General features: G+C 62.6%; 68 protein-coding genes, 1 tRNA gene and 4 pseudogenes. 39 read left to right on the top strand and 34 right to left on the bottom strand.

From position 1 onward, the window contains the following. A partial coding sequence (locus H163_RS0119825) for an ISAs1 family transposase (protein ID WP_155975141.1) occupies positions 1-359 on the bottom strand: 359 nt, incomplete at its 3' end. Between the two features lie 151 nt (positions 360-510). Here H163_RS0119825 and H163_RS24095 point away from each other — a divergent pair. Beyond that, positions 511-1,146, top strand: coding sequence for a TetR/AcrR family transcriptional regulator (locus tag H163_RS24095; RefSeq protein ID WP_019966367.1), 636 nt, complete (start codon positions 511-513; stop codon positions 1,144-1,146). Positions 1,147-1,149: 3 nt separating this feature from the next. Here H163_RS24095 and H163_RS0119835 read toward each other — a convergent pair whose 3' ends face one another. From H163_RS0119835 to H163_RS0119845, 3 genes are read right to left on the bottom strand one after another with little or no spacing between them, the layout of a single operon-like run. After that, complete coding sequence (locus H163_RS0119835) at positions 1,150-2,304, bottom strand: osmoprotectant NAGGN system M42 family peptidase (RefSeq protein ID WP_019966368.1); 1,155 nt, start codon at positions 2,302-2,304, stop codon at positions 1,150-1,152. Positions 2,305-2,306: 2 nt separating this feature from the next. After that, positions 2,307-4,091, bottom strand: coding sequence for an N-acetylglutaminylglutamine synthetase (gene ngg, locus H163_RS0119840; protein WP_019966369.1), 1,785 nt, complete (start codon positions 4,089-4,091; stop codon positions 2,307-2,309). 3 nt (positions 4,092-4,094) lie between these two features. Further along, positions 4,095-5,870 (bottom strand): N-acetylglutaminylglutamine amidotransferase, encoded by a 1,776-nt coding sequence (locus tag H163_RS0119845; protein WP_026356095.1) that lies wholly within the window; start codon positions 5,868-5,870, stop codon positions 4,095-4,097. Positions 5,871-5,954: 84 nt separating this feature from the next. On the opposite strand from H163_RS0119845, the gene H163_RS0119850 reads away from it, so the two are divergent. Further along, positions 5,955-6,446 (top strand): MarR family winged helix-turn-helix transcriptional regulator, encoded by a 492-nt coding sequence (locus tag H163_RS0119850; protein WP_019966371.1) that lies wholly within the window; start codon positions 5,955-5,957, stop codon positions 6,444-6,446. A 97-nt stretch (positions 6,447-6,543) separates the two neighbouring features. On the opposite strand, the gene H163_RS0119860 is transcribed toward H163_RS0119850, so the two are convergent. The 6 genes from H163_RS0119860 to H163_RS24475 all read right to left on the bottom strand — a co-directional run bounded on the left by H163_RS0119860 (position 6,544) and on the right by H163_RS24475 (position 13,251). Beyond that, a complete protein-coding gene (locus tag H163_RS0119860; RefSeq protein WP_026356096.1) occupies positions 6,544-7,770 on the bottom strand; it encodes a M24 family metallopeptidase in 1,227 nt (408 codons plus the stop codon). Positions 7,771-8,102: 332 nt separating this feature from the next. Beyond that, a complete protein-coding gene (locus tag H163_RS0119865; protein WP_019966373.1) occupies positions 8,103-8,957 on the bottom strand; it encodes an ABC transporter permease in 855 nt (284 codons plus the stop codon). Positions 8,958-8,968: 11 nt separating this feature from the next. Then, on the bottom strand, positions 8,969-10,294 hold the full coding sequence (locus H163_RS0119870) for an ABC transporter permease (protein ID WP_019966374.1): 1,326 nt from the start codon (positions 10,292-10,294) through the stop codon (positions 8,969-8,971). Between the two features lie 241 nt (positions 10,295-10,535). Beyond that, on the bottom strand, positions 10,536-11,633 hold the full coding sequence (locus H163_RS0119875) for an extracellular solute-binding protein (protein ID WP_026356098.1): 1,098 nt from the start codon (positions 11,631-11,633) through the stop codon (positions 10,536-10,538). A gap of 75 nt (positions 11,634-11,708) precedes the next feature. Continuing rightward, on the bottom strand, positions 11,709-12,803 hold the full coding sequence (locus tag H163_RS0119880) for an ABC transporter ATP-binding protein (RefSeq protein WP_026356099.1): 1,095 nt from the start codon (positions 12,801-12,803) through the stop codon (positions 11,709-11,711). Between the two features lie 43 nt (positions 12,804-12,846). Further along, positions 12,847-13,251, bottom strand: a complete 405-nt coding sequence (locus H163_RS24475; protein ID WP_147290415.1) for a hypothetical protein — start codon at positions 13,249-13,251, stop codon at positions 12,847-12,849. A 104-nt stretch (positions 13,252-13,355) separates the two neighbouring features. Between H163_RS24475 and H163_RS0119885 the strand changes: the two genes are divergently transcribed. Next, positions 13,356-14,060 carry a class II aldolase/adducin family protein gene (locus H163_RS0119885; protein ID WP_019966377.1) on the top strand — a complete coding sequence of 235 codons (705 nt, stop codon included), beginning with the start codon at positions 13,356-13,358 and terminating at the stop codon, positions 14,058-14,060. A 41-nt stretch (positions 14,061-14,101) separates the two neighbouring features. Continuing rightward, entirely contained in the window at positions 14,102-14,998 is an 897-nt protein-coding gene (locus tag H163_RS0119890; RefSeq protein WP_019966378.1) for an ROK family protein, read from the top strand. Between the two features lie 103 nt (positions 14,999-15,101). On the opposite strand, the gene H163_RS0119895 is transcribed toward H163_RS0119890, so the two are convergent. The 8 genes from H163_RS0119895 to hutI form a co-directional block, all read right to left on the bottom strand. Continuing rightward, positions 15,102-15,701, bottom strand: coding sequence for a HutD/Ves family protein (locus H163_RS0119895; protein WP_019966379.1), 600 nt, complete (start codon positions 15,699-15,701; stop codon positions 15,102-15,104). Then, the gene (locus H163_RS0119900) at positions 15,701-17,248 is read right to left on the bottom strand and encodes a TRAP transporter large permease (protein ID WP_019966380.1); all 1,548 of its coding nucleotides are present in this window, start codon (positions 17,246-17,248) and stop codon (positions 15,701-15,703) included. The genes H163_RS0119895 and H163_RS0119900 overlap by 1 nt, the downstream gene beginning before the upstream one ends. Further along, positions 17,245-17,745 (bottom strand): TRAP transporter small permease subunit, encoded by a 501-nt coding sequence (locus tag H163_RS0119905; protein WP_019966381.1) that lies wholly within the window; start codon positions 17,743-17,745, stop codon positions 17,245-17,247. Before H163_RS0119905 ends, H163_RS0119900 begins: the two co-directional genes overlap by 4 nt. Positions 17,746-18,238: 493 nt before the next feature. Beyond that, positions 18,239-19,339: a TRAP transporter substrate-binding protein gene (locus H163_RS0119910; RefSeq protein WP_019966382.1), complete on the bottom strand. Its 1,101-nt coding sequence runs from the start codon at positions 19,337-19,339 to the stop codon at positions 18,239-18,241. 54 nt (positions 19,340-19,393) lie between these two features. Continuing rightward, positions 19,394-21,079: a urocanate hydratase gene (hutU, locus tag H163_RS0119915; RefSeq protein WP_019966383.1), complete on the bottom strand. Its 1,686-nt coding sequence runs from the start codon at positions 21,077-21,079 to the stop codon at positions 19,394-19,396. 60 nt (positions 21,080-21,139) lie between these two features. After that, positions 21,140-21,955, bottom strand: a complete 816-nt coding sequence (gene hutG, locus H163_RS0119920; protein WP_019966384.1) for an N-formylglutamate deformylase — start codon at positions 21,953-21,955, stop codon at positions 21,140-21,142. Between the two features lie 207 nt (positions 21,956-22,162). After that, complete coding sequence (gene hutH, locus H163_RS0119925) at positions 22,163-23,689, bottom strand: histidine ammonia-lyase (RefSeq protein WP_019966385.1); 1,527 nt, start codon at positions 23,687-23,689, stop codon at positions 22,163-22,165. After that, entirely contained in the window at positions 23,686-24,897 is a 1,212-nt protein-coding gene (hutI, locus tag H163_RS0119930) for an imidazolonepropionase (protein WP_019966386.1), read from the bottom strand. Before hutI ends, hutH begins: the two co-directional genes overlap by 4 nt. A gap of 75 nt (positions 24,898-24,972) precedes the next feature. Between hutI and H163_RS0119935 the strand changes: the two genes are divergently transcribed. Beyond that, the gene (locus H163_RS0119935) at positions 24,973-26,397 is read left to right on the top strand and encodes a formimidoylglutamate deiminase (RefSeq protein WP_051105439.1); all 1,425 of its coding nucleotides are present in this window, start codon (positions 24,973-24,975) and stop codon (positions 26,395-26,397) included. Between the two features lie 36 nt (positions 26,398-26,433). Beyond that, positions 26,434-27,159, top strand: a complete 726-nt coding sequence (gene hutC / locus H163_RS0119940; RefSeq protein WP_019966388.1) for a histidine utilization transcriptional repressor HutC — start codon at positions 26,434-26,436, stop codon at positions 27,157-27,159. Positions 27,160-27,174: 15 nt separating this feature from the next. On the opposite strand, the gene H163_RS0119945 is transcribed toward hutC, so the two are convergent. Next, complete coding sequence (locus tag H163_RS0119945) at positions 27,175-27,882, bottom strand: metal-dependent hydrolase (protein WP_019966389.1); 708 nt, start codon at positions 27,880-27,882, stop codon at positions 27,175-27,177. 275 nt (positions 27,883-28,157) lie between these two features. Here H163_RS0119945 and H163_RS0119950 point away from each other — a divergent pair, with 275 nt between their 5' ends. The 7 genes from H163_RS0119950 to dprA all read left to right on the top strand — a co-directional run bounded on the left by H163_RS0119950 (position 28,158) and on the right by dprA (position 34,699). Then, positions 28,158-28,853 (top strand): GntR family transcriptional regulator, encoded by a 696-nt coding sequence (locus H163_RS0119950; RefSeq protein WP_019966390.1) that lies wholly within the window; start codon positions 28,158-28,160, stop codon positions 28,851-28,853. Between the two features lie 192 nt (positions 28,854-29,045). Further along, entirely contained in the window at positions 29,046-29,573 is a 528-nt protein-coding gene (ruvX, locus tag H163_RS0119955; RefSeq protein WP_019966391.1) for a Holliday junction resolvase RuvX, read from the top strand. Between the two features lie 12 nt (positions 29,574-29,585). Further along, the gene (locus tag H163_RS0119960; RefSeq protein WP_019966392.1) at positions 29,586-30,512 is read left to right on the top strand and encodes an AEC family transporter; all 927 of its coding nucleotides are present in this window, start codon (positions 29,586-29,588) and stop codon (positions 30,510-30,512) included. 103 nt (positions 30,513-30,615) lie between these two features. After that, the gene (locus H163_RS0119965; protein ID WP_026356102.1) at positions 30,616-31,572 is read left to right on the top strand and encodes an aspartate carbamoyltransferase catalytic subunit; all 957 of its coding nucleotides are present in this window, start codon (positions 30,616-30,618) and stop codon (positions 31,570-31,572) included. Between the two features lie 11 nt (positions 31,573-31,583). After that, the gene (locus tag H163_RS0119970) at positions 31,584-32,885 is read left to right on the top strand and encodes a dihydroorotase (RefSeq protein WP_019966394.1); all 1,302 of its coding nucleotides are present in this window, start codon (positions 31,584-31,586) and stop codon (positions 32,883-32,885) included. A gap of 24 nt (positions 32,886-32,909) precedes the next feature. Further along, the gene (gene plsY, locus H163_RS0119975; RefSeq protein ID WP_019966395.1) at positions 32,910-33,563 is read left to right on the top strand and encodes a glycerol-3-phosphate 1-O-acyltransferase PlsY; all 654 of its coding nucleotides are present in this window, start codon (positions 32,910-32,912) and stop codon (positions 33,561-33,563) included. After that, positions 33,560-34,699: a DNA-processing protein DprA gene (dprA, locus tag H163_RS0119980; RefSeq protein ID WP_019966396.1), complete on the top strand. Its 1,140-nt coding sequence runs from the start codon at positions 33,560-33,562 to the stop codon at positions 34,697-34,699. The genes plsY and dprA overlap by 4 nt, the downstream gene beginning before the upstream one ends. Before the next feature lie 6 nt (positions 34,700-34,705). Here the strand turns inward: dprA and H163_RS0119985 are convergent, their stop codons facing one another. After that, positions 34,706-35,155 (bottom strand): DUF2267 domain-containing protein, encoded by a 450-nt coding sequence (locus tag H163_RS0119985; protein ID WP_425298535.1) that lies wholly within the window; start codon positions 35,153-35,155, stop codon positions 34,706-34,708. Positions 35,156-35,412: 257 nt separating this feature from the next. Between H163_RS0119985 and topA the strand changes: the two genes are divergently transcribed. The 7 genes from topA to H163_RS23825 all read left to right on the top strand — a co-directional run bounded on the left by topA (position 35,413) and on the right by H163_RS23825 (position 43,665). Beyond that, entirely contained in the window at positions 35,413-38,166 is a 2,754-nt protein-coding gene (gene topA / locus H163_RS0119990) for a type I DNA topoisomerase (RefSeq protein WP_026356103.1), read from the top strand. After that, positions 38,163-40,535, top strand: a complete 2,373-nt coding sequence (gene rnr, locus H163_RS0119995; RefSeq protein WP_019966399.1) for a ribonuclease R — start codon at positions 38,163-38,165, stop codon at positions 40,533-40,535. The genes topA and rnr overlap by 4 nt, the downstream gene beginning before the upstream one ends. 2 nt (positions 40,536-40,537) lie before the next feature. Then, a complete protein-coding gene (locus tag H163_RS0120000; protein ID WP_019966400.1) occupies positions 40,538-41,005 on the top strand; it encodes a DUF983 domain-containing protein in 468 nt (155 codons plus the stop codon). A gap of 15 nt (positions 41,006-41,020) precedes the next feature. Beyond that, positions 41,021-41,767, top strand: a complete 747-nt coding sequence (locus H163_RS0120005; protein ID WP_019966401.1) for an NUDIX hydrolase — start codon at positions 41,021-41,023, stop codon at positions 41,765-41,767. Between the two features lie 164 nt (positions 41,768-41,931). After that, positions 41,932-42,099, top strand: coding sequence for a 50S ribosomal protein L33 (gene rpmG, locus H163_RS0120010; protein WP_019966402.1), 168 nt, complete (start codon positions 41,932-41,934; stop codon positions 42,097-42,099). A 731-nt stretch (positions 42,100-42,830) separates the two neighbouring features. Continuing rightward, positions 42,831-43,220: an NHLP leader peptide family RiPP precursor gene (locus tag H163_RS24720; RefSeq protein ID WP_019966403.1), complete on the top strand. Its 390-nt coding sequence runs from the start codon at positions 42,831-42,833 to the stop codon at positions 43,218-43,220. A gap of 25 nt (positions 43,221-43,245) precedes the next feature. Then, positions 43,246-43,665 (top strand): NHLP leader peptide family RiPP precursor, encoded by a 420-nt coding sequence (locus H163_RS23825; RefSeq protein ID WP_019966404.1) that lies wholly within the window; start codon positions 43,246-43,248, stop codon positions 43,663-43,665. Between the two features lie 50 nt (positions 43,666-43,715). On the opposite strand, the gene H163_RS0120025 is transcribed toward H163_RS23825, so the two are convergent. From H163_RS0120025 to H163_RS24980, 5 genes are all read right to left on the bottom strand, one after another. Continuing rightward, positions 43,716-44,216 carry a hypothetical protein gene (locus tag H163_RS0120025; protein WP_019966405.1) on the bottom strand — a complete coding sequence of 167 codons (501 nt, stop codon included), beginning with the start codon at positions 44,214-44,216 and terminating at the stop codon, positions 43,716-43,718. A gap of 165 nt (positions 44,217-44,381) precedes the next feature. Next, complete coding sequence (locus tag H163_RS0120030; protein WP_026356104.1) at positions 44,382-45,674, bottom strand: RsmB/NOP family class I SAM-dependent RNA methyltransferase; 1,293 nt, start codon at positions 45,672-45,674, stop codon at positions 44,382-44,384. Positions 45,675-45,744: 70 nt separating this feature from the next. Further along, positions 45,745-47,247, bottom strand: a complete 1,503-nt coding sequence (gene guaB / locus H163_RS0120035; RefSeq protein ID WP_019966407.1) for an IMP dehydrogenase — start codon at positions 47,245-47,247, stop codon at positions 45,745-45,747. Positions 47,248-47,452: 205 nt separating this feature from the next. Beyond that, entirely contained in the window at positions 47,453-48,199 is a 747-nt protein-coding gene (locus H163_RS0120040; protein WP_019966408.1) for an RlmE family RNA methyltransferase, read from the bottom strand. Next, positions 48,196-49,788 (bottom strand): Ppx/GppA phosphatase family protein, encoded by a 1,593-nt coding sequence (locus H163_RS24980; RefSeq protein ID WP_208975451.1) that lies wholly within the window; start codon positions 49,786-49,788, stop codon positions 48,196-48,198. The genes H163_RS0120040 and H163_RS24980 overlap by 4 nt, the downstream gene beginning before the upstream one ends. Positions 49,789-50,562: 774 nt before the next feature. On the opposite strand from H163_RS24980, the gene H163_RS0120050 reads away from it, so the two are divergent. The 11 genes and pseudogenes from H163_RS0120050 to H163_RS24490 all read left to right on the top strand — a co-directional run bounded on the left by H163_RS0120050 (position 50,563) and on the right by H163_RS24490 (position 63,815). Next, positions 50,563-50,636, top strand: a tRNA-Gln gene (locus H163_RS0120050). Between the two features lie 83 nt (positions 50,637-50,719). Continuing rightward, a complete protein-coding gene (locus tag H163_RS24100) occupies positions 50,720-52,471 on the top strand; it encodes a site-specific integrase (RefSeq protein ID WP_081626067.1) in 1,752 nt (583 codons plus the stop codon). A gap of 46 nt (positions 52,472-52,517) precedes the next feature. Further along, complete coding sequence (locus tag H163_RS0120055; RefSeq protein ID WP_019966410.1) at positions 52,518-52,799, top strand: hypothetical protein; 282 nt, start codon at positions 52,518-52,520, stop codon at positions 52,797-52,799. Positions 52,800-53,720: 921 nt separating this feature from the next. Beyond that, the gene (locus H163_RS0120060; RefSeq protein ID WP_019966411.1) at positions 53,721-54,743 is read left to right on the top strand and encodes a winged helix-turn-helix transcriptional regulator; all 1,023 of its coding nucleotides are present in this window, start codon (positions 53,721-53,723) and stop codon (positions 54,741-54,743) included. An 85-nt stretch (positions 54,744-54,828) separates the two neighbouring features. Further along, positions 54,829-55,016: pseudogene (locus H163_RS0120065) on the top strand (transposase); the annotation flags it as partial. Positions 55,017-55,132: 116 nt separating this feature from the next. After that, a complete protein-coding gene (locus tag H163_RS0120070; protein ID WP_019966413.1) occupies positions 55,133-60,040 on the top strand; it encodes a DEAD/DEAH box helicase in 4,908 nt (1,635 codons plus the stop codon). Continuing rightward, positions 60,040-60,417: a hypothetical protein gene (locus H163_RS0120075; protein ID WP_019966414.1), complete on the top strand. Its 378-nt coding sequence runs from the start codon at positions 60,040-60,042 to the stop codon at positions 60,415-60,417. The genes H163_RS0120070 and H163_RS0120075 overlap by 1 nt, the downstream gene beginning before the upstream one ends. 237 nt (positions 60,418-60,654) lie before the next feature. Then, positions 60,655-60,824: pseudogene (locus tag H163_RS0120080) on the top strand (transposase); the annotation flags it as partial. Between the two features lie 371 nt (positions 60,825-61,195). Continuing rightward, entirely contained in the window at positions 61,196-61,615 is a 420-nt protein-coding gene (locus H163_RS24105; protein ID WP_160118255.1) for a plasmid mobilization protein, read from the top strand. Continuing rightward, the gene (locus H163_RS0120090) at positions 61,612-63,222 is read left to right on the top strand and encodes a relaxase/mobilization nuclease domain-containing protein (RefSeq protein ID WP_026356105.1); all 1,611 of its coding nucleotides are present in this window, start codon (positions 61,612-61,614) and stop codon (positions 63,220-63,222) included. Before H163_RS24105 ends, H163_RS0120090 begins: the two co-directional genes overlap by 4 nt. 230 nt (positions 63,223-63,452) lie before the next feature. Further along, positions 63,453-63,815: a hypothetical protein gene (locus tag H163_RS24490; protein ID WP_147290413.1), complete on the top strand. Its 363-nt coding sequence runs from the start codon at positions 63,453-63,455 to the stop codon at positions 63,813-63,815. A 1,042-nt stretch (positions 63,816-64,857) separates the two neighbouring features. On the opposite strand, the gene H163_RS0120105 is transcribed toward H163_RS24490, so the two are convergent. Both H163_RS0120105 and H163_RS0120110 read right to left on the bottom strand, forming a co-directional pair. Continuing rightward, the gene (locus H163_RS0120105) at positions 64,858-65,400 is read right to left on the bottom strand and encodes a hypothetical protein (RefSeq protein WP_019966421.1); all 543 of its coding nucleotides are present in this window, start codon (positions 65,398-65,400) and stop codon (positions 64,858-64,860) included. Between the two features lie 59 nt (positions 65,401-65,459). Next, on the bottom strand, positions 65,460-65,795 hold the full coding sequence (locus H163_RS0120110) for a hypothetical protein (protein WP_026356107.1): 336 nt from the start codon (positions 65,793-65,795) through the stop codon (positions 65,460-65,462). A gap of 754 nt (positions 65,796-66,549) precedes the next feature. Here H163_RS0120110 and H163_RS0120115 point away from each other — a divergent pair. The 4 genes and pseudogenes from H163_RS0120115 to H163_RS24110 form a co-directional block, all read left to right on the top strand. After that, positions 66,550-66,783, top strand: a complete 234-nt coding sequence (locus H163_RS0120115; protein WP_019966423.1) for a helix-turn-helix domain-containing protein — start codon at positions 66,550-66,552, stop codon at positions 66,781-66,783. Then, entirely contained in the window at positions 66,780-68,042 is a 1,263-nt protein-coding gene (locus H163_RS0120120; protein ID WP_019966424.1) for a type II toxin-antitoxin system HipA family toxin, read from the top strand. The genes H163_RS0120115 and H163_RS0120120 overlap by 4 nt, the downstream gene beginning before the upstream one ends. Before the next feature lie 307 nt (positions 68,043-68,349). Then, positions 68,350-68,523, top strand: a complete 174-nt coding sequence (locus H163_RS24495) for a hypothetical protein (protein WP_019966425.1) — start codon at positions 68,350-68,352, stop codon at positions 68,521-68,523. Positions 68,524-68,990: 467 nt separating this feature from the next. Continuing rightward, positions 68,991-69,203, top strand: a pseudogene (locus tag H163_RS24110) (integrase core domain-containing protein); the annotation flags it as partial. Positions 69,204-69,440: 237 nt separating this feature from the next. On the opposite strand, the gene H163_RS0120140 reads toward H163_RS24110, so the two are convergent. From H163_RS0120140 to H163_RS24985, 6 genes and pseudogenes are all read right to left on the bottom strand, one after another. Continuing rightward, entirely contained in the window at positions 69,441-71,894 is a 2,454-nt protein-coding gene (locus tag H163_RS0120140) for a hypothetical protein (RefSeq protein WP_019966427.1), read from the bottom strand. Further along, a complete protein-coding gene (locus H163_RS23830) occupies positions 71,894-73,201 on the bottom strand; it encodes a hypothetical protein (RefSeq protein ID WP_208975449.1) in 1,308 nt (435 codons plus the stop codon). Before H163_RS23830 ends, H163_RS0120140 begins: the two co-directional genes overlap by 1 nt. Before the next feature lie 283 nt (positions 73,202-73,484). Beyond that, the gene (locus H163_RS23835; protein ID WP_051105440.1) at positions 73,485-75,653 is read right to left on the bottom strand and encodes an AAA family ATPase; all 2,169 of its coding nucleotides are present in this window, start codon (positions 75,651-75,653) and stop codon (positions 73,485-73,487) included. A gap of 3 nt (positions 75,654-75,656) precedes the next feature. Beyond that, entirely contained in the window at positions 75,657-77,036 is a 1,380-nt protein-coding gene (locus H163_RS0120155) for a coiled-coil domain-containing protein (RefSeq protein ID WP_155975145.1), read from the bottom strand. After that, positions 77,002-78,894: an AAA domain-containing protein gene (locus tag H163_RS0120160; RefSeq protein WP_244296110.1), complete on the bottom strand. Its 1,893-nt coding sequence runs from the start codon at positions 78,892-78,894 to the stop codon at positions 77,002-77,004. The genes H163_RS0120155 and H163_RS0120160 overlap by 35 nt, the downstream gene beginning before the upstream one ends. A gap of 9 nt (positions 78,895-78,903) precedes the next feature. Then, positions 78,904-79,014: pseudogene (locus tag H163_RS24985) on the bottom strand (hypothetical protein); the annotation flags it as partial. On the opposite strand from H163_RS24985, the gene H163_RS24850 reads away from it, so the two are divergent. Then, on the top strand, positions 79,006-79,710 hold the full coding sequence (locus tag H163_RS24850) for a hypothetical protein (protein WP_244296108.1): 705 nt from the start codon (positions 79,006-79,008) through the stop codon (positions 79,708-79,710). The pseudogene H163_RS24985 and the gene H163_RS24850 sit on opposite strands and share 9 nt — an antisense overlap. A gap of 810 nt (positions 79,711-80,520) precedes the next feature. On the opposite strand, the gene H163_RS0120165 is transcribed toward H163_RS24850, so the two are convergent. Then, the gene (locus H163_RS0120165; RefSeq protein WP_019966431.1) at positions 80,521-81,207 is read right to left on the bottom strand and encodes a class I SAM-dependent methyltransferase; all 687 of its coding nucleotides are present in this window, start codon (positions 81,205-81,207) and stop codon (positions 80,521-80,523) included. Positions 81,208-81,316: 109 nt separating this feature from the next. Here H163_RS0120165 and H163_RS0120170 point away from each other — a divergent pair, with 109 nt between their 5' ends. The 3 genes from H163_RS0120170 to H163_RS0120180 form a co-directional block, all read left to right on the top strand. Continuing rightward, positions 81,317-81,802, top strand: coding sequence for an Rrf2 family transcriptional regulator (locus H163_RS0120170; RefSeq protein WP_019966432.1), 486 nt, complete (start codon positions 81,317-81,319; stop codon positions 81,800-81,802). 61 nt (positions 81,803-81,863) lie between these two features. Then, the gene (locus tag H163_RS0120175; RefSeq protein ID WP_244296106.1) at positions 81,864-82,175 is read left to right on the top strand and encodes a LysR family transcriptional regulator; all 312 of its coding nucleotides are present in this window, start codon (positions 81,864-81,866) and stop codon (positions 82,173-82,175) included. Between the two features lie 94 nt (positions 82,176-82,269). Next, positions 82,270-82,502: hypothetical protein (locus H163_RS0120180; protein ID WP_019965748.1), on the top strand; the 233-nt coding region annotated here is incomplete at its 3' end.

Here is an 82,502-nt window from a genome sequence, read left to right on the forward strand (position 1 = left end):
GTTGCCTTGGCCCCGCGGCGGTAGGCGCCGCGCACGGCCTTGCCATCAATCGCCACCACCCCTTCGATCCCTTTGGCAAAGGTGGCCGTGAGACGGCGGAAGGCCGCCTCGAAAGCATCGGTGTCAAGATGGCGGAAGACGGTGGAGAAGGTGTCGTGGCTGGGAATGCCATGGGGCAGCGGCACGATCGACTTCAGCCATCTGCGCTTCGAATGGCCGAAGTCCTCCATGTCGGTACAGCTTTCGGCCCCGCAGATGATCGCCGCGATGGCAATAAACAGGATCGACGTCAACGGATGGCGCGCGTTGCTGCTGCGCGGATCAGGCAAAGCTTCAAAACAAGCGGCAAATCTACTCATCGCAACCTCCCGGGACGGAGAACTCATGAATCGATTTGCCTCAGTAAAACAACCCCTTATTCGACATATGCGATTCCCCTGCCCTCAAGGGGGGAGAGGAACTGGAGCCAGCCTGATGGCTCTGACCAACACTCCTGCCCCAAAGCCCCCCATGACCCAGCCTCAAACCAACCTCCCCTCCCCGCGTGGACGCCATCAGGATGAGACGCTGACGGTCCGCATTCTGGATGCGGCGCTGGCGGCCATTGCTGACCATGGCCCCGATGGCGCAAGGCTGGCGGAGATTGCGCGGGCGGCGGGAACAAGCCAGCAGGCGCTGCACCGGCGCTGGACGGACAAGGCCGGGCTGATACTGGCCGCGCTTGAGCATGGAATTGCAGGGCTATCGGACCTGCGCGCCGGGCGGGCCGGGTTTCAGCGCACCACGGCGGGGGAACTGGCGGCGTTCCTGAGCGAAGCCTGCCAGCGGCTGTGCGGAACGGTCCTGGGCCGGGCGCTCGTCCGCCTGCCCCGCGGAACGCAAGGCTGCCCGATGGCACAGCTTGTGGCTGGGCTGGAGGATGAATGGCGGCTTGCCCTGCGGCAGATGCTGATTGCCACGCCCTTTGAAGCCGCGCTCACCGCCCGTATCGAACTGGTCACCGGCTTCCTGCGCCTGCAGACGGGAGCACCACAGCCGCCGCAGCAACGGCTGATCGAGGACACGGCAGCGCTGGTTCTGGGACTGATTGCGCCTGCACAGCCGCAAAGCCCCGGCAGCGCGGAGGCTGCTCTGCCGGGGCTGTGAGGTCTATCCTTGCGGATGCGGCACGAGATCGGGCCGCAGCACCTGCGGGGCTTCCTCCACCGGCTGGCGGGTGAAGCCCTTCACACTCGAGAACGCTTCCGCATCGCGCTGGATCTCGACCGGGCTCAGCACATAGGCCGCTGCCAGTTCCGCCAGCGAGCGCAGCGCATGCATGTGGATGCGCTCATAGCCATGGCTGGCATCGACGCCGAAGGTGGCCAGTGCCGTGCGCACATCCGCGCCCGCTTCAACGGCGGACGCCGCGTCGGAGCGGTAGTAGCGGAACACATCCTTCTGGTAGCGGATGTCATGCTGGCGGCACAATTCCACCAGCTTGCGGGTCAGATGATAGTCGAACGGCCCGGTCTGGTCCGCCATGGCGATGGTGACGCCGAACTCGTCCGAATTCTGCCCCGGCGCTGTGGTGCCGTTGTCGATGGCGACCAGCGAGGCGATATCCGGCGTCAGAACGGCCCCTGCCCCGTGGCCGGTTTCCTCTGCGATGGTGAAGAGGAAATAGGTGTCCACCGTTGGGACAGAGCCCTCCTTCACCAGCGCCTTCAGCGCCGCCAGCATGACGGCAACGCCCGCCTTGTCATCAAGATGGCGGGAGACGATGAAGCCATTGGGCAAGAACTCCGGCTGCGGATCCATCGCCACCATGTCGCCGATTTCGATGCCGAGACGCTGAAGATCCGAAGCCGAGCGCGACAGCGCATCAACGCGGGCTTCCACATGGGGCCAGCCGGTGGGCTGAGTGTCCACTTCCGTGTTGAATGTGTGGCCGGACGCCTTCAGCGGCAGGATGGAGGCCCGGTAGGCACCTGCGCCGGAAAAGATGGTCACCCGCGCACCTTCGGCAAAGCGCGCCGACCAGTGGCCGACCGGCACAAGCTCCAGCCGCCCGTTGGGCTTCAGTGCCTTCACCTGTGCCCCCAGCGTGTCGAGATGGGAGACGATGGCCCGTGCCGGACGCGGCGCCTCGCCCGGAAGCCGTGCACGGATTGCGCCGCGCCGGGTCATTTCATAGGAAATGCCAAGATCTTCCAGATAGGCACAGACCCAGCGCACCACCTCATCGGTGAAGCCGGTGGGGCTTGGCACGTTCAGCAGCGCCATCAGCACCCGTTCCAGCTCTTCCACATCAATGGACGGCAAGCTCAAAGGTCACCTCCCCCGCGCCAGGCGGCCCGGACAGGCTGGGGCATGGAGAGGGGAAACAGGAAATCGACGAAGCGCTCCGCCGTCGGCTGCGGCTCGTGATTTGCAAGGCCGGGGCGCTCGTTCGCCTCAATGAAGTGATACTCCGGCTCACGCGGGTTCTTCACCATCAGGTCGATGCCCGTCACCGGGATTTCGATGGCCTTTGCCGCCCGCACGGCTGCGTCAATCAACGCACCGTGGGTTTCGCCCGTCACATCATGAATGGTGCCGCCGGTGTGCAGGTTCGCCGTGCGCCGCACCCGGACGCTCACGCCTGCCGCCGGAACATCATCAAGGCAGTAGCCTTCCAGCCCGAGGCAACGCCCGGTCTCCGCATCCACGGGAATACGGGACTCGCCCCCTGTTGCCGCAGCCCTGCGGCGGGACTGGGCGGCAATCAGGTCGCGGATCGGCGTCACCCCGTCGCCGGTCACTTCGGCCGGCTTGCGGATGGCGGCGGCAACGACCTTGTAGTCGATCACCACCAGCCGCAGATCCATGCCCTCGACGCAGGCCTCCAGCAGCACATCGGCGCAGTGCTGGCGGGCAACGGCTATGGCCGCCATTGTTTCCTCAAGCCCGGTCAGGCCGATGGCGATACCCTTGCCCTGCTCGCCGCGCGCCGGTTTGACCACCACCTTGCCATGGGCTGCAAGGAATGCCTTGACCGTTTCCTCGTCGGTGGCCAGCGCCTGCGCCGGAACGCTGATACCGGCCTGCTCCACCACACGGCGGGTGGCGGCCTTGTCATCACAGATCGACATGGCAACGGCGCTGGTGAATTCGGACAGCGACTCCCGGCACTTCACCTGCCGCCCGCCATAGGACAGGCGGAAGAAGCCGCCCTCCGCATCCAGAATATCCGCATGAATGCCCCGCCGCCGCGCCTCGTTGACGATGATCGCCGCATAGGGGTTCAGCGCCGTATCGACTGCAGGCCCGGCATAGAGCGCCTCGTTGATGGTGTTTTTCTTCTTGACCGTGAAATAGGGCACGCGGGCAAAGCCCAGCTTCTCGTAGAGCTTTATGGCCTGCTCATTGTCATGCAGCACGGAGAGGTCCATGAAGGGCCGCCCGCGCCCCTTGAAATGCTCGGCCAGACGGCGCACCAGCGCCTCGCCTACGCCGGGAAACTTCGCCTTGGGCGACACGGCAAGGCACCAGAGCGAGGCCCCTGCAGCCGCGCCATCCGTTGCCCGGTCATGATCCACGCCCATGGCGGTTCCGGCGATCTCGCCGGTTTCCTCTTCCTCGGCGACAAGCACAGTCACCGTCCGCGCGTCCATCTGTGACCAGAAGAAATCGAGCGGCACAGGCACCATGCCGCGCTCGGCATAAAGCCGGTTCACGGCCTCAGCATCGGCACGCGAGGAGGCGCGGCGGATGGTGAAGCCGGGGCGGCGGTTACGCGCCGTGCGGTAGGTCGCCAGATCCAGCCGGAACATGTGCGAGGGATCGAGAAACAGATCCTGCGGGGCTGCGGCCAGCAGCACATGCGGATCGCGCACATAGATGGCGATATCCCGCCGCCCCGGCACCTCGGCGAGCAACGCCTCCACCAGCGGCTTCGGCTCGGCGAAGGTGCCGCCGAAGATCAGCCGTCCCCAGCCGCAATCAACGCTCGCATCCGGGTCGCCACCAGCCTCGTCCAGACGTATGCCCGGCTTCAGCCCATGCTCACGCAGCCGCAGCAGCCGGTGGTCATAGGCCCGGCGCGGACGGTTCAGCTCAAGTTCGCTCATGGATCAGATTCCCTGTTCCTGCAGCCACATTTCCAGAAGGCCCACCTGCCACAGGGCAGAACCCCTGAGCTTCGTCAGGTGTTCCCTCGGCTCAGCCAGAAGCATGTCCGCATAGCGCGTGTTGAACAGGCCACGCTGGCGCGCCGCCGGGCTGTGCAGGGCCTCGCGCACCATCTCCAGCGTTTCGCCTTCCAGGTATTTCAGCGCCGGCACCGGGAAGTAGCCCTTGGGCCGGTCGATCACATCCGCCGGGATCACCTTGCGGGCCGCGTCCTTCAGCACACCCTTGCCGCCCTGCGCCAGCTTGTGCCGGGCGGGAATGCGGGCCGAAAGCTCCACCAGCTCATGGTCGAGGAACGGCACCCGCGCCTCCAGCCCGAAGGCCATGGTGTGGTTGTCGACCCGCTTCACCGGATCGTCCACCAGCATGATGTTGGTGTCGAGCCTCAGCGCCTTGTCCACTGGATCGGCAGCGCCGGGCCGGGCGAAATGCTGCTCGACGAAGGCAAGGCTTTCATCGCGCTCCGGCAGATACTCCGGGCTCACCTGCTGGCGCAGTTCGGCATCCGTGCGGTCGAAGAAGGCATCCGCATAGTCGGCCACCGGCTGGTTGGAGCCGGCCAGCGGCGGATACCAGTGATAGCCGCCGAAGACCTCATCCGCCCCCTGCCCCGACTGCACCACGGTGATGTGCTTCGACACCTCCCGCGACAGCAGGTAGAAGCCAATGTTGTCATAGGAGACCATCGGCTCGGACATGGCCTTCACGGCGGCGGGCAGCTCGGCGCGCATGTCGGCGGAAGGCACGAAGATCTTGTGGTGGTTTGTGCCATAGTGGCGGGCGATCAGATCCGAATAATGGAACTCGTCGCCCTTCTCGCCATTGGCCTCTTCGAAGCCGATCGAGAAGGTGGCAAGGTCCTTCTGCCCCTCGTCGGCCAGAAGGCCGGTGATGAGACTGGAATCGACCCCTCCCGACAGGAGCACACCCACCGGCACGTCGGCCACCATACGGCGGCGCACGGCAGTGCGCAGGCCTTCCAGCACCATATCGCTCCACTCTCCGGCGGACCGGGTCTCATCCGCATTGCTGCGTTCGAACTCCGGCTTCCAGTAAAGATGATCGGAATAGCTGCCGTTCACATCATAGGTGCGGATGGTGGCTGCGGGCAGCTTGCGCACGCCCTTCAGCACCGTGCGCGGCGCAGGCACAACCGCATGCCAGGTCATGTAGTGGTGAATGGCGACCGGATCGAGCGTGGTGTCGATACCCCCGCCCGCCAGCAGCGCCGGGAGCGTCGAGGCAAAGGCGAGGCGGCCCTTGCTTTCGGCCAGATACAGCGGCTTGATGCCGAAACGGTCGCGCACCAGATGCACCCGGCCCGTGTCGCGCTCATGTACCGCGATGGCGAACATGCCGTGGAACCGCTCCACGCAATCGCGGCCCCACTGGGCCCAGGCCTTCAGGATCACTTCTGTATCGCTGGTGGAGGCAAAGCGCTGGCCGAGCTTGCTTAGCTCTGCCCGCAGCTCCGCGTGATTGTAGATGCAGCCGTTGAAGACCAGCGACAGGCCCGCGTCCCGGTCCTGCATCGGCTGGGCGCCGCGCTCGCTGAGATCGATGATCTTCAGCCGCCGGTGGCCGAGCGCAACGCGCCCCTGCTGGGTGACCCCCATGCCATCGGGTCCGCGGGCTGCCATCGCGCGCGCCATCGCGTCCACGCGCCGCACATTCGCGTCGCCATCGCCAAAGACCACTTCTCCACACAAGCCGCACATATCCGGGCCAAGCCTCCATTTGCTATTATTGGTGCATGATATATAGGGCTCTAATCATTAGAGTTCAAACTATTAGGGCAAATCATGCCGCAGAACGCCGAAGCGACACGTATTTTCAAGGCCTTGCGCCGCATTGTCCGCGCCATCGACCTGCGCTCGCGCGAGGTGGCACGCACGGCGGGTCTGACCATTCCGCAGATTGTGGTGCTGCAGGCGATCCGCGATCTGGGGGACGTGACGACGAAGGCGCTGTCTGTTCAGGCAGACCTGAGCGCGGCGACGGTGGTGACCATTCTGGACCGGCTGGAGGAGCGCGGGCTTGTGGCGCGGGAGCGATCAGCCACAGACCGGCGCATCGTCCATGCCCGGCTCACAGAGGAAGGACGCACGGTGCTGGAGCGCGCGCCCGCGTTGCTGGACGAAGAATTCGAAGCCCGCTTCGCCCGTAAGGACAGCGCGGCCCAGCAGTCCCTCGCCAGCGCCATCGAAGAGATCGCCGCCCTCATGGACGCCCACCGCCTGGACGCTGCCGCTATCCTGACGATGGGCGAGATGACGGCAAAAACGCCGGAGTAAGGCCAGATGCGGCTGATCGCGGAGGAGAGAAGCTTGAGCCAGCCGTCTGGCACGGAGGCTCCTCTCCCCTTGATAACGAGCGCCGGGATGCAGGCTCTCACGCCCGGATGATGTTGTGCTCCGGACCGAAGGGGAAGCCGGTGATGTTTTCGGCGCCGGTTTCGTTGACGATCAGGATGTCGTGCTCGCGGTAGCCGCCAGCGCCCGGCATGCCTTCGGGGATCATGATCATCGGTTCCATGGAAACGACCATGCCCGGTTCCAGCACCGTGTCCACGTCCTCGCGCAGCTCCACCGCCGCCTCGCGGCCATAGTAATGCGACAGCACGCCGAAGGAATGGCCGTAACCGAAGCTGCGGTATTGTAGAAGGTCATGCTGGCGGTAGATGTCATTCAGTTCGGTAGCAATATCGCAGCAGCGGGCACCAGGGCGGATCAGCTTCAGCCCGGCCCGGTGAACCTCGCAGTTCACTTCCCACAGCCGCAAATGCGCATCGGAGGCATGCTCGCAGAAGAGCGTGCGCTCCAGCGCGGTGTAATAGCCAAAGATCATCGGGAAGCAGTTGAGGCTGAGAATGTCGCCTGCCTCGATCTTGCGGTTGGTGACAGGATTATGCGCCCCATCGGTGTTGATGCCGGACTGGAACCACACCCAGGTGTCCATCAGTTCCACGAAGGGGAACGAGGCGGCGATTTCCCGCACCATGGCCTGCGTGCCTGCCAGCGCCACCTCATGCTCGCCAACGCCAGCGGCAACCGCTGCCGCGATGGCTGCACCGCCGATATCGCAGATGCGTGTGCCATGGCGGATCAGCAGGTGCTCCTCGGCGCTCTTGATGGTGCGCATGCGCATCACCGCATCGCTCACGTCAACGAGTTCGATGCCGGGAAGCGCGGCTTCCAGCAGGGCCTTCAGGTCAAGCGACACGTGGTCGAATTCGATGCCGAGCCGCTTCGGCTTCCGCCCGCCCCGGAAGAGGATCTCCGACACCGCATGGAAATAGTTGTCCTTGCGCCAGTCGGTATAGGTCAGCGCCGTTCCATGCAGGCGCCGCCAGGGCTGACCGCCATCAATGCCGGGCACCACCGCCGTTGCCGCCTCATCATCAACGATGAAACCGAAGCGGCGGCCGAAAGCGCAATAGAGGAAGCCGGAGAAATAGCAGATGTTGTGGTAGCTGGTGAAGAGACAGGCATCGACGCCAAGCGCCTCCATGCGGGCGCGCAGCCGGTCCTGCCGTCCCTGCATTTCCGCCGGAGAGAACGGTGACCAGCTCTTCTCCCCGTTCTCGATCACCTGCAGCCGCGTCATGTCTTGCGCCATATCCATGCTCCATCTTGACGAACCGGCCAGAGCCGGACCTTGAAAATCAGCTTCTGAAACCAGAACGGGCCGGCCTCCCGAATGGGAAGCCGGCCCGCCAGGCCTGAACTCGGTGCTGGAAGAATGCCCGGAACTGGCGTACCGCCCCGGGTCTCCAAAGAGCCTCAAGAGGCCTTGGAGGAAGCATCATTCCAGCGATGTCGTGCCGCTCCGCTGCGCGGAACAGGCGTTTGAATTTGCTTCAGTCTGCGTGATCCGGACGCATCTGATCAAGCGGAGCAACGCGCCAAACACTTGTCAAAATGCGCCAGCTCCCGGGTCCGCCTGCCGCATCAGGCCGGTGTCACGCCGCGCAGCCGTTCAGACCGGCGGCGCAGCAGTTCCAGCACGCTGAGGAGAAGGATCGACAGCAGCACCATGATCGAGGCGACCGCCAGAATGGTGGGCGAAATCTGCTCGCGCAGGCCGGTAAACATCTGCCAGGGCAGTGTCTTCTGAGCGGCAGAGCCAAGGAACAGCACCACCACCACTTCGTCAAAGGACGTGATGAAGGCAAAGAGCGCGCCCGACACCACACCCGGCAGGATCAGCGGCATCTGCACCTTGAAGAAGGTGCGGATCGGCCCTGCCCCCATGCTGGCGGAAGCACGCACCAGGCTCTGGTCAAAGCCGACCAGCGTCGCCGTCACCGTGATGATGACGAAGGGCGTGCCAAGCGCCGCATGGGCCAGAACCACTCCCCAGTAGGTACCTTGAAGGCCGATGCGGGAGTAGAAGAAATACATGCCCGCCGCCGAGATGATCAGCGGCACGATCATCGGCGAAATCAGGATCGCCATGATGGTGGAGCGGAAGGGCACATGGTTCTGCGACAGGCCGATGGCTGCCAGCGTTCCGAGCACGGTTGCGATCAGCGTTGCGGCCGGTGCGATGATGAAGGAGTTCCTCAGCGCCTGCTGCCAGTCCGGATTGGTGAAGAAATCCATGTAATGCTTGGTGGAATAGCCTTCAGGATCCAGCGCCAGCATGGCAGGCGTGAAGGTGAAGAAGTTCTCCGCGTTGAACGAGAGCGGAATGATGGTGATGATCGGGAAGATCAGGAAGAAAAATATCAGCGCGCAGATCGTGCGGAACGTGTAGTGCCACGCGATCTGGCCGGCCGATGCATAAGGAGGAAGGGATGACATGGTTTCTCTCCTTACCCGAGCTTCACGTTGTCGATGCCGACGATCTTGTCATAGACATAGAACAGCACCATCACGGCCAGCAGCAGCAGGGCACCGAGCGCGGCAGCGAGGCCCCAGTTGAGTGATGTGGAGATGTGATAGGCGATGCGGTTGGAAATGAAGATGCCCGAGGTGCCGCCCACCAGCTCCGGCGTGATGTAGTAGCCAATCGCAAGGATGAACACGAGCACGGCCCCGGCCCCGATGCCGGGCACGGACTGCGGGAAATACACGCGCCAGAAGGCCGTCCAGTCATTGGCGCCCAGCGAACGTGCCGCCCGCATGTAAGACGGAGAAATGGTCTTCATCACCGAATAGAGCGGCAGGATCATGAAGGGCAGCAGGATATGCGTCATGGCGATGACCGTGCCGGTGGCATTGTTCATCATCACGAGGCGCCCGTCATTGCCGATGAGCCCGACCCAGATGAGAAGATCATTGATGACGCCCTGCTGCTGCAGCAGAACCTTCCAGGCGGAGGTGCGCACCAGAAGGCTGGTCCAGAACGGCAGAAGCACGAGGATCATCAGCAGGTTCGACGTGCGCAGCGGCAGCTGCGCCAGCAGGAAGGCAACCGGATAACCCAGAAGGACGCACATGAGGGTGATGGCAATGCTCATCAACAGCGTGCGGCCAAAGAGCATGATGTAGATGCGCTCGTTCTCCGGCAGACGCTCTATCCCCTCCGCGCCCTTCTTGGCATCGACGGCCGCCAGGAAATAGCCCGGCGTATAAGCTCCGGAATACTGCTTCAGCGTGGTCCAGATATCGAGCCGGCCCCAGTCCTTTTCGGCTGCGATCATCTGCCCCTTGATGTCTGCCCCCTCCAGCCGCTCCACGAGACGGCCGGACTTGCGCATCAGGCTCGACATGCCGGAAGTCTCGTAGTTGAGACGGGTCCCCAGACGGGTATGGGTCTTTGCCGCCACAGCCTCCTTCAGGTCCTCCGCAAGCGCGGCAAAGGCCGGTTCGCCGGGAAGTTTCCCTGCGGCCGGATCCCAAGCCTCCAGTGCCACGACGGTGCGCGGCAGCGTGTTGGGCACGATGCTGTTGTCGACCGAACGCAGCAGCATGTCGAAGATGGGCGCTGCGAAAGTCAGCAGGATGAAGAAAAGCAGCGGCGCAATCAGGATGAAGGCCCGCAGTTTCTCGCGTCGCAGCGCTCTGGCAAGGCTCGCCTTCAGCGGGCGGCCATCCTGGGTCAGGACAGGACCTGACGGAACTGCACCGCCCGTCCGTGGTCCGCTTTGTCCCGCTCCGCCTGTCACGGCTGCGGCTGGCGCATCGGCAATGGTCATGGGTTCCGGAAATCCAGCTTGAGTATCTTTTCGGGCCATTGCTCCGGGTCAGAAGCAGGCCCTGCTCTTCCCCTGCCCCGGTCCTGGCTTTGGTTTTGACCTTTTCTTTGGCCTTAACCTGAGCCCTTGACGGCCTGCCGGGCGGCGGCCCCGGCCGCACGGCAAGCCAAGGGGCGGGAAAGATGCCGGACAGCTGCGTCTGGCGCAGCCATCCGGCACGTCAGCGGCGTTGGAGTCTGGCTTACTTGGTCAGCCAGACCTGGAATGCGGCTTCCACCTCATCCTGGTTGTCAGCCCACCACTCGATGTTGTTGACCAGATAGTTCTTCTGGTTTTCCGGGTTGGTCGGCATATGCGGCGCCATCTCGATGCCGAGTTCGGCATGCTTGCCGACGAGCGGCTGCGACGAGGCGCGGGCCGGGCCGTAGGAGATGTACTTCGCCTGATCCGCCAGACGCTGGGTATCGGTGGCGAACTTGATGTATTCCTTGATGAGCGGCAGCTTGTCTTCCGGCACATCGGCGGGGATGACCCAGCCGTCGAAGTCGAAGACCTGCCAGTCCCACAGCATGGCGACCGGCTGCTTCTGCTCCTCGATCACCGAGAACAGGCGGCCGTTGTAGGTGGAGCCAAATACAGCCTCTCCATCGGCGAGGCGCTGCGGCGTTTCTGCGCCGGCGGACCACCAGATCACGTCCTTCTTGATGGTGTCGAGCTTGGCAAGCGCCTTCTGCAGCCCTTCCGGCGTGGACAGGACCGTGTAGAGGTCGTCCTTGGCAACACCATCACAGAGCAGCGCCCATTCGAGGTTCTTCTTCGGGCGCTTTTCCAGGCTGCGCTTGCCCGGGAAGTTTTCCGTGTCGAAGATATCGCACAGCCTCGTGGGCACCTTGCCGTTCCAGGCGGCCACATCCGTGCGGTAGCCGAAGGTGGTGGAGAACACGATCTGCGGAATGAAGCACTTGTTGATCAGCGACGGGCCGAAGTCCTTGGTGGCCGTGCTGCCATCAGGGGCGGCGGCCAGCCATTCGTCAAAGTCGATCTCCATTGCCAGGCCTTCGTCGCACAGGCGCTGGCTGTCCGGGCCTTCCACGTCGACCACGTCCCAGGTCACGTTGCCGGCCTCGCTCATGGCGCGCAGCTTGGCGACCGCTTCGTTGGACGATTCATCATTGATGATCTTCACGTCCTTGCGCAGTTCCATGAAGGGCTTGTGGTATGCGTTGTTCTGCGAGGCCGAATAGGCGCCGCCCCAGGACACGATCGTCAGATCCGCGGCGCTTGCGGCGCCGGCCGACAGAACAATGGCCGAAGCCATAAGTGTGCTTGCCAGTCTCATCAGTGCTGCTCCCCTTTTTGAGCATTGGGCCGCTTGCCGGCCAATCAGGTGCAGGCTGTTCCGCCTGCCCGTATATTACGCTACGGCATCGAGTGCCTTGCAATCCTTCTTCGCCCAGCCGATCGGCACGGTGCTGCCGGTCTCCAGCTGACGGCGGTCGGCGCGGTTGCGCACCTTGACGATGAACTCGCTGTTGCCGCAGACCGTCATGCGCACGCGGATATGGTCGCCAAGGTAGATCAGTTCCTCGATCCGGCCCTGCAGCATGTTGTCCATGGGCTTTTCCGGCGCCAGTTCGACGCGCTCCGGCCGCAGCGACACGGTTGTGAAGTCGCCGGTGCCGCCCACATTCACCTTGTCCGCCACAAGCCGGGTGCCGTCAGGCAGCATCACTTCGCAAGAGCCATTGTCCACCGAAGCCACGGTGCCATTGAGCTTGTTGTTTTCGCCGATGAACTGCGCCACGAAGGAATTCTGCGGCTCCTCGTAAAGCATGTCCGGCGTCGACAGCTGCTGGATGATCCCGTCATTGAACACGGCCACCCGGTCGGACATGGTCAGCGCTTCGGTCTGGTCGTGGGTCACATAGACCACGGTAACGCCGAGATTTTCATGGATGTGCTTGATTTCATACTGCATCTGCTCACGCAGCTGCTTGTCGAGCGCGCCCAGCGGCTCGTCCATCAGCACCAGTTCCGGATCAAAGACAAGGGCGCGGGCCACGGCCACACGCTGCTGCTGGCCGCCGGAGAGCTGTGACGGGCGGCGGGAGCCGAGCTTGCCCAGCTCCACCATCTCCAACGCCCGCTTGACCTTGACCTCCTGCTCCGCCTTGGCCATGCCACGCACCTGCAGCGGAAAGGCCAGGTTTTCAGCAACGGTCATGTGCGGAAAGAGGGCATAGTTCTGAAACACCATGCCGATGCCGCGCTTGTGCGGCGGCACCTTGTTGATCGGCTTGTTATTCAGAAAAATTTCACCGTGAGTTGCAGGCTCAAACCCGGCCAGCATCATGAGACATGTTGTCTTCCCGGACCCGGAAGGCCCGAGCATCGTGAGAAACTCCCCCGGAGGAATGTCCAGATTGAGATTTTTGACGACGAGACTTTCTCCGTCATAGCTCTTCTGGACATTCTCGTAACGGACTGACGCCCCTCGATTTTTCGCCATCTGTTCCCCATTGCGATGCGGGCGGCTTTTTATTTTGTGCCGCTCACGCATTTGTTGCCGGGATCATGTCCCGGCGGTCCCCGTCGTGATGACCTCTTGAACCGTCATCCTGAACGCTAGGAAAGCAAAAAAACGGAAACAACAAAAGGGGGCAATTGGAATTTTTTGAACGTTTTTTATTCAGGCCCAGCGTCAATATTTGCGCACACCCAATATTGCAGGAAAATTTTTCCCATATAAAGGCCATCGCAGCCCGAACCGTTCCGGAGCCGCTGAAGTTCTGGAGGATTTCAGCCTGGGGCCGCTGCCTGAGGAAAAGGCAGAGACAAATCCTCTCGTAACCTGCACATGAAAGCATCAGGCACAGGTAATCTGCTGCAAGTCTCAAAACGCCATCCACCGGCCTGAATCCGACACCCTCAACCGGTGCGGTATCACGGGTTTTCATCAAAGCAGGCCTCTGCCAGCATATCGGGCAGCTTGCCCGGCCAGCGCGGCGCGGCTTAAATGCAGCCCTTGGGTGAAGGCTCTGAAAGGATACAGGTTCCCGTCATGCAGCACGAACATGGCACTTCCGCGCTCCGGCAGGCGGTCATCGGCACGGCCCGGGCGCTGGTGACGCGCGGCCTGACGCGCGGCACCTCGGGAAACGTGAGTGCCCGCTGCGAGGGCGGCTTTCTCATCACCCCTTCCGGACGGCCTTATGAAAGCCTGACGCTGGACGACATCGTCTTCATGGACATGGGCGGCGGCTATCATGGCAGCGTCCTGCCCTCTTCCGAATGGCGGATGCATCTCGACATCTACGCCGCCCACCCGGATGCCGGCGCCGTGGTGCATTGCCACTCGCCGCGGGCAACGGCGCTCGCCTGCCTGCGCCGCCCCATTCCGCCGTTTCATTACATGATCGCCATTGCGGGTGGTGATCACATCGCCTGCTCGGCCTATGCCACATTCGGCACACGCGCCCTCTCCGAAGCCATGCTTCAGGCGCTGGGTCCCCGCCGGGCCTGTCTCCTCGCCAACCACGGCCAGATCGCCTACGGCCGGGACCTGCCAAAGGCACTGGCCTTGGCGGAAGGCGTGGAGGAACTGGCGGACCAGTATCTCTCGGCCCTCTCCGGCGGCGAGCCTGTGCTGCTGTCTGCCGAAGAGATCGAATTGAACATCCGGAAGTTCAAAAACTATGGAAAACAGCCGGGCGAACTCGACCCGGACGCTGGCGATGCCTTTGAAATGCCGCAGCAACGCGCCTGAGGCGTTCTGGCAGTACAGAAACTTGAGGGACGGGAGCACTCATGCGGCTTGGAATTGACTGGGGCGGCACCAAAATGGAAATCATCGCGCTGGATGACAGCGGGGTGGAGCTTTACCGCGAGCGGATGCCGACACCGCGCGGCGATTATTCCGCCTGCATCGAGGCGGTAGCCTTGCTGGTGGCCAATGCCGAAAAGGCGACCGGGTTGACCGGCACGCTGGGGCTCGGCATTCCCGGCTCCATCTCGCCGGGCACCGGCCTCGTCAAGAACGCCAATTCCACCTGGATGAACGGCATGCCGCTGGACAAGGATCTGGAGGCCCGTCTCGGCCGTCCGGTCCGCATCCAGAATGACGCCAATTGCCTTGCGGTCTCAGAGGCGACAGACGGCGCGGGCGCGGGCGCGCATTTCGTGCATGCCATCATCATCGGCACCGGCTGCGGCTCCGGGATCGCCATTGATGGCAAGGCCCATCGCGGGGCCAATGGTATCGGCGGCGAGTGGGGCGCCATCCCCGTGCCGTGGATGAAGGAAGACGAATATCCCGGCCCCGAATGCTGGACCGGCCATCGCGGCACGATCGACCGCTGGTGCTCGGGCACGGGCCTTGCCCTCGACTACCGAATGGCCACGGGCCGGGACCTGAAGGGCCACGAAATCATCGCCGCCAAACGGGCCGGGGAAGCCGGGGCCATCGCGTCCTACGAGCGCTATGTCAGCCGCCTCGCCCGCGCCATGGCCATGTCCGCCAATCTCATGGACCCGGATGTCTTTGTGCTCGGCGGCGGCATGTCCAACGTGGACGAGCTTTACACCGACCTGCCCCCCGCCATGGCACCCTATATCTTCTCCGACACTTACGGCGTGCCGATCCGCAAGGCCGTCCACGGCGACAGCTCCGGCGTGCGCGGCGCGGCCTGGCTGTGGAATGATTGAAGGCTGAGAACCTGCCCTGTCCGCTGTCCGGGCTGAAGCGGGGCTGCAGTCCGGGACGGCAGCGTGTGGGCCTCAGGCGGAGATGACCTGAGGCCGCGCACTGTCACGCCACGGGCACAAGCCGCGCCAAACACACTATCCCGTCACCACCGAAGACCAGCGGCGCATCCGTTTCATCCGTAACGAGAAGACAATCGCGCGGCTGAAGCGTCTCTCCGCCGCTCTTGGCCAAGGCAACGGTGACACGGCCTGACACGCAGACCAGCGCGATGATCTCCCCGGCGCCGGGACCTGAGCATTCGAGACCGTTGCCCTCCTCAAGCGTCAACCGCTCCATGGAGTGACGGAACGCTCCGCGCCGGGTCATGACGTTGAAATCCAGCACCTGGCCATCGATGAGGCGGCCCGTGACGGAAATGCCACCGTCGAAGCTGGTGAAGGCGCCGGGGGTATCAAGAACGGCCTCTCCGCCAGCGCCGGAATCGAGGCCAATGCCAGCCCCGTCCACCAGCGCCAGCGTCCGGTCGATGCCGGTGAAGGCCGAGAACGGGCCGTCGCTGGCAACCTCGGCCATGGACAGCCGCCAGCCGAAGTCTTCAAGCCCTGCCCCTTCCGGGAAAACGGCAAGTTCATGCGTGATGCCGCCGCCGTTCTTCCAGGGCATGGCCCGCGCCATGCCCCAGCGGATGAGCTGTGCCGCCATCAGAACATCACTTTCGGCAGGAAGGTGCCGATCTGCGGAACAAACCAGATCAGCGCCATGGCGAGGATCTGCAGCAGGATGAAAGGCACGACACCCTGATAGATCATGCCCGTGGTAACTTCCTTGGGCGCTGCCCCGCGCAGATAGAACAGGGAGAAGCCGAAGGGCGGTGTCAGGAACGAGCTTTGCAGGTTGATGGCAATCAGCACCGCCAGCCACACCGGATCATGTCCCATGAGGATCAGCGGCGGGATCAGCAGCGGCAGCAGGATGACGGCGATTTCCACGAAATCGAGGAAGAAGCCGAGCACGAAGATGAAGGCCATGGCAAAGATCAGCGCGCCCGTGGGCCCGCCCGGCATGGCCGCCAGAATGTTGGCCACCCGGTGCTCGCCGCCAAGGCCGACGAAGACCAGCGAGAAGAAGGACGCCATCAGGATGGTTGCGAAGATCATCGAGGTGACGACCATGGTCTGTGTAAGCGCCGGGATCAGCGTGCGGGCGCCAAAGGACTGGCGCAGCGACACGGCAACGGCAGCAAGGCCTGTCAGGGCGAGCAGCGCATAGGCACCCGCCACCGTGTATTCCAGCGCCCCGGCGTCCGAGCGCTGCAGCCGCACAGGATAATATCCGGCTGCCAGCACCAGCACGAAGAGCGCGATGGCACCGCCGAGGATCAGCCGCTTCGGGCCGCCCTGCTTGTAACCGGCCAGCAGAATGGCGCCGATGGCCCCCACGGACGCAGCCTCGTTGGGCGAGGCAACGCCGAAGAGCACGGCGCCCAGCACCGCGACGATGAGGAGGACGGCGGGCAGGATCGCGCCCATCACCTCGCCGCGTGTGGCCTTCCGGTCCAGATCCTTCATGGCCGGCGCATCTGCGGGCACCAGCCAGGCGCGCAGCAGCACATAGAGCACATAAAGCGCCACCAGCAGCAGCCCCGGCAGCAGCGCGGCGGCAAAGGTCTGTCCGACGGAAATGGTCTCGATGGAGAACTTGCCCTGCTTGTACTGCGCCTGCTGGAAGGCGGAGGACATGACATCGGCGAGAATGATCAGCAGCGTCGAGGGCGGAATGATCTGGCCGAGCGTGCCGGAAGCGCAAATGAGACCGGCCGACAGGCGCGGATTGTAGCCGTTGCGCAGCATGGCCGGCAGGGCGATCATGCCCATGGCCACCACCGTTGCCCCGACAATGCCGGTGGAGGCGGCCAGCAGCGCGCCGACCAGCACAACCGACACGCCCAGCCCGCCGCGCATGGAGCCGAACAGGCGGCCCATGGTTTCCAGCAAGTCTTCGGCAATCCGGCTTTTTTCGAGGATCACCCCCATCAGCACGAAGAGCGGAATGGCCGTCAGCACCGGATTGGTGAGCACCGCAAAGAAGCGCTGACCGAGCGCGCCCATCAGCGACAGGTTGAAGTCACCCAGCGCAAAGCCGAGCAATGCAAAGCCCGTCGCCACACCGGCAATGGTGAAGGCAACCGGATAGCCGAGCAGAATGAAGCCGATCAGCGCGGCGAACATCAGGATATCAAGCGGGATCATGCGGCGCTCCGCAGCTTGAGGCAGTCACGCAGGAAGGCGGCAAGGCCCTGCAGGAGAAGCAGGACGCAGAACACCGGAATGAGGCTCTTCAACAGGAAGGAAGCGGGGATGCCGCCAACGGAAATCGGCCCTTCCAGAATGGCCCAGGAGCGCTGCACGCTGGGCCAGGAATAGACAAGCAGCATGACGAGCGAGGCGCCCAGCAGCGCCACGTGGCCGAACAGGTCAATCACCGCCTGCCCGCGCGCCGTCATGCGGGCGTAGTAGATATCCACCCGCACATGGCCGTTGACCATCAGCGTGTAGCCTGCGCCCAGCATGAAGACGCTGGCATGCAGATAAAGCACGCCCTCATTGAGGAAGATCGAGCTGTAGCCGAACACATAGCGCAGCAGCACGATGACGAACTGCAGCAGCACCATCGCCAGCGCGAACCAGATTGTCACCGCGCCGACTGCCCTGCTGACCCAATCCAGAGCCCTGGCAAGCCGTTCCATTCCCTCTTGTCCCCTGCTGCTGCGGGCGTTTGCCGCCCTGATCCTATTTGCTTTCGCTGCACCTTCGGCCGTCATCCCCACGCAGGCGGGGATCCAGTACGCCCGGTGTTTGGGCAATGTCTGCACCGGACGCAAGGAGAGAGGAAGGACTATCGCTTCACCGCAGCACCCCTCTCCCCCCCTTGAGGGGGAGATGTCTGCGCAGCAGACAGAGGGGGGTAGCAGCGCTCCGGCAGAGCACCATCTCTCTCACAAGCGGACAGTCCGTTTCACCCCTCTGCCCCCTGGCGGGGACATCTCCCCCGCAAGGGGGGAGAGGAACGGGAGCCTGACTGACTGTCCGGCATAAACATCGTCCGGGGGACTGCGGCACTCTCCCCGGCACCGCAAGCACCCCGGATACTGGATCCCGGTCTTGCCGCCATGCGGCAAACCGGGATGACACCAGAGGCAAACCCCGGCGCGGCTTTTACCCCGCGCCGGAGGGGATGGCTCAGCCGTAGTTGTAGTCGAGGCCGCGGGCGTTCATCTGGCCGGCGTCCGCATAGGGCATGTATTCGACCATCAGCTTGCGGTACTCAAGGAAGCTCCCGGTGATCTTGCGCACCAGCTCGTCATCGCTGTCGCGCAGCTCCTTGACCACCTCGCCCATGGCATTGCCCATGGCGATGACGATCTCGTCCGGCAGCTTGCGCACGGTGACGCCATGGTTGGCGGTCAGCTCGCGCAGGGCCATGGCGTGCTTGGTGTTGTACTCGGTGAGTACCGGGTTGTAGAGGCTTTCGGCCGCATAGGCGACCGCCTGCTTCAGGTCATCCGGCAGAGCTTCCCAGGCCTTCATGTTGACCGCGCATTCTTCCGCCGAACCCGGCTCGCCAACGCCCGGCGCGTAGTAGTTCTTGGCCACCTGCTGCAGGCCGAGGGCACTGTCGGACCAGGGGCCGATGAACTCGCCCGCATCCAGCGCGCCGGACTGCAGCGCCTGGAACATGGCCGGGCCCGACATGGCTTCCACCGCCATGCCCAGCTTGGCGCAGACTTCCGAATTGAGGCCGGTGGTGCGGTACTTCAGGCCCTTGAGGTCATCAACGGAGCTGATCTCGTTGCGGAACCAGCCGAACCACTGCGGGCCGGAGTTGCCGCACAGGAACGGCTTCAGGCCGAAGCGGCCATACATTTCGTCATAGAGCGCCTGACCGCCGCCCTGCATCAGCCAGCCGATCTGCTCGATGGCGGTGAGGCCCAGCGGCTGGGAACCGAACAACAGGATGCCCTTGGACTTGGAGCCCCAATAGGCCGGAACGGCGTGATAGATCTCCGCCGTGCCTTCGGCCACGGCATCGAACACGCCGGGACCGGGGACGATTTCACCGGCGGCGAAAAGCTCCACTTCCAGACGCCCGCCCGACAGGGCGGTGATGCGGTCTGCCAGCATCTGGGCGGCAACGCCCGGGCCCGGCAGGTTCTTCGGCCATGCGGTGACCATGCGCCACTTGGTGATGCCCTGGGCTATGGCCGGGGTGGCAAGGGCTGCACCCGTTGCCGTTGCCGCCGCACCGATGCCCGCTGCCTTGAGGAAATCTCGTCTTTGCATATCAGTTCTCCATCCTGCTGGTTCCACTCAAGAAATGCCTGCTTCTGATTTTTCTCAGTCCTTCAGGATTGCAGGCAGGTTAAGTCCGTTTTCGCGGGCGCAATCAAGGGCGATCTCATAGCCTGCGTCCGCGTGGCGCATCACGCCCGTGGCCGGGTCGTTCCACAGCACATTGGCAATGCGCCGGTCAGCAGCTTCCGTGCCGTCGCAGCAGATGACCATGCCCGAATGCTGCGAGAAACCCATGCCGACACCGCCGCCGTGGTGCAGCGACACCCAGGTGGCTCCGCTCGCGGTGTTGAGCAACGCGTTCAGAAGCGGCCAGTCGGACACGGCATCCGAGCCGTCCTTCATCGCTTCCGTCTCGCGGTTGGGCGAGGCAACGGAGCCTGAATCGAGGTGATCGCGCCCGATGACGATGGGCGCCTTCAGCTCGCCGTTGCGCACCATTTCGTTGAAGGCAAGGCCGAGCTTGTGGCGCAGGCCAAGCCCCACCCAGCAGATGCGCGCCGGCAGACCCTGGAAGGCAATGCGCTCGCGCGCCATGTCCAGCCAGTTGTGCAGGTGGGCATCATCCGGGATCAGCTCCTTCACCTTCTGGTCGGTCTTGTAGATGTCCTCCGGATCACCCGACAGCGCACACCAGCGGAACGGCCCGACGCCGCGGCAGAACAGCGGGCGGATATAGGCGGGCACGAAACCGGGGAAGGCAAAGGCATTCTCCAGCCCCTCGTCCTTCGCCACCTGACGGATGTTGTTGCCATAGTCGAGGGTCGGCACACCGGCGTTCCAGAAGTCGACCATCGCCTCCACATGCACCCGCATGGAGGCACGGGCAGCCTTCTCGACGGCCTTGGGATCGCTCTCCTGCTTCGCCCGCCATTCGGCAACGCTCCAGCCGGAGGGCAGATAGCCATGGACAGGATCATGCGCCGAGGTCTGGTCGGTGACGATATCCGGGCGCGGGCCGCCTGCCTTCATGCGCTTGACCAGTTCCGGGAACACATCCGCCGCATTGCCGATCAGCGCCACGGACTTGGCCTCGCCTGCCTTGGTCCAGCGGCCGATCATCGCCAGCGCCTCGTCCAGCGAATGGGTCTTTTCGTCCACGTAACGGGTGCGGATGCGGAAGTCGGCGCGGGTCTCGTCGCATTCCACCGCAAGGCAGCAGGCGCCAGCCATGACAGCGGCCAGCGGCTGCGCGCCGCCCATGCCGCCGAGGCCGCCGGTCAGTATCCACTTGCCCTTGAGATTGCCGCCATAGTGCTGGCGCCCGGCCTCCACGAAGGTTTCATAGGTGCCCTGCACGATGCCCTGCGTGCCGATGTAGATCCACGACCCGGCGGTCATCTGGCCGTACATGGCCAGGCCCTTCTTGTCGAGTTCGTTGAAATGGTCCCAGGTGGCCCAGTGCGGCACGAGATTGGAATTGGCAATGAGGACACGCGGCGCATCCGCATGGGTGCGGAACACCCCCACCGGCTTGCCGGACTGCACCAGCAGCGTCTCGTTGTCTTCCAGCGCCTTCAGCGCCGCGACGATGCGGTCAAAATCATCCCAGGTGCGCGCCGCCCGGCCAATGCCGCCATAGACCACCAGCGCATGCGGGTTTTCGGCAACATCCGGATGAAGGTTGTTCATCAGCATGCGCAAGGGCGCTTCGGTCAGCCAGCTTTTGGCATTGAGCGTGGTGCCGGTGGGCGGGAAAATATCACGCTGGTTATGGCGGGGATTGGTCATGTTTCCTCTCCGGATCATGTTATTTCATTGGATTTGCAACAAAAAGGAAGATCTGCGGCTTCAGCCGCGCCAGCTGCCTGAAGCGATGGTTTCGAGAATGCTCTTCAAAATGGGCCGCAGCCGCCCTGCCCGCGCCTCGTCATAGGCGTAAGGCGGAAGCTCGGTGGTGAGATGCGTAGACTGCGCCAGTTCCATCTGGATGGCGTGGAAGCCTTCCTCCGGGCGGCCATAGTGGCGCGTGGTCCAGCCGCCCTTGAAGCGGCCATTGACCACGCTGCGGTAGCCTTCTGCTTCCCGGCAGATATTGGCGACAGCCTCTGCCATCGCAGGCGCGCAGGATGAGCCTTCCACCGTGCCGATGTTGAAGTCCGGCAACGTGCCTTCAAACAGGAACGGAATGTTGGAGCGGATCGAGTGGCAGTCATAGAGCACGGCAAAGCCATGAATGGCGTGAACGCGGCGCAACTCTGCCTCCAGCGCTGCATGATAGGGCGCGTGGAAGGCCAACCGCCGGCGCTCGATCTCTGCCGCATCAGGTGCTTCCAGCCAGATGTTCCCGCCGTCAAAGTCCGTCAGCGGCACAAGACCGGTGGTGTTCTGCCCCGGATAGAGGCTTGCGCCATCCGGCGGGCGGTTTGCGTCGATGACATAGCGGTGAAAGGTGGCGGCAACGGTGGTCGCACCGGGCAGCAGCCCGGCATACAGTGTATCAACGTGCCAGTCCGTATCGCTCAGCACCAGCCCGCGCGCATTCAGCTTCGCCCGGATCTCCGCCGGGACGAAAGTGCCCGAATGCGGCAGCCCCAGAACCACCGGACTGTCCCCGCGCTCCACCGTCACGGGCGATGCCGGAACGGCCTGATTATCCTGCGTCATCTGCGTTCAACCCTTCCCTGTGACCGCTTCGTTCCGTTCATCTGTTCTTGTCCGGGCGCGCTGGCGCCGCCCCCTGCTGTCATCCCCGCGAAGGCGGGGATCCAGTAACCCCTGTCTTCGCCATTTCTGGCGCCGGGGTTACTGGATCCCGGCTCAAGACCGGGATGACACCGGGAGTGAAGGCCCCACTTGGCAGCACATGCCCACTTACGGCCGGAAATCCCCGATTTCCGCCGCAGCAACGAATGCCCCTTGCCGCACCAGAGCCGCAGCCGCCTCAATATCAGGCGCGAGGTAGCGGTCTTCCGTCAGTGCAGGCGCATGGCCGCGCAGCATGGCGATGACGGCCTGAAGCCGTGCCGAGGTCTTCAGCGGCGCGCGGAATTCGATGCCCTGTGCTGCACACAGCGCCTCGACGCCGAGGATGACCGACAGATTTTCGTTCATCCGCAGCAGTCGCCTTGCGCCATGCGCGGCCATGGACACATGGTCTTCCTGATTGGCAGAGGTCGGCGTTGAATCCGTGGAGCACGGGGGCGCCAGATGCTTGTTCTCGCTCATCAGTGCCGCCGTCGTCACTTCGGCGATCATGTAGCCCGAGTTGAGCCCCGGCTCCGGCGTCAGGAACGGCGGCAGGTCGTGGCTGAGCGTCGGGTCCACCATCAACGCCACGCGCCGCTGGGCAATCGCGCCAATCTCGGCCACCGCCAGCGCGATCTGGTCGGCCGCAAAGGCAACCGGCTCGGCATGGAAGTTACCGCCCGAAACAATGCGGCCCTCGCCCAGCACCAGCGGATTGTCGGTCACCGCATTGGCTTCGGTTTCCAGCGTCCCGGCGGCAAAGCGCAGGAGATCCACAGACGCGCCCAGAACCTGCGGCTGGCAGCGGATGCAGTACGGGTCCTGCACGCGCGTGTCGCCTTCCCGGTGGCTTTCGCGGATGGCAGAGCCTTCCATCAGCGCCCGCATGCGCCCGGCCACCTCGATCTGGCCGCGATGGCCGCGCAGGGTATGGATTTCCGGCTGCAGCGGCGCGGTGGAGCCCATGATGGCGTCGGTGGACAGGGCCGAAATGACCAGGGACGAGGCCGCATTAGACCAGGCGCCGAACAGGCCGATGAGCGCCAGCGCGGTGGAGAACTGCGTGCCGTTGATCAGCGCCAGACCTTCCTTCGGCCCCAGAACCACCGGCGTCAGCCCTGCCCGCTTCAGCGCCTCGCCACCCGGCAGGCGTTCGCCTTCGTAAATGGCTTCCCCGGCGCCGATCATGGCCGCCGTCATGTGGGCGAGCGGAGCCAGGTCGCCCGAGGCGCCGACGGAGCCCTGCGAAGGCACGACAGGCGTCACGCCCTTGTCGAGCATGTCCTCGATGAGGGCAATCACCTCCCAGCGCACGCCCGAAGCGCCGCGCCCGAGGCTGAGCAGCTTCAGCGCCATCATCAGCCGCGTCGCAGCCCGGTCCAGCGGCTCGCCGACGCCGCAGCAGTGGGAGAGGATGAGATTGCGCTGCAGCGTTGCCGTATCCTTGGCCGCGATCTTCACCGAGGCGAGCTTGCCGAAGCCGGTGTTGACGCCGTAGACACCGACGTCCCCGGCGGCGGCGGCGGCGATGACGGCGCTGGCCGCTTCCACGGCGGGACGGGCCGAGGGGGCGAGACGGGCGGGCAGTTCCTCCCGCCAGAGCTGTTCCAGCTGCTCCAGCGTAGTCTTGCCGGGCGTGAGCACGAGGGTCATTCCGAGCCTCCGAAGATACGGGCATGAAGGGGGTTGAAACCGAAGCGATAGGCGAGTTCCGCCGGGCTACCGGCATTCCAGACGGCAAGATCGGCGCGAAGACCGGGGGCAATGCGCCCGCAGTCCGAAAGCCCCAGCGCCCGCGCCGCGTTGACCGTGACACCGCGCAGCGCTTCTTCCACCGTGAGGCGGAAGAAGGTGCAGCCCATGTTCATGGTCAGCAGCAGGGAGGTCAGCGGCGACGTGCCGGGATTGCAATCCGTCGCCAGCGCCATCGGCACCCCATGGGCGCGGAAGGCCGCAACAGGCGGCACCTGCGTTTCGCGGATGGCATAAAAGGCACCGGGCAGCAGCACTGCCACCGTGCCGGAACGGGCGAGCGCAGCCGCATCGGCTTCGGTTGCATATTCCACGTGATCGGCAGAGAGCGCGCCATAGTCCGCCGCAAGTTTGGTGCCGCCGAGATGCGACAGCTGCTCTGCATGCAGCTTCACCGCCAGGCCAAGGCGGCGGGCCTCATCAAAGACCTTGCGCATGGAGCCAACAGAAAAGGCGATGCCTTCGCAGAAGCCATCCACCGCATCCACCAGCCCTTCCTCCGCTGCGCGGCGAAGGCCCGGAAGGCAGACCTCATCGAGATAGGCCTCCTCGCGGCCCTTATACTCGGGCGGCAAAGCATGGGCACCGAGATAGGTGGTGCGCACCCGGACCTTGCGCTCGCTCGCAAGGCTCCGCGCCGCGCGCAGCATCTTCAGCTCGGTTTCGATGTCGAGGCCATAGCCGGACTTGATCTCCACCACAGCCACGCCTTCGGCCAGCAGCGCATCAAGGCGCGGCAGCGCCGAGGCCACAAGCTCCGCCTCGCTGGCAGCGCGGGTGGCGGAGACGGACGAGACGATGCCGCCACCGGCGCGGGCGATGTCTTCATAGCTCGCCCCCTCCAGCCGCATCTCGAATTCCCGCGCCCGGTGGCCGCCGTGGACGAGATGAGTGTGGCAGTCGATGAAGGCCGGGGTAACCAGACGCCCCTCAAGATCACGGCGTTCATAGGCGGCAAAAACCGCCGGAAGATCCGCTTCCGGCCCCGCCCATTCGATACGGCCATCACGGATCGCAACAGCGCCGTGCTCGACAAGGCCATAGCCGCCGGTCTCCGGCAGGGTGACAAGCCTTGCGTTGGAAAGAAGGGCCGGACCGTGAAGTTCCATCTTGGTTTCCCCTGAAGTTCGGTTTATTTATGTATGCACATAATAGCCCTGTCAATCAGCAAAGGCGGCGAAAGAATGAGCAGCGCAAAAAACGGAGAAACTCCGGCAAGTGGCGGAAACCCGTCTTTCGCGGCGCAGGTTCTGTGGGCAGAACAGGCACTTTTGCCCAATGGCTGGGCAGGCGGCGTGACTGTGCATATCGCAGCTGACGGCAAGGTGAGCCATGTGGCCGCCGGAACGCAGCCCGGGCAGAAGGCCATGCGCCTGGGCCTGCTGCTGCCAGCCCCCGCCAACCTGCATTCCCACGCCTTCCAGCGCGCAATGGCGGGCCTCACCGAACGGCGGGGACCTGATCCGCGGGACAGTTTCTGGACCTGGCGCCAGCTGATGTTCCGCTTTCTCGACCAGCTGACGCCGGATGACGTGGAGGCGATTGCCGCCTTTGTGCAGATGGAGATGCTGGAGGCAGGCTATGCCACCAATGTGGAGTTCCACTATCTCCATCACCAGCCGGGTGGTGAGCCCTATGCTGACCTTGCCGAAATGTCCGGCCGCATCGCGGCGGCGGCTGCCACATCCGGCATTGGCCTGACACTGCTGCCGGTGCTCTACCAGTATGGCGGCTGCGACAGGCGGGCGCTGGGGGCGGGACAGGTCCGTTTCGGCAATGACATGGACCGCTTCGCCAGGCTGGTGGACGGCGCGGAGACGGCCTTGCGGGCCCTGCCCGCCGATGCCCGCATCGGCGTTGCTCCGCACAGCCTGCGGGCGGTGTCTGCCGAAGACCTTTCCCGCGCCGCCGCCTTGCGCCCGCATGCGCCGCTGCACATGCATCTGGCCGAACAGGTGGCCGAGGTGGAAGAAGTAAAGGCCCATCGCGGCGCAAGGCCGGTGGAATGGCTTCTGGCCAGCCAGCCCGTCGATAGCCGCTGGTGCCTGATCCACTGCACCCAGATGGAAGAGGCCGAAACGCTGGGCCTTGCGGCCTCCGGAGCGGTTGCGGGCCTTTGCCCCATCACGGAATCGAGCCTTGGCGATGGCATCTTTGACGGCGTTCGCTTTGCCGCAGCGGGCGGGCGCTTCGGCATCGGCTCGGACAGCAACATCCGCATTTCACTCACCGAAGAGCTGCGCACCCTCGACTATTCCCAGCGCCTGCGCGACCGCTCGCGTGCAGCCCTCGCCACAGCCGAACGCTCCACAGGCCGTGTGCTGATCGAGGAGACGGTCCGGGGCGGCGCTCAGGCGGCCGGACGCAAGACGGGGGAGATTTCCCAAGGCTTTCTTGCAGACCTGCTTGCGCTGGACACGGAAGATGCCAACATGCTGGGCCGCAGCGGCGACACCGCCTTGGACAGCTGGATCTTTGCCGGAGACGACAGGATCGTCAGCGACGTCTGGGCTGCAGGCCGGCATATGGTCAAGGGCGGACGTCACGTTGCGCGGGACAGTATAAGCCAAGCCTACATGCGGACCATCCGCAAGCTGAAAGACGCCTGACCGGGAAACCGGACATGTGAAAACCGGATATGGGGAATGACAAAGGCTGACGCAAACAGGCCGGGCGCAGGAACCGGACAGATCACCTGGCAGTCCATTCAGGCAGAGGCGCTGCGGCGCATTCATGACCGGGAATGGGCGCCGGGCAGTCTGATCCCGCATGAGGAGGAGCTTGCGGCGGAGTTCGGCTGCGCGCGCGCCACCGTCAACCGGGCCCTGCGGGAACTGGCCATCCTTGGCATGCTGGAACGCCGCCGCAAGGCCGGAACGCGGGTGCCGCTCAATCCCGTGCGCCGCGCCACGTTCCAGATCCCCGTCATCCGGCAGGATGTGGAGGCCAAGGGCATGGATTATGCCTATCAGCGGCTGACCCTCGGCACAAAGCCTCTGCCCGCAGCCATCGCGGCAGCCCTGTCACTGGAGCCCGGCACGCCCTGCCTGCATGTCACATCCCTGCATATGGCGGACGGCAAGCCCTATTGCCAGGAAGACCGCTGGATCAACCCGGCGGTCGAAGGCGCCGGGGCGCAGGATTTCGTGACCATCAGCCCCAACGAATGGCTGGTGCAGAACATTCCCTTCTCGCGCGGCGGCATCGATTTTTCCGCCACCAGCGCCAGTGCGATCCTCGCCGACATGCTTCAGTGCAAGCCGGGTGAGGCCCTCTTCGTCATGGAGCGCACCACCTTCTCCGGCGACATGCCCGTCACCGCCGTGCGGCTGACCTATGCGCCGGGGCACAAGGTCAGCACAGCGATCTGACGGGACGCGCCAAGATCAGAGCGTCAGCGCTTCGCCCGCCTTCGGCGCCTTCACCGTGGCTGCCTTGGCCCCCATCGCGGCGATGAAACCCTCTGCCGACTGATCCACCATCGGGAACGAAGCATAGTGGCAGGGAATGACGGTCTCGAAATCAAAGAAGCGGCTGCAGGCGAGCGCGGCGGCTTTTGCGCCCATGGTGAAGCGGTCGCCAATCGGCACGAGGCCGATTTTCGGCTGATGCAGCTCGTTGATCAGCGCCATGTCGCCGAAAACATCCGTGTCTCCCATGTGATAGAGCACCTTCTCGCCGGGCGCTGCCAGGACGATGCCATGCGGATTGCCCATGTATTTGAGCCCGTCGCCATCCTGACTGGTGGCGGAGGAATGGATCGCCTGCGTCAGCCCCACCTTGAACGGCCCCACATCCACCATGCCGCCGGCATTCATCGGGTTGATGTTCGAGATGCCCTTGCCCGACAGCCACATGCAGATCTCGAAATTGGCCGTCACCTGCGCCCCGCTCGCCTTGGCAATCGCCACAGTGTCACCAATGTGATCGTCATGGCCATGGGTCAGCAGGATGTGGGTCACGCCGGTGCTGGCCTGTTCCACCGTCAGACCGGCGGGAAAGCCCGGATTGCCGGTGAAGAACGGGTCGATCAGGATCACTGCATCCTTCACTTCGATGCGGAAGGCGGAGTGTCCAAGCCAGGTCAGTTTCATTGCAATGCTCCAGACTGAGGGCGGCCCCGGACGGCCCCCCGGATCGGCAGGGGCGCAAGGGCGGCAATGCGCAAGCAAAGGCCAGGCCGCAACGCGCCATCAGCCCGGAATATAAGCCGCCCTGCCCGGACAGCAACCTCCGAGGGGGGAACTCTGTTCCGCCGCCTTCCTGCTTGCCGAAACACCTCCGCTGTGCGAGCACTTGCGTCATCTGGCGGCAGGTCCGGCCTGACTGTCTTTCCGGCACTTATCCTTGATGATGCAGCAACGGCTCCATGACCCAGAACTCCTCGCAGGACACTTCACAGGACACTGGCACCACCGCCCCGGGCGCGCAGAAGCAACTGCACAGCGCGGTCATTGCCCGTCAGCTGGAGAACGAGATCATTGCCGGTGAATTGAAGGCAGGCAGCAGGCTGGACGAAATTGCCCTGGCCGAACGGTTCGGCGTGTCCCGCACGCCAGTGCGTGAGGCGCTGCATATCCTCGCCTCCCGCCATCTGGCCGAGCGCGTGCCCTATCGCGGGGTGATCGTTGCCAGCATCACCCGCGAGCGCATCGACCAGCTGTTCGAGGCCATGGGCGAAATCGAGGCGACCTGCGGGCGCTTTGCCGCCGAGCGCATGACCATGAGCGAGCGCGCGGCGCTGGAAACACTGCATCTCGATATGGTGGAGATGGCGGAAACCTCCCTCTACGAGGCCTATGAGGACGGCAACACCCGTTTCCACACGCTCATTTTCGAGGGAACGCACAACGATGAGCTGATCCAGATCGCGCATGGCCTGCGGCTGAAGCTTGCTCCTTTCCGCCGCTCGCAGCTGCGGGCCGCCGAGCGGATGAAGAAATCCAACGAGGAACATACACTCATCGTCAGTGCCATCATCGAACGCAACGCAAAGGAAGCCGAGCGCGCCCTGCGCCGCCATCTCGTCAGCGCGGCAAGGGCTGTTCTGGAGCATATGACCTAGCGATTTCAGATAATTCGGATGAATATCTCATTGTTTGAGTCAATCGGGTTGGCCCTCTCCCTCCATGTGAATACGAATTTTTACAGCTGCTTATGCCTGATATTTAAGATCTGATCTCAGGTGGGCACCCGTAGCGGCACACCAGCCCTCTTCCTCTGGCTTTGGGCCACGGCACCTGATACACGCCAGCTCATGGCAAACGACCCCACGCTTCCGCTTGAAGACTTCATCGCTGCTGTTGCTCCCGGCAGCCGGCTGATCGGCCTTGACCTTGGCACCAAAACCATCGGTCTGGCGCTGTCGGACATTGGCCGTGGCATTGCCACCCCGCTGGAAACGATCCGGCGCGAGAAATTCACGCTGGATGCGCAGAAGCTGCTGGCGATCTGTGAAAAGCAGGGCGTGGGAGGGCTGGTCATGGGCCTGCCGCTCAACATGGATGGCAGCGAGGGCCCGCGCGTGCAGGCGACCCGCGCCTTCGTGCGCAATCTGGCAGAGAAGACACCCCTTCCCGTCACCTATTGGGACGAGCGCCTGTCCACCGCCGCCGTCACCCGCACGCTGATCGAGGCAGACCGCAGCCGGGCCCGGCGGGCGGAACTCGTCGACAAGATGGCCGCCGCCTACATCCTGCAAGGTTTCCTCGACCGGCTGGGCTATCTGCAGCAGGCGGAAGAAAAGCCCCGGCGCACCTTCACCATCATCGATGACGAAGACTGACGGCGGCCGCCCATGCTGATGACGCTGAGCGCCCTTCTGCCGGTCATTCTGGTCATTGCCTGCGGCTACGGCGTGGCGCGGGCGGGGCTCATCACCGGCGATCAGTGGCGCGGCGTCGAACGGCTGGCTTATTACGTCCTGTTTCCGGCGGTACTGTTCCGCACCATTGCAACGGTCGACTTCTCGAAGCTGCCAACCTTCGGCATGGGGTTCTCGCTGATGGGGGCCATTCTGGCTCTGGCGGCGCTGCTGCTGGTGATCCGGCTGCCGCTGGAGCGGGTATTGGGCATTGCCGGCCCGCGCTTCACCTCGATCTTTCAGGGTACCTTGCGGTGGAACGCCATGATCGCGCTGGCCATTGCCGGGAATGCCGTGGGAGAGGACGGGCTGGCCATGCTGGCCATTGCCATGGTGTTCATGATCCCGCTGCTGAACGTGCTCAGCATTCTTGTGCTGTCACATTATGCCAGCGGCAACCCGCCAGGCGTGGCGAAAATCTGCAGGGATCTGGCGCTCAATCCGTTCATCGTCTCGATTGCAGCGGGCATTGCCGTGAACCTTGCAGGCCTGCCCCTGCCGGACGCGGTGGACTCCACTCTTGCCATTCTCGGCAGCGCATCGCTGCCAATCGGCATCATCTGCGTGGGGGCGAGCCTTGACCTTTCCTCCCTGCGCCGCCCCGGCCCAGCCCTCGCGCTCGGCACCTTCCTGCGCCCCCTGCTGATGCCGCTGGCAGCCTATGGCTTTACCCTGCTCTTCGGCGTCACAGGCACCCCGCAGCTGGTGGTGATCATCGCCAGCGCCGTGCCAACCGCCAGCAACGCCTATATCCTTGCCCGGCAGATGGGCGGCGACGCCAAACTGATGGCGGAAATCATCACGCTTCAAACGCTGGCCGCCGGCGTGACCATTCCGGCAGCCCTGCTGATTTTGGGCTGAAGGCCCGCGAATTGGCTGCGCATGTGGACAGGCGGCACAGAAGCGCCTGCAAAGCCATTCCGCGCTTGTAGACTCGCGGAACAAGCCCTATCCAGTTCATTCGATGAGCGCACAAGATAACCATCGAGCAGGCCTTTTCCCCCATCGTCATTTGCTGGGCATGGAAGGCCTTCAACCCCAGGAAATTCTCGGCCTTCTGGACCGGGCGGATCAGGCTGTCGAAGTCTCCCGCCAGGTTGAAAAGATCAGGCCGGTGCTTCGTGGACGCACCCAGATCAACCTGTTCTTCGAGGCCTCGACGCGGACGCAATCGTCCTTCGAGATCGCGGGCAAGCGCCTTGGCGCGGATGTGATGAACATGCAGGTCTCCGCTTCTTCGGTGAAGAAGGGCGAGACGCTGATCGACACAGCTGCGACGCTGAACGCCATGCACCCGGATATCCTCGTCGTGCGCCACCATGCGGCAGGCGCGGTGCATCTGCTGGCGCGCAAGGTGGGCTGCTCGGTGATCAACGCCGGTGACGGCCAGCACGAGCACCCGACGCAGGCGCTGCTGGATGCGCTGACCATCCGCCGCCACAAGGGCAAGATCGCCCGGCTGACGGTTGCCATCTGCGGCGACATCCTGCATTCGCGCGTCGCCCGCTCCAACATCATCCTGCTGAATGCGCTCGGTGCGCGGGTGCGCGTGGTCGCCCCCTCCACCCTGCTGCCCAGCGGCATCGACCGGATGGGCGTGGAAGTGTTCCGCGACATGAAGGAAGGCCTCAAGGGCGCCGACATCGTCATGATGCTGCGCCTGCAGCGCGAGCGCATGAATGGCGCCTTCATTCCGTCCGTGCGCGAGTATTACCGCTATTACGGGCTTGATGCCGAAAAGCTGGCCTATGCCAAGGAAGATGCGCTCGTCATGCATCCCGGCCCGATGAACCGGGGCGTGGAAATCGACCCGGCAGTGGCCGACGGGCCGCAGAGCCTCATCCGCGAACAGGTGGAAATGGGCGTGGCCGTGCGCATGGCCGTGCTGGAAGCCCTCGCCGCCCATCTGCCGAACCAGTAGGAGCCTGACCCGTGGCCCAAGACACTCCCAAGCCCCTGGTTCTCAAGAATGCCCGGGTGATCGATCCGGCACGCGGCCTTGATGCGGATGGCAGCGTGATCATCGCCGATGGCACCATTCTGGCTGCCGGCCCCGAAGCCCAGAACCAGGGCGCGCCCTATGGCGCCGAGATCATCGACTGTGACGGCGCCATCGTCGCGCCCGGCCTCATCGACATGTGCGTGTCGGTGGGCGAGCCTGGCCACGAGCACCGCGAAACGCTGGCAAGCGCAAGCGAGGCAGCAGCAGCAGGCGGCGTCACCACCATCGTCACCATGCCGGAGACCGATCCGGTGATCGACGATCCGGCGCTGGTGGATTTCATCCTGCGCCGCGCCCGCGACACGGCCGTGGTCAATGTCCGGCCCATGGCCGCCCTTACCAAGGGCCTTGCCGGACAGGACATGACCGAAATCGGCCTGTTGCAGGAAGCCGGTGCCGTCGCCTTCACCAATGGCCACAAGTCCGTCCGCAATGCGCAGATCATGCGCCGGATCATGACCTATGCGCGGGACTTCGGCGCGCTGGTCGTGCACCACACGGAAGACCCGGATCTGGCAGGCGGCACCATGAATGCCGGTCTCAATGCCTCGTGGAAGGGCCTGTCCGGCGTGCCGCGCGAAGCCGAAATCATCATGATCGAGCGCGACCTGAGGCTCGTCGGCATGTCACGCGGGCGCTATCACGCCAATCTCGTCTCCACCTCAGATGGCGCCGCTGCCATTCAGACCGGCAAGGACCGGGGGCTGGACGTGACGGCGGGCGTCTCCATCAACCATCTGACGCAGAACGAGAACGACATCGGGCCCTACCGGACCTTCTTCAAGATGTCGCCGCCCCTGCGCGATGAGAATGACCGCATGGCCATGGTGCAGGCGGTGGCCGATGGCACCATCGACATCATCTGCTCCAACCATGACCCGCAGGACGTGGAAACCAAGCGCCACCCCTGGGCGGAAGCCGAGGACGGGGCCATCGGCCTTGAAACCCTGCTGGCCGCCGCCCTGCGGCTCTACCATGCCGGAGACATCGGCCTTCTGCCGCTGTTGCGCGCGATGACGCTGAACCCGGCCAACCGGCTGGGGCTGGATGCAGGCCGTCTGACGGCGGGCGCACCGGCGGACGTGATCATCTTTGATCCTGACCGGCCCTGGGTGCTGGAAAAGAAGGCCATCCGCTCCCGCTCCAAGAACTCGCCATTTGAAGATGCGCGTTTCTCGGGCCGGGTGCTCACAACCATTGTTGCAGGCCGCAAGGTCTACGATTACGCTTGACGCAACACCACCGGAGATAAACGCGTGGACACCGCGCCTACCTTTGATCTGGCCCCGCATCTGATTTTCGCATCCCTCGCCCTTGGCTATCTGCTGGGCTCGATCCCCTTTGGCCTCGTCATCACCCGCATGGCGGGCCTCGGCGATATCCGCAAGATCGGCTCGGGCAACATCGGCACCACCAATGTGCTGCGCACGGGCAAGAAGTCGCTGGCGGCAGCAACGCTGCTGGGTGATGCGCTGAAGGGCACTGTGGCGGTGCTGATCGCGGGCTATTTCTTCGGCCCCTCCGCAGCGATGCTTGCCGGTCTTGCCGCCTTCCTCGGGCACATTTTCCCGGTCTGGCTCGGCTTCAAGGGCGGCAAGGGCGTGGCGACCTATCTGGGCATCCTGCTCGGCCTCAGCTGGCAGGCGGGCGTTGTCTTTGCGCTGAGCTGGATCCTTGCCGCCTATCTCTTCCGCTTCTCCTCTTTATCGGCCCTGATCGCCAGCCTCATCAGCCCTGTTGTGCTGGTGCTGCTGGGTCAGATGCAGCTTGCGCTCGTCTTCGCGCTGCTGACCGCCTTCCTGTGGGCCAAGCATCACGAGAATATCCGCCGGCTTCTGAGCGGCACGGAATCGAAGATCGGTTCCAAGGCCAAGGCAGCCGCACCTGAAGGGGCAGACACGCCATCATGAAGACAGGCCCGCAGCCCGGCAGAACGATTGTCCTGAGCGACCGTCAACGTCTCGCCTGGCTGCGGCTGATCCGCTCGGAAAACGTTGGCCCGGCCACGTTCCGCAGCCTCGTCAACCATTGCGGCTCGGCGGAAGCGGCCATCGAGGCCCTGCCCGACCTGTCCCGCCGGGGCGGCAAGACCGCTATCCGCATCTGTTCACTGGCCGACGCGGAAGCCGAACTCGAAGCCCATGCCCGCGCCGGGGCACGGCTCGTGGCCATGGGCGAGGCGGATTATCCTCCGCACCTGCGCCATATCGACGGCCCGCCGCCACTCATCTCCGTGCGCGGAAACGGCAGCACCCTCGCCAATCCCAGAGCCCTTGCCATCGTCGGAGCGCGCAATGCCTCGCTGGCAGGCCGCAAGTTTGCGGCACAGCTCGCCGGGGAACTGTCTCAGGCGGGTTTCACCATCGTCTCGGGCCTCGCCCGCGGCATTGATGCCGCCGCGCATGAGGCCTCTATGGGCTTTGGCACCGTCGCCGTATTTGCAGGCGGGGTGAATGTGCTCTACCCGCCCGAACACGCCAGCCTGCTCGAGCGGCTGCTGGCGGCGGGCGGCAATGCCATCAGCGAAATGCCCTTCGGCTGGAGTCCGCGCGGGCGCGACTTTCCCCGCCGCAACCGCATCATTTCCGGCCTGTCGCTGGCGGTGATCGTGGTGGAAGCGGCCAAGGGGTCCGGCTCGCTGCATACTGCCCGCTTCGCGCTGGAACAGAACCGCGAAATCCTCGCCGTCCCCGGCTCGCCGCTCGATCCGCGCTGTGAGGGCTGCAATCACCTGATCCGTCAGGGCGCGCAGCTGATCACCTCCACCGCCGACATTCTGGAAGCCATCGGCAACCGCGCCGCCCCCGACCTGCCGCCGGACCTGGACCTTGAAGAGCCCTCCTGGGACGGCCCGGACGGCAACCTGCCGGAAGACAGCGCCCGCGCCCGCCTCATCGAAGCCCTCGGCCCGACGCCGGTCGGCATCGACGAACTCATCCGCGACACCCGCCTCTCCGCCCGCGCCGTGCATGTGATGCTGCTGGAACTGGAACTTGCCGGGCGGCTGGAACGCCACTCCGGCCAGAGGGTCAGCCTGACGGGGTAATCTCCCTCATCCCTCGCGCGGACGTTCTGCCCAAAACTCCCTCGCCGGTTCTGGCAGGGTTTCAAGCATGCGGGCGAAGGCCATGCGGTCCACATGCTTCCATAGGGCGCGGGCCACGTCTTCGATGGCTGTGGGCGGAGCGAAGTTATGGTGCTGGCGCAGCGCCGCCACCTCACGGGCCATCTCCTCACGGCTCGCAAAGGGTAGAAATGGCGCTGTCAGATCCCAATCCTTGACAAACATCGCCCGCAGCACCGCCGGAAGCTCATTGGCAAAGCTGAGGCCTGCCGCCACATCCAGCCTTGCACGGAAGGCCAGCAACACGCCCTGCACCGCCGTATAGGTCTGGTTGCGGGTTGTCAGATCCAGCTCGTTGCGCGCATCTTCAAGGAAGCGCTCGAACTGCTGGCTTGCCATCTGATACTCATTCGGCACGGGCATGGGCAGAAGGTCCACTTGATCGTTTCACCGGTATTGCAGCCTTGCACAGGCCCGGTCCATCATGTCACGTGTCTTGCGCCAGCACGGCCTGGCAGTCAAACGCCGTTGACCATTCAGACAGGCAGAATCACAAGCGTGGCTTGACCTTCTGTTCACAAACGGTCATTTGACAGGCGGGTTTCGATCCTTGATCGTTGCCGGGGGAACAAGAATTTGCAGCGGAAACGGCCGGACAATCTGGTCACGGCCCGCTCACAAGCTTCTGGATTGTGATGAACATCGTCATTGTGGAATCGCCGGCCAAGGCCAAGACGATCAACAAATACCTGGGACCGGACTATCACGTTCTGGCGTCCTATGGTCACGTGCGCGACTTGCCGGCGAAGGATGGCTCCGTCCGTCCCGACGAGGACTTTGCCATGATCTGGGAGGTGGACAGCAAGTCCCAGAAGCGCCTCAACGAGATCGCCGCCGCCGTGAAGGGCGCCGACCGCCTGATCCTCGCAACTGACCCGGATCGCGAAGGAGAGGCTATTTCCTGGCACGTGCTGGATGTGCTGCAGAAGAAGAAGGTGCTCAAGGACATTCCGGTCGAGCGTGTCGTCTTCAACGCCATCACCAAGCAGTCGATCCTGGAGGCGATGAAAAACCCGCGGCCGATCGACACACCGCTGGTGGATGCCTATCTCGCCCGCCGTGCGCTCGACTATCTCGTCGGCTTCACCCTCTCCCCCGTCCTGTGGCGCAAGCTGCCGGGTGCGCGCTCTGCCGGACGTGTGCAGTCCGTGGCGCTGCGCCTCATCTGCGACCGGGAAATGGAGATCGAAACCTTCGTCAAGGAAGAGTACTGGTCGATCCTCGCCAGCCTGAAAACGCCGAAGGGCGATGGCTTCACCGCATCCGTGGTGGGCTTTGAGGGCAAGAAGCTCGGCCGCCTCGACATCAAGACCGAAGAGCAGGCGCAGACCATCAAGCGCATGCTGGAAGGCGCCAGCTACCGGGTGGAGAGCGTCGTCTCCAAGCCTGCAAAGCGCCATCCGCAGCCGCCCTTCACCACCTCGACGCTGCAGCAGGAAGCTTCCCGCAAGCTCGGTTTCTCGGCCTCGCGCACCATGCAGGTGGCGCAGAAGCTTTATGAGGGCATCACCCTCGGCGGCGAGACCACCGGTCTCATCACCTATATGCGTACCGACGGCGTGCAGATCGCGGGCGAAGCCATTGCCGCCGCCCGCCGCGTCATCGGCAGCGACTTTGGCGACAAATACGTTCCCGAAAAGCCGCGCTTCTATTCCTCCAAGGCCAAGAACGCCCAGGAAGCGCACGAAGCCGTGCGCCCGACCGATCTTGGCCGCCGCCCGCGCGATGTCGCCCGTTTCCTCGATCCTGATCAGGCCCGGCTTTACGAGCTGATCTGGAAGCGCACCATGGCCAGCCAGATGGAATCGGCCGTGCTGGAGCGCACCACCATCGATATCGACGCCAGCGGCTCCGGCAAGCATGCCGCCCTGCGCGCAACCGGTTCCGTTGTCCGCTTCGACGGCTTCCTCGCACTCTATCAGGAAGGCCGCGATGACGACGAGGACGAGGATTCCCGCCGCCTGCCGGCCGTGGACGATGGCGCGCCGCTGAGCCTTGCCGCCGTTGACGGCAAGCCGGGCATTGATGCCAGCCAGCATTTCACCACGCCGCCGCCGCGCTACACCGAAGCCAGCATCGTCAAGAAGATGGAAGAGCTGGGCATCGGACGCCCTTCCACCTATGCCTCGACGCTGCAGACCCTGCGCGACCGCGAATATGTGGATCTCGACAAGAAGCAGCTGGTGCCGCAGGACAAGGGCCGCATCGTCACGGCCTTCCTCGAAAGCTTCTTCTCCCGCTATGTGGAGTTTGACTTCACCGCGAGCCTTGAAGAGCAGCTCGACCGGATCTCCGCCGGCGAACTGTCCTGGCGCGAGGTGCTGGCCGCCTTCTGGCGCGATTTCTCCGCCGCCGTGGACGAGACCAAGGACCTGCGCGTTGCCCAGGTGATCGACGCGCTGAACGAGCTGCTGGCCGCCCATATCTTCCCCGTGAAGGAAGAGGGCAAGGACCCGCGTGCCTGCCCGTCCTGCGCCACCGGCCAATTGTCGCTGAAGGTCAGCCGCTTCGGCGCCTTCATCGGCTGCAACAACTATCCCGAATGCAGCTACACCCGCCAGCTGGCACGCGGTGCCGAGGGTGAGGACGGGGAAGCAGCTGCCGACGGTCCGAAGGTGCTGGGCACCGATCCGGCCACCGGGCTGGATGTCTCCCTGCGCACCGGCCGCTTTGGCCCCTACGTGCAGCTGGGCGAGGAAGCCAAACCCAAGCGCGCCTCCCTGCCCCGCGGCTGGTCTGCGGCGGATATCACGCTGGACAAGGCCTTGCAGCTTCTCTCCCTGCCCCGCGAAATCGGACCGCATCCGGAAGACGGCAAGATGATCTCGGCCGGCATCGGGCGCTTCGGCCCCTTCGTGCTGCATGACGGCACCTATGCGAACCTTTCGTCCGCCGATGAGGTGTTCTCGGCCGGCATCAACCGCGCCGTCGATCTTCTGGCGGAAAAGCGTGCCAAGGGGGTGCGTGGCCGGGCGGCCCCTGCCGCGCTGAAGGAGCTGGGCGAGCATCCCGATGGCGGGCCCATCACCGTGCGCGATGGCCGTTACGGGCCTTACGTCAACTGGGCCAAGGTCAACGCCACCCTGCCCAAAGGCAGTGATCCGCAGGCGGTGACGCTGGAACAGGCGCTGGAGCTGATTGCGGCCAAGGGCGGCGGCAAGAAGGCTGCGGCGAAGAAGCCGGCCGCAAAGAAGGCTGCCACCACCAAGAAGGCTGCCCCGAAGAAAGCTGAAAAGGCTGAGGACGGCGAAGCCGCGCCGAAGAAGGCTGCCGCGAAGAAGACCACGGCAACCAAGGCAAAGACCGCGACCGCCAAGACAGCGGCCGCCAAAGCGCCTGCCAAGAGCAGATCCAAAGCCGGCAGCACTGCCGCAGACGAGGCCAATTGACCACGAAACGCACCCATGGCGGCGGCGGCGCATCCGATCAGCGCCCCGCCCGCCCCCGCAAGAGCGCAGCAAAACCCGGCGGCAGAGCCGCAAAACCGGCCAAGACGCCGGGCGCCTTTCCCTCGCGCGAAGACATCCTTGCCTTTGTCGCGGAAAATCCGGGCAAGGCGGGCAAGCGGGAAGTGGCGCGCCATTTCGGCATCGTCGGCGCCGCCCGCATCCAGCTGAAGCGCATCCTCAAGGATCTCGCCGAAGAAGGCGTCGTCGAAAAGCGGCAGAAGCGCCTGATCCGCCCCGGCGACCTGCCGCCTGTTTTCGTGGTCTATCTCAACGCCCGCGATGCCCATGGCGAATTGCTGGGCGAGCCGGTGAACTGGGACGAAGAGGCAGGTGCCCCGCCGAAGGTGCTGGTGCTGACGGGCCGCGACACACCGCGGGGCGCAACGCCGGGCATTGGCGACCGGGCGCTGGTGCGCCTTGCAGACCTTGATCCCGGCCCGGAAGCTGCCCACGCTGCACGGGTGCTGAAGCTGCTGGAGCGCCAGCAGGGCGCCATCCTTGGCATCCTGCGCGAGCGCGCCGGGCACATGCCGCCCTATCTGGAGCCGATCGACCGCAAGCAGCGCGAACTCGACATCGACACCTCCGACCTGAAGGAGGCGGTGGATGGCGATCTCGTCAGCGTCGAGATCACCCGCATTGGCCGCTACGGCGCGCCCAAGGCCCGGATCGTGCGCCGCTTCGGCTCGCTGAAGTCGGAAATGGCCGTTTCCGAAATCGCGCTGCAGAGCCATGGCATCCCCCATGTCTTCCCCGCCGCCGTCGAGCTGGAAGCCGAGCGCGCCCAGCCGGTGACGCTGGGCAAGCGCGAGGACTGGCGCAAGATCCCCTTCATCACCATCGACCCGGCAGACGCCAAGGACCACGACGACGCGGTCTATGCGGAAGCCGACGAGGACCCCGCCAACGAGAGTGGCCATGTGGTCTTCGTCGCCATTGCCGATGTGGCCTACTACGTGCGGCCCGGCACGGCGCTGGACCGGGAAGCGCATCTGCGCGGCAACTCGGTCTATTTCCCCGACAGGGTGATCCCGATGCTGCCGGAGCGCATTTCCAATGATCTGTGCTCGCTGAAGGAAGGCGTTGACCGCCCGTCCATGGCCGTGCGCATGGTCTTTGACAAGACCGGCCGCAAGATCGCCCACACCTTCCACCGGGTGCTGATCCGCTCTGCCGCCAAGCTCTCCTACCAACAGGCGCAGGCGGCCATCGACGGCCAGACGGATGACAAGACTGGCCCGCTGCTGGAACCCATCCTCAAGCCCCTGTGGGCGGCCTATGAGTGCCTGACCCGTGGCCGGGATGCCCGCGAGCCGCTGGATCTCGACCTGCCGGAGCGCAAGATCAAGCTGAAGGCGGATGGCACGGTCGATTACGTCTTCATCCCTGACCGGCTTGATGCGCACAAGCTGATCGAGGAATGCATGATCCAGGCCAACGTTTCGGCTGCCGAGACGCTGGAAAAGCGGAAAGTGCCACTGCTCTACCGCATCCATGATGCATCGAGCCCGGAGAAGCTGCAGTCGCTGAAGGACTTCCTGTCTACCCTTGGCATGAAGCTGCCCTCCTCCGGCGGTCTGCGGCCCGCCACCTTCAACGGCATTCTGGCCAAGGTGAAGGACACGCCGCAGGCCCATCTGGTCAACGAGGTGATCCTGCGCTCGCAGGCCCAGGCGGAATACGGGCCGGACAACATCGGCCATTTCGGCCTCAACCTGCGCCGCTACGCCCACTTCACCTCGCCCATCCGCCGCTATGCCGATCTCATCGTGCACCGCGGGCTGATCCAGGCGCTTGGATTTGGTTCGGACGGCCTGCCGGAGGAAATCGGCGGCAAGCTCGCGGCCATCGGCGCGGAAGTCTCCGCCGCCGAGCGCCGGGCCATGCTGGCCGAGCGGGACACCATCGACCGTCTGATTGCCCTGTGGATGAGCGAGCGCGTCGGCGCCCGCTTCACGGGCCGCATCGCGGGCGTCGTCAAGTCGGGCATGTTCATCAAGCTGGATGACACGGGCGCGGATGGCTTCATCCCGGCCTCGACCATCGGTCACGACTATTACCGCTATGACGAAGCGTCGCATGCGCTGATCGGCGAGAGGACTGGCGAAACCCACCAGCTTGGTGACAAGGTGGAGGTTGAGCTGGTAGAAGCTGCTCCCTTTGCCGGAGCCTTGCGCTTTGCATTGCTGAGCGAGGGGCGCATCACCGCCAAGGGCGCACGCCGGAAGGGCGGCTCATCAGGGCCGGGCGGGCGCAGTTCACCCGCCCGCAAAGGCGGCTTCACCCCGGGACGGAGGGGGAAAAGGTAGTCATGGGCTTGCAGTATCTGACGGGGGAAGGCCCTGAGGAACCTGTTGCCGCGAAGCCGAAGCGCAACGTGGGCCAGTCGATCCTGCGCGGCTTTTCCTGCCGTTGCCCGGCCTGCGGCGAAGGAAAGATCTTCACCGGTTATCTGACTGTCAACCCGGCCTGTGCCGTGTGCGGTGAGGAGCTGCACCACCAGCGCGCCGATGACGCCCCGCCCTATTTCACCATCACCATCGTCGGCCACATCATCGTGCCGGCGATGATGGCGGTGGAATTTGCCTGGCGTCCGGCCGTGTGGATCCACATGACCCTGTGGCTGCCGCTGACGCTCATCCTTTCACTGGGCTTCCTGCGGCCGGTCAAAGGTGCTCTGATCGGGCTGCAATGGGCGCTCTACATGCATGGCTTCGACCCCGAATCCATCGAGGACCTGCCCGAACCGGATCCCGCTGCCAGCCACCGCAGCCCCTGAGAAGCCGAGCCTGACATGAGCGACGAAGGCCTTGCCGCCCTCCACAAGGAAGCCCAGAGCCACACGGGCCACGCCTATATCCGCCCCAAGGATGCCTCGACGCTGCTGATCCTTGACCGCAGCGGCAGCGCCTTGCGCGTGCTCATGGGCAAGCGCCACCAGCGCCACACCTTCATGCCAGGCAAGTTTGTCTTCCCCGGCGGCCGGGTGGACCCGGGCGATTCCCGTGTGGCTGTCTCTTCCAGCTATCATCCGGAAGTGGAGCGCAAGCTCGCCGTACTGCCAAAGGGCGGCAAGCTGACGCCCTCGCGCCTCAAGGCGCTTGCGGTGGCCGCCGTGCGCGAAACCTACGAGGAGGCCGGGCTCTTCATCGGCCGCCAGACTGGCCGCCTGTGGCCCGCAAAAGGCGATTTTCAGGCCTTCTCGGAGCGGGGCATCGAGCTTGACCTGTCGCCCGTGCGCATGGTCGCCCGCGCCATCACGCCGCCGGGCCGCTCACGCCGCTTCGACACGCGTTTTCTGGCCGTCTTTTCCGATGGAATCGCGGACCGCCTGCCGCAGGGCACAGGCCCTTCGGGGGAACTGGAAGACATTGCCTGGCTGACGCTGGAGGAAACCCGCGATGCGGATCTGCCCATCATCACCCAGAAGATTCTCTCAGACCTTGCCGAAAGGCTCGCGCATGACCCGGATCTGGCGCCGCAAACGCCGGTTCCGCTCTATTTTGCGCGTGGAAACGGCTTTGCCAGGGAGCTGATCTGAGCCATTGCCGGGGATTTTTGCGGGTAGCCCGCGCCAGAGCTTGACTTTGGCTGGCTTATGAGTAGTTTGCGCCCTGATTTCGTGACACCGCAGCGGACTCAAGGGGCGCCAGAGACTGGCCGCATTGAACGTTTGCCGGACTAACCAGAACAGGATCGAAGGCTATGGCCAAGGCGACCACCATCAAGATCAAGCTGCTTTCCACCGCTGACACCGGTTTCTTCTACGTGACCAAGAAGAACTCCCGCACCATGACTGAAAAGATGTCCATGCGGAAGTACGACCCGGTTGCCAAGAAGCACGTCGAATTCAAGGAAACCAAGATCAAGTAATCCGCGCTGCTCCGCATTGGCGGAGCCCCTGCCCGCGCCACGCCTGTGGCTGCATGCGGCAAAGCGGACAGATGATCTGTCTTCGGGAAACCTGCAAGGCCCTGCCTTGCGGGTTTCTTGCTGTTTGTCTCCACCCGCTTTCGTTTCACTCCGTCATGCCATGACTTGATCATGGCATCCATGCCCTGACCTTCCTGCACGGTCGCGTGTTGCGAAACACTCTGGCGGATTGCCTCCAGGAAAAGTCCACGGACTGGATGCCATGGCCGAGCCATGGCACGACGAAAAGGGAGGGCGCGGTGCATTGCTTCAAGAGGAACATCGGCAGGTGCGTTGACCGCCTTGGCAAGCATGGCCATGGAGGCTTCACCATCGCTATCCGCAAGGCACCGCCTCGCGGGTTTCTTGCTGTTCGCACGCTCTCTTCCGTCCTGCCATGACTTGATCATGGCATCCATGCCCTACCCTCACTGCACGGCGGCATGTTACTGAAAACTCTGGCGGATTGCCTCCAGGGGAAGTCCACGGAATGGATGCCATGGTCGAGCCATGGCATGACGAAAGGGGATGGCCCGGTGCATTGTAAACTGGGGGCTGGGGCGCGATCATGTGGCCCATGCCTTTGAAGGTCCGCCATCTCCACCCTGCCGGCACTTTCAAGGTCCATTTCCCCCGCTCGGGCGTTCTGCGGCTAGCTTGCCTTCATCAACAGAAGGCAAGGACCATCAGCCATGAGCGGAACCCCGGTTACCACCCGCATCGAACTTGAAGCCGCAATCCAGGCAAGAGCTGTAGAGGACAGCGCCTTCCGCGCCGCGCTGCTGGCCAACCCTGCCGCCGCACTGGAAGCTGCCTTCGGCATCGCCGCGCAACCGGGCGTCACCATCCGCGTCATCGAGGAGACACCGGGCGAAGTGGCGCTGGTGCTGCCAGCGGGTGCGGGTGAGCTTTCCGGCAAGGACCTGGAAGGTGTTTCCGGCGGATATGCCATGAGCACGCCGGTAAACGCGCAGGTGACCGATTCAGTCACGCAGGCCAACGTCAAGCACCCCGGCGACAGCAGCGGTGCCATGGGCTGGCCGTCGCTTCATACGGGCTGGTTCCCCTTCCGCCGCACCTGATCTCAGCCCCTGAAAGGACGTCATCATGACCCACACCATTCCCGCCCGCCTTGCCTGTGAAGCCCTGCTCCGCGAGAAGGCAGCTGGCGATGCGGAATTTCGTGCAAGGCTCGTCAGCAACCCGGCTGAGGCGGTGGCAGAGTCCTTCGGGCAGGCCCCCAAGGACAATCTGACCTTCCGCGTCATTGAAGAGGCTCCCGGCGAAGTGGTTCTGGTGCTGCCGCCCCTGCCCGGTGAACTGTCCGACGCACAGCTGGCAGCCGCGTCCGGCGGCTACACGGTCAACTTCAACAATTCGGGGGGCGGCAGTTCCGGCTTCTTCATCTTCCAGAAGGGTCCGCAGACCGGAAACAATACTCCCATCGCATGGGCCGTACAGCCCGCCTTTCCGGGATCAGGCTCATCCTTTGTCTGGGACATCAATTACGGCACATCCTGGTGGTGAGCCTTCCCGAGCGCGGCAGGATCATGTGCCGCGCTTCCGTCCTCTGCTGATCAGGGCGCACTGACCGCCTTTGCCAGCATGGCCATGGGCGCCTCGCCGCGGCTGGTGGCAAGGCCTGACAACGTATCGGCGCCCGTTGCTCCTGCGATACCAGCCGCCTCAAGCCTTGCGATCAGCGCGGCTTCCTCAAGGCCCAGAACCGGCGCAACAACCGACAGCGGTGCACTCTGGACCGCCTTCACCATCGCCATGGCCGGATTGCCGCTGCGGCCCGGCCCGCTCAGTGCTTCTGCCGCAAAGAACCCGCCGGCAGCAAGACTGCCCGCCAGCGCCAGCGGCATGGCGGCGCGGCGGAAATAGCCCAGCATCGGCTTCCAGTTGCGCCACAGATGCACGGCCACCGGCGCCAGCAGCACCATGGACAGAACTTCATGCATTTCGTGGAAGAGGCCGGACTGCCAGCCGAAGAAGAGAGCCACACCTGATATGGTGGAAACGAGGAACAACCCGGCCGTCAGCGGGGTTGCCCATCGGAAAAGAAGATCGCGCATGACTGGAAACCTTTGGCTATCGGGCAGCGCCTGATCGCTGCTGCCCTTGGCTCCCGATTCCATAGCACCGGCACCTGTCCGTGCGCGTATCCAATTGTAACGATACGTAATCAAAGGGATGCCGCCGCGAAGATCTCAACATCCGCGCGGCGGATCCTGTCAGGTTCAAGCCGTACGGCGCACCACGGAGACGAAGAAGCCATCCGTCGCGGTCGAGGCCGGGGTCAGAACCACATGCCCTTCCGGGGTGCTGTGGGCCGGCACGTCCTTGCCCGGCAGCGCGGCCTCGAAGGAGGCCACGGCAGAGCCGCGCGCAAAGCGGCTGTCACGCGCCAGAAAGGCCTCGATCTGGCCGCCGTTTTCCTGCGGCAGCAGCGAACAGGTGGCATAGACCAGCCGTCCGCCCGGCTTGACGAAGCGCGCCGCCGTATCCAGCACGCGGGCCTGATCTTCCATGCGCTCGCCAAGAGCCTTTTCGCTCAGGCGCCACTTGGAATCAGGCCGCCGCCGCCACACGCCCGTGCCGGTGCAAGGCGCATCGACGAAGACCAGATCCATCTGCCCTTCCAGATCCTCCAGCGAGGAGAACTTGGGATCACGCACCTGCACATTGCGCGCGCCCGCACGGGCGAGACGCTCGTGAATGGGGGCAAGGCGCAGCCGGTCTGCATCATAGGCGTAGATCTGACCGCGGTTTTCCATGAGGGCTGCGAGTGCAAGCGTCTTGCCGCCGCCACCAGCGCAAAGGTCCAGCACCTGTTCGCCAGGCTTCGGCGCTGCGATGAGCGCGGCCAGCTGGCTGGCCTCGTCCTGCAGCTCGAACCAGCCCTTGCGGTAGCCTTCTTCCGCCTGCACATGCGGCATGCGGGCAGCGCCAGGGCGCGGGGCGATGCGCAGGCCCTGCGGCGACAGGCCGGTTTCCACCGCACCCTCTTCGCCAAGGCGCTTGAGCACCTTTTCGCGTGTGGCCTTCAGCGTGTTGACGCGCAGATCGATCGGCGCACGGGCGGCCAGCGCCTGCCCTTCAGCAACAGCTGCCGCGCCAAAGGCAGCCGTGAACATCGGCCACAGCCATTCCGGCACATCGGCTGCAACATGGTCCGGCGCGGGCTCGTCCCGGTCCGTGGAGAGGAAGGCAATTTCCTCTTCGCTCAAGGCTTCGGGGGCATGGCGGTCATCGGCCAGCACTTCCGTGAGGCGCAGCACACCCTGGCCCCAGAGGCGGGCATAGGTTGCCAGCGCCAGCGCGCGCGGGCTGCCAGAGCGCATCTGCCAGCCGAGGCTGAGCTGATGGCGCAGGGCATCAAACACCAGATTGCCGATGATGGTGCGGTCGCCCGAACCGGCAAACCGGTGGGCATTGCCCCAGTCCTTCAGGGCCTCCTGCACCGGGCGGCGGTGGCTTTCCACCTCACCCAGCACCTCGATCGCCGCTGCAAGGCGTCCGCCGTCCTTCATCATGCTACTCCGGTTCCGTCATTGCGCACGGAAGGTCATGCTCCCGCGCGCAATGGTGTCATGTCAAATATCAGATATTGGTCGGATAGTTAGGGCTTTCGCGCGTGATCGTCACGTCATGGGCATGGCTCTCGCGCAGGCCTGCACCGGTGATGCGCACGAAGCGGGCCTTTTCCTGCAGCTCCGGGATCGTCTTGGCACCGACATAGCCCATGGCAGCGCGCAGGCCGCCGGCAAGCTGATGCAGCACGCTGGAGAGCGGGCCCTTGTAAGGCACCTGACCTTCAATGCCTTCCGGCACCAGCTTCAGCGTGTCGCGCACTTCCGCCTGGAAGTAACGGTCGGCCGAGCCGCGCGCCATGGCACCAACCGAGCCCATGCCACGGTAAGCCTTGTAGGAGCGGCCCTGATGCAGATAGACCTCGCCAGGGCTTTCCTCGGTGCCCGCCAGCAGCGAGCCGATCATGGCCGCCGATGCGCCGGCAGCGAGTGCCTTGGCCAGATCACCCGAATACTTGATGCCGCCGTCGGCGATGACCGGAACGCCCTGCTTGGTGGCTTCGTCGCAGGCCTCCAGAATGGCGGTCAGCTGCGGCATGCCAACACCGGCAACGATACGGGTGGTGCAGATGGAGCCCGGCCCGATGCCGACCTTCACCGCATCCGCACCAGCATCGATCAGCGCCTTGGTGCCGTCGCGGGTGGCGACGTTACCGGCGAGCACCTGAACGCCGTTGGACAGGGCCTTGACCTTGCTGACCATTTCCAGCACGCGGGCCGAATGGCCGTGGGCGGTGTCCACCACCACAAGATCGACGCCCGCATCGATCAGACGCTCGGCCCGCTGCATGCCTTCTTCGCCCACGCTGGTGGCGGCGGCAACGCGCAGGCGGCCCTGCTCGTCCTTGGTGGCATTGGGGTTGAGGTGGGCCTTTTCGATGTCCTTCACGGTGACAAGGCCGATGCAGTTATAGGCATCGTCCACCACCAGCAGCTTTTCGATGCGGTGCTGGTGCAGAAGGCGCTTGGCTTCTTCCTGGCTGACGGTATCGCGCACGGTGACGAGGTTTTCCCGCGTCATCAGCTCATAGACCTTCTGGCCCGGATTGGTGGCAAAACGCACATCGCGGTTGGTGAGCACGCCCACCAGACGGCCGGTGACCAGACCGCCGCTGCCACCGTTTTCCACCACCGGAATGCCGGAAATGCCATAGGCCTTCATCAGGTCCAGCGCATCCTTGAGGGTGGCGTCCGGGCCGATGACGACCGGGTTCACCACCATGCCGGATTCGAACTTCTTCACCTGGCGCACCTGCTCGGCCTGCTGGTCGAGGGTGAGGTTGCGGTGCACCACGCCGATGCCGCCGGCCTGGGCCATGGCGATGGCAAGGCGGGCTTCCGTCACCGTGTCCATGGCGGAGGACAGGATCGGCAGGTTCAGTTCAATCCCACGGGTGATGCGGGTGCGCACATCGGTCTGGCCCGGCATGACTTCCGAATGGCCCGGCATCAGCAGGACGTCATCAAAGGTCAGCGCATCAACGCCGGTGGTCGGAACGAAAAATGAAGCCATGGCCAATTCCCCTTGAGTTGAAATGCCGGAACCCGCCAGCCCTTGGGAAGGCGGCGGCGGCAGGATGCGCTTCGGCAATGCCGGAGAAGTTGGCGCGGGTGAATAACACGCAGGTGACAGGTTGGGAAGGGCAAACAAACAAGCTGTGACAAATGGATGATTTAAGCAGTCTTCCATTCGGCCACACCGCCGCCCTGCCCGGACCTCAGTCCTCCCCGTCTCCTTCTCCCTCAATCAGGCGCGGATCGCGGGAGGCGGCACGATTGCCCCGGAACCCCTTGGCGACCACGTAAAGCTCCGGACTTTCCTTGCGGCTGGCCGGCGGCTTGATGTGGGCGACGGAATCAAAGGACTTCTTCAGGTCGGTCAGCAGCTGATTCTCCGTGCCGCCCCGGAACACCTTGGCAAGGAAGGCCCCGCCCGGTGCCAGATTCGTCAGCGCAAAATCAATCGCCACCTCGAACAGATGCGTGGTGCGCAGATGGTCGGTCTTGCGGTGGCCCGTGGTGGGCGCCGCCATGTCCGACAGCACCAGATCCGGCTTGTGCCCGCCAAGGGCGGCAATCAGCGCGTCCGGGGCATCCTCATCCAGAAAATCCTTCTTGAGCAGCACGACGCCCGGCAGGTGGTCCATGTCGAGATAATCGATGCCGACGACCAGCGGCTCTTCCGGCGTGGACTTGACCACATCGGCCAGCACCTGACACCAGCCGCCGGGTGCGGCGCCCAGGTCGACGACGCGCAGGCCCGGCCGCAGCAGGTTCAGCTTCTCGTCGATTTCCAGCAGCTTGTAGGCCGCCCGCGACCGGTAGCCGTCGATCTTGGACCGGCGGACATAGGGGTCATTGAGGTGGCGCTCCAGCCAGCGCGTGGAGGATTCCTTGCGCTTGGCCGCCGTCTTCACCCGCACATGCAGGCCGCGATCACCCGCTCCGCGCTTGCCGCCTGTCATGATCTTCCTTTCTGGCCCTTGTGGCCGCGTCCGCCGCGGGACCATACGCCATCCGCAGCCATCAGTTCGGTCAGAATACCCTCGCGCAGGCCCCGGTCGGCGACGCGCAGGCGCGCACAGGTCCAGCGGCGGCGGATGGCTTCCAGGATGGCGCAGCCCGCCAGCACAAGATCGGCCCTGTCCGCACCGATGCAAGGATTTTCCACCCGCTCCCGGTAGGACATGTCGCGCAGCTTGGCAACCATGGCCGACACATCCTCATCCGCCAGCCAGGCGCCATCCACCCGGCGCCGGTCATAACGGCGCAGGCCGAAATGCACGCCCGCCAGCGTCGTCACCGTGCCGGAGGTGCCCAGCATGTGCATGTTGCTGGAGGCCATCGCCTCGCTGAGCCCGGCGCCAAGCGCCGATCCATCGAGGTGGCTGCTGACATCATCGATCATCGCCTCGAAGACCTCATGGCTCACATCCATGCCGCCATGGCGCTCCGCCAGATTGACGACCCCGACCGGCAGCGACACCCAGGCGCGGATGAAGCGCGTCAGTGCATAGCCGCGCGCCCCGCCCCGGTTGCGCAGATCCAGCCAGACGATCTCCGACGAGCCGCCGCCGATATCGAACAGCAGCACGCCGTCCGCCAACCGGTCCACCAGCGAAGCACAGCCCGCAACCGCAAGCCGGGCTTCCGTTTCCCGGTTGACGATTTCCAGCGCCAGCCCCGTTTCCCGCTGCACGCGGGCGATGAACTCCTCGCCATTTTCCGCCGCGCGGCAGGCTTCCGTCGCAATCAGGCGCGAGCGGCGCACGCCGCGCTCGGCCAGCTTGCGGTGGCAGCTGTCCAGCGCCTCGATGGCGCGCTCCATGGCCGCCTCGCTGAGGCGGCGGCTGGCGCCCACCCCCTCGCCCAGACGCACGATGCGCGAATAGGCATCGACGACGCGAAAGCCCCGTTCGTCCGGTTTGGCAATCAGCAGGCGGCAGTTGTTGGTGCCAAGGTCAAGCGCCGCATAAAGGTCGCCGTCCGCGTCGCCGGAGCGCCCTGCCTCATGGCCGGAGCGGCGCACCTGCGGCATGTCATGGCCGGGCTGCGGGTGCGGCTTTTGGCGCGGCTCCACAGCCTGCCGGGCGGCATTGTGAGCAGCCGGGTGAGCAGCCGACTCCCCGCCAGCCTGATCGGACCCCGAAGCCCCGCGCGGGGCCGGATGGGCGGATGCAGAATGCGCGCCGCGCGCAACACCGCGTCCGCGCCGCCGCCTGCGGCCACGCCCGCCTGCCCCGTCCGCCTCTGAGCCGGAATGGGCTGCCAGCCCCGCTGCAAGATGACCCGCCTCGTTTCTGGCCCCGGGACCAGCAGACTGCGGCTGATGGGAGAGCTGGCCTGAAGAGCCCCCGGAAGACGCACCTGGGGACGCACCAGCGCTCCGCCCCTTGAAACCGGGGCGCCCGCCACGGGCATGCCGCGGCTGGTTACCAGAAGCAGAACCGGAACCGGAACCGGAACCCGAACCAGAAGCAGAACCGGAGCCTGTTTGCCCGTTCCGCCCGCCATGACCAGCCCCCGCCTGCCCGCCCTGCGGACCGGAAGCCATGGAGCCCGCAGCTCTGGAACTGGCGGCTTGCTCTGCGCCGCCGGCGGCAGGACCATCCTCGCCCTGAAGGCAGGCGCGCCGCTCTGCGCGGTTGGGCCGCTGATCGGCGCGCGGACGGCGCCTGTGCTTTTTCTTTGCCGGACGCGGCCCCGAAGACGTTTCCGCCTGCGGTCCGGGCGCAACTGGCCCGTTCTCGATTCGCTTCTGGGCGCCGCCCCTGCCCTTGGAACGGCGCTTCTTGCGCGGGCCCTTGCCGGACCGCGCATCCTGAACCGAAGCCGCACCAGCCTGCCGCTCCCGTGCCGGGGCAGCCTCCTGACCGTGCTCTTCCACCTGAATGCCCTTCTGCGCCGGCGCCGGTCACCCAGGAGGAGCCCTCGAGAGGACAGCGCGCGCAACAAGATAATGTTGGGCAAAGTGTATCAGCTTGCCCGCCGCAGCGCAAAGGCGGCAAAGCGCAAGAGGCAGGAAAGACGCAACGACAGATGAGCCTCCCCTCAAAACCGGCCGGCAAAACCCGGACGAAGCATCCGCAGGGCGGGCAGCCACCGGCTGGTCATGGCGGCGGATATGGCACCGCAAAAACAGAACAGATTCCGGGTACCTGGTTTGCGGGCCGGTTTCCGCCATTTTTCCAAGCGCTTGAGATCATTCATCCACAGGCGCATAGCCGTTTCATTTTTTTGCTGCTCCCCAGTTGATCCCCCGCCCCCAAGCCGCTATAAGCCCCCTCATCGCAGCGCCACCAAGCGCCGCCCGCCAAAAGGCGTCTACTGGGGAATAGGTTAACGGTAGACCCACGGACTCTGACTCCGTTAGTCCTGGTTCGAATCCAGGTTCCCCAGCCAAAACTTTCAAATATTTCAATGATTTAGCATGCATTCGCCTGCTTCGGGAATCCCCCCACGCAGTACCCCCACAAGGGTGGCTGATGCCTGACTATTTCTTCCGGGAAGGTTCCGGCTTTTCATTTCGCAGAAGGGTTCCAGAGCGACTGCAACCGCGAATTGGTCTTAAGGAAATTTACCGCAGCTTAAAAACTTCCGTGCGTAGTGAAGCACGAAGGCGAGCCGCGGCTCTTTTCCTTGTGTCTGAAAGGCTTTTCGAGTTGTCCGAGTACGAGATCCTCTCCGATGAGGAAGTCAGAGCGTGTGCCAGACGTTGGCTCAATATGCCCGGATGGCGAAAGATTATCGCGGCCAACATCGATGGAATGACACCCGCGGAGTTGCGTTACGATGGCGACGACGTCCCCGATCGATTGCTAACCGGGTGGCTAGACGAACGCTGGACCCCGGAACAGGAGCGACAAGAGCAAGCCTACTCCGCTCTTTTATCCGCAGGGTATCAGGGGCCATTTGAACGAAAGACAATAGATCGCACGCTTGACGAACTGCTCTCCCTCCTCGCTGAACGAGTGGAAAAGCGAAAGCAACTGGTGTTCCGTCCAGAGGAAATAATTGCATCGCCTTCCCCCTCCGTGCCGGGGCATGCAGCCAGTCAATCGACCACCCCATTGATCACGCCCGAGGTCCATAAGCATGCAGCCGAATGGCAAGACGCTCTGACCGGCGGATGGGGCGATAGGAAAGCAATCAGTTCTCATTCAGCCCGGCAGTATGGTGTCGCCGTGCGTCTCTTCATCGAGATTATCGGCAACAAACCCGTCGGAGCAGTTTCTCGAGAGGACGCAGGTATATTCCGTTCGCAACTCCTTCGACTGCCTTCAACACATGGCAAAGGACGAGCTGTCCATGCCCTTAAAGCAATCGAGCAGGCCGAAAGAGCTGGCGCGGAACGGGCAACGATGAAAACCGTCAAACGCCACATGACGGCGATGAATGGCTATTGGGCGTGGCTGACGCACCAAGGCCACCTTCCTTACGGTGAAAGTCCATTTTCCGGACATGCATTTCCCGGAACGAAATCAAGTAGCAGAGACAGGGACGACTGGTCAGCGGAAGGGCTGGAGCTGCTCTTCAATTCGGGTGACTACCGAACAGCACCAGCAGACAGCGCGTTGCATTGGCTTCCTTTGATTTCCTTGCATTCAGGCATGAGATTGGAGGAAATCTGCCGCCTACGCCCCGCCCATGATATTGCTTCGCTGAATGGCATCCCTTGTTTCATCATCCAGCCGCATCCGGACGACGGCTGGGATCCGAAGACAGAAGCCGGCGAGCGCAAAATTCCGGTCCATTCATGGCTTATTGAACACGGTCTTATGAACCTTGTCGAAAAGCGCCGTCAGGAGGTCTCAACCAGACTTTTTCCCGGCATGGTACCGAACAGAGACAATAAGCTCAGTGCTGAATTCAGCCGTGAGTTTTCTCGACTGAAAACCGGCCTGGGTTTCGGTCGGAAAGTCGTTTTTCACTCCTTCCGGCATACTTTCAAAACCGTTCTGGAGTCTACCAATTATCAGGAACGCCACATTAATTCAGTTATGGGCCACGAGGGGCTTCGCGGGGAAGGAGCGACTTATGTAAAACGGGTGTTGGTGTCTAAATTAAAGGAAATCGTGGAGGCCTTCGAATGCCCCCTGCCCCTAGACTTTCTGCCTCACCCCAACCTGGAAACCGACACGTTAAACCCAACCCCAACACGGTTCGGATCGCGTCGCGGAAAAAGACCCGTCCGAATTCGTGACTCACGGAAAGATGTAGCTCGTGAGAAAAACTAAGTTGCCAAGAACCCGTCCGGGTCCCAAACCTCTCGATGGGGTCGCAATGAGCGCGGCCTCGCGACAGCGGCGAGCCCGGGAAAGACGCGAAAGACACGCATCCTCATATCAGGCAGAAGCGATTGCATTTTCAGACCTCGTCGACGACATTCTCGGCACTCTTGAACAATTTCTCGAAAACGTCTCGACAGATGCGACGGCCGACCGGGAAGACATCATCCGGACACTTTCCGTCATCGTGAATGACAACAGGAAAACGCAGAAGGGCGTCGACAAGCTCTTTACCGAGATTCGGGGGGAAATCGAGGATCGGCTGTCTGTACGGTGAGAAGTCCGTCCGGATCGCCGCAGGGAAAGCGGCCTCGAATTCGTGACTAACGTAACCGGTGTTCTGGTCCCACGTTGCTCGTTGCCGCCTGATCTGTGTGAACCGCGCCGGCGGGCATCTTTTTCGTGACTCACGAAAAAGGAGAGGCCGCTATGTCCGACACGACACCTGCACCCGCGCGACGTGGCCGACACCCGGTCGGAAGCCGTCCAATGACATCGGCAGAACGACAGACTCGACGACGCCGCCGGGTAGCCGAAGCGCCCCAGCGGTTGAAGGCTGCGCAACCACTGTTGCATAAATTCCATCAGATGCTTGAAATCATGGATCGGCTCGTTCGTCATGAAGTTCCGGATCCTGCATGAACCGTACCGCATGGTACGCATTGACGGCTTTTCCGCCGACAGTCAGCCTGAATAGATAAACCCCAGATCTACGCGGCGGGAACCGCTCCTTGGGGTGTATCTAATGGACGGTTTTCATGGTCGGATTGCTTCCCATCGCAGTCAACCGCTGGTCGGTTGATACTTGAGCCCCGGGCTCGGATACGCCCCTTCCGAGCCAACGCCAAAGAATACCCCCTCAGTCAAAAATGTTGACGAACCCGCGTCAGTCCTGAGTTTTGAGACCGCATGGACCGAAGCGCAGTGGCTCCGGGAACTCCGGGCTGAATGCAAGTCCTCGAGGCGAACCTCTGGACCTGTTGACCAATTCTACATCGACCGGGCAACCAGCCGGCGCGATGCGGTGCGACGCCGGCTGAATGAGGGTTTTTGTTGCTTCGGTGAGACCATCGGCGGCCGATATCGAACGCCTTTTGTTGAACACGGCCTTCGGTCCGACGAGCACCACGTCCTGCGCCGACTGGTACACCTGTCGCCCCGGACCTCACGGCTCCAGTCCGGCCGGGACAAAGCCGTCATGTCGAGCACCGACGCCAAAGTGCTTGCGCTGGACGAGCCTTGGCTCGTCCTCAATAGCAAAGTGCGGGGCGTATTCCGGATTGACCTGGATCTCACATTCCGGAGTTGGGATACGCTCCGGTACGAAATCGAGCAGTTGTCTTTACCGTGCCTGCCGCATGTCGTTGTCGGACACGAACTCCCGGATGGGGCGATCGAGCGGCCTCATTTGCTCTTCCTTCTGCCTTTCGGATCCGAGGTCTGGTTTGATCCGCAGGACGCCCGTTGTCGACGAGACATTATGAGCCTTTGGCGGGGCGTACATGCCGGCATCACCAAAGCGTTTTTGTCCCTCGGGGCCGATCCAGGTGCGCTCGCCAATCCGATGCGCATCAAGAATCCAATGAGCCCGTTTTGGAAGTTTCAGATCTGGAACGAAAGCGAGTTTCCGGATCTGTCAGAGTGGGCGGGTTGGGTCGATACATCCACATCCCGGGACGCGATGATACGGGAAAGCGCAGAGAAGCTCTCCAAGCTCGACAAGACTGCTTCCAACTCTCTTTTCACGACCCTTCAGCGTCGTGCATTTGATATATTACGGGAAATGCGGAATGCGAATGACCCCGTTTACACCGAAACCATCTCCAGCGGGGATCGTGACAAGCTGGCTGAAACTTTGTTCGATCGCCTTGTTCCGGAAGCCGTTGCCATGGCGTCGAACCCACGGCAGGCAATGGCGATTCTCTACCGGGTGACGCCGTTCGCAGCGGAGCGATGGGACCCGGCACGAGCCTCCCACGATGGTCGGAAAGATCGGGGTGCCTGTGCGGCCGAGGTTGAAGGTCTCGATCTTCACGAACGTCATGCGGTCGGAGGCCGGTACGGTGCAGCAGAACGGGCGCGGAAGTCGGTTCAAACGATCCGGGAGGCAATCGCGGCGTTGCATGCTGAAGGCCGGAAAATTTCGAAATCCGAAATTTCCCGGCGGACAGGCCTGTCACGCCCCACCGTTCACGCTCATTGGAACGACGCCAATTCTTGAATTGCGTAGGTTGCTCCGACCGACACCCTGAAAAGTGTAAAGATCAGTGTATAGAAAAAAAGCCAGACCATGCGGCGCTCGCACCAGAAAGGAGCCAATTCCCTGCAACTTCCAGGCTTACAAAGACAGGAACCGGATCGAGGCATGTTCAACAAGGTCAAACAGTTCCGTCGGATAGCCACCAGCTATGACAAGACCAAGGCCTCCTTCGCTGCGTTCCTCAATCTCGCAGCCGCATTCCTATGGCTACGCGACTTTGTCAACAGAGCCTAGATGACATGCCCCACATCACCTATCCGGCATCACATAATTGGGCTTAACCGGGAAAATTCCGGTCGCACATGGCACAATTCGCCGCTAAGTTGATGAAAAGACAGTCAGGGGTGCTCATGACGGCCATCGACCGAATCCTTCAATCATACCGCGATGCCGCCGTCACCGAGCGCGAGAAAGGCACCTACTTTGAGCGTCTAGCCCTCGCCTTCTTCCAGAACGATCCAGTGCAATCAGAAGAGTACGAAGCTGTATGGACTTGGTCGGAATGGGCGAAGGCCAACGGCCGCGATGGCAAAGATGTCGGCATCGATCTGGTTGCAAAGTTGCGCAACGAGGATGGGTTCGCCGCGATTCAAGCCAAGTTCTACGCAGCTGACACGCGAATCCAGAAAGCGCACATCGACAGCTTTATCTCCGCTTCTGGCAAGGAGCCGTTTCGCAGACGGGTTGTCCTAGACACGACCGAAAAGGAATGGGGCGCCAATGCCGAGGAGATGATCCGGGACCAGACAATCCCGGTGGTGCGCATCGCCCTGACAGACCTGCGTGAAAGCCGGATCGACTGGACGATCTTCGAAGCGCGCGGCGAAATCGTGCTCAGCGCCAAGAAGTCCCTGCTGGACCACCAGAAGGATGCGCTGGCAGACGTCAGCAAAGGCCTCGCTGCGGCCGACCGCGGAAAGATGATCATGGCCTGCGGCACGGGCAAGACCTTCACGTCGCTGAAGATCGCTGAAGCCATCGCAGGAAAGGGCAAGCGCGTCCTGTTCATGGTCCCTTCTCTGGCACTGATGTCACAGACCGTTCGGGAATGGACCAACGACACCGAGACGCCTATTCGCGCTTTTGCGGTCTGTTCCGATGCCCATGTCGGCAAGCGGCGCAAGAACTCGGATGACATTGCCGAAATCGAAATCCACGATCTGGCGTTTCCTGCCACTACGGATCCGGTCAAGGTTGCCGAAAAAGCGGGCGACGACGACGCGGAGCGGATGACGGTCATCTTCTCGACCTACCAGTCCATCGTCACCTTGACCCGCGCGCAGGAAGCGGGACTGCCCGAGTTCGATTTGATCATCTGCGATGAGGCGCACCGCACCACGGGTGCCACCCTCGATGGCGAGGAAGAGTCCAACTTCGTCAAGATCCACAGCAATGACCATGTCAAAGGCCGCAAGCGTCTGTACATGACAGCGACGCCTCGGATCTTCGGCGACAACGTTCGCAGCAAGGCAGACGAGGTCGGCGCCGAACTGGCCTCGATGGATAACCCGGCCCTGTTTGGCGAGACGCTATTCTATCGGGGCTTCGGCTGGGCAGTGCAAAACGGCCTACTGGCTGACTACAAGGTCATCGTACTGGCGATGGACGAGGGCCTGGTCAGCACAGCCGTTCAGAAACGGCTCGGTGATGCGGGCAGCGAACTGGTCTTGGACGACGCGACCAAGATCATCGGCTGCTACAAAGCCCTGACCAAAATCGACCTGAAGGCTGACGTCTCGGCCGATCCGCACCCAATGCGGCGCGCGCTGGCATTCGCCAAGGACATCCGCAGTTCCAAGCTGATCCGCGACGAATTCACCGCCGTGGTCGATGAATATCTCGGCCAGGACAGCCTGATCGACGACGACACCCCCTCTGACCACCTCCAATGCCAGATCGAACACGTCGACGGCACCTTCAATGCCAAAACGCGCGGCGCACTGCTGGATTGGCTGAAGGCCGATGCCGGCGACAATGTCTGCCGCATCCTGACCAACGCCCGCTGCCTGTCCGAGGGTGTGGATGTCCCCGCGCTCGACGCGATCATGTTCCTGCATCCGCGCAAGAGCCAGATCGACGTGGTGCAATCGGTCGGCCGCGTCATGCGCCGGGCAGAAGGCAAGAAGATGGGCTATGTCATCCTGCCAGTAGGCGTCCCCGCCGGCGTCCCGCCCGAACAGGCGCTTAATGACAATGAACGCTACCGCGTTGTCTGGCAGATCCTGAACGCGCTGCGCGCCCATGACGAACGCTTCGACAGCACCATCAACAAGGCTTCCCTTGGGCAGGACATCTCGGACCAGGTCGAGATCGTGGGCGTTAGCGCCGATACCGAAGAACTCCGCTCAGTCACCGCCGTGGTGGAAAACCTGCCCTCCAAGACCAAAGCTGCCAGTTCCAGCATCGGCAAAGGCAGCGGCGACACCGGCGACGATGTGATCGAAGGCCCCACCCAGACCGAGATGACCTTCTCCATCGACGAATTCTCGCGCGCCATCATGGCCAAGATCGTCAAGAAATGCGGCACCCGCGACTATTGGGAGGACTGGTCGGCCTCCATCGCCGAAATCGCCAAGAACCACATCACCCGCCTGACCGGCCTGCTGAAAGACCCCGACAGCGACGCTCGCCGCGCCTTTGACGATTTCCTGGCCGAATTGCGCGACGACCTGAACGACACCATCTCCGAAGGCGACGCCATCGAGATGCTGGCCCAGCACATCATCACCCGGCCTGTGTTCGAAACCCTGTTCGAAGGCCACAAGTTCACCGCCGAAAACCCCGTCTCGCGCGCCATGCAGCGCGTGCTGGATGTGCTGAACGAGGCCAACCTCGACAAGGAATCAAAGGACCTTGAGAAATTCTACGCCAGCGTGCGGATGCGTTCAGAGGGCATCACAAACCCGGCGGCCAAGCAGAACCTGATCAAGGAGCTTTACGAGAAGTTCTTCAAAAAGGCCTTCACGCGAACCACGGACAAGTTCGGCATCGTCTACACTCCGCCCGAGATCGTCGATTTCATCATCCATTCGGTCAACGATGTGCTGCAAACCGAATTTGGCCAGACGCTTGGGTCCGAGGGCGTGCATATCATGGACCCGTTCACCGGCACGGGCACCTTCATCACGCGGCTTTTGCAATCCGGTCTGATCGCACCCGAGGAGATGGAGCATAAATTCCGCCACGAGATCCACGCCAACGAGATCGTTTTGCTGGCCTATTACATCGCCGCGATCAACATCGAGGCGGTCTATCACGGGCTGCAGGGCGGGGATTATGTGCCGTTCGAGGGCATCTGCCTGACCGACACCTTCCAGATGTATGAAAGCGACGATCTGATCTCGCATTACATGCCCGACAACTCGGAGCGGCGCAAACGGCAGAAGGCGACCGATATCCGCGTGATCCTTGGCAATCCGCCCTATTCCAAAGGGCAGGACAGCGCGAATGACGACAACGCCAATGTGGACTACCCCACGCTGGATGGCCGCATCCGCGATACCTATGCCGCGCTGACCGAGGCGCAGAACAAGAACGGCCTGTATAACAGCTATCTGCGTGCCTTCCGCTGGGCCAGTGACCGGATCGGCGATGACGGTGGCGTCGTGGCCTTTGTGACCAATGGCGGGTGGCTGGATGGGAACGCCACTACCGGCGTGCGCAAGAGCTTTGGCAACGAATTTTCAGACCTCTACATCTTCAATTTGCGGGGGGATGCACATCTGACGGGCGAACGCCGCCGTAAGGAAAAGGGCAACGTCTTTGGTGCGGGCACCCGCACCCCTGTTGCGATTTCTGTTCTGGTCCGCAGTCCCGAGGCCGCGCATCGCGGTCGCATCCATTACCGCGACATTGGCGACTACCTTGAAGAAAAGGAAAAGCTGGCGATCATCCGCGACTTCGGCTCGACGCGCGGCATTGCCGAGGCCGATGGCTGGACCCAGATCGAGCCCGACGAACACGGGGACTGGCTGAACCAGCGGGATGCGTCTTTCGATCAGTTCGTCAAGATCGGTGACAAGAAGGACAAGACCACTGAGACGCTATTCGAGACATATTCTCGGGGCGTGGCGACGGGGCGTGACGCATGGTGCTACAACCGTTCTCGCGCTGGCATCGAAGCGAACATCACATCGCTGGTCGACACCTACAATGATGAGCTGGCCAAGTCACGGCAGGCGCAGGATGCAGGCCAGCCAGCGCCGAAACTGTTGGGTGATCCGAGGCAGGTCAGTTGGACGCGGGCGCTGTTGGCGGATCATGGCCGTGGCAAGCCCTTGTCGATTGAAGACGGCCAGTTTGTGCCATCGATCTATCGTCCGTTCGGAAAGGAATGGTTGTATTTCAGCCGCCGCCTGAACGAGATGGTTTATCAGATCCCGCGCCTATTTCCCGATGCCGACAGCCCCAACCGCGTGATCGCCATGTCGAGCCCCGGCGCGCGCGGATCGGTTTCGGCGCTGATGACGGATTGCATCCCAAGCCTTCACGCAGCCGATATGAGCGGATCGCAATGCTTCCCGCTCTACATCTACGACGATGCCGACACCGGCGCGGATGATCTGTTTTCGGGCGCGGATCAGGCCGCCCGCCGTGATGGCATCACCGACGCAGGCCTGCGCCATTTCCAAGTGGCCTATCCGGACCATCCGATCACGCGCGAGGACATCTTCTATTACACTTATGGCCTGCTGCACTCCGAAGACTATCGCGCCCGCTACGCCGATAACCTGACCAAAGAACTGCCGCGCATCCCATGCGTGAAAAAAATCGAGGATTTCCGCGCCTTTGCGCAGGCGGGCCGCGATCTGGCCGATCTGCATGTGGGCTATGAGACGGTCGAACCCTATCCCGTCACCTTCAAGCAGGGCCATCCCGACACATGGGTCATCGACGACCCGCAGGCTTTCTACCGCGTGACCAAGATGAAGCACGCGGGCAAGCGCCCGAACCTCGATAAATCGACGGTGATCTACAACGCCAACATCACAATGCAGGATATCCCGCTGGCGGCCTATGACTATGTCGTTAACGGCAAGCCCGCGCTGGAATGGGTGATGGAACGGCAGGCTGTGCTGAAAGACGCTTACAATCCCAAGACAAAGAAGGGCAGCGACATCGTCAACGACGCTAACCGCTACGCAATTGAGACCATGAACAACCCGGCATACCCGCTGGAACTGTTCCAACGCGTCATCACGGTCAGCCTGCGAACCATGGAAATCGTGCGAGGCCTGCCGAAGCTGGAGGTGATGTGATGCGGCTGCCGATCTTGGTGCTGGCCCTCACCCTCGCCTCGCCTGCGCTGGGCCAGAACTTTTCCTGCCGGATCGGCACGCAACCAGCCTGCCTCGACTATGGCGACAAGGTTTGTTCCAGCCGCGGAATGTGCGTTGATAGAAACTCAGCCTGCTTCGACCAGAACCAGTGCAACTACGAGGGTTTCACCTGCAAGTCCAACGTGACCAAGTGCGTAGAAGCACATGACGCCTTGCTTCGGAAGCACAACGATTTGGTCGACGATTTCAACAAAAACCTGAAGATCGCGAAGGAAATGGCATCACGTCTGGACGAGATAGAAAGCTGCCTGATTTATGCAAGCACCCTAGAGGAAGCGAGGCTCTGTGCGCCATAAGCTTTGCCGAAGCGCAATTGTAACGCCTATTTTAGAACGCATGATATTTCCCCAAAACGAGATAGTCATCAAAAGGATCAGAGCTGGCTCGGGGAATCTGGACATTGGCGATAAGTGGGTTTTCTGCCTGAATGCGGCATGATGCCGTGAACAGGAAAGACCATGACGAGACGACCGCGCCGGAACCACAGCCCGGCTCTCAAAGCGAAAGTGGCGCTAGCCGCGATCAGGGGTGACGCCGAGGACGACGTGCTGCCTACATGTCCTTCCCCAAGGAACATCGGGTCAAGCTGCACTCGACCAACCCGATCGAACGGCTGAACGGCGAGATCAAACGCCGCACCGACGTCGTCGGCATCTTCCCCAATGATGAGGCCATCGTCCGCCTTGGTGGCGCCCTGCTGCTGGGGGGATTACGCTCGGTTTGCCGCGTCTCGCGATGAGATTCCCGAAATCCCGACCAGATTGTCGTCGCATACTGATTTCTCCGATGCTCTTCATTCTTACCAGAGCGGTTCCGACGACGATCCGGCACTCTCAGCACCCGGCGGTGCCGTCAGGCCGGACGCTTACCTGGAACCACGCAGTCGTGTGGCAATTCCGCCGGCGGTTTGCCTCGATCTGGTTCCCGCGGAACAATTCCTCATAGGGTTAGAGCCCTCCTGATCGGAAGGGAGCCAGCAGCGGGCGGTTACACCGCCCGACACTGGCAAGGGGGAGGCAAGCCTCCCCCGTTGACCCCCACCGCGCCCGTCAGGCGCCGAGTAAAGGAGCCGCCGTGACCGACACAGATATTGCATCCGCCGAGCGGGTCGCTCCCCGACGCCGCCGCTCCGAAACCCGCCAGCGCACGGCGAGCGTGAGCGCCCGTCTCCTGCCCGCCGAGCGGCAGGCGATCGAGCGCGCGGCCCGCGCTTCTGGATGTGGGCCGAATACCTGGGCACGGGAGATCCTGACCCGCGCCGCCGGTCAGCCAACTCCTGCGCGCCATGCCGCTCGTACCGACCTCGCCCGCGCCGTCGGGTGGTGGACCGGAGCCGTCGGCCAAATCGGAAACAATCTCAATCAACTTGCCCGATATGCCAATGAGGGCGGCCGTGTCGATCCGGACGCCCTCAATCGCTTGACCATCGCCGTTCGCGATCTGCACACCGTCGTTGTCTCCCAAGAAACCCGGGGCGGATCGGGGGCATCGTGATTGCGGGCGTTGTCCGACATGCCCGGACCCAGCGCGATTCCCGTGCGCTGGTCGGGCATTTGCTCAAGCCGGAGAACGAACCAGGCGTCCGTATCCTGGGCGGTACTCTGGCCGACAATCTCCCTGGCGCCGTTCGGGACATGGAACGCTTGCGGGATTCGACATCTGCAGACGCCGCCGCCCTTCACATTCACTTGTCTCCCTCCCGCATGATGACTGACGACGAGCTGGAACGAGCCGCCCGTATCGTAATCAGTCACCTTGGCGCCGTGGGACATCCGGCCGCCATCGTGACTCACGCAAAAGAGCGCCAGTCCGGCGATGGTAATCGTCACGCTCACCTCGTCCTCGGCCGTGTCTCCCCAGAGGGACGTGTTCTCGAATCCGGATACGAGAAGATTAAACTCGAAACTGCTTCACGGCTCATTGAATTTGAACTGGGCGAGGAGCCTGTCCTCGGCCGCCATCACGCCAGTGTGGTCCGCTGGCTACGTCAGCACGGCCGCGCCGACGTCGCCGATTGGCTGACAGACGCTCACGGCCCCGATCTGGATAAACCGCAGTCCGCAGCCTCGCCCGCTCATCGGCAGGCACTCTCCAGGCATGGCGTCAATCTCTCCGACGCACGCGCTAAAATCCGCGGCGCCTGGACGTCTGGAGGCGCCGAGGCCGTACGGGCCGCCGGCTACGAAATCGCGCCCGGGAGAAAAGAAGGGCTCTGGATCGTATCTCGTGGTGGCGTCGAAATCGGCTCGCTGGACCGGCTGACCGGCGAGAAGCGCGCAGCCGTTAGGGCTGCGATGGAAGCCCCTGCTGCTCCTGCTCCTGCTCCTGCTCCTGCTCCTGCTCCTGCTCCTGCCGCTCCGCTGCGGCTGGTGACCAGCCGCCGCCCCCCGGCGATTTCAAAAGGGCAGAAAAAATCAGGTGCTGAGCTCGTCTCGGAAGCTGCTGCCGAGCAAGCGATGAAATTTGCAGAAGGCTTTCGAGATCGTCTCGACATCAGCATTGCTGCTGCCGCCGCGCGCGGCTTCCTCGACCGCTGCGAACCGGATCTGCAAGCGCGCATTGCAGCTCTTGCAGAGCCGGAACAGCTCAAAGATCCGGCCGCACTTGTCGGTACACGCAAGCGTCTGGCTGCCGCAGCGCGAGCGCTGGCAGCATGGGAAGCGCGGCACGAAAAGCGCATCTCTTCTCTTCGTGAGATCACTTCTGCCGGCCGACCCAGCGGCCTTTTTGCGCTGCTGACCGGCCGCATATCACGGCACGATGCTGCAGTCCGAGCGCTCTCAGGACTCTACGCAGAGCGCGAGCCGCTGCGTAAGCCGGTCGCTAAAATGCGCAGAGAAATCAAGATCTTAGAGACGACGCAGGAGTCTCGGCACGCAGCGCACGACGCCGCGCGCGGCGCTGAACTGGCGCGCTTAGAAAAAGAGCTCGCGCTTCTGCGCGATGCACGCGCGGCTCTGGCTGCTGACCCGGCTATCGCTCGAGGCGGGGTGAAAGCACTTGCCGCTGCTGCGAGACGTCGCCAGGCGGAGCGGAGGGCGGAAGAGCGGCGCCGCGAATTGTCGAAGGGCAGTCGGGAGAACAGGGCGCCGCGAATTTGATGGAGGCCTAAGAATGAAAAAATTCGTGACTCACGAAAGTAAATCCGCCGCCGCCCGACGCAGGAAAAGACGCCGCCGCTCATGCCGTGACCGCGTCCGAATGGCCATGCGCCTTCGCCGCCGGCGAGATCCTACGCGCGCATTTTGGGCAATACTTGTAAGCGCGGTCTTGACCTTCGCGATCCGGGCCGCTCCCACGCCGCTACTTATTTTCAGAAGGAGACTTCCGGATGGCAAGAGACTACAGCACAGCAACGATGACGCGGCTCGTGAAGGACTGCACAGCATCCCGAAACAGCCGGAACGGTTATTTAGAGCACGGGTCAACAAAGGAGATTTACCGCCGCTTGCCGATCGACTTGCGGAGGTGGTTCGCTCTGATCATGTACGAAATCGGCGACCCCTTGACGTTGCGAGGCGGGCACGGCCGCTCAGACGATGACTACTTTGAGCACTGGCGCGGGAAAAGAGATCGCTATCATCCGGAAACGCATCCGGATTACAAGCCGCCGTCACGCGGCCGGAAGCGCGATGATGACGATGACAATGACGAAGGCGACGGTGGCTCTCCGGTATCTCCTCCCGGTCCATGAAGTCTGACAGGATGTTCGATTTCTTTTCGTGACTCACAGAAACGCTGCCCGGCCTCCGGTCGGTCACTCGCTACGGCGCTTTTTTGTGAGCGCGCTCCGCTCCCTCCCTCCGGCCTTCCGGAGTGCCCAAAACAGGAAAAGCCCCCGGAGATCCGACGTCCGGGGGCTTTTGGCATCGCTCGTTACTTTATCTATGCTCAAGGAAGCGTTTAGCGGCTCTAACTCGGTCCGTTGCAGGACCGTCCTGATCCCAGATACATGAGATGTCTATACCAGAAACGGGCTCTCCGTCGATTTCTAGCCAGCGATCACCCATTCCCACATTTCCATAGCACCGGCGATCATACGCTTTCTGACTGTACATCTCCGCGATCGCGAGGACGAGGTTTCGAGGACCGGTTTTCCAGGAAGCGAGTGCTTCCGTCGATTCCGGATCTACGCCCTTACTGCGGGCAGCAGACTCATGGAGCTTGCGATGAAGTGTGATGCTTGAAGACATTATCTTCTCCTGAAGATAAAAATGGGACGGCAGGTGTCGCCCCTTCATCTCTGCTGGAGCAGAGAAAATTTCAGCGCGGTTTATTCTTCCTCCTGTTCCGGATGCCCGGCCGCTTTCGCGGCCTCGGCAAGGACGGGCCATTGATCGATTATCGCTTGAACCTCTTCCGGGGTTGGCCTTAGTGCCTCGTAATAGGTCCGGATTACGTCGTCTGCTGCCATACTGTTCCCCTACAACTCGTGTGTAATCGGTCCGATGTGGTCTCCGTCCGGATACATCCGAACCCAGACATACGTCACCACACCCCCTTGGTCAGTCGGGTGTCGACGAAAATCCGCTCGAGCTCGCTGTGTGGCGCATCCGGCGCAGGCTTGTTCAGCGATATCCTCGATATCTTCCGGCGCCATATCTCCGATCAACCAGAGCGCGCGGATACCATCTCCGATTTTCATCCTGCTGGGGCAGTCCTCGCAACAACTCGGTGCGAAACCGACGAGTTGCATGGGAGCAAGCGGAGTGAGAATGGTCTTGCCGCTCTCGCCGTCAAAACCAACGACCCGCAGCCGCGTCATTATTGCGTGGATCGTAGTGACTGAAGTCAAACGGCCTGGTGGCTTCCCATGAGGTAGGGCATTCGTTGACAGAAAGGGCGTAATGCAAGAGTGCCTCTACAAACGTTTGGGGTGTCGCCTGATAGACTTCCGTCAAACCTTGGAGCTTCTCTCCAGCGCTGATCGAGATGATCACCGTAGCGGTTGGCCTAAACTCTTTTTCGATCAGTTCTGCCAGAACAAGGGATTCAAGCCGTAGGCAACGGTAGCAAATATTGAGCAGTGTGTTTTCGCACTTCTGATCCGGAACAAGACGATCAATCATCGCCTGATTCCACAGCTCCTGCATTGCAGAAAAGTTAGGTTCGGAGAGAGCGGGGCAACCTGGCGGCGTGTGGTTAAGCCTATAATGTGGCGCCTGACTTTCGATTTTCTCGAAAGTCTCTATGTACTCTGACGGCAAGCCAAAGCCTTCATTCTGTAACTCATCAATGACCTGCCTGATATTCTCAACTACGTCTGTGATTTTTTGCACTTGTTCTCATCTCCTTTGGAATGCGGGAGCCGGATTTCCGGCTCCGAGCTGTCATGGGGTCAGGCGACGTCCTGGACATTCTCAATGCCGGCTTCGCCGTAGAGTATTTTCGCGAGCCAATTCTGACCGAAAAAATCGATGACCTCGCTGGCGTCGTTGGCGACAACGGCGCGCCGTTCGTTGCGGTGACCCGCATAACAATTCTCTATCACGCAGACGAAGTTGCCGGCGTTCGTCTGGTATAGCTCTAGCTCATCCCAGCAGCCGATCTGTCCGCTGTAATCACAGCTTTGCCGGTCGGGGCTGGATTCGGCGGTCGCAATTCGCCTTCCGGTGAACCGCAGATCCGGACCGTCGTCCCGATTGATAAGATATTCCCTAAACTCTGCACTCATGAAGCCTCCTGTGCTTTCCATGTTGCGTATTCGTCGATCATATCGACCTTATTAGGGTTCTTCTAGTCGATTAAAATGTCAATCAAAAAATAATTGTTGACACGAATATTTTTTAGAAAGGCATTTTAATAAAATTTTTTCTCTACGAATCCTTTAGAACTGCATGAATGATTCAAGGATTCGTCTTCTAAGGATTCGAGTACATATAAAGGATTAGACTTAACTTCACGAAGGACTCGGTGCGCGGCTTGCCCCCCGCCACGGGCATGGCGCAAGGACTCGTTCAAGGACTCGAGCGCTCGCGACCCAACCGACGGGGATTCAAAATGTTGACAAAGCAGGGTGGAGCGCCGCGCCTGTGGGGCAGTGACGCCCTCCCCGGTCACATGCGCGATGAATTGTTGACAACCCCGCAGGCTCCCCCCACAGTGTCGGCGCGATATGCGTTAAGTCATTGAAATGTATAGTGTACTGAGAACTCCCCAGACGAATCCAGGTTCCCCAGCCATTATCTATTTTTCCTTATTTTTCAAATACTTAAACAATCGGCGCAGTCTGTTACCGGAACAGTTTTCCGGATCCCCCCCGAGGGCAAGAGGCAGCCACGCTCTGCATCCCCTTCCCCGTTACAGATTCCATCAAGTCCCGATCGGGATGATTTTGGCGTGCCGCCGAAACCTCAAGCGCCAATCGTCCCGATCGGTTCTTTTTCGTGCAATGACGCGGGAGATGTGTTTCAATCACCCCGGAAGGGATGATTCACATGACAACGGTGTTCGACAGCGCAGCGCTTGGCCAGTTGATCCGGACTGAGCGAAAGCGTCAGCTGCTTACCCAGGAACAACTCGCCGGTATCGCAGGCGTGGGTGTGCGGTTCGTGCGCGAACTGGAGAGTGGCAAAGAGAGCTGCCGGATCGGCCTGGCCTTGACTGTCCTGCAGACGCTTGGCTTGACAGTCAGCATCACCTCCCGCGGTGCGTCCTCATGACCCGCGTGCTTGACGTCTATCTCAAGGACCGGAAGGCAGGCGAGCTCAAGCAGAACGGGGACGCCGCGCTGACCTTCACCTATGACAGCGGTTACCTCGCCACCGATCCTGTTGCTCTGTCTGTCTCATTGCCGCTTCGGGACGAGCCCTTCACCGACCGTGCCGCACGCTCCTTTTTCTCCGGGCTCCTGCCAGATGAAGGTGCCAGACGCCGGCTGGCCGCAGCGCTCGGCATATCCCCAGGCAACGCCTTCGGGCTGCTCGAAATAATCGGCGGGGAATGTGCGGGTGCCTTGTCACTCCTTCCGGCGGGGCAGCTCCCACCGGACCCGGCCTCGGACGATTCCGCGGCGCTTGATGAACCGCATCTTGAAGAGATCCTCTCCCTGCTCCGGCAGCGCCCCCTGCTGGGCGGAGAAGCCGGAGTGCGCCTCTCGCTTGCAGGTGCCCAGGACAAGCTGGCCGTGGCTGTCATCGGCGGGCAGATCGTGCTGCCCAGAGGCGGCGGGCCGACGACACATATCCTCAAACCCTTCATCGAGGGGCTTGATGGCACGGTGGAGAACGAAGTCTTCTGCATGCGCCTCGCGCGCCGTCTTGACCTCGACGCCCCTGCCGTTTCGAAGGGAGCGGCTGGCAAAATCGATTACTTCCTGGTCGAGCGATACGATCGCGTGATGCTTGACAACGGCCGGATCGAACGTCTGCACCAGGAAGACTTCTGCCAGGCGCTGAGCGTGCCCCCAGAGCTCAAGTATGAGGAAGAAGGTGGCCCGGGCATCAGTCAATGCTTCCAGCTGATCCGGCAGACCACGGCCAAGCCCGCGGCCGGGACATTGCGTTTCCAGCGAATGCTGATGTTCCACTACCTGACCGGCAATGCCGACGCCCATGCCAAGAATTATGCCCTGCTCTATCGTGGGAAAGCGCCGGACCTGGCACCAATGTATGATGCCATCTGCACGGCTGCCTATCCACGCCTGTCCAAGAAAATGGCAATGGCTCTCGGTGGCAGGTCACTGCCAGACACGATCCAGATGGAGCACTGGGCCTCGCTTGTGCCGTCCAACAAGACAGCGAGGCGGATGCTCGCCGGAGAGTTGATGCGCATGGCGGACGCGATCGGGCCGGAAGCCGGCGCATTGCTGGAGGAAATGTCAGAGGATGGCATCGGCCATCCGATCCTGAAGGCCGTCCGGAAAATCATCGATACCAGATGCAGCCTGGTTCGACGGGCTCTGGAGAAGCAGATCCAGTAAGCTCCCGAGGTGTCTCGCAGGCCAGACAAGCGGCCGTTCGACATCAGTCTTTTTCAAGGTGTCTTTGGCAGCTCTCTCGTCAACCTCTGATCACCTCAACGCTTCCAAGCGCGCCCCATGGCGCTCGCTCGCGATACCTGTTTCTGCGCGCATGACAAGGATCCGCCAGCGCATTGCGAAGACTCGCCGGATAGGACCTGTTGCCGTATGATCGACTGACCGAGGCTGGGTGCTCCCCGGTTTCGGGAGCAACGGAGAGACCGGGGTTCCAAGTCAACTTGAGGCACCGTCGAAGAGGGGATCAACAGTGATCGAGAACGACGCCCGCAATGGAGCCAGCAAGCAGAACGCGCTGCCCGCACTCTCAGGGACTGACCAGCCTGGCCGCATGACTTCCCTTGCCCGTCCCATTGCCGAGGACGTGAATGCTGCCTCGTTCGCCAAAGAACTGCTCGTGAGTGACAAGTTCATCCTGGACTAACTGAGGCGATCTGAGGCCGGCGAGTGCACTTGACAATACCTCATCGGCAATAGGCACATCGGCGCTGTCGCAACTTCAGACCAAATTCTTGTCTGGGGGCGGTTTCCGGGCCCGAGAGCCCTTTGATCGGGAAAACCCGTGGCTAGCGCTCCAGCGTGGCGGCCTGAATTTCCTGCATGCAGCCTGTCATACGGTCCTGTTCAACAGCGTCCTCAATAGGCGCCGTGCAAATCTATCCGGAGGCTGGACATCAGCAGGCGCCGTGCGTCTGACAAAACTCACCCATGCTTCCTCGCCGGCGCGCCTCTCCTGCGGCCCGAGCATGCGCTCCATGAGTGCAATGGCTTCCGCACTATAGAACTGTGCGAGCACCACCCGAAACAGGGCTATTGCGTCACAGCCGAAGATAGCCGCAACAGCGGTTACCTTCTCGAGCGGCAGTTTGGCGGTGCCGTCCAGAACGAGGCGCACCAGGCGCTCAGATGAACCGGAAGCCCATACAAAATGGCTTCATCGAGAGCTTCAACGAGCGCCTGCGGGATGAACTGCTGAACGAGACCCTCTTCTCCTCACTCAGTCACGCCCGAGCCGTGCTGGCCATTTGGCAAGCAGACTACAACGGCGCACGGCCGCGCTCGCAACTCTGCTGGCAGCCCCCGGACGAATTTGCCGCCACCTTAAACCCACGGCCGGCACTGGCGCGGCGCAATACGAAAAGCTCCGCGCCATTGCCCACCACTTCACAGGCCCATCAGGCCAAAAACCAAAGCCGGGAACGAACTCAAAACTGGATGAAACTTGGCGGCAAGGTCACGAGCAAGCTCACCCGCACGCCACAGGTCAGTCGGCTTGCGAGAGTTTGGTTCAGCAGCGCTGACGGCAGCCGTGTGTCTCGATAGAACGCTTTACGAGCTGCTTTAGGCAGCAGCATCATCACCGTCCGCGTCCAGACTCTCGATGCTGATGAGAATATGGCTGTCTCCGCCGGAGCCGGACAGCATTTCCATCAGGTTGCCGATGATGCCGAGTTTTGAACCTATCTGCTTGATCCTGGCGGGGTTGCTTTCCATCAAAAGCTTCAAGCCCGCCAGCTGCTTATATATTGAGTCTGCATCCTTCGAGTTCTGCCGAAGCAGCGCATATGGATGTTGCTCACGGCACCGCAGGAGGCCGCCGGTGATCTGTAGCGCGTAGTTCAGAACAGTCCCGAATTTTTGGCTCTCTTGCAGTTCGATGAGAAGCGCGGCAACAAATTTCGCCGTTTTTGCTATGCGCTCTTCCGTCAGAACGGCGGGTGTTGCAACCGGACGGCTGAGGAGCGCCGCGAGAGCTGCCGCCACATTGCCCTTCGACGGCTGCTGACGAAGGAGAAGGTCAATGGCCCGCTCCAGACGGCTTTTTTCCTTTATGATCCGGCCCATGCCGTGAAGAATGACGGTCGAAGCCGATCTGGTCTCAAGGAACACATGCGGCCTTGAATCGAGATAAGCATGCGCTGCTTTCAGTATCTCGTCCTGCAGATCAAGCGGGCAGCGGCCAAAAGCCCAGGTGGCGGCCAGAAGGAGGGTGTTGTCCGGCAAGGGGCGGCGGCTGGAGACTGCTGACAGGCAGGCTGACGAAACGAGAGCCAGCGCGCGATCCAACGCCTTGATCAACGCTGCATCAGTCTCTTCGGGCGGCTCGCCATCGAAGTCGAGAAGATGGGCTCGTGTAAATCCGGCTCCAGGTTCGCCAGTATCGATGAGGGCAGCTTTCGAGAGAAACTCACGCAGTCTTGCCGCGTCCCGTAGTTCGAATTCCGGGATAAACGGCCCGAAGGCAGCAATACGATCACTGCCGGTCCACCGGTCAATATGGGCAAAGCCCGTTACCCTCTCCGGTACAACAGGCTTCGGCTTGAGCTCCTCTGCAATCTCTTCGAAGGATCGCGGATCATGCTCCAGTGTTGACCAGTCGAGGAAGACAGGACGGGATCGCAGGACGTCCCAGTCGTTCGATGTGACGAAAACCGCCGCCCGCCCCTGTGCCGGCATTTGCCGCAAGGCAACCTCTACCGGCTGGTTGCGAGAGGGGGGAGAGACATCTGTGGTGGTCCACTTCCGGAATTCCGTTCCCTTTCGAAGGTAGAAGGTGACATTGCGGGCACCCGCCGGCCAGCCAAGACCTGTAACCGGTGCGGAAACATATTCCCGGTTTGCCGCAACCAGGGCATTGGCCGGCACGAGGTCGGTCAGCACGACATCTTGACCTTCGAGGACGGCGAGCGAAACCTGTTCCAGACGATCGAGATAATGCGGGATGCCTTGCTCGATGCGGCGCCCGGCAAGCAGGGCACCTGTTGCAGCAGCCTCCCGCGGCATCAGGAGAACCGGTCTGCCACCTGCTGCCGCCGCCACCGCCCTGCGAATGGGTTCCCGCAGTCCGGCTCCAACGGGAGTGGTCAGCAGAACGGCAGAGGCATCGGCAAGGTCCAGCGGTGGAAGGCGCAACTGGACAGTGTGAAGATCAGTCTGTGGCGGCGCTAATGACGTCCATGAACCGTTGTCGAGACGAATGATCTCCTCTTCAACCGGCGGGACATCCTCCAGCAGAAGTTCCCATGCCATGCGGCTCGGGCCCTGCCTGTCGAACTCTGCCAAAGGGTTGGCCGCATGTACGGCGGCTTCTGCCTGTGTGAAAAGGGATTGCAGGCCGAAGGCATCGGGACCGGTTCGAACAACCTTGCCCGTCTCTGCCCGTTCGGGCGCGAAAAGACCGGGGTGACCCTCCAGGGCACGTAATGTCAAAACCTGAAGCACATAGCCATTGTCTGAATGGTCAATGCAGGCAACCCGCATGCCGTCGCGGGGCGCGGGGATGAGGTTCTCCTCAAGTGCGGCCAGCAATGTGGCGACTGGATGCCAGAGGAGGCGAATGGATACGCCGCGTCTGCGCAGGGCATTCAGCAGGAACTCCTGCCGTGTCTCGTCCAGTTCTGCGCGATCGGGAACTATGGCTACGACCTCGTCAGCCTGCGCCGTCAGCGCCAGGGTGGTCGCCTGCCATTGGGCGGCGCGTTCCTTGCCGTCATTTGAAGAGAGCAGGTCCTCCAGCAGGGAGCGGACGGAGATGCGGCGCTTCGGCGCTCCGGTCTTTCCCCAGCCATTGCCACGGCCGATGGGCGAATGCATGGCCTGCGGACCGCCAATGAAATGCGGGGTAACGTCCTTTGCATCGGGATCGTGCATGGCAACAACAACAGTGCCGGTGCCGCCATCGATGATGTTGAGCGCTGAACTTCCGGCTGCGGTCTCGTCGTCCGCGTCAGGCTTTGCATCATGCACGGCAAAGTCGTGCCAGCCATTGATATCCAGTCCGGTAATCCGCCGCATCAGCCGTCTTCCCTGTCCGAGAGGAGATGAAGCAGCGCAACACCCAGATTTTTCAAACCGTCACGCAGGCCGCCGCCCGCCGGACCGAGCGAGAGTGCAGCGCTTTGATGCGAGGTCAACAGCGTGCTGTGATCGCCATCCGTTGGTGTAATCACCAGCATCCCGCCAATGGAGGATATGCTCTTTTGCTGGGTGCGCGGTGCGTCCTTCAGGAGAGCTGCCAGTTCAAGCAGGCGCGGTTCCGGTGTGCTGCCCTGGCTGTTCCAGAGCGGCCAGATGAGGATCGACCTCAGAAAACTTCGCGCATCACCCACCTTGCCCACGCGAATGCAGAGTGGCGTACACCAGGGTTCGAACCCGTGCTGTTTGTGGTCGTAAACCACCTCCACGATCAGCTGTTGTCTTGCAAGATGGATGACCCCGAGTGGATTGATGCTGTCAACCCAGCACCCTCTCACCTGCTCTGACCGGAAGACCACGGGCGAGGTTGCTACAACGCGGGCGCCTTCAATGTTCTGCAGCGCAACGATGACCGCGAGTGCGCAGAACTCGTTCCATGAACGGGTTTGCCAGCGCCACAGCTCGTCCATGATGCGTTTGCGCTTCAGCAGTTTGTTCCATGCGTCCCAGATCGCAAAATAATCAGGATTGTTCAGAAGCACGAAATTGGGTGTGACATCTGCCGGAGCCTCAACAACGCCTTTCTCTGCAAGGTCAATTGCCAGCTGCCGGCAGCGCTTTCCGTAGGTCCGCACCAGAACTTCGCGGCTGCGGCGCGGGCGCTTGTCCGATGCCGCTGGCACATAATCGGACGCAACGCGCCGGGCCAGCCTGGCATAGGCCAGAAGCACCCGGTTTTCGAGCGTGTTGAAGTTTTCCTCCCGGGCGACGGCCATGATCTTCTGCCGGTCGCCGGCCTGTTGGGCAATCGTGTCACCCGGCTGGCGGATGAGCCATGTCATGGACCGGCGGTCCAGTTCCTGCACGCGCGACAAAGGCATTTGCTTGTGGACGCGGCGTAGAATCCGGCGGGGTGTCTTGTCCAGCCGTTCTATGACATTGGGGAGAGCCCGGGCCTGCTTGACGATCTCGTCCATCCTGGGACGTTCATCCGTTTCTGATCTGAGCCAGATCTCCGACAGGTGCCTCCACATCGCCGCAGGGTCGGCAATGACGTCTTCTAAATCGCGCAGCCGGGTCCAGACACGCTTGATCCGCGACATCAGAACATCGCCATCGCCCGGCTGAATGCTGGCATCGGGGCCGGCTTCGGATGCCGGTGCATCCGGAATTGCTTTCAGCACCACATGGATAGGGCCCGAGGGCCCTTCAATCACAAGCCCCTTGGCCTGCCGCACCGGAATGGGCGGCAGCCAGGCTTGCCGCTTGCCATCAACATTGGCTACAAACTCGCATGTCCCGGTCCTGCCATCGATACGCGGGCCGCCTGGAACATCCGTGACGATAACCGGTGCGCAGTCCTCCAGAACCTCGACCGCAGAAGCCGCGCCGGCAATGTCGAGATAGGATGATCTTGACCGGTCAGACAAGGCCCAGGGCCGGAACCAGAGGTCGAGAAACGTCATTCGCTCAATTGCCCGTGGTTCTGGTCATGCCGCGCCAGTTGAACATGCCGCTACCCTCTGTTTGACTTTGGATGATTTCTTCCAACCGCTGGGCAAGTGCGCTGTCATTCATGTCTTCCCGAATAAGCTGTTTTAGCTCATCGAATCTCTGGCGGTGCTCCTCGATACTAAGGCCGCGAAGCTTGGGCATGATGCGTAATTCGATCTGGTCTGCCAGAGGCTTCCGAACATCGGCCGGATGTCCGTTTTCCTGCGGATAGTTTGCGACATAGGCGCTTATCGCGGCGTTGAGCCGATGCCCGAAAGGGCGCCCGCAATTGTTCATGATCTCTGCCAATCGCCGGATTGTCTGGCGGACCTTGCTTGTATCGCCGGAGGCAAGGTGTGCAGGTTGCCTGATCCAGCTGCGCCAGGTTCCGAAGGAAAGACGCCGGTCTGGCGGTGGCCCGCTTTCGGCTGTCTTGACTTCCGGGAAGTCCTCCGGAGCCGCGAACTGCATGATGTTGCCGCGGTCGAGCACCTTATCGGACAGTGACAAAGTGCTCTCATCGTCGTTCATTGTGCCGACAAACAGCATGTTGTGGGAGGGGTAGAGACGAACCGGACCTTCCTTGCGGCCACGGATATCGATCGGAATCATGGCATCGCGGCGTTCCTCTTCCTCCAACTTTCTCTGATACATTGGCCGTGCCTCAAGGCGGCTCAGGAATTCCGAGAAATAGTGTTCGACGCGAGCAAGGTTCATTTCGTCGAGCAGGACGATCATCATGTCGTCGTGGTGCGATTGCCCGGCAGGAGCATTGGCTGTCAGCCCGAATTGCATTTTGCGCTGCGGAACCGTCTGGTGCGATTGCCCGCCGGTGCCACCAGCGGCCAGGCCCGATGTGTTGTATGGATCCAGATGGACCAGCGCCCGGGCCAGATCGGTGGCCCGGAAGCGCTTTTCGATGTAGTTGTAGAAGCCCAGAAGATCCTGCGGGCTGTCCCAGCGGGGTTCGACAGCAAAGGGCAGGAAGCGGATGCCCATCGCTTCGGCGTAGCGCCGCGGCAGCAGGCTTTTGCCTGTTCCGGAGACGCCGGCGAGAACGGTCAACTGGGCGTAATCGTTGATCTTGAGAGAGGTATGGAAGGCTTTGACCACCCGGTCCGGGTAAGTCAGGTTCAGGTCCAAAAGATGCTGGCGGACACCATGAAGGGCTTGCTCCTCTCCTTCCGGGCGGTAGGCCGAACGGGGCGTCTTCAGGACGCTGGGGGGCGAGCGCAAGTCTTCAAGAACACGCTCGTCAAAGACGGCGTCCTTTGCGGTTCCATCGCCAGTCTCTGAGCGCAACCGCTCGATGTCTTCCTCGATAGCGGTCTTGCGGCTTTCCAGAGAACGGACCTTGTCATCAAGGTGCCTGAACTGCTGCAACCTGGCTTCAAGAGGCGCTGTCTGCTGGAGGATGCGGGTGTGGTTTGCCTCCGCTTCGCGCAAGTCGCTGTCCAGTTTTGTCAGCCGGTCTTTCAGCTGCTCGACATCGTTCTGGAGTGCCGCCTTCAACGCTGTCAGTTCCGTTACCTCCCCACGTGCGCCCAGCAGGACGCCACGTTCGGCGCGCAGCTGATCGACTTCGCGCAGGATGGTGTCCTGCTCGGCCTTCAGTTCCGCGATCCTGGCCTCCAGACCGGCAGGGATGTCCTCCATCTTCGCCTTGCGGTCATTGATTTCCTTTTCAAGCCCTGCCAGTTCGGCCTGCTTTTTCGACAGGGTGCCGGACAGGTTCTCCAGCTCGGTCCGAACCTGTTCAAGGGCTTCCTGGCGTCCGGCAAGCTCCGTAGCTGCTTCTGCAGCAAGCCGCTTCACTTCATCGATCTGCACCCTTGCATCGGCCAGTCCGTCCATTTCCAGCAGGAGCGACTCCCGCCGTTGCTCCAGTGCGCCGATTTCGGCGGCAATGGTTTCGCGGGCGCCAATCTTGCGATTGATCTCCTCGAGAGCGATTTCCTTTTCAACGAGCTCGCTTTTTCGCCTGTTGATGCGGTCCTCGAGGTCCATCAGGGTCGAAACAAAGGGCATGTTCCGGCGCTGTCTCTCGAAAAGCGATATGGATACGACGCCCACGACTGTGGCGAGAATGGCCGCGAGAAAGATCAGAAGCAGCACGTAGGGACTGGAGGCAAGTATCTCTAGCATCAGTTATTGTCCTTGCGTATTGCTTGCTGCGGGCGTGGTTCCGATTGGCGCCGTGTTCGGCGGAGGTGCGGCGGCGAGGCTCTGCCGCAGGGCAGCCAGGGCGGCTTCGAGTTCCGATCGCGTTTTCGTTTGTTGCGCAATGGTCTCGTCGAGCGCGGTCACCTCCATGCCCTTCTCTGCAAGTGTTGCCTTGCGGGCGGTGAGTGCAGTGACTTCGCTCTGGAGGCTGTCGCGCTGAACGGTAAGGCTGCCGATGCTGGTCATCAGCTCCTTCTGCCGCGCCGTTGCAGCTTCCACCTCGCCCGAAACCCTTGCCAGGCCGCTCTGCAGGGCAGTGAGACGGTCGCTCTCGCTTCTCGTGGTCAGCAACTGCTGCCGTGCAGCTGATAGCTGGCTCTCCACATCCGCCAACTGCTTCCTGCCAGCTTCAATGGATGCGTTCAGCGCGGCCAGTTGCGGCCCCAGTTTTTGCAGGCCGTCAGTCAGCGCCTGTTGCTGGGCCATCGTATTTGCGAGATCGCTGGCTGCCGAGACCTGCCGTTCACGCGCTGCTGCGGCATCATCCTCATCACGCTCGCGCTTGGAAGATGCCTCATCAGCTGCCTCGCGTGCGGCATCCCTCGCACTTTCGGCGATCTGGCGGTCACTTTGCGCCTTGGCAACGTCGTTCAATGCCTGCCGCAGTTCGGTGCCGGCTTTCGTCAGGTCGGACTGTGCCTTTGCAAGCTGGGCATCTATGTCTTTCTTGGCGGTAAGTGCCCGGTCTTGCTGGTTCTTGATTTCGGCCAATGCAGGCCCGCTTTTCGCCTTGGCGGATGCAAGCTCCTGCTCGGCCGCCGCCTTGTCTTGCCGCGCCTTTGCCGCATCGGAAAGAAGCCGGTCACGATCCGCCGTAACGCCGGATATCTGCGCCCTGAGGTCTTTCAGCTCCGCTTCAGCCTTTTCACGTGCGGCGCTCGCCGTCTGCAGCTCGCTCCTGGCGTTCGCGGCCTCCTGCGTCACGTTTCGCAGCTCTTCGCGCGCATTTTCAAGCGTCTGCAATTCGGCTTCCTTGCTGGCGAGCTGACGGTTCAGGTCGACAAGCATGGCGTTGCTTCTTCCCAGGTCTTCCTGCGTCTTTGCGAAATCGCTCTGAAGGTTCCGGTGAGCTGCGATGCGTGCGTCAAGATCGGCGCGTTCGGCACGGGTCTGGTTCTCAGCCGCCGAGACACTCATCTCGCGTTCGCTGAACACCTTGTGGCGCTCCATGAACACGACGATTGCCGCGAGGTTGAAAAGGATTGTGACCATCGCGAAAACAAGCGAAATCGCCCACAACGAGGAGCGTTCCGGCTTGCGTCCGGAGGTATCAACGGCGTCCGAGGTCGGAGTCGATGAGTTCAAGGCAATTCTCCATATCGCGGTCTATTTCGGACACCCAGAAGCGGCGGACCTTCCAGCCGCGGGCTTTCATTTCCCTGTCGCGCAGCACATCCGACACCTTGCGGTTACCATCGGCATCGGTGTGCCAGGCGCGGCCATCCACCTCGACATCGAGTTTCACGCCGTTGTGAAACAAGGCGATATCGAGAAACCTGTTGCCGGCCGGATATTGCTTTTCGGGCTTCAGACCCCGGCGCTCCAACGCGTTGTAAAGACGCTCTTCCCAGACGCTGTCGAAGCCCTCGCGGCGGCGCTGGCCCGGACTTGTTGCATGATGCGCCAGCCGCCATAGAGGCTTGATCGGTGACTTGCGGGCAGCAGACAGATCGCCGATGACGACACAAACGGCCTTGGCACGGCTGACCGCCACGTTGAACCTGCGTGCTTCCTTTGCCAGAAAGTTGGTTACCCCGAAGGGCGCGCCTTCCGTGTAGACTGTCGAGAAGAAGATGACGTCAGCCTCGCCACCTTGAAACTTGTCGATGGTGGCGATCTTCAGCCGGACGCGTTGCTGAAGCTCTTCAGGGAGCAGACGGTCGACCGCCCGCCGTATTCCGGCAACCTGACCGACAAAAGGCGACAGTGCGCCGATGGTGCCCTCGAATGTGTGGTCAGACGCCAGAAGCGCAATGCGCCGCGCCGCCTCTTCCGCTTCAGCTTCATTCAGGTTCTGATCGTCTACGCGGATGGTTTGGCCCTTTACATCCACCCATTCGATGCCCGCCTTGTAGCCAGGCGCCTTCGCCAGCTCCTCGTCTTTGCACCGGCCAATGAGATGGCCTTGATAAAATTCATCATTCAGATAGCCGATGATGCCCGGTGCCGAGCGGAACTGGTCCGCCAGAAAATGATGGGCTTTGGCAGGCCGCATGTCCGCAAAGCCGAAAAGAGAGTTCTTGCTCTGCGCAATGCGTGCGCGTCCTGCTCGCGGTAGCTTGGCCGCATCCATCAACGCATTTTCCTGCTGGAGAGAAAGCTGCGGCACGAAGGAAAGCTGTTCGGGATCGCCCACCACAGCCGCCCGTTTGGCCCGGAAGAACAGTGGCAGTGCCGAGGCAATGTCGCATTGGCTTGCTTCGTCGATGATCAGAAGGTCAAAAAGGCCGGCAACCAGCGGGATGCGCGAGGGCACTGACAGGGTGCTGACTGCCCAGACCGGACGGTGCCGCAACAGGAGGCGAGCCTCCTTTGCTGCGAGACCGCGTGCTTTGGTGATGCCGGAGAATTCAAGCTCCTTGATGTCTTCGAGCAGCGTTTTTCGCTCGCCTGCACCAAGGCCAGTAATCTGGGCAAAGAGCGTGCGCAGTTCCCCGGTGAGCCTTTCGAGATAATCGGTACCTTCTGCGGGAAGGGACGCCGCATCCGGCGTATGCGGCAAGCTCTCCAGAAGGCTGCGCAATTGCGCTATCCGGCGCCTCAGTTCCTCCGGTGTGGCCTTGCCTGGATCGAACGCCGGGGTCCCGCCGGGTTTGTTTTTCCGAAATAGCGAGACAATCCAGTCCGCCAAGCTCCAAAGCAAGCGCTTGTCATTTTTCTTGTCATCATGCGTGCCGGAGGAGCCCTCCAGACGCACCAGCCGGTCCTGAAGGCGGTCCATTTCCAGCCCGCTTTGCGTCCTTTTTTGGCGGATGGCTTTGGCTTCGGTCAGGGCACGCGCCAGCCTGAAGTCAGGCATCCCGGTGGCAAGCCCGGAGACAGGCTCAGATGCAGCCAGCAATTTCAGCTCGGCAAGAAAATTGGTGTCGCGCTCTCCCTCGGCATCCCGGCCACGGATGACAACAGGACTATCCCCGCAGATATCCGCCAGGCGGCGCTCCACCTCGTCCAGCGCCTGATGGTTCTTGGACGCGAAAAGCACCGTTTGCCTTGCTGCCACCGCAGATGCGATCACCGAAACAATAACGTCGCTTTTGCCGGTTCCGGGCGGTCCTTGCACCACAGTCAGCGGCTTGGTCAGGATATCGCAGGCTGCGGCGAACTGCCGGTCGGTGAGATCGCGGAGCTGAAGCAGCTTTGCATCCTCTTCATCGGGCCCGCTCAGGCCTTCATCTGCGAAAAGCGCCTCCATCGCGGTTCCGCGTGTCTCATCAACTGGCATGTCAGCCATCGCGGCAAGGTCATTGGCCGTGCCCTGCGTGTAGGTTCTATCTGCGGGAAGGAAGAGGGCCGCAGCGTTGCAGATTCCCTCCTTGTCAGCCGTGATGATATCGTCGAGTTTCCCGGCTGCCAGATTGCCAGCACCAAGTGTTGCCGCAACGTTCCGCAGACGCCGTGTCACCGCACCGAGGTCGCGATCCTCGCCTTCCGGGAAGAGCCGGTCTGTCAGATCGTCAGCCTTCCATCGCTTGCGCGCTGTCACCTTCTTCAGCCACTCGGGATTGATCACCGGGTCGGCTGTGCGAACAACGATCTTGAGGTGATCATGCGTCACCTCCCATTCCGCTGGAAGCAGAAGTGCCGGCAGAACTTCCATGCCGCCCGTCGAGTCCAGCAGCGTCAGGGGATAACCGATGGCGCAGGTTCGCTCCGGCCTTTTGACGAGCGCCTCGCGAAACGTTTCCGGCAAATTCTCCAATGGCACGCGGACAAGGGCGTTGCTCCACCAGTCTCCCGCAGCCGACAGCATCTGCCATGATGTGCCATGGTTTGATGCCAGCTGCAGAATCTTGCCACGCGGGTCGGAGCGCTGCGTTGCAGCGTAATAGGCCAGCAGCTCCCGCCAGATGCCGGACAGCGGCATCGCGCTGGAGGCGGACGCTTCGGGCAGCGGGCTGACGGTTTCAGGCTCCATCCGCGAATACTGGCCACGGACGGCGCGCAGGACTGGCGCATCATCGCTTGCGCGTCCCGGCAGACCCGGGCTGCCGTTGCCGCCCTTCGGATCAGGCCCGCCGTTGAAACGGGACAGGACCCAGCGATCTCCAGAGATAATGCGAATTTCGCCATTTCCGGATAATTCGTTGAGCGCCTGGAGAATGTCCGCAGCCGATGCCCTCAGTCCCGTAGACTTTAGCCGCCAAAGCAGTTGCTCTTGAGATGCACCAGCCGGATACATCTCAAGCAGGCGGCGAACGCTGGAAGCATACATTTCGACGAACCGGTTTCTCTTATCCGAAAATCCCGCCCCGGCCGCGCGGCGAGCGCTGAGCACGATGGAAACAAGGATGAATCAAAGCAATAGATTGCCTACTTGAAATCTATTGAGCCAGCCCGTGAAGAGCAAGTTGAGACACGCTTTATTCAGAGTTGAGATTCATGCTCCGCTATGGCGGAAAGATCGTGGTATGCAAGCCAGCGCTAACCTCTGCGGAGAATGACCTAGCCCCAAACTATTATCCGGCTCTGAGTTCGTTTCCGAGGCTGATGAAGTGCGCCCCGATTTTGGGCCAAGGAGCGCTAGGCACAATTATATCTCTCTCCCCCCTTTCCCGCCCCCCTCCCCGCCTCATCCCCCACCTGCGCTCATGGCCCAGCCGCGAAAGGACAGGGCGGCGTAGAAGAGGGATGGGGTCTTGAAGCCGGCTTCCCGGAAGCAGTCTTCTTCTTCCGCCGGAGAGAGCAGCGGCAGGCGCTCCGCCATGGCTTTGGCCGATGCTGCGGCCTTGTGCGGATCCGGGTTTGCGCCTGCGGCAAAGGCGGCGGAGCGGGCCAGCCAGGTTTCGGCTTCGCCTCCGGGGCTGGTGTGGTGAGCGGCAACGAAAATGCCGCCCGGCTTGAGGCGGCTGCGAACGTCCCGCAAGGTCTGGAGCCTTTCGGCTTTGCTGAGGAAATGCAGCGTCAGAAGGCACACGGCCCCGTCAAATGGGCCAAGGGGGGCGTCAACGGCGGTGCCCAAAATGAGCTCTGCCCGCTCCGCGCAGCCGGAAAGCGTCTGCCGGGCGATGTCCAGCATGGCGGGCGACGGATCGACACCCGTAAACCGCCAGTCCGGCTGCGCCTGCGCCATGGCCCGGATTTCCAGCCCGCCGCCTGCCCCCACCACCAGAACATGTGCCGCGCGTCGAGCCTTTTCGGCAATGAGCAGCGCCGTCATCTTGTGAAGATCCGCCAGTCCCGGCACCTTGCGGGGCGTATCGCGCAGGTAGGAGGCGACGGCGGCCGGATCCATGAAGGCATCGGGCGTGCGGGTCATGGGGCATCCTTTCATGCAACTTCAACTGATACATAACACGGCATTCCCTCACGTATCAACAACTGATACATGTCATGCAGCCGCATGATGGCCGGTGCAGAGGCAGGCGATGAACAAGGACACGAGGCTTTCGGACGTGCTGCATGTGCTGCTGCACATGGGACAGGTCGAGGAACCATTGACCTCCGGCGTTCTGGCCAGGAGCATGGGCACCAACCCGGCCGTCTTCCGCAGGACCATGGCGGGCTTGCGCAAGGCGGGCTACGTCACCTCCGGCAAGGGCCACGGCGGAGGCTGGCAGCTGGCACGGCCGCTTGACCAGATCACCTTGCTTGCCGTCTATGAGGCGCTCGGCCGGCCGGCCCTTTTCGCCATCGGCTCCCGCAGCGCCCATCCCGGCTGCATGATCGAACGGAACACCAATGCGGCGCTGGCCGGCACCCTGAACAGTGCGCAGAGCCTGCTGCTTGCCCGGTTCGCTGAAGTGACGCTGGATCAGCTCATGCCTCAGCCTCAGGAAGCGCCCTCCGGCGCGTGCGGCGACGGGACAGCTGCTGCCAAGGGCGCGGCTCTCCCCACCCAGAAGGGTGCCTGATCTGGCCCCGCAGATGCGGCCGGTCAACGAGTCTTGAAGGAAGTATCAGATGCTGCGGGACATGAGTGATACACTGGCCTTCATCGAGGTTGCCGAGCGGGGCTGCTTTACGGCGGCGGCCGAAAGCCTGCGGACATCCAAGGCACGGATCAGCAAGAAGGTGCAGGATCTGGAGCAGCGGCTGGGGGTCCAGCTTTTCCACCGCACCACCCGCACCATCCGGCTGACAGAGGCCGGAACGATCTATTTCGAACGGTGCCGGGGCCTCGTCCGCCTCATTTCCGATGCGGAAAGCGCGGTTGGGTCTGCACGAGTGCCAGTGCGGAAGTGTGCTTTGAACAGTTCAAGGGGGCTTGGGGTATCGTCGCTTTAGCTTTTGCTTGAAAACTCAGACAGACAGATTGCTGCACCCGCCTTTGAACCGTCCTGGCTTTCCAGGAGGCTCCTATTTGTGAGAAGGAGCTGAGATGAGCGCTACAAGGAACAAGTTTTCGGGTGAGTTTCGCGACCGTGCCGTGCGGATGGTGGCGGAGCATCGTGGGGATTACCCGTCGGAGTGGGCGGCGCTGACCTCGATTGCTGGCAAGATCGGCTGCACGAGCGAGACGCTGCGCCGCTGGTGCCGGGAGGAGGCTGGCCGACGAGCGGGGCCAGAGGCGCAGGCCGTCAACGACCGGGACCGGGTCAAGGCATTGGAGCG

Source organism: Pannonibacter phragmitetus DSM 14782, assembly GCF_000382365.1.
In the GTDB taxonomy this organism is placed as follows: Bacteria; Pseudomonadota; Alphaproteobacteria; order Rhizobiales; family Stappiaceae; genus Pannonibacter; species Pannonibacter phragmitetus.

Bases quoted from the DNA above. Each gene is read 5' to 3' on its own strand.
- hutH (WP_019966385.1), bottom strand. From the start codon at position 23,689: ATGACCCTCGTGCTCACGCCCGGCAAGACTACGCTGGAGCAGCTGGAA.
- H163_RS0119935 (WP_051105439.1), top strand. From the start codon at position 24,973: ATGAGCAGCGCAAAAAACGGAGAAACTCCGGCAAGTGGCGGAAACCCG.
- H163_RS0119950 (WP_019966390.1), top strand. From the start codon at position 28,158: ATGACCCAGAACTCCTCGCAGGACACTTCACAGGACACTGGCACCACC.
- H163_RS0119875 (WP_026356098.1), bottom strand. From the start codon at position 11,633: ATGAGACTGGCAAGCACACTTATGGCTTCGGCCATTGTTCTGTCGGCC.
- topA (WP_026356103.1), top strand. From the start codon at position 35,413: ATGAACATCGTCATTGTGGAATCGCCGGCCAAGGCCAAGACGATCAAC.
- H163_RS0119850 (WP_019966371.1), top strand. From the start codon at position 5,955: ATGCCGCAGAACGCCGAAGCGACACGTATTTTCAAGGCCTTGCGCCGC.
- H163_RS0120175 (WP_244296106.1), top strand. From the start codon at position 81,864: ATGAGTGATACACTGGCCTTCATCGAGGTTGCCGAGCGGGGCTGCTTT.
- H163_RS0120075 (WP_019966414.1), top strand. From the start codon at position 60,040: ATGCGGCTGCCGATCTTGGTGCTGGCCCTCACCCTCGCCTCGCCTGCG.
- H163_RS0119865 (WP_019966373.1), bottom strand. From the start codon at position 8,957: ATGTCATCCCTTCCTCCTTATGCATCGGCCGGCCAGATCGCGTGGCAC.
- H163_RS0119880 (WP_026356099.1), bottom strand. From the start codon at position 12,803: ATGGCGAAAAATCGAGGGGCGTCAGTCCGTTACGAGAATGTCCAGAAG.
- H163_RS0119900 (WP_019966380.1), bottom strand. From the start codon at position 17,248: ATGATCCCGCTTGATATCCTGATGTTCGCCGCGCTGATCGGCTTCATT.
- hutG (WP_019966384.1), bottom strand. From the start codon at position 21,955: ATGACGCAGGATAATCAGGCCGTTCCGGCATCGCCCGTGACGGTGGAG.
- H163_RS0119845 (WP_026356095.1), bottom strand. From the start codon at position 5,870: ATGTGCGGCTTGTGTGGAGAAGTGGTCTTTGGCGATGGCGACGCGAAT.
- H163_RS0119945 (WP_019966389.1), bottom strand. From the start codon at position 27,882: ATGAAACTGACCTGGCTTGGACACTCCGCCTTCCGCATCGAAGTGAAG.
- hutU (WP_019966383.1), bottom strand. From the start codon at position 21,079: ATGACCAATCCCCGCCATAACCAGCGTGATATTTTCCCGCCCACCGGC.
- H163_RS0119965 (WP_026356102.1), top strand. From the start codon at position 30,616: ATGAGCGCACAAGATAACCATCGAGCAGGCCTTTTCCCCCATCGTCAT.
- H163_RS0120165 (WP_019966431.1), bottom strand. From the start codon at position 81,207: ATGACCCGCACGCCCGATGCCTTCATGGATCCGGCCGCCGTCGCCTCC.
- dprA (WP_019966396.1), top strand. From the start codon at position 33,560: ATGAAGACAGGCCCGCAGCCCGGCAGAACGATTGTCCTGAGCGACCGT.
- H163_RS0120120 (WP_019966424.1), top strand. From the start codon at position 66,780: ATGACCCGCGTGCTTGACGTCTATCTCAAGGACCGGAAGGCAGGCGAG.
- H163_RS24095 (WP_019966367.1), top strand. From the start codon at position 511: ATGACCCAGCCTCAAACCAACCTCCCCTCCCCGCGTGGACGCCATCAG.
- H163_RS0120110 (WP_026356107.1), bottom strand. From the start codon at position 65,795: ATGAGTGCAGAGTTTAGGGAATATCTTATCAATCGGGACGACGGTCCG.
- guaB (WP_019966407.1), bottom strand. From the start codon at position 47,247: ATGGCTTCATTTTTCGTTCCGACCACCGGCGTTGATGCGCTGACCTTT.
- ruvX (WP_019966391.1), top strand. From the start codon at position 29,046: ATGGCAAACGACCCCACGCTTCCGCTTGAAGACTTCATCGCTGCTGTT.
- H163_RS0119860 (WP_026356096.1), bottom strand. From the start codon at position 7,770: ATGGCGCAAGACATGACGCGGCTGCAGGTGATCGAGAACGGGGAGAAG.
- H163_RS24490 (WP_147290413.1), top strand. From the start codon at position 63,453: ATGGCAAGAGACTACAGCACAGCAACGATGACGCGGCTCGTGAAGGAC.
- H163_RS24100 (WP_081626067.1), top strand. From the start codon at position 50,720: ATGCCTGACTATTTCTTCCGGGAAGGTTCCGGCTTTTCATTTCGCAGA.
- H163_RS23835 (WP_051105440.1), bottom strand. From the start codon at position 75,653: ATGCTAGAGATACTTGCCTCCAGTCCCTACGTGCTGCTTCTGATCTTT.
- H163_RS0120055 (WP_019966410.1), top strand. From the start codon at position 52,518: ATGAGCGCGGCCTCGCGACAGCGGCGAGCCCGGGAAAGACGCGAAAGA.
- H163_RS0119895 (WP_019966379.1), bottom strand. From the start codon at position 15,701: ATGGCGGCACAGCTCATCCGCTGGGGCATGGCGCGGGCCATGCCCTGG.
- H163_RS0119885 (WP_019966377.1), top strand. From the start codon at position 13,356: ATGCAGCACGAACATGGCACTTCCGCGCTCCGGCAGGCGGTCATCGGC.
- H163_RS0120030 (WP_026356104.1), bottom strand. From the start codon at position 45,674: ATGAAGGACGGCGGACGCCTTGCAGCGGCGATCGAGGTGCTGGGTGAG.
- H163_RS0120025 (WP_019966405.1), bottom strand. From the start codon at position 44,216: ATGCGCGATCTTCTTTTCCGATGGGCAACCCCGCTGACGGCCGGGTTG.
- H163_RS24475 (WP_147290415.1), bottom strand. From the start codon at position 13,251: ATGAAAACCCGTGATACCGCACCGGTTGAGGGTGTCGGATTCAGGCCG.
- ngg (WP_019966369.1), bottom strand. From the start codon at position 4,091: ATGAGCGAACTTGAGCTGAACCGTCCGCGCCGGGCCTATGACCACCGG.
- H163_RS0120140 (WP_019966427.1), bottom strand. From the start codon at position 71,894: ATGCGGCGGATTACCGGACTGGATATCAATGGCTGGCACGACTTTGCC.
- H163_RS0119890 (WP_019966378.1), top strand. From the start codon at position 14,102: ATGCGGCTTGGAATTGACTGGGGCGGCACCAAAATGGAAATCATCGCG.
- rpmG (WP_019966402.1), top strand. From the start codon at position 41,932: ATGGCCAAGGCGACCACCATCAAGATCAAGCTGCTTTCCACCGCTGAC.
- H163_RS0120040 (WP_019966408.1), bottom strand. From the start codon at position 48,199: ATGACAGGCGGCAAGCGCGGAGCGGGTGATCGCGGCCTGCATGTGCGG.
- H163_RS0119910 (WP_019966382.1), bottom strand. From the start codon at position 19,339: ATGCAAAGACGAGATTTCCTCAAGGCAGCGGGCATCGGTGCGGCGGCA.
- H163_RS0120060 (WP_019966411.1), top strand. From the start codon at position 53,721: ATGTCGAGCACCGACGCCAAAGTGCTTGCGCTGGACGAGCCTTGGCTC.
- hutC (WP_019966388.1), top strand. From the start codon at position 26,434: ATGACAAAGGCTGACGCAAACAGGCCGGGCGCAGGAACCGGACAGATC.
- H163_RS24980 (WP_208975451.1), bottom strand. From the start codon at position 49,788: ATGGCTTCCGGTCCGCAGGGCGGGCAGGCGGGGGCTGGTCATGGCGGG.
- hutI (WP_019966386.1), bottom strand. From the start codon at position 24,897: ATGGAACTTCACGGTCCGGCCCTTCTTTCCAACGCAAGGCTTGTCACC.
- H163_RS0120000 (WP_019966400.1), top strand. From the start codon at position 40,538: ATGGGCTTGCAGTATCTGACGGGGGAAGGCCCTGAGGAACCTGTTGCC.
- H163_RS0120070 (WP_019966413.1), top strand. From the start codon at position 55,133: ATGACGGCCATCGACCGAATCCTTCAATCATACCGCGATGCCGCCGTC.
- H163_RS23825 (WP_019966404.1), top strand. From the start codon at position 43,246: ATGACCCACACCATTCCCGCCCGCCTTGCCTGTGAAGCCCTGCTCCGC.
- H163_RS0119870 (WP_019966374.1), bottom strand. From the start codon at position 10,294: ATGACCATTGCCGATGCGCCAGCCGCAGCCGTGACAGGCGGAGCGGGA.
- H163_RS0119905 (WP_019966381.1), bottom strand. From the start codon at position 17,745: ATGGAACGGCTTGCCAGGGCTCTGGATTGGGTCAGCAGGGCAGTCGGC.
- H163_RS0120115 (WP_019966423.1), top strand. From the start codon at position 66,550: ATGATTCACATGACAACGGTGTTCGACAGCGCAGCGCTTGGCCAGTTG.
- H163_RS0120170 (WP_019966432.1), top strand. From the start codon at position 81,317: ATGAACAAGGACACGAGGCTTTCGGACGTGCTGCATGTGCTGCTGCAC.
- H163_RS24720 (WP_019966403.1), top strand. From the start codon at position 42,831: ATGAGCGGAACCCCGGTTACCACCCGCATCGAACTTGAAGCCGCAATC.
- H163_RS0119960 (WP_019966392.1), top strand. From the start codon at position 29,586: ATGCTGATGACGCTGAGCGCCCTTCTGCCGGTCATTCTGGTCATTGCC.
- H163_RS0120005 (WP_019966401.1), top strand. From the start codon at position 41,021: ATGAGCGACGAAGGCCTTGCCGCCCTCCACAAGGAAGCCCAGAGCCAC.